The 107,290-nt window shown below is 61.5% G+C and carries 108 protein-coding genes and 2 pseudogenes; 66 read left to right on the top strand and 44 right to left on the bottom strand.

Annotated elements, in window-relative coordinates; genetic code table 11:
* The 4 genes from BN1124_RS12525 to BN1124_RS12510 form a co-directional block, all read left to right on the top strand.
* A partial coding sequence (locus tag BN1124_RS12525) for a transketolase-like TK C-terminal-containing protein (protein ID WP_042642321.1) occupies positions 1-1,101 on the top strand: 1,101 nt, incomplete at its 5' end.
* A 260-nt stretch (positions 1,102-1,361) separates the two neighbouring features.
* Positions 1,362-1,823 (top strand): GNAT family N-acetyltransferase, encoded by a 462-nt coding sequence (locus tag BN1124_RS12520; protein WP_042642319.1) that lies wholly within the window; start codon positions 1,362-1,364, stop codon positions 1,821-1,823.
* A gap of 207 nt (positions 1,824-2,030) precedes the next feature.
* A complete protein-coding gene (locus BN1124_RS12515) occupies positions 2,031-2,279 on the top strand; it encodes a hypothetical protein (protein WP_042642317.1) in 249 nt (82 codons plus the stop codon).
* A 363-nt stretch (positions 2,280-2,642) separates the two neighbouring features.
* Entirely contained in the window at positions 2,643-3,044 is a 402-nt protein-coding gene (locus BN1124_RS12510) for a hypothetical protein (protein ID WP_082041597.1), read from the top strand.
* A gap of 140 nt (positions 3,045-3,184) precedes the next feature.
* Here the strand turns inward: BN1124_RS12510 and BN1124_RS12505 are convergent, their stop codons facing one another.
* The 3 genes from BN1124_RS12505 to BN1124_RS12495 all read right to left on the bottom strand — a co-directional run bounded on the left by BN1124_RS12505 (position 3,185) and on the right by BN1124_RS12495 (position 7,956).
* The gene (locus tag BN1124_RS12505; RefSeq protein ID WP_042642315.1) at positions 3,185-4,450 is read right to left on the bottom strand and encodes a RidA family protein; all 1,266 of its coding nucleotides are present in this window, start codon (positions 4,448-4,450) and stop codon (positions 3,185-3,187) included.
* A 946-nt stretch (positions 4,451-5,396) separates the two neighbouring features.
* Positions 5,397-6,509, bottom strand: a complete 1,113-nt coding sequence (locus tag BN1124_RS12500; protein ID WP_042642312.1) for an anhydro-N-acetylmuramic acid kinase — start codon at positions 6,507-6,509, stop codon at positions 5,397-5,399.
* Between the two features lie 139 nt (positions 6,510-6,648).
* Positions 6,649-7,956, bottom strand: coding sequence for a peptidoglycan DD-metalloendopeptidase family protein (locus BN1124_RS12495; RefSeq protein ID WP_042642310.1), 1,308 nt, complete (start codon positions 7,954-7,956; stop codon positions 6,649-6,651).
* A gap of 112 nt (positions 7,957-8,068) precedes the next feature.
* On the opposite strand from BN1124_RS12495, the gene tyrS reads away from it, so the two are divergent.
* Positions 8,069-9,268: a tyrosine--tRNA ligase gene (tyrS, locus tag BN1124_RS12490; RefSeq protein ID WP_042642309.1), complete on the top strand. Its 1,200-nt coding sequence runs from the start codon at positions 8,069-8,071 to the stop codon at positions 9,266-9,268.
* A gap of 67 nt (positions 9,269-9,335) precedes the next feature.
* Here tyrS and ygjK read toward each other — a convergent pair whose 3' ends face one another.
* Both ygjK and BN1124_RS12480 read right to left on the bottom strand, forming a co-directional pair.
* Positions 9,336-11,816, bottom strand: a complete 2,481-nt coding sequence (gene ygjK, locus BN1124_RS12485; protein ID WP_042642308.1) for an alpha-glucosidase — start codon at positions 11,814-11,816, stop codon at positions 9,336-9,338.
* Positions 11,817-12,118: 302 nt separating this feature from the next.
* On the bottom strand, positions 12,119-13,375 hold the full coding sequence (locus BN1124_RS12480; RefSeq protein WP_042642307.1) for an adenylosuccinate synthetase: 1,257 nt from the start codon (positions 13,373-13,375) through the stop codon (positions 12,119-12,121).
* A gap of 170 nt (positions 13,376-13,545) precedes the next feature.
* Between BN1124_RS12480 and BN1124_RS12475 the strand changes: the two genes are divergently transcribed.
* Positions 13,546-14,466: a LysR family transcriptional regulator gene (locus BN1124_RS12475; RefSeq protein ID WP_042642374.1), complete on the top strand. Its 921-nt coding sequence runs from the start codon at positions 13,546-13,548 to the stop codon at positions 14,464-14,466.
* Positions 14,467-14,553: 87 nt separating this feature from the next.
* Here BN1124_RS12475 and BN1124_RS12470 read toward each other — a convergent pair whose 3' ends face one another.
* Positions 14,554-15,888 (bottom strand): TAXI family TRAP transporter solute-binding subunit, encoded by a 1,335-nt coding sequence (locus BN1124_RS12470; RefSeq protein ID WP_042642305.1) that lies wholly within the window; start codon positions 15,886-15,888, stop codon positions 14,554-14,556.
* 350 nt (positions 15,889-16,238) lie between these two features.
* On the bottom strand, positions 16,239-17,381 hold the full coding sequence (locus BN1124_RS12465) for a MalY/PatB family protein (RefSeq protein WP_042642303.1): 1,143 nt from the start codon (positions 17,379-17,381) through the stop codon (positions 16,239-16,241).
* A 164-nt stretch (positions 17,382-17,545) separates the two neighbouring features.
* Between BN1124_RS12465 and BN1124_RS12460 the strand changes: the two genes are divergently transcribed.
* Complete coding sequence (locus BN1124_RS12460; RefSeq protein ID WP_042642301.1) at positions 17,546-18,718, top strand: MFS transporter; 1,173 nt, start codon at positions 17,546-17,548, stop codon at positions 18,716-18,718.
* Positions 18,719-18,981: 263 nt separating this feature from the next.
* On the opposite strand, the gene BN1124_RS12455 is transcribed toward BN1124_RS12460, so the two are convergent.
* Together BN1124_RS12455 and BN1124_RS12450 are read right to left on the bottom strand one after the other, a co-directional pair.
* A complete protein-coding gene (locus BN1124_RS12455) occupies positions 18,982-19,866 on the bottom strand; it encodes a LysR family transcriptional regulator (protein ID WP_042642299.1) in 885 nt (294 codons plus the stop codon).
* 88 nt (positions 19,867-19,954) lie between these two features.
* Positions 19,955-20,725: a YciK family oxidoreductase gene (locus tag BN1124_RS12450; RefSeq protein WP_042642296.1), complete on the bottom strand. Its 771-nt coding sequence runs from the start codon at positions 20,723-20,725 to the stop codon at positions 19,955-19,957.
* Positions 20,726-20,948: 223 nt separating this feature from the next.
* Between BN1124_RS12450 and sohB the strand changes: the two genes are divergently transcribed.
* A complete protein-coding gene (sohB, locus tag BN1124_RS12445) occupies positions 20,949-21,956 on the top strand; it encodes a protease SohB (RefSeq protein ID WP_042642295.1) in 1,008 nt (335 codons plus the stop codon).
* A gap of 87 nt (positions 21,957-22,043) precedes the next feature.
* Here the strand turns inward: sohB and astB are convergent, their stop codons facing one another.
* On the bottom strand, positions 22,044-23,381 hold the full coding sequence (gene astB, locus BN1124_RS12440; RefSeq protein ID WP_042642293.1) for an N-succinylarginine dihydrolase: 1,338 nt from the start codon (positions 23,379-23,381) through the stop codon (positions 22,044-22,046).
* Between the two features lie 361 nt (positions 23,382-23,742).
* Here astB and topA point away from each other — a divergent pair, with 361 nt between their 5' ends.
* Positions 23,743-26,364, top strand: a complete 2,622-nt coding sequence (gene topA, locus BN1124_RS12435) for a type I DNA topoisomerase (RefSeq protein WP_042642291.1) — start codon at positions 23,743-23,745, stop codon at positions 26,362-26,364.
* A 115-nt stretch (positions 26,365-26,479) separates the two neighbouring features.
* Positions 26,480-26,650 carry a hypothetical protein gene (locus tag BN1124_RS21575; RefSeq protein ID WP_197066208.1) on the top strand — a complete coding sequence of 57 codons (171 nt, stop codon included), beginning with the start codon at positions 26,480-26,482 and terminating at the stop codon, positions 26,648-26,650.
* Positions 26,651-26,661: 11 nt separating this feature from the next.
* On the opposite strand, the gene BN1124_RS12430 is transcribed toward BN1124_RS21575, so the two are convergent.
* The 11 genes from BN1124_RS12430 to rimO all read right to left on the bottom strand — a co-directional run bounded on the left by BN1124_RS12430 (position 26,662) and on the right by rimO (position 41,032).
* Positions 26,662-27,012, bottom strand: a complete 351-nt coding sequence (locus BN1124_RS12430) for an MGMT family protein (RefSeq protein WP_378052617.1) — start codon at positions 27,010-27,012, stop codon at positions 26,662-26,664.
* A 71-nt stretch (positions 27,013-27,083) separates the two neighbouring features.
* A complete protein-coding gene (locus tag BN1124_RS12425; protein WP_042642287.1) occupies positions 27,084-28,637 on the bottom strand; it encodes a methyl-accepting chemotaxis protein in 1,554 nt (517 codons plus the stop codon).
* Between the two features lie 196 nt (positions 28,638-28,833).
* Entirely contained in the window at positions 28,834-30,699 is a 1,866-nt protein-coding gene (locus BN1124_RS12420) for a beta-N-acetylhexosaminidase (RefSeq protein WP_042642285.1), read from the bottom strand.
* Positions 30,684-31,556 (bottom strand): glucosamine kinase nucleotide-binding domain-containing protein, encoded by an 873-nt coding sequence (locus BN1124_RS12415; protein ID WP_042642283.1) that lies wholly within the window; start codon positions 31,554-31,556, stop codon positions 30,684-30,686. The genes BN1124_RS12420 and BN1124_RS12415 overlap by 16 nt, the downstream gene beginning before the upstream one ends.
* A complete protein-coding gene (locus BN1124_RS12410) occupies positions 31,549-33,285 on the bottom strand; it encodes a glycoside hydrolase family 9 protein (protein WP_042642281.1) in 1,737 nt (578 codons plus the stop codon). The genes BN1124_RS12415 and BN1124_RS12410 overlap by 8 nt, the downstream gene beginning before the upstream one ends.
* 103 nt (positions 33,286-33,388) lie before the next feature.
* A complete protein-coding gene (locus tag BN1124_RS12405; protein ID WP_042642279.1) occupies positions 33,389-34,381 on the bottom strand; it encodes an ABC transporter ATP-binding protein in 993 nt (330 codons plus the stop codon).
* 11 nt (positions 34,382-34,392) lie between these two features.
* Complete coding sequence (locus BN1124_RS12400; protein WP_042642277.1) at positions 34,393-35,415, bottom strand: ABC transporter ATP-binding protein; 1,023 nt, start codon at positions 35,413-35,415, stop codon at positions 34,393-34,395.
* Entirely contained in the window at positions 35,412-36,320 is a 909-nt protein-coding gene (locus tag BN1124_RS12395) for an ABC transporter permease (RefSeq protein ID WP_042642275.1), read from the bottom strand. Before BN1124_RS12395 ends, BN1124_RS12400 begins: the two co-directional genes overlap by 4 nt.
* Before the next feature lies 1 nt (position 36,321).
* On the bottom strand, positions 36,322-37,305 hold the full coding sequence (locus BN1124_RS12390) for an ABC transporter permease (RefSeq protein ID WP_042642273.1): 984 nt from the start codon (positions 37,303-37,305) through the stop codon (positions 36,322-36,324).
* Between the two features lie 117 nt (positions 37,306-37,422).
* The gene (locus BN1124_RS12385) at positions 37,423-39,105 is read right to left on the bottom strand and encodes an ABC transporter substrate-binding protein (protein ID WP_042642271.1); all 1,683 of its coding nucleotides are present in this window, start codon (positions 39,103-39,105) and stop codon (positions 37,423-37,425) included.
* Between the two features lie 598 nt (positions 39,106-39,703).
* Complete coding sequence (rimO, locus tag BN1124_RS12380; RefSeq protein ID WP_042642269.1) at positions 39,704-41,032, bottom strand: 30S ribosomal protein S12 methylthiotransferase RimO; 1,329 nt, start codon at positions 41,030-41,032, stop codon at positions 39,704-39,706.
* A gap of 295 nt (positions 41,033-41,327) precedes the next feature.
* On the opposite strand from rimO, the gene BN1124_RS12375 reads away from it, so the two are divergent.
* The 41 genes and pseudogenes from BN1124_RS12375 to BN1124_RS12180 all read left to right on the top strand — a co-directional run bounded on the left by BN1124_RS12375 (position 41,328) and on the right by BN1124_RS12180 (position 79,008).
* Positions 41,328-42,071, top strand: coding sequence for a lipid-binding SYLF domain-containing protein (locus BN1124_RS12375; protein WP_042642268.1), 744 nt, complete (start codon positions 41,328-41,330; stop codon positions 42,069-42,071).
* A 218-nt stretch (positions 42,072-42,289) separates the two neighbouring features.
* Positions 42,290-42,607 carry a flagellar hook-basal body complex protein FliE gene (gene fliE, locus BN1124_RS12370; protein WP_042642266.1) on the top strand — a complete coding sequence of 106 codons (318 nt, stop codon included), beginning with the start codon at positions 42,290-42,292 and terminating at the stop codon, positions 42,605-42,607.
* A gap of 43 nt (positions 42,608-42,650) precedes the next feature.
* Positions 42,651-44,357 (top strand): flagellar basal-body MS-ring/collar protein FliF, encoded by a 1,707-nt coding sequence (gene fliF / locus BN1124_RS12365; RefSeq protein ID WP_042642264.1) that lies wholly within the window; start codon positions 42,651-42,653, stop codon positions 44,355-44,357.
* Positions 44,350-45,411: a flagellar motor switch protein FliG gene (gene fliG / locus BN1124_RS12360; protein WP_033130811.1), complete on the top strand. Its 1,062-nt coding sequence runs from the start codon at positions 44,350-44,352 to the stop codon at positions 45,409-45,411. The genes fliF and fliG overlap by 8 nt, the downstream gene beginning before the upstream one ends.
* A 68-nt stretch (positions 45,412-45,479) precedes the next feature.
* The gene (gene fliH / locus BN1124_RS12355; RefSeq protein WP_042642263.1) at positions 45,480-46,277 is read left to right on the top strand and encodes a flagellar assembly protein FliH; all 798 of its coding nucleotides are present in this window, start codon (positions 45,480-45,482) and stop codon (positions 46,275-46,277) included.
* A gap of 114 nt (positions 46,278-46,391) precedes the next feature.
* Positions 46,392-47,723, top strand: coding sequence for a flagellar protein export ATPase FliI (gene fliI, locus BN1124_RS12350; protein WP_033130813.1), 1,332 nt, complete (start codon positions 46,392-46,394; stop codon positions 47,721-47,723).
* A gap of 26 nt (positions 47,724-47,749) precedes the next feature.
* Positions 47,750-48,190 (top strand): flagellar export protein FliJ, encoded by a 441-nt coding sequence (gene fliJ, locus BN1124_RS12345; protein ID WP_042642260.1) that lies wholly within the window; start codon positions 47,750-47,752, stop codon positions 48,188-48,190.
* 90 nt (positions 48,191-48,280) lie between these two features.
* Entirely contained in the window at positions 48,281-50,263 is a 1,983-nt protein-coding gene (locus tag BN1124_RS12340) for a flagellar hook-length control protein FliK (RefSeq protein ID WP_042642259.1), read from the top strand.
* A 57-nt stretch (positions 50,264-50,320) separates the two neighbouring features.
* On the top strand, positions 50,321-50,821 hold the full coding sequence (gene fliL / locus BN1124_RS12335) for a flagellar basal body-associated protein FliL (protein ID WP_042642257.1): 501 nt from the start codon (positions 50,321-50,323) through the stop codon (positions 50,819-50,821).
* Between the two features lie 10 nt (positions 50,822-50,831).
* A complete protein-coding gene (gene fliM, locus BN1124_RS12330) occupies positions 50,832-51,902 on the top strand; it encodes a flagellar motor switch protein FliM (protein WP_033130817.1) in 1,071 nt (356 codons plus the stop codon).
* Positions 51,903-51,951: 49 nt separating this feature from the next.
* Entirely contained in the window at positions 51,952-52,347 is a 396-nt protein-coding gene (fliN, locus tag BN1124_RS12325) for a flagellar motor switch protein FliN (RefSeq protein WP_025326247.1), read from the top strand.
* Positions 52,344-52,721, top strand: coding sequence for a flagellar biosynthetic protein FliO (gene fliO / locus BN1124_RS12320; RefSeq protein ID WP_042642255.1), 378 nt, complete (start codon positions 52,344-52,346; stop codon positions 52,719-52,721). Before fliN ends, fliO begins: the two co-directional genes overlap by 4 nt.
* Complete coding sequence (fliP, locus tag BN1124_RS12315; RefSeq protein WP_042642253.1) at positions 52,708-53,466, top strand: flagellar type III secretion system pore protein FliP; 759 nt, start codon at positions 52,708-52,710, stop codon at positions 53,464-53,466. The genes fliO and fliP overlap by 14 nt, the downstream gene beginning before the upstream one ends.
* Before the next feature lie 144 nt (positions 53,467-53,610).
* The gene (gene fliQ / locus BN1124_RS12310; protein WP_033130820.1) at positions 53,611-53,880 is read left to right on the top strand and encodes a flagellar biosynthesis protein FliQ; all 270 of its coding nucleotides are present in this window, start codon (positions 53,611-53,613) and stop codon (positions 53,878-53,880) included.
* A gap of 130 nt (positions 53,881-54,010) precedes the next feature.
* Positions 54,011-54,808 (top strand): flagellar biosynthetic protein FliR, encoded by a 798-nt coding sequence (gene fliR, locus BN1124_RS12305; RefSeq protein ID WP_042642251.1) that lies wholly within the window; start codon positions 54,011-54,013, stop codon positions 54,806-54,808.
* A 77-nt stretch (positions 54,809-54,885) separates the two neighbouring features.
* Positions 54,886-56,016 (top strand): flagellar biosynthesis protein FlhB, encoded by a 1,131-nt coding sequence (flhB, locus tag BN1124_RS12300; protein WP_042642249.1) that lies wholly within the window; start codon positions 54,886-54,888, stop codon positions 56,014-56,016.
* Between the two features lie 55 nt (positions 56,017-56,071).
* A pseudogene (locus BN1124_RS21320) lies at positions 56,072-56,179 on the top strand (flagellar type III secretion system protein FlhB); the annotation flags it as partial.
* Between the two features lie 317 nt (positions 56,180-56,496).
* Positions 56,497-58,599: a flagellar biosynthesis protein FlhA gene (gene flhA / locus BN1124_RS12295; protein ID WP_042642247.1), complete on the top strand. Its 2,103-nt coding sequence runs from the start codon at positions 56,497-56,499 to the stop codon at positions 58,597-58,599.
* Between the two features lie 16 nt (positions 58,600-58,615).
* Positions 58,616-60,121, top strand: a complete 1,506-nt coding sequence (gene flhF / locus BN1124_RS12290) for a flagellar biosynthesis GTPase FlhF (RefSeq protein ID WP_042642245.1) — start codon at positions 58,616-58,618, stop codon at positions 60,119-60,121.
* A 1-nt stretch (position 60,122) separates the two neighbouring features.
* Positions 60,123-60,998 carry a MinD/ParA family protein gene (locus tag BN1124_RS12285; protein ID WP_042642243.1) on the top strand — a complete coding sequence of 292 codons (876 nt, stop codon included), beginning with the start codon at positions 60,123-60,125 and terminating at the stop codon, positions 60,996-60,998.
* A complete protein-coding gene (locus tag BN1124_RS12280; RefSeq protein WP_042642241.1) occupies positions 60,991-61,710 on the top strand; it encodes an RNA polymerase sigma factor FliA in 720 nt (239 codons plus the stop codon). The genes BN1124_RS12285 and BN1124_RS12280 overlap by 8 nt, the downstream gene beginning before the upstream one ends.
* A gap of 123 nt (positions 61,711-61,833) precedes the next feature.
* Entirely contained in the window at positions 61,834-62,205 is a 372-nt protein-coding gene (cheY, locus tag BN1124_RS12275) for a chemotaxis response regulator CheY (protein WP_425266319.1), read from the top strand.
* A gap of 12 nt (positions 62,206-62,217) precedes the next feature.
* Complete coding sequence (locus tag BN1124_RS12270; protein WP_042642238.1) at positions 62,218-62,958, top strand: protein phosphatase CheZ; 741 nt, start codon at positions 62,218-62,220, stop codon at positions 62,956-62,958.
* A gap of 11 nt (positions 62,959-62,969) precedes the next feature.
* Positions 62,970-65,105, top strand: coding sequence for a chemotaxis protein CheA (locus BN1124_RS12265; protein WP_042642236.1), 2,136 nt, complete (start codon positions 62,970-62,972; stop codon positions 65,103-65,105).
* A gap of 32 nt (positions 65,106-65,137) precedes the next feature.
* On the top strand, positions 65,138-66,268 hold the full coding sequence (locus BN1124_RS12260; RefSeq protein ID WP_042642233.1) for a protein-glutamate methylesterase/protein-glutamine glutaminase: 1,131 nt from the start codon (positions 65,138-65,140) through the stop codon (positions 66,266-66,268).
* A gap of 2 nt (positions 66,269-66,270) precedes the next feature.
* A complete protein-coding gene (locus tag BN1124_RS12255; RefSeq protein ID WP_042642231.1) occupies positions 66,271-67,008 on the top strand; it encodes a flagellar motor protein in 738 nt (245 codons plus the stop codon).
* A gap of 83 nt (positions 67,009-67,091) precedes the next feature.
* Entirely contained in the window at positions 67,092-67,997 is a 906-nt protein-coding gene (locus BN1124_RS12250; RefSeq protein ID WP_042642229.1) for a flagellar motor protein MotB, read from the top strand.
* 4 nt (positions 67,998-68,001) lie between these two features.
* Positions 68,002-68,796, top strand: coding sequence for a ParA family protein (locus BN1124_RS12245; RefSeq protein WP_042642227.1), 795 nt, complete (start codon positions 68,002-68,004; stop codon positions 68,794-68,796).
* Positions 68,793-69,671, top strand: a complete 879-nt coding sequence (locus BN1124_RS12240; protein WP_042642225.1) for a chemotaxis protein CheW — start codon at positions 68,793-68,795, stop codon at positions 69,669-69,671. Before BN1124_RS12245 ends, BN1124_RS12240 begins: the two co-directional genes overlap by 4 nt.
* A 69-nt stretch (positions 69,672-69,740) precedes the next feature.
* A complete protein-coding gene (locus BN1124_RS12235) occupies positions 69,741-70,229 on the top strand; it encodes a chemotaxis protein CheW (RefSeq protein ID WP_033130834.1) in 489 nt (162 codons plus the stop codon).
* A 92-nt stretch (positions 70,230-70,321) separates the two neighbouring features.
* Positions 70,322-70,708, top strand: a complete 387-nt coding sequence (locus BN1124_RS12230; RefSeq protein WP_033130835.1) for a DUF2802 domain-containing protein — start codon at positions 70,322-70,324, stop codon at positions 70,706-70,708.
* A gap of 163 nt (positions 70,709-70,871) precedes the next feature.
* The gene (gene ccmA / locus BN1124_RS12225) at positions 70,872-71,513 is read left to right on the top strand and encodes a cytochrome c biogenesis heme-transporting ATPase CcmA (protein ID WP_042642223.1); all 642 of its coding nucleotides are present in this window, start codon (positions 70,872-70,874) and stop codon (positions 71,511-71,513) included.
* Positions 71,513-72,181: a heme exporter protein CcmB gene (ccmB, locus tag BN1124_RS12220; RefSeq protein ID WP_042642221.1), complete on the top strand. Its 669-nt coding sequence runs from the start codon at positions 71,513-71,515 to the stop codon at positions 72,179-72,181. The genes ccmA and ccmB overlap by 1 nt, the downstream gene beginning before the upstream one ends.
* Positions 72,182-72,345: 164 nt before the next feature.
* On the top strand, positions 72,346-73,086 hold the full coding sequence (locus tag BN1124_RS12215) for a heme ABC transporter permease (protein WP_042642219.1): 741 nt from the start codon (positions 72,346-72,348) through the stop codon (positions 73,084-73,086).
* Positions 73,087-73,088: 2 nt separating this feature from the next.
* A complete protein-coding gene (ccmD, locus tag BN1124_RS12210) occupies positions 73,089-73,295 on the top strand; it encodes a heme exporter protein CcmD (protein WP_042642217.1) in 207 nt (68 codons plus the stop codon).
* A complete protein-coding gene (ccmE, locus tag BN1124_RS12205) occupies positions 73,292-73,783 on the top strand; it encodes a cytochrome c maturation protein CcmE (protein WP_042642216.1) in 492 nt (163 codons plus the stop codon). The genes ccmD and ccmE overlap by 4 nt, the downstream gene beginning before the upstream one ends.
* A gap of 82 nt (positions 73,784-73,865) precedes the next feature.
* Entirely contained in the window at positions 73,866-75,824 is a 1,959-nt protein-coding gene (locus BN1124_RS12200; protein ID WP_042642215.1) for a heme lyase CcmF/NrfE family subunit, read from the top strand.
* Positions 75,821-76,351, top strand: a complete 531-nt coding sequence (locus BN1124_RS12195) for a DsbE family thiol:disulfide interchange protein (protein ID WP_042642214.1) — start codon at positions 75,821-75,823, stop codon at positions 76,349-76,351. Before BN1124_RS12200 ends, BN1124_RS12195 begins: the two co-directional genes overlap by 4 nt.
* 11 nt (positions 76,352-76,362) lie before the next feature.
* Positions 76,363-76,842: a cytochrome c-type biogenesis protein gene (locus tag BN1124_RS12190; protein ID WP_042642211.1), complete on the top strand. Its 480-nt coding sequence runs from the start codon at positions 76,363-76,365 to the stop codon at positions 76,840-76,842.
* Positions 76,839-78,119, top strand: a complete 1,281-nt coding sequence (gene ccmI / locus BN1124_RS12185; protein WP_042642209.1) for a c-type cytochrome biogenesis protein CcmI — start codon at positions 76,839-76,841, stop codon at positions 78,117-78,119. Before BN1124_RS12190 ends, ccmI begins: the two co-directional genes overlap by 4 nt.
* Positions 78,120-78,198: 79 nt before the next feature.
* Complete coding sequence (locus BN1124_RS12180; protein WP_042642208.1) at positions 78,199-79,008, top strand: MlaA family lipoprotein; 810 nt, start codon at positions 78,199-78,201, stop codon at positions 79,006-79,008.
* Positions 79,009-79,112: 104 nt separating this feature from the next.
* Here BN1124_RS12180 and sodB read toward each other — a convergent pair whose 3' ends face one another.
* A complete protein-coding gene (gene sodB / locus BN1124_RS12175; protein WP_042642207.1) occupies positions 79,113-79,697 on the bottom strand; it encodes a superoxide dismutase [Fe] in 585 nt (194 codons plus the stop codon).
* A gap of 286 nt (positions 79,698-79,983) precedes the next feature.
* Between sodB and BN1124_RS12170 the strand changes: the two genes are divergently transcribed.
* Positions 79,984-80,328: a Grx4 family monothiol glutaredoxin gene (locus tag BN1124_RS12170; protein ID WP_042642206.1), complete on the top strand. Its 345-nt coding sequence runs from the start codon at positions 79,984-79,986 to the stop codon at positions 80,326-80,328.
* 67 nt (positions 80,329-80,395) lie between these two features.
* On the opposite strand, the gene BN1124_RS12165 is transcribed toward BN1124_RS12170, so the two are convergent.
* Positions 80,396-81,607 carry an RsmB/NOP family class I SAM-dependent RNA methyltransferase gene (locus BN1124_RS12165; RefSeq protein WP_042642204.1) on the bottom strand — a complete coding sequence of 404 codons (1,212 nt, stop codon included), beginning with the start codon at positions 81,605-81,607 and terminating at the stop codon, positions 80,396-80,398.
* Between the two features lie 211 nt (positions 81,608-81,818).
* On the opposite strand from BN1124_RS12165, the gene BN1124_RS12160 reads away from it, so the two are divergent.
* The 4 genes from BN1124_RS12160 to BN1124_RS12145 all read left to right on the top strand — a co-directional run bounded on the left by BN1124_RS12160 (position 81,819) and on the right by BN1124_RS12145 (position 85,877).
* Entirely contained in the window at positions 81,819-83,795 is a 1,977-nt protein-coding gene (locus tag BN1124_RS12160) for a reprolysin-like metallopeptidase (protein WP_042642202.1), read from the top strand.
* The gene (locus tag BN1124_RS12155; protein WP_042642200.1) at positions 83,792-84,118 is read left to right on the top strand and encodes a hypothetical protein; all 327 of its coding nucleotides are present in this window, start codon (positions 83,792-83,794) and stop codon (positions 84,116-84,118) included. Before BN1124_RS12160 ends, BN1124_RS12155 begins: the two co-directional genes overlap by 4 nt.
* Positions 84,119-84,279: 161 nt before the next feature.
* Positions 84,280-84,918 (top strand): pyridoxamine 5'-phosphate oxidase, encoded by a 639-nt coding sequence (gene pdxH, locus BN1124_RS12150; protein ID WP_042642198.1) that lies wholly within the window; start codon positions 84,280-84,282, stop codon positions 84,916-84,918.
* Positions 84,918-85,877 carry a LysR substrate-binding domain-containing protein gene (locus tag BN1124_RS12145; protein ID WP_042642196.1) on the top strand — a complete coding sequence of 320 codons (960 nt, stop codon included), beginning with the start codon at positions 84,918-84,920 and terminating at the stop codon, positions 85,875-85,877. The genes pdxH and BN1124_RS12145 overlap by 1 nt, the downstream gene beginning before the upstream one ends.
* A gap of 222 nt (positions 85,878-86,099) precedes the next feature.
* On the opposite strand, the gene BN1124_RS12140 is transcribed toward BN1124_RS12145, so the two are convergent.
* Genes BN1124_RS12140 through BN1124_RS12130 form a run of 3 tightly spaced genes read right to left on the bottom strand, consistent with a single transcriptional unit; the run spans position 86,100 to position 88,545 of the window.
* Complete coding sequence (locus BN1124_RS12140) at positions 86,100-87,281, bottom strand: M20 metallopeptidase family protein (RefSeq protein WP_042642194.1); 1,182 nt, start codon at positions 87,279-87,281, stop codon at positions 86,100-86,102.
* Positions 87,281-87,730 carry a hypothetical protein gene (locus BN1124_RS12135; protein WP_042642193.1) on the bottom strand — a complete coding sequence of 150 codons (450 nt, stop codon included), beginning with the start codon at positions 87,728-87,730 and terminating at the stop codon, positions 87,281-87,283. The genes BN1124_RS12140 and BN1124_RS12135 overlap by 1 nt, the downstream gene beginning before the upstream one ends.
* On the bottom strand, positions 87,727-88,545 hold the full coding sequence (locus BN1124_RS12130; protein WP_042642191.1) for a DUF3100 domain-containing protein: 819 nt from the start codon (positions 88,543-88,545) through the stop codon (positions 87,727-87,729). The genes BN1124_RS12135 and BN1124_RS12130 overlap by 4 nt, the downstream gene beginning before the upstream one ends.
* A gap of 301 nt (positions 88,546-88,846) precedes the next feature.
* Between BN1124_RS12130 and BN1124_RS12125 the strand changes: the two genes are divergently transcribed.
* Both BN1124_RS12125 and BN1124_RS12120 read left to right on the top strand, forming a co-directional pair.
* The gene (locus BN1124_RS12125) at positions 88,847-90,076 is read left to right on the top strand and encodes a GNAT family N-acetyltransferase (RefSeq protein ID WP_048822958.1); all 1,230 of its coding nucleotides are present in this window, start codon (positions 88,847-88,849) and stop codon (positions 90,074-90,076) included.
* A 138-nt stretch (positions 90,077-90,214) separates the two neighbouring features.
* A complete protein-coding gene (locus BN1124_RS12120) occupies positions 90,215-90,721 on the top strand; it encodes a GNAT family N-acetyltransferase (protein ID WP_042642189.1) in 507 nt (168 codons plus the stop codon).
* A gap of 90 nt (positions 90,722-90,811) precedes the next feature.
* Here the strand turns inward: BN1124_RS12120 and BN1124_RS21705 are convergent, their stop codons facing one another.
* From BN1124_RS21705 to BN1124_RS12110, 3 genes and pseudogenes are all read right to left on the bottom strand, one after another.
* Positions 90,812-91,315 (bottom strand): GGDEF domain-containing protein, encoded by a 504-nt coding sequence (locus tag BN1124_RS21705; RefSeq protein WP_269429049.1) that lies wholly within the window; start codon positions 91,313-91,315, stop codon positions 90,812-90,814.
* A 48-nt stretch (positions 91,316-91,363) separates the two neighbouring features.
* Positions 91,364-91,849: pseudogene (locus BN1124_RS21700) on the bottom strand (protoglobin domain-containing protein); the annotation flags it as partial.
* 287 nt (positions 91,850-92,136) lie between these two features.
* Positions 92,137-92,637, bottom strand: coding sequence for an SRPBCC family protein (locus tag BN1124_RS12110; protein ID WP_042642188.1), 501 nt, complete (start codon positions 92,635-92,637; stop codon positions 92,137-92,139).
* 182 nt (positions 92,638-92,819) lie between these two features.
* Here BN1124_RS12110 and BN1124_RS12105 point away from each other — a divergent pair, with 182 nt between their 5' ends.
* Positions 92,820-93,251 (top strand): GNAT family N-acetyltransferase, encoded by a 432-nt coding sequence (locus BN1124_RS12105; RefSeq protein ID WP_042642187.1) that lies wholly within the window; start codon positions 92,820-92,822, stop codon positions 93,249-93,251.
* 181 nt (positions 93,252-93,432) lie between these two features.
* Here the strand turns inward: BN1124_RS12105 and BN1124_RS12100 are convergent, their stop codons facing one another.
* From BN1124_RS12100 to BN1124_RS12045, 10 genes are all read right to left on the bottom strand, one after another.
* Positions 93,433-94,602, bottom strand: a complete 1,170-nt coding sequence (locus BN1124_RS12100; RefSeq protein ID WP_042642186.1) for a site-specific integrase — start codon at positions 94,600-94,602, stop codon at positions 93,433-93,435.
* Between the two features lie 156 nt (positions 94,603-94,758).
* The gene (locus tag BN1124_RS12090; protein ID WP_042642184.1) at positions 94,759-95,196 is read right to left on the bottom strand and encodes a hypothetical protein; all 438 of its coding nucleotides are present in this window, start codon (positions 95,194-95,196) and stop codon (positions 94,759-94,761) included.
* A gap of 149 nt (positions 95,197-95,345) precedes the next feature.
* Positions 95,346-95,819 carry a hypothetical protein gene (locus BN1124_RS12085; protein WP_042642183.1) on the bottom strand — a complete coding sequence of 158 codons (474 nt, stop codon included), beginning with the start codon at positions 95,817-95,819 and terminating at the stop codon, positions 95,346-95,348.
* A 2-nt stretch (positions 95,820-95,821) separates the two neighbouring features.
* Positions 95,822-96,091 carry a hypothetical protein gene (locus BN1124_RS12080; RefSeq protein WP_042642182.1) on the bottom strand — a complete coding sequence of 90 codons (270 nt, stop codon included), beginning with the start codon at positions 96,089-96,091 and terminating at the stop codon, positions 95,822-95,824.
* Positions 96,092-96,681: 590 nt separating this feature from the next.
* Positions 96,682-97,269 (bottom strand): MT-A70 family methyltransferase, encoded by a 588-nt coding sequence (locus BN1124_RS12070; RefSeq protein WP_042642180.1) that lies wholly within the window; start codon positions 97,267-97,269, stop codon positions 96,682-96,684.
* A gap of 8 nt (positions 97,270-97,277) precedes the next feature.
* On the bottom strand, positions 97,278-97,508 hold the full coding sequence (locus tag BN1124_RS12065; RefSeq protein ID WP_042642178.1) for a hypothetical protein: 231 nt from the start codon (positions 97,506-97,508) through the stop codon (positions 97,278-97,280).
* Positions 97,505-98,536 (bottom strand): hypothetical protein, encoded by a 1,032-nt coding sequence (locus tag BN1124_RS12060; protein ID WP_042642176.1) that lies wholly within the window; start codon positions 98,534-98,536, stop codon positions 97,505-97,507. Before BN1124_RS12060 ends, BN1124_RS12065 begins: the two co-directional genes overlap by 4 nt.
* Positions 98,537-98,588: 52 nt before the next feature.
* The gene (locus tag BN1124_RS12055; protein ID WP_042642175.1) at positions 98,589-99,641 is read right to left on the bottom strand and encodes a RecT family recombinase; all 1,053 of its coding nucleotides are present in this window, start codon (positions 99,639-99,641) and stop codon (positions 98,589-98,591) included.
* Positions 99,638-101,305, bottom strand: a complete 1,668-nt coding sequence (locus BN1124_RS12050; RefSeq protein ID WP_042642174.1) for a PD-(D/E)XK nuclease-like domain-containing protein — start codon at positions 101,303-101,305, stop codon at positions 99,638-99,640. The genes BN1124_RS12055 and BN1124_RS12050 overlap by 4 nt, the downstream gene beginning before the upstream one ends.
* Positions 101,306-101,307: 2 nt before the next feature.
* The gene (locus tag BN1124_RS12045; protein ID WP_042642173.1) at positions 101,308-101,499 is read right to left on the bottom strand and encodes a PA3496 family putative envelope integrity protein; all 192 of its coding nucleotides are present in this window, start codon (positions 101,497-101,499) and stop codon (positions 101,308-101,310) included.
* Between the two features lie 92 nt (positions 101,500-101,591).
* On the opposite strand from BN1124_RS12045, the gene BN1124_RS21315 reads away from it, so the two are divergent.
* On the top strand, positions 101,592-101,870 hold the full coding sequence (locus tag BN1124_RS21315; protein ID WP_156128303.1) for a hypothetical protein: 279 nt from the start codon (positions 101,592-101,594) through the stop codon (positions 101,868-101,870).
* A 223-nt stretch (positions 101,871-102,093) separates the two neighbouring features.
* On the opposite strand, the gene BN1124_RS12035 is transcribed toward BN1124_RS21315, so the two are convergent.
* The 5 genes from BN1124_RS12035 to BN1124_RS12015 form a co-directional block, all read right to left on the bottom strand.
* Positions 102,094-102,378 carry a helix-turn-helix domain-containing protein gene (locus BN1124_RS12035; RefSeq protein WP_042642172.1) on the bottom strand — a complete coding sequence of 95 codons (285 nt, stop codon included), beginning with the start codon at positions 102,376-102,378 and terminating at the stop codon, positions 102,094-102,096.
* A gap of 27 nt (positions 102,379-102,405) precedes the next feature.
* Complete coding sequence (locus tag BN1124_RS12030; protein WP_231553641.1) at positions 102,406-102,579, bottom strand: helix-turn-helix transcriptional regulator; 174 nt, start codon at positions 102,577-102,579, stop codon at positions 102,406-102,408.
* Between the two features lie 350 nt (positions 102,580-102,929).
* Entirely contained in the window at positions 102,930-103,175 is a 246-nt protein-coding gene (locus BN1124_RS12025) for a hypothetical protein (protein ID WP_042642370.1), read from the bottom strand.
* Between the two features lie 301 nt (positions 103,176-103,476).
* Complete coding sequence (locus tag BN1124_RS12020) at positions 103,477-103,656, bottom strand: hypothetical protein (RefSeq protein ID WP_042642170.1); 180 nt, start codon at positions 103,654-103,656, stop codon at positions 103,477-103,479.
* A gap of 237 nt (positions 103,657-103,893) precedes the next feature.
* Entirely contained in the window at positions 103,894-104,505 is a 612-nt protein-coding gene (locus BN1124_RS12015; protein ID WP_075384243.1) for a helix-turn-helix domain-containing protein, read from the bottom strand.
* A 132-nt stretch (positions 104,506-104,637) separates the two neighbouring features.
* Between BN1124_RS12015 and BN1124_RS12010 the strand changes: the two genes are divergently transcribed.
* The 6 genes from BN1124_RS12010 to BN1124_RS21695 all read left to right on the top strand — a co-directional run bounded on the left by BN1124_RS12010 (position 104,638) and on the right by BN1124_RS21695 (position 107,177).
* Positions 104,638-104,856, top strand: a complete 219-nt coding sequence (locus BN1124_RS12010) for a Cro/CI family transcriptional regulator (protein ID WP_042642168.1) — start codon at positions 104,638-104,640, stop codon at positions 104,854-104,856.
* Positions 104,857-104,894: 38 nt separating this feature from the next.
* Complete coding sequence (locus BN1124_RS12005; RefSeq protein ID WP_042642167.1) at positions 104,895-105,284, top strand: hypothetical protein; 390 nt, start codon at positions 104,895-104,897, stop codon at positions 105,282-105,284.
* A 3-nt stretch (positions 105,285-105,287) separates the two neighbouring features.
* Entirely contained in the window at positions 105,288-105,506 is a 219-nt protein-coding gene (locus BN1124_RS12000) for a hypothetical protein (protein ID WP_042642165.1), read from the top strand.
* A gap of 132 nt (positions 105,507-105,638) precedes the next feature.
* The gene (locus BN1124_RS11995; protein ID WP_042642164.1) at positions 105,639-106,400 is read left to right on the top strand and encodes a helix-turn-helix domain-containing protein; all 762 of its coding nucleotides are present in this window, start codon (positions 105,639-105,641) and stop codon (positions 106,398-106,400) included.
* Complete coding sequence (locus tag BN1124_RS11990) at positions 106,378-106,869, top strand: hypothetical protein (protein WP_082041577.1); 492 nt, start codon at positions 106,378-106,380, stop codon at positions 106,867-106,869. Before BN1124_RS11995 ends, BN1124_RS11990 begins: the two co-directional genes overlap by 23 nt.
* Positions 106,866-107,177 (top strand): hypothetical protein, encoded by a 312-nt coding sequence (locus tag BN1124_RS21695; RefSeq protein ID WP_042642162.1) that lies wholly within the window; start codon positions 106,866-106,868, stop codon positions 107,175-107,177. Before BN1124_RS11990 ends, BN1124_RS21695 begins: the two co-directional genes overlap by 4 nt.
* Positions 107,178-107,290: the final 113 nt, after the last annotated feature.

Genomic DNA, 107,290 nt, shown 5'->3' with positions numbered 1-107,290 from the left:
GAGAAAGGCACCAAGCTGGAGTCCGACTGGGCTGCCAAGTTCGCCGCCTATGAAGCCGCGCACCCGACCCTGGCCGCCGAATTCAAGCGCCGCACCACTGGCGAGCTGCCGGCCAACTGGGCCGCTGAATCCGCCAAGATCATCGAAACCCTGCAAGCGAACCCGGCCAAGATCGCGACCCGTAAAGCGTCCCAGAACTCTCTGGAAGCCTTCGGCAAGCTGCTGCCCGAGTTCATGGGTGGCTCTGCGGATCTGGCACCGTCCAACCTGACCATGTGGTCCGGCTCCAAGTCCCTGACCAATGAAGATGCCTCCGGCAACTACATTCACTACGGTGTGCGCGAGTTTGCCATGTCCGCCATCATGAACGGCATAGCCCTGCATGGTGGTTTCATCCCCTACGGCGCGACCTTCCTGATGTTCATGGAATACGCCCGCAACGCCCTGCGCATGGCCGCCCTGATGAAGCAGCGTGCCATCTTCGTCTACACCCACGACTCCATCGGTCTGGGTGAAGATGGCCCGACTCACCAGCCGGTTGAGCAGATCGCCTCCCTGCGTCTGACCCCGAACATGAGCACCTGGCGCCCCTGTGACCAGGTGGAATCCGCCATCGCCTGGAAGCACGCCATCGAGCGTCATGACGGCCCGACTGCGCTGATCTTCTCTCGTCAGAACCTGCCGCAAATGGACCGTACCGCCCAGCAACTGGCCGACGTGGCCAAGGGTGGTTATGTGCTGAAGGATTGCGCCGGTACGCCTGAGCTGATCCTGATCGCCACCGGTTCCGAAGTGGAGCTGGCCGTGGCCGCCTACGTCGAGCTGACCGCCAAGGGCCGTGCCGTGCGCGTGGTCTCCCTGCCGGCCACCGACGTGTTCGACGCCCAGTCTGCCGAGTACAAGGAATCCGTGCTGCCGATGAGCGTGACCAAGCGTGTCGCCATCGAAGCGGGCATTGCCGACTACTGGTACAAGTACGTGGGCTTTGGCGGCAAGATCATCGGCATGACCACCTTCGGTGAGTCCGCGCCGGCCGAGCTGCTGTTCAAGGAATTCGGCTTTACCGTGGAAAACGTGGTCGCTACCGCCGAATCCCTGTAATGCCCGCCGGCACCTTGGGCTGAGCTATCGGGCCCAAGCGCTGAGTCGATAAACGCCCCCCATCGCAAGATGGGGGGCGTTTTTTTATGGGCGGCCCAGGGCCCGCTCGCCGGCACAATCCAGTTCCGCACCAGCTGGCGGCTGGATCCGAGTCGGCTGATCGCGTATCAATGGAGCTGGCAGGGCCGCTCGCCGTCACAGGCGACCCTGAAACCTCCAGCAGGATGCTGGCACGATATGAGAGAAGGAGAAGCGCAGGGATGGACATTGGCATCGACAACCTCGAGGGGCCGGAAATCGCCGCGTTCCTGGCGTGTCACCTGGATGACATGAGGGCCAGCTCGCCGCCGGAGAGCAAGCATGCGCTCGATCTCGAGGGGCTCAAGGCGGCGGAGATCACCTTCTGGTCGGCCTATGAGGGGGGCGAGCTCGTCGGTTGTGGCGCCATCAAGGAGCTGGATCGACACAGTGGGGAGATCAAATCCATGCGGGTGCATGATGCCGCCAGGGGCAGGGGGGTGGGCTCCCGCTTGCTGAACCACCTCATCACGACCGCCAACGCGCGGGGCTATCGCTCGCTGAAACTGGAGACCGGTTCAATGGCCTTCTTCAAGCCGGCGCACGCCCTCTACCGCAAGCATGGCTTTCGCGAGTGCGAGCCCTTCGGCAACTACGAGGCAGACCCGAACAGCCTGTTTATGGAGCTGATCATCTGCCGCTGATGATAATTTCATCATTTACCTTCTGTTAGCCGGCACAATAGCAGCGTGTTTAGCTGCCAGCCGGCCCGATCTCCGGTGACATGGACAGCATGATCCTCTATCGAATCATCTGGCTGCTGGTGTTGCTGCCGACTTTCGTGGTGAGCCCCTTCTTCATGTTGATGGGGGTGGCCGCCTTGATGGGGATGGCGACCGAGGGGCTCGCGCTTGGCCACTGGCCACTGGCCGCTGGCACTCTTGCTGCTGTGCGGTGGCGTCGGGCTGCTGACGCTCTCTCGCCTCGACAACCATTTTCGCAACGGCGCCCCTCTCGGTGACCTCAGGCTGCACCTCGCCGGACTGGCGACTGGCGCCCTGGTTGCGATCACCCTGCTGTTTCTGGTCCAGGGGCAATGGCTGTCACTCTGGCCGCTGCTCGCGGCCGGCTACTTTCTGGTGCGTCTCCGCAGGTTGTAAGCAGGGTCTGGCCAGTCGCCATGATGGATGCCGGGCTGGGCGACTTCCATGGCTGATGGGAGGATGAGTGCCTCTGGTCAATCTCCCGCGCTGGAAAGGTGATCCGCCTCGCTTTTTATCCTCATTTTGCTGTGAAATTTGGCGCCATACGATACCATTCTCGGCGGCTGTTACGCCTGTCCAAGGCACCTTGCGGGTGCTTGTCCGGCAGCCTCCATGGTGCAAGCCACACCAGCAGGTTGCTATCGCATCGAGCCTGAGGGGCGCAAAGTACAAGGTCATTCGGGATAATGACCCCTTCTCGCACCAATCGTTGTTAATTATAAAATGTCATGCGGCCTATATTTAAAATGGAGTGTTACGATGCCTTGTTCCATTGTCATCAACAAGTCAGCAAGCAAGTTGCAAGTCAATAAAGATAGCTATGATCTGGATAAAATATCCAATGTACAAGTCAAAGTTCTTTCCTGGAAAGACAAAGTACTCAATATGATGATGTTGGGTGCCATTGCCTCCAGCTTATTGTTTATATTTGTCCCAACGGATGAAAATGGTCAGGTCATCACGTGGCTGTTGCCTGCCGTTGCATTCGTGGTGGGGGCATGTTTGGCGCTGGTGATAAGCATGAAATATGAATTCAGGCTGGAGTTCAGACATGCTGATGAGGTGGGTGTGCAGTGGTTCACCGCCGCAAAGAGCAGAGCCGCCGGTGATTATCAGATGTTCAAGGCGCGGGAAGCTGAGCTTAAGCGTTACATTCAATAAAAAGGTTGCTATTTAAAATAAAGAAAACTGAAGGCTGTATTTTATCGAGCCTGCATGGCAACGATTTATTCCAGATTAGGTTGAATACAACAGGGCCCTGAAATAGTTATTTCAGGGCCCTGTTTTTTTTAATTAACTAATCAGCACCGGGGCGGGGTGCTTTCCGCATTGGACATCACCGCATCCATCTGTACCAGGGCGCCGGCGGGCAGCTCGCTCACACCGATGACGGTACGGGCGGGATGGTAGCTCGGGAAGTACTGGGTGTAGATGGCGTTGACCGCCTCCAGATCCTCGATGTTCTTCACCTGGATATTGACCTTGACGATATCGTCCATCACATGGTCGATGCTCTCGACGATGGTCTTGATATGGCCGAGGCACTGGGCGGTCTGCTCCTTGATGCAACCGGTCAGGATCTTGCCGGTGGTCATATCCAGCGGCAGCTGGCCTGCAATGTGGTTGTAGTGGGAGAAGGCGACGGTCTGGGTATGGAGTGCGCTTCTCGGGGCCTTGTCGGTATTGCGGGCCAAGATCACCAGATTATGTCTGTCTTCCACCAGTTGTGGCGGGGTGCCGTCACCGTGGGAGATCACCGCATCCATCTGCACCAGGGCACCCATTGGCAGGGCAGAGGCGCAGATCACGGAGCGGGCCGGCAGGTAGGCGACGGCGCGGGCGATGGCGGAGTCCGGGAAGAAGGTGGTGTAGACCTCGTTGACGGCGTCGATATCCGCCAGGTTGGTCAGATAGACGGTCACCTTGACGATGTCGTCAAAGGGCACGTCAACACTTTCCAGAACGGCCTTGATGTTGCTCAGGCACTGAGCCGCCTGCTCCTTGATGCCGCCGGCAACCAGTTTGCCCGATGCCCCGTCGACGGGCAGCTGGGCCCCGATGTTGTTGTAGTGGGAGAAGGCAACGGTGTGGGTAGAGAGCGGACTCTGCGGGGCCTTGTCGCTATTGCGGGCCAGCTTGATGAGTGCGCAAGGCGCCTGCGGGAAGGTGCCTTCACCGTTGGAGATGATGGCTTCAATCTGGATCTCTGCGTTCAGCGGCAGGGCGGCCACGGCGAGCACGGTGCGGGTCGGCACATAGCCGGGGAAGAATTCGCGGTACATGTCGTTGACCGCGTCGAGATCTGCGATGTTCTTGAGGAAGATGGTGGTCTTGACCACGTCGTCCATCACATGACCGATGCTCTCGACGATGGCCTTGATATTGGCGAGGCACTGTCTGGTCTGTGCTTTGATATCGCCCTCGATCATCTTGCCTGTTGCGGGATCGACGGGGAGTTGAGCGGAAATATTGTTGTAATGAGAGAAAGCCACGCTCTGGGTATAGGGGCCCAGATCCTGGGGGGCATTAGGAGTATTTCTGGCAGACTTGATGATAATTCCACTCATATCTATGTTCCTCATTCAGTATTAACGCAGAGTACGGTTTGACCCTATCTGATCGCGAGCCAGCCTCGGTGCCATAAATTGGGCAGCCGAGATCTTTTGTGTGACGAATAGCTGGCCAGGATAGGCGGGCTGAGCGGCACGCAACAGGAAGCCGGATCCGCGTCCTCGGTTATTATTGTCAATCCATTCAAATGAGGGATTGGATAAGAGAGGCATGGATGGGGTTGATTATTTCAGACAGGGCGATTCTATGAGTGGCCGAGGGGGGATGCAAACCGGGGATCTCATTTCTATGAAGTGGCTCAATGGTCTGAAAAATAGCCATTTTGCTATTCAATTCATGATGAATATCACCAATTGGCAGTTGAATATGCTGCTTTGACCCGGCGAAGGCAGTGCGGAAAAGGCTCGGTCCCGTGCAGGGTAGCGGCTATCGCTGTGAATGAAGGGTTAATAATATGCAGCATCTTGCAGCTAATCAGCATTATTGTGCATGGATATGTAATTTTTGATTTTCTGGCGGGCTATCTCGACAGCCAAAAGTATGCTAGCTAAAGGACATCTGAATAAGTCTAAAGATGTGTCTGGAATATAATGCATTGATTCTGCATGGCGCTCCTTTCTGCTCTCACCGATATAAAGCTTGAATGCTGATATAAGCACATTCTTTCCTGACAAAGAGCGGGCGTTATATGCCATTAAATTTCAATCGTGAATTGAAGGGGAAAGGTCAAGGGCGAGCAATATAAGGCTCAGGGTAAGAGAGAGGAGAAAAAATAAAGGGGAAGGGGACGGGAAGGATGAGAGCGCCGATGGCCTAGCGACATAAGCGGCGCTGGCGCAGGCCACGTTGCTCGACAGATGACATAACCCAGCGGACAGCATGGCTTGACGGAGGGGAGGGTGAACAGGTGCAGGTCGGGTGGCGCCCGATCTGCACTCGCGGTTATCCGGCGGGATAGAGGGCGCCCAATACCGTCGGGCGACTGGCGCCCGTGACCGCGGGCAGATTGCCCGGCTTGCGCTGGGTAAAGCGCTGCGCCAGCCAAGCGAAGGCGGCTCCTTCCACCCAGTCGGGAGCGAGCCCAAGCTGGGCCGTGCTGGCGAGGCGCCACTGGGGCAGCAGGGCGGCGAGCTCAGCCAGCAGGGGGCCGTTATGGGCGCCGCCGCCGCAGACGAAGAGCTCGGCCTGGCCTTGGGCCTTGTCCAGCGCAGGCAATTGGCGAGCGACGCTGTGGCAGGTCAGTGCCATCAGGGTGCGCTGCACATCCACGGGGGCATAGACGCCGCCTGCCAGCTCGTGGTCTAGCCACTCCAGGGTAAACATCTCCCGCCCGGTGCTCTTGGGCCAGGGGGCGGCGAAGTAGGGGTGGGCCAGCAGCCTGGCCAGCAGGTCGGGGACAAGGGCACCGCTGGCGGCCCAGCGGCCGCCGGCATCATAGTCGCCACCCGCCTCGTGATAGCGGCGATACCAGCCATCGAGCAGGGTGTTGGCGGGGCCGGTGTCGAAGCCGTAAACCCCGGCGGAGTGGCCCGGCAGCACAGAGATATTGGCGATACCGCCGAGGTTCAGCACCACCCGCAGGGCACCCGGATTGGCAAACAGCGCCTGATGGAAGGCGGGCACCAGGGGCGCGCCTTGACCGCCGAGGGCCATGTCGGCGGTGCGAAAATCGGCGATGACATCGATACCGGTGAGCGCCGCCAACAAGGCAGCGTTGCCGATCTGCAGGGTAAAGCCGAGGGCCGGGCGATGGCGAATGGTCTGGCCGTGGGAGCCGATGGCGCGAATATCACAAGGTGCAAGTCCAGCCTTGGCGAGCAGGGCCTGGGTGGCGGCGGCAAATTCCTGCGCCACCAGGTTATCGGCGACCCCCAAGCGATCTATCTCGTTCTCACCAGGGACGCAAAGGGCGTGCAACTCGCGGGCCGTGTCGCTCGGCCAGGGGTGGCAGAGGGCGGCTTCGACCCGTAGCGCATCCCCATCCGTTTCGATCAGCACGGCGTCTATGCCATCGAGGCTGGTGCCCGACATCAATCCGATATAGCGCTCAGTCATGATATGCCCCTGCTTGTTGAGAACATGCGTGCGAAACCCAGGGTAGAGGCAGAAGGCCTGCATCGATACCAGAGCATATACCGATACCCGACATCGGCCCGATAGTACGCTCTTTCATCCCACACTCCCTGGCGGCGGGTTAGATGCCGCCACTGTCCTGTTTATGCTGCGCCAGCTGCAGCTCGTTGCTATCGAGTTTTGCCAGCTGTGGCATGGCCTGGGCCTTGAAGCTGGCCAGCTCTCGCCCGCTCAGGGTCTCCGCCTGGGGCAGATCCAGGGTGCGCGGGTTCTTGTGCACGCCTCCTACCACAAATTCATAGTGCAGGTGCGGGCCCGTGACCCGCCCGGTGCCGCCCAAGAGGCCTATGGTCTGGCCCTGCTTGACCCGCTGGCCCTTGTTGACGCTGAGCTTGGAGAGGTGCAGGTACTTGGTCACATAGTTGCCGGCGTGCTTGATGAAGACGTAGTTGCCGTTGAACTGGTTGTAACCCGCTGCCACCACGCTGCCGCCGCCCGCCGCCATGATGGGGGTGCCCACCGGCGCCACGTAGTCGATGCCGTTGTGGGGGCGCACCTTGCCGGTGACCGGGTGCAGGCGGCGCGGGTTGAAGTTGGAGCTGATGTATTTGAAGTTGACCGGCGCGCGCAGGAAGCTCTTGCGCATCGCCTTGCCCTCCGGTGTGTAGTAGTTGCCATCGTCGTTCAGCACGGCGCGGTAGATGGCGCCCTGGTTGATGAACTCGGCGGCCAGGATGTCGCCGGAGGCGACCCGCTCGTCATCCTGATACTTGTCCTGATAGACCACCCGGAAGCTGTCTCCAGGCTGCAAGTCCTGGGCGAAGTCGATGTCCCAGCCGAAGATGGCGGCGAGATCCATGATCTGATCCTCGGTCATGCCGGCTTCGGCGGCGGCGCCCCAGAAGCTGGAGCGGATCTCGCCCTTGGCCACCTGTTCGCGGGTATCGAGCTCGAGCTTGACCTGGCGGGCGACGAAGCCCTCGGCCTTGCGGCTGACCTTCAGCGCCTGCTCCAGGCTGTGGGGGTAATAGAGGCTGTGCAGATCGCCGCCCTTGGTGAGCTTGAAGGTGAGCTCCTGCCCCGGCTGCAGGGTGCGCAGGGGGTTGGTGGCCTCCAGCTGGGCGATGAGGTAGAGATCGCTGGCGCTGAGGCCGAGGCGCTGGAAAATGACCTGCATGTTGTCACCGGCGCGCACCTTCACCTGCTTGGTGACGTAACTCGGCTTGGCGGCCTTCTGTGCCAGGGCCTGAGGCTGCGCCTCGCCGTCATCGAGGGGGGAGGCATCGGCGAGGGGGTCGTCATCGTTGACCCGGGTGGCGACGGCCTGTTCGCTTGGCCAGGCTGCCAGCATCATCACCATGATGCTCAAGATCAGCACCATCTTGCGGTGCCAGGTAGGAAGAGAGTTGAAGGCGTTCCAAATAATCATCGAGGCGGACGGGTCGAGAGAGAAAGAGTGTCGGATTTTACAGCCTTTCCAATTGGCCCGCCATTCCAGTAATATGTTTGGCCCTGTGGAATCGTGATTGGAGAGTCAAAAAATGTCCCAGCTCGAGGTGGCGCTAGCCGAGATCAAGCGCGGAGCGGAAGAAATTCTGGTGGAAGAAGAACTTGTCGCCAAGTTGAAGGAAGGGCGCCCGCTGCGCATCAAGCTGGGGATGGACCCGACGGCTCCCGACATTCATCTCGGCCACACCGTGATCCTCAACAAGCTGAAGACCTTCCAGGATCTGGGGCACGAGATCATCCTGCTGATCGGCGACTTCACCGCCATGGTGGGGGATCCCTCCGGCAAGAACGCCACCCGTCCGCCGCTCTCCGAAGAGGCCATCAAGCACAACGCCCTCACCTATGCGGAGCAGGCGTTCAAGATCCTGGATCCCGCGAAGACCCGCATCGAGTACAACTCCACCTGGCTCAAGGAGCTCGGCGCGACCGGCATGATCAAGCTGGCGGCCAAGCAGACAGTGGCCCGCATGATGGAGCGCGACGACTTCAAGAAGCGCTACTCCGGCGGCCAGTCCATCGCCATTCACGAATTCCTCTACCCGCTGCTGCAAGGCTATGACTCGGTCGCGCTGAAGGCGGACGTGGAGCTCGGCGGTACCGATCAGAAGTTCAACCTGCTGATGGGCCGTGAGCTGCAAAAAGACGCCGGCATGGCGACCCAGTGCGTGCTGATGATGCCGCTGCTGGTGGGTCTGGACGGCGTCAAGAAGATGTCCAAGTCCGCCGCCAACTACATAGGCGTGCACGATGCCCCGGGCGAGATGTTCGGCAAGATCATGTCCATCACCGACGATCTGATGTGGAACTACTACGAGCTGCTCTCCTTCCGCCCGCTGACCGAGATCGAAGGCTTCAAGGCCGGCATCGCTGCCGGTACCCTGAATCCGCGCGACGTGAAGATCTGGCTGGCCAAAGAGATCATCACCCGCTACCACGACGCCGCGGCGGCCGAAGCGGCCCACGAGGACTTCACCCAGCGCTTCTCCAAGAACGCCATCCCGGACGAGATGCCGGAAGTCGAGCTGGCCCTGGAAGGGGAAGGCCTGCCCATCGCCAACCTGCTCAAGGATGCCGGTCTGGTGGACACCACCTCCGAGGCGCTGCGCATGATCAAGCAGGGCGCGGTCAAGCGTGACGGCGACAAGCTGGACGATGGCAAGGCACTCATCGGTGCCGGCACTGCCGTCTATCAGGTCGGCAAGCGCAAGTTTGCCCGGGTGACGGTCAAGTAAGCCAAACCCTCCTGAAAATAAAGGCCTCCATATGGAGGCCTTTTTGTTGGCTCATTGCCGCCGGGGATCAGCCCTCGTTTTTAAGGAAGTTGCGATACAGCATATAGAGGTGGGCCGAGCTCCAGCTGAAGTTGCTGGCCCCCTGCATGGCGCCTGTCTCCGGGTTGTAGTTCTCGCGGATCGGGCCGCTGCCCGCCAGCCCCTCGGCGTTGGCGAACAGTTTGTTGACCAGCGCCTGGGCGTCGCTGCGATAGCCGTAGTTCTCCAGCCCCTTCACCCCGAAGTAGAACTGATCCAGCCAGACCCGGCCGCGCCAGTAGATGTTCGGGTCATAGGCCGGGTTGGTCAGCGCCGCCGTGCCGAGCGGCACCTTGGTGTTGAACTCCTGGCTGCTCAGCATCACCTCGCGCACCCGCGCCGCCTTCTCCTTGTCCGCCACCTCGGCCCAGAGCGGGCTCCAGCCTTCCGGGCCCCGGCCACGGGCGGTCAGCAGCTTGCCGACGCAGCCGTTGGCGTCTGCTACGTCGCCTTGATGGATCTGGCGATCGTAATAGAAGCCGGAGGCCTCATCGAACAGGCAGGTATTGATGTAGCTGGCGAGCTGGGTGGCGCCCTCGCGATAGCGGCTCGCCTCGTCCGGTTTGCCGAGCAGGTCGGCCATGTCCGCCAGGATGCGCTTCTCCTTGGCAAGGAAGGCGTTGAGCTCCACCGACTCCTGATCGATGGAGAAGCCGATGAGGCTGCCGTCATCCTCGTGGTTTTCGAAGAAGGCGACGTTCCAGTCCTGGCGCGCCTTGGCCAGATCCCCGCCATAGGTCTTGTCGGCGTAGCGCTGCAACTGATCTTGCTCGATGAAGCCGAAGCGGGCGGCGTTGTCCATGCCGGACTCCCAGCCGGCGCCGTGCTGGGCACCTATGTCCATGTCGCTGTAGCCGCCGACGGCGAGCACCTGCTGGTAGAGCGACATGCCGGCGCAGGCATACCAGCCATCCCCCTCGGGGGGGCAGCTCGACAGATCGACCCCGTCCGGTACCGCGCCGCTGTACTGCACCTTGAAGGTGATATTGCCGAACTCGTCGTTGTGCTCGACGTGCCTGGTTGCACCGTATTCGATGATGCCGTTGTGGTTGTTGTCCCGCGCCCTGTACCACCAGTCGTGGTAGGCCTGGATCTTCGGATACATCTCGGCGATGAAGGCCTCGTCCTGGGTCGTGCTGTAAATTTCCCAGATGGCCCAGGCGGAGAGGGGTGGCTTGGTGTCGCGCTCGTTCCAGTTGCCACCGTCACCGCCCCGATCGGAGAGCTTGTTGTAGAAGACGGCGTCGATCACCATGCCGGCGTCCTGGGGGCGCACCGGATCATTGGGCTGAACCTGGTAGTCATACATGGCGCGCACGTTGTTCTTGGCCACCTCCGGGTTGAAGTGAGCCATGGCGTAGGCGTGCTTCCAGCTGTCCCAGGCCCAGACACCATCGAACCAGCGGGCGGTGTTGGACGGCGTCACCCCGTCGTGGAGGATGGCGCCGGCCGGGGATCGCCAGTTGCCGTTGAGGGTCTCCATCGCCTTGACCGCGATGCGCCGTTCGGATTCGCTGATGCCCTGATTGGAGAGGCCGCGCTCCAGATAACCTTCCCAGCGGCGAATGGAGTCGTCGAAATAGCTGGCGGGCTTGGCCAAGAGAGCCTGGCGGCTCTGCTCGAAGCGGCTCGCCTCATCGCTCGAGTGCACATAGCTCTGTAGGGTGAACACATCCTGCTGGCCCTTGGCGGCCAGGGTGAGGCTGGCCTCGCTCACATAGCCGAGCGCCTTCTCATCCAGGGTGGTGCGGGTCGGCAGGGTGCGATCGATGCGATAGCGAGCGCTGCCGCTCTGCATGATGTTCCAGGTGCTGCGCAGCTCGCCGAACTGGAACTCGACGCCCTGTTCGCTTTGGCTGATGGTGCGAGTCCAGTCCGGGTATTGCTCGGCCACCGTCTTCTTGGCATCCCACTGCTGGAGCAGCTCACCCTGCCAGCTGAGGTTCAAGGTGAGCGGCGCGTCCTGGTTGTTGATGAGGCGAGTGCGGATCAGCGCAGTGCGGGTATCGCCGTAGCGCAGCTCCAGCTCCAGGGTAAAGGGCTCGAACTCGAAGCGCTGAATGAGCGCCCCCGGGATGGCGTGGATGTCGTGCTTGCTGGCGGCGGTGAGCGGGTATGAGCGGCCGCTCTCGTCGCTCAGGGTCAGCTTGTCCAGCTCGCTGGCGAAGAACAGGCTGTACTCCTCGGCGATCACCATGGGGCCGGTGAAGCCCCCCCATTCGCTCTCGCTGGCGGGCAGCAGGAAGCCGTGCCAGACCCCCAGATCCAGCAGCGGGTTGTACTTGAGGTTGGAATAGCTGTCAAAGTCCCGGAACTGGAGCGGGGTGCCGCTGCGATCGATCACGTTCTGATACTGGCTCGCCAGGGTCGCAGTGGGTGGGGTCGGGGCACTGGAGTCATTGCCGTTGCAGGCGGCCAGGCCAAACAGAGCGACGCCGAGGGCGACGGAAAGTAAATTTTTACGAAACATATCTCGCTCCAATTACGATTTTGTAGGTTAAGGAAGGTGCTTTTTTTGTGTTTATTTTAGTGAAATCGTTTTCCAGGAGCATTGTAGGGCAATGAAAGGGGAAAGTTTGGGGCTGTGTCACAGTCTGGAGGCGGGGTTGTGTGAGCCATGTCACCCGGTTACACGGGGTTACATAGAAGTTATTTTTAGTAACTATTTACTGGTGGTGAGCCGAGGGCGACTGAGGGGGCAGAATGAGGGATAAAAAAAACCGGCCTCGATGAGGCCGGTTTTGACATCTTGCAGAGAGAAGACTGTGCTGCTTAGCGCAGGATCATCTGCTCACGACCCGGGCCGACGGAGACCATGGGCACAGGAACGCCCAGCAGGGCTTCGATACGCAGCACATAGTGCTGGGCAGCCTTGGGCAGGTCTTCGAACTTGCGGATGTGGGAGATGTCTTCGCTCCAGGCTTCCATCGACTCGTACACCGGCTTGAGACCGGCGGTCTGCGGCCAGATCGGGTTCTCGGTGTTGGCACCTTCGTAGGCGACGCAGATCTTCAGATCCGGCATCCCGGAGAGGCAGTCCAGCTTGGTCAGCGCGATCTCGTTGGCGGCCTGAATTTCCAGACCCTGCTTGGTAGCGACGGCGTCGAAGTAGCCGATGTCACGGGGACGGCCGGTGGTGGCGCCGAACTCGTTGGCGAACTTGCGGAACTCGTCCTGGTTCTCCATGGCGGTGATCAGGGTGCCGGTACCGACGGAGGTACTGAACGCCTTGGCCACGGCGATGACGCGCTCGGGGCGCAGGGCCGGCAGGCCGCCACCGATGCCGGCGTAGGCGCCGGAAACGTGGGAAGAAGTCACCCAGGGGTACTCACCGTAGATGAGGTCACGGCCGGCGCCCAGCTGGGCTTCGAACAGCAGGGTGCCGTTCTGGGCCTGGATGGCCTTGAGCGGCTCGCTGACGTTGCAGATGGCATCGCGCCAGGGGGCGGACACTTCCAGCAGCCAGTCGGCCATTTCCTGGGCGGTCTGGCTGAACTCGAAGCTCGGGTAGAGGGCTTTCAGTTGCGGCAGTTTCCAGTCGAGAAAGAATTGAATGCGCTCGACCAGCACGTCCGGCTGTTTCAGCCAGCCCACCAGGATTGCCTTTTTCATGACCCGATCACCGTAAGCCGGGGCTATGCCCTGACGGGTGGAGCCATAGGCGCCGTCACCCAGACGGACTTCTTCCAGGGTGTCTTCCAGCGCGTGGATCGGCAGGCAGAAGGTGGCGCGATCGGAGATGGCGAGCTTGGGAGTCACGCCGGCGGCCTTCACTTCGGCCAGCTCTTTGGTCAAGGGCTCCGGGCTGATGACCATGCCTGGGCCGAGGACAACCAGGCAATCCGGGTTGAAGACGCCGCTCGGCAGCTGGTGCAGCTTGAAGGTGCCGAGATCGTTGACCACGGTGTGGCCGGCGTTGTTGCCGCCCTGGAAGCGGATGCTGGCGGCGGATTCACCTGCCAGATAATCGACGATGCGGCCTTTGCCTTCATCACCCCAGTTAGCACCTACGACTACGATAGACGACATGACTCATTCTCCTAAGACGTTAGGCGTTCATCCTAGGAGCCTGGGGTGGATTAGAAAAATTAATTATCTTTATAATTCCAATAAGGAAGTCATATAATTGTGGCCAATTTATCGGCACACACAGTGTCATGGTGCGCCAAGCCGCGCCAGCGCTGGATGAGAACGTCTTCATGCTGGATATCCACTGGTTAAATACCTTCGTCACCCTGGCCCGTTTGCAACACTTCGGCCAGACCGCCACCGAACTGCACATGACTCAGCCCAACGTCAGCCTGCACCTCAAGAACCTGGAGCAGGCGACCCGGGTCAAGCTCATCGAGCGCAGTCCGTTTCGTCTGACCCAGGCCGGCGAGCGATTGCTGCAAAGCGCCGAGCGCGCCATCAACGAGCTGCAGTTGTGCCAGTCCGATCTCAACGCCCTCAATCAGCACAGCCAGGGGACGCTGGCCATCGCCGCCAGCGACATTCTCTCGCGCCTCTTGCTGATCCAGCCGTTCCAGCGCTTCAAGCAGGCTTTTCCGGGCATCGATCTCACCCTGTTCAACACCACCTCGGATCAGGCGGCTGAGCTGGTCAAGACGGGCCGGGCGGATCTGGGCTTCGTGATGGCGCAAAAGCGCAGCGAGCCGCTCTCTTACACCGAGTTGCAGCAGGTGACCTGGTGCGCCCTCGGCCACGGGCTGGCGCGCTGGCAGGGCAGGGCGAGGATCGGGGTGGATGAGCGCAAGAGCGATCCCCAGGACGAGCCCACGCTCATCCTGCTGGGGCACGACACCCGCACCCGGGCCTTGATCGACCCCTCCTTGCCGCTCCTGGGGTTGCCCCCCTGCCGCATCATGGAGGTGGGCAGCGTGGACGCCCAGCTCGACTGGGCCGAGGCAGGGTTCGGGGTCGCCATAGTGCCGGACTTCTCCTTGCACCCTCGCCTCAAGCTGACAGCCCCCGTGACCCGGCTGACCGACTTCCCCGCCACCAGCCTGGGGTACGTGGTGCGCCAGAATCAGGTGTTGTCGCGGGCCATCAAGCAGCTGTTGCACTGGGTGGAGGAGGAGATCCAGCGCCCCGAGCCGTTGCCGGGTGCCACGCCGTGAGCCCGGCCGCAGAGTAGAGAAATGACCTGTATCGGAATGAAGAGAGGCCACCCTTGGGTGGCCTCTCTCGTTGCGGGCTCGCCTGCATCATTGGGCAGGGGCGATATCCTGAGTCGGTGCGGCGCCGCTCGGCGCAGGCGGGGTCGCCTTGGCGGGTTGCTCTCCGCTCGTCACGGCGGAGGGGCTGGGGGCGGCGGTGCCCGTCAGCTTGCCGCCCTGCTCCACGGCGGCCCCTTCGAGCACTGGATTCGCGGCCGGTTCGGTTGCCGTGGCTGCCGAGCTGGTGGGCAGGGTAGCACCAGGGGCATGTTCGGATTGCGTGGCGGGGGCACCTTCCGGGGAGGGAGCCCCGCTCTCGCCTGTAGACTCGTCCGTGGGCAGCGGGCCCGAGGTAGGCACCGCCGCTGAGGGGCTGAGGGATTCTGGCAGCAGGCTGGGCTGCGCATCCTGCATCCCTGGGTGAGGCGGGATGATGTCATCCGCCAGCATGGATTCCAGGGTGAGGGTGGTCAGCGCCGGGTGCAAGCGGGTGAACTGCTTGAGGTTGTTGGTGAGCACGTCACGCACGGTGCGCACCTCGGTCTCGGGCAGGCTCGCCAGCGCTACCAGCTCGGCGGTGACGGCGAAGGTGTTGACGCCACCGGCCTGACCCGGGTAGAGGTTGGCACCGATGCGGCTGCGCTGGTAATAGGGGTGCTGCTTGAGCAGCTTGTCGATCTGCTCTCCCTCGATGGGGATGAGGCGCGCCTTGCAGCGACCGGTCAGGTCCCCTATCCCCTGATTGGGGTGGCCGGCGACCAGGAAGGCGGCATCCAGAGTGCCGTTGCAGAGCCCCTCCAGCCGGTTGCCGGGGGTGGCCACCGGCGGCACAGCGAAGCTGCTCTCCTGCCAGCCCATGGCATCGAGCAGCGCCTGGCTGGCGGCCCTGCCCCCGGAGTCCAGGCTGCCCAGATCGACCCGCTTGCCCTCGATGTCGGCCAGGGTGGTGATGTTGCTGGTGGCGCTGGCGAGCAGGGTCAGCGACTCCTGATGGAGCCGGAACAGGCTGCGCAGCTGATCATTGGGGGCCTGGCCTGCGAAGGGGCCGCTGCCGTGGGCCGCATGGTACAAGACATCCGACTGGATCAGCGCCAGCTGGACGTCGCCCTTGGCCAGCGCCACCAGGTTGGCGAGGGAGCCGGCGGTGCTCTGCACCGTGCAGTGCAGCCGATTCTGGCTGTTGTCTTCATTGAGCAGGCGGCAGATGGCGCCACCGGTCGGGTAGTAGACGCCGTTGAGCGCACCCGTGCCTATGGTGACATAGGCGGGGGCGGCCGACAGCGGCAGTGCCAGCACGCCGGCCAGCACGCCGGCCAGCAAGGCGGCCAGCCAGGGCAGGCTTGTGCTTGGGATGAACAGGTGGCGCAGGGCTCGTGGGTGCATAGTGAACCGGATCAATGGCTGAAAAAATGGGATGAGCCAGGCTCATCCCGTCATGAGTCACATCTATATCAGATGTTAGCCCGAATGGCTTGCTCCATACGGGTAAGGGCCTCGGTGAGCAGTGCCCCGGTGCAGCCGGCGTTTGGCCGCACGACCTTGGTCAGACGCAGCGCTGGAAGATGGCTTTCTCCATACGGGCAAGCGCCTCGACCAGGCGTGCCCTGGTGCAGCCGGGGTTTGACCGCACGACCTTGGTCAGACGCAGCGCTGAAAGATGGCTTTCTCCATGCGGGCCAGCGCCTCGACCAGGCGCGCCCTGGTGCAACCGGTGTTTGGTTGCACGACCTTGGTCAGGCGCAGCGCTGAAAGATGGCTTTCTCCATGCGGGCAAGGGCCTCGACCAGGCGAGCCCTGGTGCAGCCAAAGTTGAGCCGCACGAACTGGCCATCGCCAAACTGGGCGCCAGGAGAGAGCCCCACACCGGCCTGCTCGAAGAAGGCGACGGGGTCATCCAGCCCGAGGGCACTCATGTCTATCCAGGCGAGGTAGGTGGCCTGATGGCGCGCCAGCTTGACGCCGGGCCAGCGGGCGACGGCCTGCTCTATCAGAGCCAGGTTGGCGGTCAGATAATCGAGCTGCTCGGTAAGCCACTGCTCGCCCCCCTCGTAGGCCGCCTCTGCCGCCACGAAGCCCAGCAGGTTGACGTCGGCACTGATGCCGCGCATGGCCTGTTGCAGCTTGAGCCGCAGCCTGGCATTGGGGATCACGGCGAAGGAGCAGCACAGGCCCGCGATGTTGAAGGTCTTGCTCGGTGCCATCATCACGGCGCTGCGCTCGGCCGCCGAAGGGCTGAGGGCGCCGTAGGGAATGTGGCGCGCGTTCTTGTCCAGCAGCAGATCGCAGTGGATCTCGTCCGAGCAGACCACCAGGTTGTGACGCTCGGCGATGGCGTCGATGGCCAGCAGCTCTTCGCGGGTGAAGATGGTACCGCCCGGGTTGTGCGGGTTGCACAGCAGCAGCAGATCTGCCGAAGGGGCCTGACGCTCGAGTTCTTCCAGATCCAGCACCCAGCGTCCGGCCTCCTCAATCATGGGCACGGTGAGCAGGGGGCGGTCGTTGAAACCCGGCGCCTGCAGGAAGGGATAGTAGACCGGCTTGGGGGTGATGATGCCGCGGCCATGCTGGCTCCAGGCCTTGCAGGCCAGGTTCAGACCCGGCACCACGCCCGGCAGGAAGACGATCCACTCGGGCGCTATGGTCCAGTCGTAGCGCTGCTGCAGCCGGGTCTGGATGAGTTCGATCAAGCGCGGGGAGGGACGGGAGTAGCCGAAGATGCCGTGGGCCACCCGTTGGGTCAGGGCCTCAATCACGGCTGGCGGGGAGGCGAAGTCGGTGTCGGCCACCCACATGGGCAGCACATCCTGCTCCTTGTACTTGTCCCATTTCAGGCTCATGGTGTGGCGGCGGTCTATCTCCCGATCAAAATCAAACATGTGAAATCCTTGTTCTGGCCCAATGGACTTTCAATGTACGGGGTCGGGGACGGGCTCGCAAGCCTTGAGGTCGCTGTTGATAATGGCATAAAATAATTGTCGTCATGCTATACGCCCGCCGGCCTCTGACTCCTTTTCCTGTTCCATATCAATGGTATCTCTCTATGAGTTTGCTGACTGCTGCCCGCAAGAGGCCGGACCCCGTCTCTCTTTCCTTCCTCGCCGTGACCTTCATGACCGGGGTGGCGGTGGCGTTGCAAGTGCCCACCCTGAGCCTGTTCCTCGCCGAGGAGGTGCAGGTGCGCCCCTTCCTGGTGGGGCTGTTCTACACGGTCAACGCCGTGATCGGCATCCTCATCAGCCAGTGGCTCGGCCACAGATCCGACAGCAAGGGGGATCGCAAGCAGCTGATCCTGCGCTGCTGTTTCGCCGGCATAGTGCTCTCACTGCTGTTTGCCTGGAACCGCCAATACTGGCTGCTGGTGAGCCTCGGGGTAGTGCTGGCGAGCCTGACCGCCACCGCCAGTCCCCAGCTGTTTGCCTTGGCGCGGGAGTACGCCGACAGTCGCAACAAGCGCGCCGACATGTTCAGCTCCGTGCTGCGGGCCCAGTTCTCCCTGGCCTGGGTGATAGGGCCGCCGGCCGCCTTCGCACTTGCCATCGGTTATGGCTTCGAGGTGATGTATCTGGCCTCGGCCTTTGCCTACCTCGTCTGCGCCTTCGTGGTCTGGCGCTGGTTGCCCTCCCTGCCGCTGCCCAAGTCCAGCGGCGATGGGGAGCGGGTCAGCAGCTGGAAGGATCCCTCGGTGCGGGCGCTGTTCATCGCCTCCACCCTGATGTGGACCTGCAACAGCATGTACCTCATCAATATGCCGCTCTACATCACCCGTGAGCTGGGGCTGGAGGAGAAGCTGGCCGGGATACTGATGGGCACGGCGGCGGCGCTCGAGATCCCCTTCATGCTGCTGGCGGGCTACTACACCCGACGCTTTGGCAAGAGACCCATGATGTTGCTGGCGGTGCTGGCCGGGGTCGGTTTCTACGTGGGGCTGGTGACACTGTCGAGCCAGCAGGCGCTGATCGGCTTGCAACTGCTCAACGCCATCTTTATCGGCATAGTTGCGGGCATCGGCATGTCCTACTTCCAGGATCTGATGCCGGGCCGCGCCGGGGTGGCGACCACCCTGTTCGCCAATAGCATCCGCACCGGCTCCATCATGGCGGGGGCGATCGCGGGGACAGTGGCGGAGATCTGGAGTTTCCACGGGGTCTTCATGGTCGCCACCGTACTGGCGCTGGCGGCGCTGGCCGCCTGCTGGCGGGTACCCAATGTGTGAGGATTACCAGGTGTCATCGGCTAAGGGGGAGCGGGAGGCAAGGTAGAGGGCGAGGCGTTAGATCAGCCAGCCCTGTGTGGATGAGGAAGCATCGAGAGGCGGTGGCTTACTTGCCGTTGCCGTCTTGGTATTCGTTGCGCAGGAAACGCAGCAGCTCTGCCGCAGGCCCCAGTGCATCGGCCGAGGGGGTGAGCGGGAGGTGTAGGGTGAGGCGTTAGATCAGCCAGCCCTGTGCGGAAGAGGAAGCATCGAGAGACGGTGGCTTACTTGCCGTTGCCGTCTTGATATTCGTTGCGCAGGCAGCGCAATAGCAGCTCTGCCGCGGGCCCCAGCGCATCTGCCGAGGGGGTGAGCAGATAGGTGTAGAGGTAGCGCTCGCTGCCTCCTTCGAGATTGAGTTGCACCAGGCTGCCATCGGCGAGCTCGTCTCGCACCAGGTGGCGCGGTAGCCAGGCGTAGCCGAGGCCGAGCCGCAACATGGTGAACACCTCGTGATAATGGGTCGCCTTCCAGCCGGTGTCGTCCGCATCGTTCCAGTCCACCGAGCGGTGAATGGGCGGGTGCAGGCTTATCTGGTTATGGCTGCCGAGTTGCTCTGAGGTGATGGGTTCGGCCTGGTTGGCGAGGGGATAGGTCGCCGCGCACAGAGGCAGTAGGCACACCTCGTCCAGGGGCAGGCCGGTGCGATCCAGGGGCAGGTGCTCGGAGAGCATCAGATCCCCCACCTGCAGCGCATTGAAATGGCAGTGAATCCGTTCGTGCAGGTTGATGCGGCAACCCCGACTGCGGGGATAGAAGTTGGCCAGCGCCCGATAGAGCCGCTCCCTGGGTTGCAACACAGAGACATACAGATTGATCTGCGGCTCCCACTGTCGCTCCAGGTTGTTGGCCAGATTCTCCAGCTCCTCCACCTGCTGGCTGAGCTGGCGAGCCCGCTTGAGGAAGATCTCCCCCGCCGGTGTCAGCACCGCCTTGCGGCCCCGCACCTCCAGCAGGGCCACCCCCAGACTCTGTTGCAGCTTGGCCACCGCATGATTGAGGGAGGATTGGCTCTTGTTCAGCGCCTCGGCGGCCTGGGCGTAACCGCCACAGTCCACCACGGCCTGAAAGATCCGCCATTGCTCAAACGTGCTCTTGGGACGAAACATAGTTCAACCTGTCAGGGTGCCGATGGGATTCAACAGGGTGCCACTGACACCCCTCTTCAATTTAACCCTATCTGGATAGTTTGTTGATTTATTTAGACTGGGCCGCTTTCGGTTGGGCCACAAAGGTCTGGCCGGTCTGCCCCTTGCTGTCGGCGCCCATCAGATAGAGATAGAGCGGCATCAGGTCGGCCGGGGTCTTCAGAGTCTGGGGATCTTCCCCCGGGAAGGCGCTGGCCCGCATCTTGGTGCGGGTGCCGCCGGGGTTGAGGGTATTGACACGCACCCGGGTATTTTCCAGCTCGTCCGCCAGCACCTCCATCATGCCCTCGATGGCGAACTTGGAGATGGCATAGGTGCCCCAGTAGGCGCGGCCCTTGCGGCCCACGCTGGAGGAGGTGTAGACGATGGAGGCGTCGCCGTGCTCCTTGGCGGTCTGGCGGATGAGCGGCAGCAGCGCCTGGGTCAGCAGGAATTCGGATTTGACGTTGACCTGCATCACCTCGTCCCACTCCTTCTCCTGGATGTGTTCGAACGGCGACAGGGTACCGAGCAGACCGGCATTGAACAGCACGCCGTCGAGGCGGCCGAACTGCTGGGCGAAGGTCTCGGCCATGCCAAGGTAGTGACTCTTGGTCGCGCCTTTCAGGTCGACCGGCACTATGGCGGGCAGGGGATGGCCGGCGGCCTCGATCTGGTCGTAGACCGCCTCGAGCTTGGCACTGGTGCGACCGAGCAGTATCACGGTGGCGCCGTGGGCCGCATAGGTGAGTGCCGCCTCGCGGCCAATGCCGTCACCGGCCCCCGTCACCAGAATGACCTTGTCCTTGAGCAGTGCCCGGGGGGCCTGATAATCGAGCATGTGGACTCCTGTTAACAAATGCGTGACAGATGGACGGTACCAATAAGGGGGCAAGTGTACTGAGCCGGTACCGCCTTTGACCAGTATGAGACGGTAAAAATGTGAATAAAACAGGGCAGTAGGGCCGATTGGGGGCGAGATCCTGAGGGGAAGGGCAGAGGTTTTGCACGATCCCGTCAAACTCCTTACTATGTGAAAAAACCGACTCATCGTGGAGCTTCAAGTGGCATTTTTGACCGAGTACGGCCTGTTTCTGGCCAAGACCCTCACCTTCCTGCTGGCCATAGGCGCCATCGTCTTGATAGTTGCAAGCAGCCGCCACCCCAAGGCGCGCAAGGGGGAGCTGGTGGTGACCGATCTCTCCGACGAGCTGGAGCAGGGGCGTCATCAGCTGCAGGCGGCGCTGGCCGGTAAGGCCGAGCGCAAGCAGCTCGAGAAGCAGCGCAAGGAGCAGCACAAGCAGCGCGCCAAGGCGACGGATGAGCGCAGCCGACTGTTTGTGCTCGATTTTCACGGCAGCATGGACGCCAAGGAGGTGAGCTCCCTGCGTGAAGAGGTGAGCGCGGTGATAGGCGTTGCCCAGCCCGGCGACGAGGTGTTGCTGCGTCTCGAGTCCGGCGGTGGTGTGGTGCACGGCTATGGTCTAGCGGCCTCCCAGTTGCAGCGCCTGCGGGACAGGGACATCAAGCTCACCGTGGCCATCGACAAGGTGGCGGCGAGCGGCGGTTACATGATGGCCTGCGTGGCAGACCAGATCCTGGCGGCACCTTTCGCCATCGTCGGCTCCATCGGGGTGATAGCCCAGCTGCCGAACTTCAACAAGCTACTGAAAAAGCACGACATCGAGTTCGAGATGCACACCGCAGGCCAGTACAAGCGCACCATCACCATGTTCGGCGAGAACGACGATCTGGGGCGGGAGAAGTTTCGCGAGGAGCTCGGCGCCATTCACGACAGCTTCAAGGCGTTCGTGGCCGAGCACAGGCCCAGCCTCGACATCGACAAGGTCACCACGGGTGAGCATTGGCTGGCGAGCCAGGCCAAGCCGCTCGGGCTGGTGGATACCCTCTGCACCAGCGATGACTACCTGCTGGCCCAGTCCAGCCACCACAAGGTGATCGGCATCAGCTATCGCAGACCCAAGAGCCTGACCCAGAAGCTGGGACAGCAGGGCGCCCAGGCGCTGGAGGGGGCAATCGGCCGCCTGTGGCAACAGAGCCCCTGGCGCTGATTGCAGAGCTCGCTCGTTGCAATGAAAAAGGCCGGACTAAGTCCGGCCTTTTCTATGGTGAAGTCACGGTTGCGCCGTTACTGACACTCAGCGTTGGAACGGGTAGACGGAGCCCAGTTTCAGGATCTGGGTCAGCTCATCCAGGGCGGAGCGGGTCTCCAGCACCAGGGAAGGATCGCGCAGATCGTCCAGCGCCAGGCTGTCGCGGTAGTGTTTCTCCACCCACTGATCCAGACGAGCAAACTGGCCGTCGTCGATGAGGCAGGCCGGGTTGACCGCCGCGAGCTCTGCATCGTTCATGGCGACCCGCAGCCGCAGACAGGCCGGGCCGCCGCCGTTGCGCATGCTCTGCTTCACGTCCATGAAATGGATCTGCTTGATGGGCGTGCCCAGGGCGGTCAGCTTGTTCAGATAGGCGGAGACTGCCGGGTTGTCGCGGCACTCGGTGGGGGCGATGATCGCCATCTCGCCGGAGGGCAGGGTCAGGATCTGGGTGTTGAACAGGTAGGACTTCACCGCATCCTGCACCGATACCTCGGCAGTCGGCACCTCGATGAAATGCAGCTCCCCCTCGCCGAACTTGGTACGCACCTCCGCCAGCGCCGAGGCGGTGTTGAGGAAGGCCTGCTGGTGGAAGAACAGGACGTTCTGGTTGCCCACCGCGATCACGTCGTTGTGGAATACTCCCTGATCGATCACGTCCGGGTTCTGCTGGATGAAGACGGCGCTCTCGTCGCCGAGGCCATGCAGGCGGGCGATGGCCTGGCTCGCCTCCAGGGTCTGGCGGGCCGGGTAGCGTTTGGGTGCGGGCTGGGAGACATCGAAGGCGCTGCGGCCATAGACGAACAGCTCGACCCCGGCCTCACCGTAGGCGCGGCACAGCCGGGTGTGGTTGGCGGCCCCCTCGTCGCCGAAGTGATCGTTCTCCGGCAGGTGCTGGTGGTGGCAGAAGTGGCGATCGTTGTTGAACACGGCGCGCAGGATGCGACCCGTCACCTCGGGCTCGAGGGAGCGGTGGAACTTGTTGGTCAGGTTGGCGGGAGTGAAGTGAATGCGGCCATCCTGGGTATCGGCACTCGGCGAGACGGTGGCGGCGTTGGCGGTCCACATGCTGGAGGCAGAATAGCAGGCGGCCAGCACGGCGGGGGCCTGTTTGGCTGCCTGAGCCAGGACGCTTGCATCTGAGCCGCTGAACCCTAGGCGACGCAGGGTCGCGAGATCGGGCCGCTCCTGAGGCGCCAGCACCCCCTGCACCATGCCGAGCTCGGTCAGCGCCTTCATCTTGCGCAGACCCTGCTTGGCCGCCTCCTTGGGATTGGAGGCTTCCTTGGCGTTGCTCTGGGAGGCCACGTTGCCATAGGAGAGGCCGGCATAGTTGTGGGTGGGGCCGACCAGGCCGTCGAAGTTGACCTCGAAGTGCTTCATCACGATATCCTTTCGATTTTTATAGGGGGAACGGTTCCTTCCGCGCACAAAGCTGCGGTATGCGGCCATTATAAAGAGATTTCATCCTTTGTAACAAGCTGATAACCAAGCTGGTTTTTTATGTGACGAGGGCGGCTGGTTATGTCATTTCAACGCTAAAAAAGGGGGTGATATAGCATAAAAACAAAAAAGCGGTTGCTTCCCGCGTCCTGGCTTCGCATTAATAAATAAAGAGAGAGTGCGGTGCGGGCTGGTCAAGCAAATTTGCCTCCATGATTGCTTTTTTGCGTCAAATCTCTTATACAGCCCCACAAAACCGCACGCCAACCCCGTCGGGTGCAACGAGGATAATAGTTACAGCATGGGCAAATCACTGGTCATAGTGGAGTCTCCGGCCAAGGCCAAGACCATCAACAAATATTTGGGCAAGGACTACGTGGTGAAATCCAGCGTCGGTCATATTCGCGATCTGCCGACCAGCGGCAGCGCCAGTACCGAGCCCAAAAAACCTGTCATTCGCGGCATCAAGCTCAGCGAATCCGAGAAGGCTGCCAAGGATCGCAATGCCCTGTTCTCCAGGATGGGGATCAATCCGACCGCAGGCTGGCAGGCCAACTACCAGATTTTGCCCGGCAAGGAAAAAGTGGTCAGCGAGTTGCAAAGTCTGGCCGCCAAGGCAGACACCATCTATCTCGCAACCGACTTGGATAGAGAAGGGGAAGCGATCGCCTGGCATCTGCGGGAGATCATCGGCGGTGACGACAGCCGCTACAAGCGGGTGGTGTTCAACGAGATCACCAAGACCGCGATCCAGGAGGCGTTTGCCCAGCCGTCCGAGCTGAACATCCACCGCGTCAATGCCCAGCAGGCCCGTCGTTTCCTCGACCGGGTGGTGGGTTACATGGTCTCCCCGCTCTTGTGGAAGAAGCTGGCCCGCGGTCTCTCCGCCGGCCGGGTGCAATCCGTTGCGGTGCGCCTCATCGTCGATAAAGAGCGCGAGATCAAGGCCTTCGTGCCGGTGGAGTTCTGGGATCTGAACGCCGATCTGCTGACCGGCGACAAGAGCACCCTGCGCATGGAAGTGGTCAGCCGTAACGGCGCCGACTTCAAGCCGGTCACCCAGGCCGAGACCTTCGCCGCCGTCGCCGCCCTGGAAGGGGTTGACTACAAGGTAGTGAACCGGGAAGACAAGCCGACCGGCTCCAAGCCGTCCGCGCCCTTCATCACCTCCACCCTGCAGCAGGCGGCGTCTACCCGTCTGAGCTTCGGGGTGAAGAAGACCATGATGATGGCCCAGCGCCTCTATGAAGCGGGTTACATCACCTATATGCGTACCGACTCCACCAACCTCAGCAAAGAGGCGGTCGAGGCGGTGCGGGAATACATCGGCGAGCAGTATGGCGCGGCCTATCTGCCCGCGGAGCCGACCCTCTATGGTTCCAAAGCCGGCGCCCAGGAGGCTCACGAGGCGATCCGTCCCTCCAGCGTGCTGGTCACCGCCGAGATGCTGGAAGGCATGGAGCCGGACGCCATGCGGCTCTATGACCTCATCTGGCGTCAGTTTGTCGCCTGTCAGATGACCCCGGCTCAGTACGACTCCTCCACCCTGACCGTCAAGGCCGGTGAGTTCGAGCTCAAGGCCCGTGGCCGCACCCTGCGCTTCGCCGGTTGGACCAAGGCCCTGCCGCCCATGGGGCGCAAGGGGGAAGACACCCAGCTGCCGGCGGTCACCGTTGGCGAGATCCTGAAACTGGTCAAGCTGGATCCTCGTCAGCACTTCACCAAGCCGCCCGCTCGCTTCACCGAAGCGGCGCTGGTACGTGAGCTGGAGAAGCGCGGCATCGGCCGTCCTTCGACCTATGCCTCCATCATCTCCACCATCGTCGATCGCGGCTATGTGCGGGTCGAGAGCCGCCGCTTCTTCGCCGAGAAGATGGGAGAGATCGTCACCGACCGTCTGGTGGAAAACTTCGTCGAGCTGATGAACTACGAGTTCACCGCCAAGATGGAAGACAAGCTCGATGGCATCGCCGAGGGCAGCCTGGAGTGGAAGAAGGTGCTGGACGCCTTCTACGCCGAGTTTACCCAGGAGCTGGCGCAGGCCGACAAGCCGGCGGAAGAGGGGGGCATGCGTGCCAACCAGATGGTGCAGACCGACATCGACTGCCCGGATTGTGGCCGCAAGATGGGCATTCGCACCGCCACCACCGGCGTCTTCCTCGGCTGCTCCGGCTATGCCCTGCCGCCGAAAGAGCGCTGCAAGAAGACCATCAACCTGGTCAGTGCCGACGAGTTCGTCTCCGCCACCGACGGTGACGAGGCCGAAACCGAGGCGCTGCGCGCCAAGCACCGCTGCGGCATCTGCGGCACCGCCATGGATGCCTACATCATCGACGACAGCCGCAAGCTGCACGTCTGTGGTCGCAACCCGGACTGTGAAGGCTACGAGATCGAGCAGGGCCAGTTCAAGCTCAAGGGCTACGAAGGGCCGAGCATCGATTGCGATCGCTGCGGATCCGAGATGCAGCTCAAGAACGGCCGCTTCGGCAAGTACATGGGTTGCACCAACGAGACCTGCAAGAACACCCGCAAGATCCTGAAAAACGGTGATATAGCGCCGCCGAAGGAAGATCCGGTGCCGTTGCCAGAGCTCAAATGCACCCAGTCCGACGCCCACTTCGTGCTCCGTGACGGTGCTGCCGGTCTGTTCCTCGCCGCCAGCAACTTCCCGAAATCCCGTGAGACTCGTGCGCCGCTGGTTGAAGAGCTCAAGCGCTTCCGCGACCGGCTCTCGCCCAAGCATCAGTACCTGGCCGATGCACCGGCGTCAGATCCTGACGGTAACGCCTCCGTGGTGCGCTTCAGTCGCAAGACCAAGGAGCAGTACGTGATGACCGAGGTCAACGGCAAGGCGACGGGCTGGACGGCCCACTACGACAACGGAAAATGGCAGGAGAGCCTGGCCAAGGCCAAGAAATCCTGATCGCGCCATTGCTCACACAATGATGAAAGAGGCCCCGCACAGGGGCCTTTTTATTGGGAGATGACGATATACTGAAGAGGCTGCATGGATGGCAGCGCAAGACACGGAGGTTGTCATGGAGATACATGAAATCCGGCCAGGCATGACCTGCCTGACCAGGGAGGGAACGGCCTACGTGCTGGAAGTGGACAAACAGAGTCTGCTGGTGCTGCTGCAGCGGGAAGATGAAACCATCCCGGTACAGGTGCGCAGCGACGAGATCCTGGGCCCGCTCCTCAGTGAATAGAGCGACAACCCCTAGAACGGGATCAGAAACAGCAGCTCGGCCAGGTCGGGCTGCCACTGCCACTCCCGCATCTTGACCCTTCCGCCGATCACCGGCACCCCCTCCTCCTGCAATAACCCCGTCTGTCTATCGAAGCCCACCGAGCCCTTTGGCAGGGAGATGGTGCCGCCGGCTCCCAGCACCCGGTGCCAGGGCAGCGTCTTGTCGGTCTCTCTCAGCACCTTGCCCACCAGACGTGCGCGGCCGGGCAGGCCCGCCAGATCGGCGACCTGGCCATAGCTCACCACCCGGCCCGCCGGGATCAGGGCCAGAATGGCCTCGATGCGCGCCACCTTGTTCAGGCCGGTCTTGGGGGGATCCATCATCATGGGTCGGTCATCCCTTAAAGAACAGAAGCGCCATTGTGGCGCTTCTGTCGTATCAGGGGAAGGCATCAGCCGAAGGTCTGGCTTAGGCCCCTGAGCTCGCTGGTGCGTCTGAGCAACTCCTGACTGGAGTCGTCCACCGCCTGCATCTTCTGGCTGTTGGCGCGGGAGTACTGGGAGATCTGGTGAATGTTGCGGCTGATCTCCTCCACCACCGCCTGCTGCTGCTCGGCGGCGGCCGCTATCTGGGTGGAGAACTCGGTGACCTGCTCTATCTCCCCCAGCACCAGGTGCAGGTTGCCCGAGCCCTGGCGGGTCATCTCGGCGCACTCGCGGGTCTGTGCCAGGTTGTCCTGCATCATCCCCTGCCAGCGTCCCAGGGTCTGCTGGATCTGATGGATGCTGCCCTGGATCTGCTCGGTCGCCTTGTGGGTGCGGGTCGACAGGGTACGCACCTCGTCCGCCACCACCGCAAAGCCCCGGCCCTGCTCGCCGGCGCGGGCCGCCTCGATGGCGGCGTTCAGCGCCAGCAGGTTGGTCTGCTCGGCGATGCCCTGAATTTCCCCCATGACGCTGCCGATCCGCTCCGACTCGCTGGCGAGCTCCACCGCGGAGTGGAAGGCCTGCTCGGCCTGCTTTGCCAGTTGTTCCATCTGCTGCCCGGTCTGATCCAGCTGCTGCACCGTGTGCTGACAGCTGCTGCGCGCCTCCGTCACCTGGCCGTTGGTGTCCTGGATGTTGCGTGCTATCTCGTGGGCCGTGCTGGCCATCTGGGTCATGGCGGCGGCCATCTGTTGGGTCTGGGCATCCTGCTCGTTGATGTCGAGGAAGGCCTGATGGGAGGAGTCCTTCAAGTCGCTCGCCAGGGTCTGCAAGGGGTGGGTGGCGTCGTTGACCCGACCCAGCACGGTGCGGATGCGGGCCTGCAGCATCTTCAGGTGAAAATCGGCGATGGCGCCGGGGGCATCCCCGGAATAGACCAGCCGGGTCAGGCTGTCGTATTGCTGGCCGAGTTGCTTGAGATAGCGCGGCAGGGAGATGAGCTCGCGCCAGTAGATGCCGGTGACCAGCAGCAGGGGCAGCAGCATCAACAGCGCCGTCATGGCGCCGTGGGCGTGGAACGCCCACCCGAGCAGCCCCGGTAGGAGCAGGCAGAGCGCCGCCACTCTGTAGCGCCGCAGGGGGGGCAGCTTGCTGGCGCCCCCTCGCTCGACCTTGAGCAGGGCCTGATAGGTCTGGTTGGCGACCTGCTTGAGCTGGGGATCCGGCTTGCAGCGCACCGACTGGTAGCCGCTGATCTTCCCCTGTTCGTAGATGGGGGTCACATAGGCGTCGACCCAGTAGTGGCGGCCATCCTTGCAGCGATTCTTCACTATGCCGCGCCAGGGGTTGCCCTCCTTGAGACGATCCCAGAGATCGGCGAAGGCGGCCTTGGGCATGTCGGGGTGCCGCACCAGGTTGTGGTTCTGGCCGACCAGTTCATCGACCTGGTAGCCGGCGATGCGGCAGAAGGCGGGGTTGGCGTAGGTGATGACGCCGCGCAGGTCCGTGGTCGACACGAGTTGTACGTCGGCAGGAAACTCCACTTCGCTGTCCAGTGTCTGGACGTCTCTGCGGGCCATAAGGATAAGCTCCGATGTTCATGCTGATTGTTATTGTGATTGGGAGGATGAAAACCTGACCTGGTGCCTTGTCGGCTTCATCTCGGGCCCTATTTTGCCAACAAAGGCGGATGAAAAGTAGGGCTTAGGTTGGGTTTTTGTTGATTGGTGGTAAAAAAAAGGCGACCAAAAGGTCGCCAAAAAGAGAAAGATAACACTACCTCTGCGGCACCCGATAACGCACCTGCAACTGATCGAGGATCTGCAGCTGACCGGGCAGACGGGCGGCGAAGTGCACCCACTCCTTGCGAGCGGGGGCGCTCCAGGCCACCTCTGCCGTGGCCAGCAGGCGCGGGAACAACATATAGTCGAGACGGTCACGAGAGGTCACCAGTTCCGACCATAAGGGGCTCAGCACCCCCAGGATGTTATCGTTGGCATGGAAATCGAGGGGGGCCGGATCGCAGGCATAGACCTGCTCCAAACTGACCGGCCCGGCCCAGTAGAGACCAGGTTCGTGAATGTCCTGGTTGTAGGCCTGATCCAGGTAGAGCTGCTGGGCCGGCGCCATCACCACGGGGTAGCCCTGGCTCGCGGCATCCAGCCCGGCCTGGAAGCTGGTCCAGGCGACGATGGCGGCATCCCGGCTCACCTTGTCGCCGTGCAGTATCTCCTCCCAGCCCAGCATCTGCTTGCCCCTGGCGGCCAGATACTGCTGGCAGTGGCGCAGCAGGTGCCCCTGCAGCTCGCGGCAATCCTGATACCCCTCTCGCTGCATCAGCTGCTGGCAGGCGGGGCTGTCGGTCCAGACGCCGGTGGGGACCTCGTCTCCCCCCATGTGGATCTGCGGCCCCGGGAAGAGCGCGCACACCTCGTCAAGCACCGCCTCGAGAAACGCATAGGTGCCGGGCAGGGCGGGGTTGAGCACGTTGTCGTCAAAATACTGCACCGACAGGTAGCGGGAGTGATCCGCCTCTTCCCGCAGCAGCGCCGGCAGCGCCTTGATGGCCGCGTGGCAGTGACCCGGGATGTCTATTTCCGGGATGACGCTGATACCGAGCCCGGCGGCGTAGGCTACCAGCTCGCGCACCTCGCTCTGGGTGTAGTAACCGCCATAAGGCTCGGCCCCACCGCTGAGCTGGGGGTCCACCGCCAGGCCGTGGCCACGCCAGGCGCCCACCTCGGTCAGCTGCGGGAAGGCCTTGATCTCGAGGCGCCAGCCCTCGTCATCGGTCAGGTGCCAGTGGAAGCGGTTGAACTTGTAGAGGCTCATCTGCTTGAGCAGGCGCTTGATGGTGGCGATGGAATGGAAGTGGCGGGCGCAGTCGAGGAAGATGCCGCGAAAACCGAAGCGCGGCGCATCCGTCAGCTCGAGGCAGGGCAGGCTCTCCCCGTGTTGCAGCGCCCACTGGGCCAGACTCACCAGCCCGTGGCGCCAGCCGGCTTCGCCCGCCGCCTGGATGCGGATCTCCAGCGGCGTGATGGAGAGGCGATAGGCCTCGGGGGCGAGGGGAGCCTCGACCAGGTGGATCTCGGCGTCGTGATCCTGGCTGAGCGCCAGCCCCGTCAGCTCGTTGAAGTGGGCAAGCAGGGCGGTCAGCGAACCCGGGCCGCTGACATGGGCCCGCTCCGCCAGCCGGAAGTTGCCATCGGTCAGCACCTGATGGGCCGGTTGGGGCACTATGCCGTTGGCCGGCTCCACCTCGGGCAGCTCAGGGCCCGCGGGCGGGGGGGATGGCAGGTTGAGATCCTGATTGGCCAGGCTCACCGGCAGCAGCTGGGGAGCGCCGCCGTGCTCGGTCAGGCTCAGGAAGAAGCCCTGAGGGAGGTCTGAGAGGCGCTTGATGGGGGTGTTGCGGCAGCAGAAGCGCAGCTCGCTGGCGCCAGCCAGGGGGACAAGCACCTTGTAGCTGCCGCTCTGGCGCTCCAGCTCGCCGCCTTCGACCGAGCTGGGGTCTATGTGGCGAGCCAGGCAGAAGTGCAGCTTCCAGGCCGTGTCCGGCAACTGGCTCAGGGTGAAGTTGAACCAGACATCATCACCGTCACGTCGGTCGATCTGGGTGTGGATCAGGGGTGCAGACATGGAAATTCCTCTGATTGAGCGAACAGGATGGCGCCCTCAAGGGCATCGGCCTTGGGGGGAACCAGGTTGAGGTGGGCCAGGCGTGGAGCCAGGCGCGTGCCGACCCCGCCCAGCAGGGCAATCTGTCTGGCCCCCAGCTGCTGCATCCCCGTCAGCAGGGTCTGCAACTGGGCGCAGGTCTCATCCAGCAGCTGGCAGGCGAGCTCGTCACCGTCGCCGGCGGCGTCGAACACCCAGGGGGCGAAGCGGCCATAGTCGGCCGGAATGGCCTTGGCCGCCCAGCGCACCACCTCGGCCTGATCCCGCTTGAAGTGATCGAGCAAGCGAATGGCGAGCGTGCTGGGGGGCAGGACGCCGTCGTGGCAGAGCAGCGCCTGCTGGATGGCGCGCAGCCCCAGCCAGGCGCCGCTGCCGAGATCCGAGATGGGGAAGCCGCGGCCGGAGCAGGCACGCAGCTGGCCGTCCCGGTAGATGAGCCCGGCCGAGCCGGTGCCGGCGATGAGGATGGCGCCCTCCCGGCCACCGAAGGCGCCGAGGCAGGCACCGAAGGCATCCGAGGTGAGCCGCACGCTCGCGAAGGGGAAGGGCATGGCCAGCAGGGCCTGATAGCAATCGGCCAGCTCGGCGGAGGCTAGCGCCAGACCGACCCCCATCTGCTGCTCGCACTCCCTGGGCAAGCCTGCCGCGATGCGGGCCTGGTCGATGGCGGCCAGCACATTGCCGTGGGCCAGTGCGATGCCAAGCTCCAGATTGGAGCCCGCCGCCCGGCCTTCCCCCAGCACTTTCCCGGCCCTGTCACGAATGCGGGCGCGGCTATGGGTGCCACCGCCGTCCACGCCAACCCAGTACTCAATCATGGGAGCCTCCGGGGGCGCTTTGCCAGCAGATGGCCAGGGCGAACCAGGCCGCGTGTGGGATCCACTGTTCCCCCCAGCGCCAGTTCTGATCCAGCCGGTCCTTGTACTGCTCGGGGATGAAGGCGATGTCCGCCTCATCATCGAAACCGGCGGTGATGCCGTTGCAGATCCCGCCGAGGGCGTTGGGGTAACCGGCGGTGTAGCTTGGGTTGTTGATGCCGTGTCCCGCCAGCATGCAGGCATTGAAGGGGTTCTGCCCCAAAATCCAGTCGAGCTGGCGCTGGCCGAAGGCCAGTAGCGGTTTGTTCTGTTGTGGCAGCAGCTTTGCGGCTGAAAATGTCATGGCCGCCAGGGAGGCTAGCCGGGCGTTCTCTCCCTGCCACCAGTAACCAGATTCGTTGTGGTGGGGGATGAAGAAGCTGACCCTGGGGGCTTCGTCCACCCCCTTCACATACTGGCGGGCGAGGGCGAAGGGATTGCCCGCCCGGGCGGCGAGGGCCAGATCGGCGGCGAGCGCCTGCTGAACCACCCGCAGCGTGCTGGCCTGGCGCGCCGGATCCGGCTCGATGTGCAGATATTCGATCAACGCCAGCACCGGCAGACCCGCCTCGGCGGCGTGGTAGTAGGGGCGGCTGCCGTCGTCGTTGGCGGACCAATGGTGGCCGAGCTCCGGGTGGATGCGCTGGCGGGCACAGAGCCGGTTTGCCCTGTCCCTGGCCTCGGTCAGCCACTCATTGCCGAGAGTCCGAGTCAGCTCGACGGCGGCGAGCAGGGCGCAGTAGTCGTCGATGATGTTCTCGACCCCGTCATCCAGGTAGGCGAGGTTGTGCTCGCGCAGGTGCAGGTAGCCGCTGCTGGCGGCACCGGCATAGCGGCTGGCATCGAAGTCACCTGTGGTGGATTCGCGGGCGGCGCGGGCCAGGGCGGCGATGGCCATGCCCCCCCCTTGCCGGAAGCCAGCCTGCCAGTCCTTGGATTTGAGTCCTTGCTGGGTGGCGTAGGCGCACAGCTCACGCTGTTCGGGGTCCTTGCTCCACTTGTCGAACAGGGTCATGTAGAAGAAGCCCGACTCGTCTTGCATCCGGCAGAGGAAGTCGGCGCCGTGCAGTGCCTCGTCATTGAGCCGCTTGCCCAGGTTCAGGCTGTCGATGTCGGTGCGCGTAGAGAGCAGCTCCCGGCACTTGAGCAGGGCCCAGACCACCATGGGGGTCTGCTGGGGGTTGAGGTAGTTGGCGTAGGAGAGGTGGCTCAAGTACTTGCTCATGTCGCCGCTGGCGTCGAACCAGCCGCCGTGCACATCTCGCCGTTGCTCGCTGCCAAACAGCCGGGCATTGCGGTCGGCGCGATCGAAGGCGCCGCTGGCGCGCTGGCCCTTGAAGTAGTGGATCACATCGGAGAGGCAGGTGCGACTGAGCAGCTCGGGGCCGATGGCGAAGCGGGCGGAGCGGGTGACCGATGGCGGCGCATCGCGCTCGCCAGAGGTGGTGATGGCCTCCAGCCGGTAGTGACCCGGCTCCTTGAAGGCGCTGAAATCGGCGCGCCAGAAGGCGCGGCCCTGCCAACCCGGCACCTGGCCTGCGGCCTGCAGCGGCGCCTCGAACAGGATCTGGCCATCGTCCAGCCGGATCAGCCTGAGCTGACCGCTGATCTCGGCATGGGCGGCGCCTTGCAGCAGGGCCACCTTGTGTCCGTCACAATCGTAACCCACCTGATTGATCAAGAGTTCCATCAAACGCTTACTCCCTGGTCTGGGTGAGGCAATGAGCGGGCCTCGCGAGGAGGCCCTGGATGAAGTGCTGCGGGCCGCCAAGGCAAGGCCGTACCGGCGCCGCTTATTCGTGCAGGTAGCAGCGCACGAAGTGGTTGTCGGCGAGCTTGGTCACCGGCGGCAGGCTCTCCTTGCAGCGGGCCATGGCCTGGTGGCAGCGGCCGGCGAAGGGGCAGCCGCGGGATTCCGGCGTCCACAGCGGGATCTCCCCCTTGCGGCCCCCCTCCAGCTCGGCGTGGATGCTCTTTTCGGGATCCGGCACCGCCGAGATGAGCAGCTGGGTGTAGGGGTGCTGAGGGTGGTGCAGGATCTCGTCCACCTCGCCCCACTCCACCATGTGGCCCACGTACATGACCGCGAGATCTTCCGCCACATAGCGGGCGGTGGCGATGTCGTGGGTGATGTAGAGCATGGAGACGCCGAGCTCGTTCTTCATCTGCTCCATCAGGTTGAGGATGCCGATGCGAATGGAGACGTCGAGCATGGAGGTGGGCTCGTCCGCCAGCACCACCTCGGCCTCCACCGCCAGGTTGCGGGCGATATTGACGCGCTGGCGCTGGCCGCCGGAGAGCTGGTGCGGGTACTTGGCCGCTGTCGCCTTGGCCGGGGTCAGCCCCACCTTCTCCAGCAGGTTGTAGACCATCTCCGGCAGGTCTCTCTTGTCGAGCACCTTGCTGTGCAGCAGCAGGGGGCGGGCGATGTGGTGGTAGATGGTGTGGGTCGGGTTGAGCGAACCGAACGGGTCTTGCCACACCATCTGCACGCTCTGGCGGTAGTCAAGCAGGGCCGTGCCCTTGTTGAACTCCTCCAGATCCCGGCCGCGATAGAGGATGCGACCGTTGGAGAGCTTGTACATCTTGGCGATGATCTTGGCGATGGTGCTCTTGCCGGAGCCGGACTCCCCCACCACCGCCAGGGCGCGGCCTCGGTGCAGGTTGAAGGTGATGTCGGACAGGGCCCGCATCTTGCCACTCTTGATGGCATTGGAGTTGACGGGGAAGTCCTTGTAGAGATGCTGGACCTCGATGATAGGCGCATCGGTTTGGGCGATTTGCATGACAGACATCCTTAACAGCCAGCGGCCTTGTCCAGATAGATCGGGAGATCCGGTTGTTGCTCCGCCACCTCGTAGAGATGACAGGCGGTCTGTTGCCCAGGCCTTATCTCGGCGAGGGCGGTGTATTCCTGGCGGCAGCGTTCATGCACCTTGGAGCAGCGGGCCTGGAAGCGGCAGCCGACCGGGACCTCCAGCAGGTTGAGCGGGGTGCCGGGTATCCCCTCCAGCACGGTTTTCGGGCCGTGCAAGGGTGGGAAGGAGTTGCCGAGCCCCTTGGTATAGGGGTGCAGGGGCGCGGTCAGGATTGACTTGGACGGCGCCACTTCCACCAGTTCGCCGGCGTACATGATGCCGATGCGATCGCAGAACTCGACCATGAGCGACAGATCATGGGTGATGAACAGGATGGAGAAATTGAACTTCTCCTTGAGCGCATAGACCTTCTGCAGGATCTCCCGCTGCACCACCACGTCCAGCGCCGTGGTCGGCTCGTCCATGATCAGCAGCTCGGGGTTGAGGGCCATGGCGATGGCGATCACCAGCCGCTGGCGCATGCCGCCGGAGAACTGGTGCGGGTAATCCCGCAACCGGCTCGGGTGAATGTCGACGATCTCCAGCAGCTCCTGTGCGCGCTTGATCGCCTCGTAGCGAGTCAGCCCCGGATTGTGGGCGATCAGCACGTCACAGAACTGCTCTTCCATGCGCAGCACGGGGTTGAGCGCGTTCATGGCGGACTGGAACACCACGCTCGCCTGGCGCCAGCGGTAGCTGCGCAGCCGCTCATCGTCGAAGTGCAAAATGTTCTCGCCCTTGAACAGGATCTCGCCGCCGCTGATGTAGGCGGGCGGCTTGTGCAGCCGGGCGACCGAGAAGGCGACCGTGGACTTGCCACAGCCGGACTCGCCGGCGAGGCCGAACACCTCCCCCGGCATGATGTCAAAGCTGACCGAGTTGACGGCGCGCACGTCGCCGCTCTCGGTGATGTAGTCGACGCAGAGTTGGCGCACCGACAGCAGGGGTTGTTGCGGCTTCATGCTGTCTTCTCCTGAGCGACGGTGACCGGGACGGCGAGTTGCTTCCAGCGACGCAGGCCCTTGTGGGAGCGCAGTTGCGGGTTGGCTATCTCGTCGATGGCGAAGTTGAGCATGGCAAGGCCGGCGCCCAGGGTGGCGATGGCGAAGCAGGGGGCCAAAATCTCCCACCAGGCGCCCACCAGGATGGCGCTCGAGGTCTGGGCGTTGTAGAGCATGATGCCCCAGCTCACCACTGTCGGATCCCCGAGCCCCAGGAACTCCAGGGTCGCCTCGGTGACGATGGCGTAGATGATGGAGCCGATGAAGCTCACCCCGATGATGGAGATGAGGTTCGGCAGTATTTCCACCAGGATGATGCGCCAGGCCGGTTCACCCAGCACCTCGGCGGCGATGACGAACTCTTTCTCCCGCAGCGCTAGGGTCTGGGCACGGATCACCCGAGCGCCGTAGGCCCAGGAGGTGAAGCCTATGATGAGGGCAATCACCGTCGGTGACGCCTCCCCGATGAAGCTCGCGAGCACCAGTAGCAAGGGGAGGTTCGGGATCACCAGCACCACGTTCATCAGGAAGGTGAGGCACTCGTCCACCACGCCACCGAAATAACCGGCGGTGATGCCGATGCCAATGGCCAGGGCGCAGACCAGCAGACCTGCCCCGAATCCCACCATCAGGGAGATGCGGGCGCCGTGGGTGAACTGGGACCAGAGATCGTGGCCCATGCGGCTGGATCCCATCACCAGCTCCACGCTGGGGGGCTGGTGCGGGCGAGCGACCCGCTTGGTGGGTTCATTGCTGGCGAGCAGCGGGGCAAACAGGGCCATCAGCACGAAGGTGACCACGATGGCGAGCCCAAAGGCCGCCTTCTTGTTTCCCAGCAGGATCTTGAGAATGGTGGGCATGCGCATCTTATTTACCTCCTGTACGCAGACGGGGATCCAGGAAGACGTAGAGCACGTCCGCCAGGAAGTTGAAGCTGAGCATGGTGATGGTCATGATGAGCAGTTGCCCCTGGATGAGCGGGTAGTCGCGGGCGAGTATGCCCTGATAGAGCGTCAGACCCAGGCCCGGATAGTTGAAGATGACCTCTGTGATGAGGGAGCCGCCGATGACGAAACCGAGCGCCATGGAGAGGGCGGTGACGCTGGGCAGCACGGCGTTGCGGGCCCCGTAGTTGAAGATCACCCGGTTGCTGGAGAGCCCCTTGGCCTTGGCCATGGTGATGTAATCCTCACCCAGCAAGTTGATCATGTTGTTGCGCATGGTGATGAGGAAGCCCCCCACCTGCACCAGGGCCAGAGTGCCGACCGGCATGATGGCGTGCAGCATGATGCTCTTGATGTGCTCCCAGCCGAAATCGGCCTTGATCTCCGGGCTGTAGGCGTAGCCGATGGGCAACCAGCCGAGGCTGACCCCGAACAGGAAGAGGGCGAGCAGGGAGACCACCACCGGCGGTATGGCCTGCATCACCAGGGTGAGTGGGGAGAGGATGCTGTCCATGCGTCCACCCCGGTACCAGGCGGCGAAGATGCCGACGATGGAGCCGAAAGAGAAACTGATGATGGTGGAGGTGCCCACCAGGAACAGGGTCCAGCCGATGGCACGGCCGAGTACGTCAGCCACTGGCTGCGGGTAATAACGCACCGAGGTGCCGAGATCCCAGGTGAAGACACTCTTCACATAGGTGAGAAATTGGGTGCCGATAGGGCCGTCAACGAAGCCGAAGGTGGCTTTGAGGGCTTCCAGGGCGGCGGGTTCCATCATGGCGCCAGCGCGGGCGAACATGACGGAGACGGGATCCCCTGGCATGGCTCTTGGCAACAGGAAGTTGATGGTGGCGGCCACCAGGAAGGCGACCAGATAGAAGGAGAAGCGTCTTAGTATAAATCCCATGGTGATACCTTTTACTGCAAGCCTGCCCCGCGCCGGGCAAAGCTCCCCCAACCCCGGCGGATGCGAGGGATGGAAGACATGGCGGGGAAGAGGGCCCCCCGCAGGGGGCCGAGGTGGTTAGCTGTTTGGCTTGAGTGACAACACGTGCAGCAGACGCTCCGGGGTGTCCGGGTGCAGTTGCGGCTTGGCGACCGGGTTGTCGGCACTGAACCAGCCATTGAAGCGCTTGGTGCTGTATTCGTACCAGGTCGGGTTGTTGAACACCGGGATGATGGTCTGGTTGGCCCCGACACGCTCCTGGATGGCAAACATGATCTCTTTCTGCTTGGCCGCATCGGCGGTCTGGGTGAAGTCATCGATCAGCTTGTCGAGGGCCGGATCCTTGTAACGTGGCGCCGCGAAGCGGTTGCCGCGCTCACCCATGTTGCGGGAGTGGAAGGCGGTCTCGAAGTACTTGTGCGGGTTGGCACCGGCGAAGTAACCCTGCAGGGCGACGTCGAAGTCACCGGTGATCAGGTTCTCGGTCCAGACGGTGGCTTCCGGAGTAGAGGTCTTGGCGTTCAGGCCCAGTGCCTGCAGGCCTTCAACCCCGATCTGGACGGTGTTGACCCAGTCGGTCCAGCCGTTCGGTACCAGCACCTTGAACTCGATCTTCTTGCAGCTCGGGGTGTCGAGGAATTTGTCGCCGTCACAGTCCTTGTAGCCGGCCTGTTTCAGCAGTGCCTTGGCACCTTCCAGGTCGAACTTGTTGAACTTGCCGTATTTCTTCTCGACATCCGGGTTGTCCCAGGAGGCGAATGCCTTGCCAAGGCCGGACGGGTATTCGTTGACGGTCGGGTAGCCGTAGCCCGCGATGTCCACCATGGACTGGCGGTCCATCGCCATGGAGAAGGCGCGGCGGAAGTTGATGTCGTTGAAGGCTTCGTGGTTGCCCGGGTTCTTGGTCTGGAAGTTGACGTTGAACGCTACTGTGCCGGAGGCGGGGAACCAGTACTTGTTGTTCTTCGGATCGTTGCCGACGTAGAGGCGCTCGATGTCCGGCACGAAGGATCCGAACCAGTCCACATCACCCTTCATCACAGCGGCCAGTACCTGGTCGTTGGTGGCCATCTGCGGCATGCGGATGCAGTCGATGGAGAGGCTGGCGTTGTCCCAGTAGTGCGGGTTGCGGCACTGGGTGTAGAGCTGGGCGGAGAAGTTGTCCACTTCGGTGAAGGGACCGGTACCGACCGGCTTGTCGTTGGTGAAGGCGACCGGATCCTTGACGGACTTCCACTGGTGCTCAGGCACGATGGGCACCAGCACCAGGTCGTTCACCACGTTGGTGTTGACTTCTGTCAGGTCGAACTTGACCTTGTGATCACCGAGCTTCTCGACACTCTTGATCTGAGTCCAGATGGAGCGCTCATCCAGCGCCTTGTTGGCCTTGACCAGGTTGAAGGAGAAGAGAATGTCGTCGGCGGTGAAGGCTTCACCATCGGACCACTTGACCCCGTCACGCAGATCGAAGGTGACGGACTTCAGATCATCGCTGAAGGCGTAGTTGGTGGCCAGACGATAGACGGGTTTGCCACCCTGCATATCGTTGAAGATCACCAGTGGCTCATAGATGAAGTGACGGGTCGTGTGCAGCAGACCGGCCTGCAGGAAGGGGTTGAAGTTCTTGACCCATGCGGTCTCCTGCTGTGCAACCAGGGTCAGCACCGTTTTGTTCTCGGCGGCCATGGCGGTACCGGCGGCACCGAGCATCAGGGTTCCCAGCATGACTGAGGTAGCGATTTTGGATACTTTGGCAAGCATATGTTTTCCTTTCTTATTGGGTCTTCCATCTTTGGAATGGAGCGCCGAGATCGCATGCTTGGATGTCGGCCCTCTGTGTTGGTCAGGTTTTGAACCCTTGTAGTTGTGTCGTCCAACACCACTAGAAAAGCAGAATTAACAGGAAAACAACAACTGTTCATTTCGTCGATATCGTAAAAACGTGCGTCGTCTCGTCATTCTCGTCAATTTGTATTTTTAATCCTTTAAAATTAACCTTTTATGTTAATTAGCACAGAGCATCAAGTCACTCTTTGTTGCCAGCTAAAAGCGATTGTGTGAACTGGATCGTGCTCATTTTTTATTCCATCCGGTGGCTTTTTTTCGAGATTGAAACAAGAACCCGGAACGCGATGCAGAAGTGTGCGCTGGCTCACTGAGGGAGAAGGCCTGCCCCATCCCCCGGCTAGGACGCCGGAGTTGACTCATGAGAGGCCATGTTCACTCGGACAGGGGCGGGCTCAATAACTGAGCCTTCTCACCGGGCGCTCTTTTCTAGGGGCAACAAAAAAGCCAGTCAGCTTGGCTGACTGGCTCTTGTCCGGGCACCTATGGCGGGCGCCGCTGGCGATAGATGTGCTTACTCTACCAGGCTGGCCCAGAGGTCGTATTCGTCAGCTTCGTCGATGCGTACCTTGACCAGATCGCCGGGCTTGAGGCCGGTCTCACCGTTCAAGTAGACCAGGCCGTCGATCTCGGGGGCATCGGCGAAGGAGCGACCGGTGGCGCCCTCTTCGTCTACCTCGTCGATCAACACCGTCATCTCCTTGCCGACCTTGCGGGCCAGCTTGCGGATGGAGACCTGCTGTTGCAGCTCCATGAAGCGCTGGAAGCGCTCTTCCTGGATGTCTTCCGGCACAGGATCCGGCAGCTCGTTGGCCTTGGCACCCTCGACCGGGCTGTATTTGAAGCAGCCGACGCGATCCAGTTCCGCCTTGTCGATGAAGTCCAGCAGCATCTGGAATTCTTCTTCGGTCTCGCCGGGGAAGCCGACGATGAAGGTGGAACGCAGGGTGATCTCGGGGCATATCTCGCGCCACTTCAGGATGCGCTCCAGGGTGCGCTCGACGGTACCCGGACGCTTCATCAATTTGAGGATGCGCGGGCTGGCGTGTTGCAGCGGGATGTCGAGGTAGGGCAGCACCTTGCCATCGCGCATCAGCGGGATGATGTCATCCACGTGCGGGTAGGGGTAGACGTAGTGCAGGCGTACCCAGATATCGAGCTTGGCCAGCTCTTCGCACAGGGCCACCATGCTGGTCTTGACCGGCATGCCGTCGTAGAAACCGGTGCGGTGCTTGACGTCCACGCCGTAGGCGGAGGTGTCCTGGGAGATGACCAGTATCTCTTTGACGCCGGCCTCTTTCAGGCGCTTGGCCTCGGCCAGCACCTCGCCGATGGGACGGCTCACCAGATCCCCGCGCATGGAGGGGATGATGCAGAAGGTGCAGCGGTGGTTGCAGCCTTCGGAAATCTTCAGATAGGCGTAGTGACGGGGGGTCAGCTTGACACCATGGGCTGGCACCAGGCTGGTGAAGGGGTTGTGGGTGGGCTTGGCCACGTATTTGTGGACGTGCCCCAGCACCTCTTCATAGGCGTGAGGGCCGGTGATTTCGAGCACCTTGGGATGGATCTCGCGGATCTGATCCACTTTGGCGCCGAGGCAGCCGGTGACTATGACCTTGCCGTTCTCGGCCAGGGCCTCGCCGATGGCTTCCAGCGACTCTTGTACCGCGCTGTCGATGAAGCCGCAGGTGTTGACCACCACCAGCTCCGCATCGTCATAGCTGGGCACCACGTCGTACCCTTCGGTACGCAGCTGGGTCAGGATACGCTCGGAATCGACCAGATTTTTGGGGCAACCCAAGGAGACGAATCCTACTTTGGGGGCCTGTTTTGTGTTGGACATCGCTCAATCACTCTTAGGTGGCTCTTCTTTAAGGGCGCGGATTTTACCGGAATGGCTAACCAAAAACTATACAGCCATAGAGGTGGTACTGGATATTATGTCGACATGGCAGCAGGAGCCCTTGTTGAGAACGCTGCCTTGCGGTGGGCGAACGAGACAAATCGCCCTCAACTGAGCCACTAAATAGCCGTTTTTTAGACTGGCGCTGAACGAAGCGGCGCTCGGCCTTTAATTGCAACCGCCGAGCTTCGATAATCAGCTCATGTTCATGAGTGATGTTTGAGGAGCAATAAACATGAAGATCCGGTATCTGGCGCTGGCCACCACCCTGGTTCTCACCACGGTCCAGGCACAGGCAGGGTGGGATGATATCAAGTCCGCTGCTTCCGAGTTGGGCAGCGCGGTAGCAGAAGGCAGCAAGGAGGCCTGGAATAGCGTCTCGGATTGGGGGGCTGACGCCTACAACAAGGCCGGAGCCTGGACGGCGGAGAGTGCCGCTACCAGCAAGGAGTGGCTGGCGAGCGCCGACAAGAAGCTCGACACCATGCTCGAACCCAAGACACCGACGGAGGCCCGCACCGCCCTCGACACCATGGCCGACACCGCGCTGGTGCGGCTGTTCAACGAGCAACCTTCTGCCAAGCTGCTGTTTGACAAGGCATATGGCTACGCGGTGTTCGATTCGCGCAAGTTCTCCCTGATGGTGCACACCAACCAGGGCGCCGGGGTAGCAGTCAATCGTTCTAGCAACAAGCACACCTATATGAAGATGTTCGGCGCCGGCATGGCGAGCGGCTTCGGCGGCAAGTTCTATCAACAGGTGATGTTGTTTGAGACCAAGAAGACCTTTGACGACTTCGTGAACAAGGGCTGGGAGGCGACCTCGGATGCCGGGGTGGTGGCCGGCAAGGAGAGCGCGTCCCTGGATACCGGCTACAACGGTGGCATGGCCATCTACCAGATAGGTGAGAAGGGACTGATGTACGGCATCAGCATCACGGGATCCAAATACTGGATCGACGAGGATCTGACCCAGTAAGCGTCAAGATCCGCTGTTATCCTGGCCCGCCTGATGCGGGCCATTTTTATGCCCAGGATCCGCTCATGTTCATGAAATTTCCCCCGTCCCGGGCCCACCACGGAGCCAGGTTCGTCTAAATCCTGACCACTCGCCGCCGCGTCTCACAGGATCTGCATTCATTGGCACTCTAATTGCTTAGTGGCTGTCAGCGTCAATGATTTGTCTGGGGATGGAAGATGGAAATAAGTGCAAGCAGCCTGATGCAAGAGATGCAGTCGCTCAAGATCGAGGCGGGCGCCACGCCGCTGACCCAGCCAGGCCGTCAGGTCAGCTCGAATTTTGGTCAGATGCTGCAACAGGCGCTCGACAACGTCAACGAGCTGCAGGGCGGCGCCAATGATCTGCGCACCCGTTTCGACATGGGTGACAAGTCGGTGGACCTGTCCGAGGTGATGATCGCCGGCCAGAAATCCTCCATCGCCTTCGAGGCGACGGTGCAGGTGCGTAACAAGATGGTCGATGCCTACAAGACCATCATGAACATGCCGGTATAAGGGTCAATACACCGTGAACATGTCAGCAATAAGGACCTAACTCGTGGCAACTGATCAAAACGGCGACCTGCTGATCAACAGCGAGGGGGGCGCAGCCCTCGACGAGCACGAGCAGAAGAGCTCGGCGCTGGGCTTCCTATCCAACACCGATGTGTTGCGCCAGATCACCCTGATCCTGGGGTTGACCATCTGTCTGGCCATCGCCGTCTTCATCTTGCTGTGGGGCAAGGAGCCGGAGATGCGTCCCCTCGGCACCTTCAGCACCCAGGAGCTGGTCTCCACCCTCGACTATCTGGATCAGCAGAAGATCCCCTATCAGGTCGATGGCAAGAGCGTGCTGGTCAGCGCCGAGAACTATGGTGACATCCGCCTGCGTCTGACCCGGGCTGGGCTGGCCGGCAATAGCGACGTCAGCAACGATGGCGAGTCGATCCTGCTCAAGGACTCCAGCTTCGGCGTCAGCCAGCGCATGGAGGGGGAGCGTCTCAAGCTCAGCCGCGAGCGCCAGCTGGCGAGCGCCATCGAGCAGTTCCAGAACGTGGCCAAGGCCCAGGTGCTGCTGGCCATTCCCAAAGACAACGTGTTTGCCCGCAACGAGCGCAAACCCAGCGCGACCGTGGTGCTGAGCCTCAAGGGCAGCGCCCTCGGTCAGGGGGAGGTGGACTCCATCGTCGACATGGTCGCCTCCGCCGTCCACGGCCTCGAACCGACCCGCGTCACCGTGACCGATCAGAACGGTCGCCTGCTCAACTCCGGCTCCCAAGACCCGCTCTCCGCCCAGACTCGCAAGGAGTTTGCGATGCAGCAGAAGCAGGAGCTGGAGTACAAACAAAAAATTGACGCCATCCTGATCCCGGTGCTGGGCGCCGACAACTATACAGCAGAGGTAGATCTCTCCCTCGATTTCTCCCAGCAGGAGCAGACCCGCAAGACCTACAACCCTGACCTGCCCGCCGTGCGCTCCGAGATGACGGTGGAAGACAACAGCGGCACGGGCAGCAATGGCGGCGTACCCGGTGCGCTCTCCAACCAGCCTCCCGCCGCCTCCAGCATTCCCCAGCAGGCGACGGGCGCCGATGGGGAATCCGCCTCCAGTGGCCGCTCCCGCAAGGAGGCGACCCGCAACTTCGAACTGGACACCACCGTCAGCCATATCCGGCGCCAGCAGGGCGGCATTCGCCGCATGACGGTGTCGGTGGCGGTGGATTACAAGGCCACCCCGGGCGCCGAGGGTGCCGTCACCCGGGAGGCCCGCAGCCAGGCCGAGCTTGATACCCTGCGTCGCCTGCTCAGCGGTGGCCTCGGTTATGATGTGACCCGGGGGGATACCCTGGAAGTGGTCGCCATTCCGTTCAATCGCCCCGAACTCGAGGCCATGGCCGATACCCCCCTCTACGAGGAGCCCTGGTTCTGGCGTGCGGTGCGCATCGCCGCCTCGGTGCTGGTCATCATAGTGCTGATCGTGACCGTGGTGCGGCCCATGCTCAAGCGCCTGCTCTACCCGGATGCACGTCCGGAAGGGGAGCTGGATCTGGACAACAGCATAGTGCTGGGTGGGGATGACGAGCTCAGCCTGCTGGCGGCACAAGCGGAAGCCGAACCCGTGTTCGGGGTGCGTGACGGTCATCTGAAACTGCCGGATCTGCACCGCGACGAAGACTTGCTCAAGGCGGTGCGTGCGCTGGTGGCGAATGAACCGGATCTGGCCGCTCAGGTCATTAAAGAATGGGTAACGAACCGAGATGCCTGAAGAGAAGAAAAACCAAATCACCGGTAACGAGATTACCGATGTGCAGCGCCAGATCCTGGATCAGATGCCCGGGATGGAGATGGCGGCCCTGTTGATGCTGAGCCTCAACGAAGAGGATGCCGCCCAGATCTTCCGCCACCTCGAACCCAAGCAGGTGCAGCGGCTCGGCATGTCCATGGCCTCCATGTCGGACTTCAGTCACGATCGGGTGGCGGCGGTGCACCGTCAATTTATCGAAGACATCCAGAAATACACCAACATCGGCATCGGCAGCGAAGACTTCGTGCGCAAGGCCCTGGTGGCGGCGCTCGGCGAGGACAAGGCCAGCAACCTGGTGGATCAGATCATCCTGGGGTCCGGAGCCCGTGGTCTCGACTCCCTCAAATGGATGGATGCGCGCCAGGTGGCCAGCATCATCCAGAACGAACACCCGCAGATCCAGACGATCGTGCTGTCCTACCTGGAGCCGGAGCAGTCGGCTGAGATCCTGAGCCAGTTCCCGGAGCAGGTGCGCCTGGATCTGGTGATGCGCATCGCCAACCTCGAAGAGGTACAACCGGCGGCGCTGCAGGAATTGAACGACATCATGGAGAAGCAGTTCGCCGGCGCGGCCGGTGCTCAGGCCGCCAAGATGGGTGGCCTCAAGGCCGCCGCCAACATCATGAACTACCTGGACACCAACATCGAAGGCCAGCTGATGGACTCCATCCGCGACTCGGACGAGGAGATGAGCCAGCAGATCCAGGATCTGATGTTCGTGTTCGAGAACCTGATCGACGTGGACGATCGGGGCATCCAGACCCTGCTGCGGGAAGTGCCGGGGGATCTGCTGCAACGGGCGCTCAAGGGCTCCGACGATCAGATGCGGGAAAAAGTGTTCAAGAACATGTCCAAGCGGGCCGCCGAGATGCTGGCGGACGATCTGGAGGCCATGGGGCCGATCCGGGTCTCCGAAGTGGAGGCGGCCCAGAAGGAAATCCTCTCCACCGCCCGCCGTCTGGCGGATGCGGGCGAGATCATGCTGGGCTCCGGTGGTGGCGAGGAATTCCTCTAAGCCATGCAGCCTAAACGTGGGATTATGTTGCCCTGTCGTCTGGTAGTCGCGAGGAGCGTCTCTAAAGCATGAATAACAACAAGCTGCGCGGCTATGTCAGGCCCGAAGAGGATGAGAGTCAGGTGCAGGCCTGGGGCTGGCCCGAGATGGAAGTCGAGTCCGAGATCCAGGTCAATGCCCTGGGGCTTGGCCCGGACTGGTACCGGCAGGAACAGGAAGCCGAGGCTCCCATCGAAGAGCCCGAGGAGGAGCCCGCTCCCAGCATCACAGCAGAAGAGCTGGAAGCCATTCGTCAGGCCGCCTGGGAAGAGGGCATGCGTGAGGGGCGAGAAGCAGGTTTTGCCAAGGGCTTGGAAGAGGGCAAGCTGGAAGGCTTGCAGCAGGGTCATCAGGCCGGTCTGGAGCAGGGCAGGGAAGAGGGGTTCGCCATGGGCCAGGAGCAGGTGGAGCAGCAGATTGCCCACTGGCAGGGACTGGCGGATCGTCTCGCCAACCCGCTGAGCGAGCAAGACAGCGCGGTGGAGCAACAGCTCATCGCCCTGGTGCAGCAGCTCGCCCGCGCCCTCATTCGTCACGAGGCCGAGACCTCCCCCAGGCTGCTGCTCGAGGCGCTCAAGCAGGGGCTCTCCCTGCTGCCCGCCGCCGAGCAGGGGGTCACCCTGATGTTGCACCCGGATGATGTGGCCCGGGTCGAGCAGGCCTTCGGCGCCGAGGAGTGTGCCAAGCGTCATTGGCGCCTGCGCAGTGAACCCACCCTCTCTCCCGGCGATCTGCAACTGGCCACCGAGCTCTCCAGCATAGATCTGACCCTCTCGGGGCGCATCGATCAGCTGCTGCGCAACTTCCTGCGCGACAATGCCGAGTAACGGCATGTTCCGTGCTCTCTACGAGGCATCGCGCTGCTGTGCTGTATTTCCCTGTGTGACAATGCCGAGTCACCCTGTGACCCGGCATCTTTCCCCTTTCTCTCTGGAGGCGCGATGACAGCGTCCTTGCTCAATCGGCTGCAAGGCTACCGGGTGCGCGATGTCGCCCCCATTCCACCGGTGGCGGGCAAGCTGACCCGGGTGGTGGGCCTGACCCTGGAGGCCATCGGCTGCCGCGCCGCCATCGGCGCCCTCTGTCGCATCGATACCCAGGATGGCGCCCTGGAGGCCGAGGTGGTCGGCTTCTCCGGCGATCGGCTGTTCCTGATGCCGAGCGAACAGCTCAAGGGGGTCATCCCGGGGGCCCGGGTGGTGCCCATCACCGAGGATCACGGCATTCCGGTGGGCATGAACCTGCTCGGCCGGGTCATCGACGGCATAGGCCAGCCCCTTGACGGGCTCGGTCCCATCATCTCCTCCCAGACGGTGCAGTTCGCCCAGCAACGCATCAACCCGCTCGCCCGCCGGGCCATCCATCAGCCGATGGACGTGGGGGTGCGTGCCATCAACGCCGTGCTCACCGTGGGGCAAGGCCAGCGCATGGGGCTGTTCGCCGGCTCCGGCGTCGGCAAGTCGGTGCTGCTCGGCATGATGACCCGCGGCGCCGCGGCGGACGTGGTGGTGGTTGGCCTCATCGGCGAGCGGGGCCGGGAGGTAAAGGAGTTTATCGAAGAGATCCTCGGGGCCGAGGGGCGCGAGCGCGCCGTGGTGGTGGCTGCCCCCGCCGATGCCTCGCCGCTGATGCGGCTCAAGGGCTGCGAGACGGCGCTCGCCATCGCCGAATACTTCCGCGAGCAGGGCCTCAACGTGTTGCTGCTGATGGACTCCCTCACCCGTTACGCCCAGGCCCAGCGCGAGATCGCCCTGGCGGTGGGCGAGCCGCCGGCCACCAAGGGCTATCCACCCTCGGTGTTTGCCAAATTACCGGCGCTGGTGGAGCGGGCCGGCAACGGCAGCGACGGCCAGGGTTCCATCACCGCCTTCTTCACCGTGCTGACGGAGGGGGACGACCTGCAGGATCCCATCGCCGACGCGGCGCGGGCCATCCTCGACGGCCACATAGTGCTGGCGCGGGAGCTGGCGGATGCGGGCCACTATCCGGCCATCGACATCGAGAAGTCCATCAGCCGGGTCATGCCCATGGTCACCTCGCCGGAGCACATGGAGCTGGCGCGCACCTTCAAGCAGTTCTACTCCCTCTATCAGCAGAACCGGGATCTCATCACCATAGGCGCCTACAGCCAGGGCTCGGATCCCCGCATCGACAGGGCCATCATTCAGAAACCCTATCTGGATCAGTTCTTGCAGCAGAAAATGCGCGAGGTGATTCCCTACGACGAAGGCCTGCAATCCCTGCATATGGTGGCCATGCCACTGATGCGCTGACGAGATGAACCGGGTGGAGTATTGGAATGAGTAAAGGCTTGGAATTGTTGGCCACCAGGTTGGTCGAGGCGGAGCAGCAGGCGGCCATGGCGCTGGCCAAGGCCCAGCAGGACTTGAAGCTGTTCATGGATCAGCAAGAGGCGCTGAACCAGTACCGCCAGATCTACCACCAGCAGTGGACAGATCGGGGTCTGCAAGGGATCACCCCCCAGCAGAACAGCCAGTATCACGCCTTCATCAGCAAGCTTGAAAATGCGGCGACCCAGCAGTACGAAGGGGTGCTGCAGGTGCGCGAGGCGCTGGGATTGTGCCGCACCCAATGGCTGGAGGCCCAGCAGCGACGCAAGGCGGTCGAACTCCTGCTCGAGAAACAGGCGGGGCGGGTACGCCAGAAGGCCCAGCGTCAGGAGCAGAAGATGCTGGACGATTACGCCATCATGCGGCGCTATCACCATTCTGGCCTGTAATTTGCTTCCGTTTTCTCCATCGTGATAAATACGCGGTGACGGGGCGACGTCGATGTCGCCGGCCACCGGATTGTCGTCAGGGATCCCCGCATGATACAGACCCAGTTGCTCAAGGCCGCCATCCAGGCCACCCCTGCCGACAACGGCACAGCATCGGCCATGCTCCCCATGGGCAACGAGGGGACCGAACTGCCGTTGCAGGACGGTGGCAAGGCCGCGTTTGCCGATGCCATGGCCAGGGCCCAGCTCGTCGGCAAGGGGGCGCCAGCCGCCCAAACGGGTGAGCAGCCTCCCGCAGCCATGACGCCGGATGCCAAATCTTTGGCGACCGACGGGACTCCCGCCTCGACGCCGCCAACGTCTGACAAGAGCGATGAGACCGAGCTTCCCCCCGATGATTTTCTGCAGCAGTTGCAGGCCTCCCTCAGACAGGATGTGAGCCTGGTGGTCCCTCCTGCGCCCCTGGTGGCCCAGACGGCTCAGGCGGCGATGCCGACGGCGCCCGTCATCGACGGCAACGACTTGCCGCCCGAGTCGCAGCCGGTGTCACCGGCTGATGCGGGCAAGCCCGCGGCCACGACCGACGCCGCCACACCGCAGACGCTCCTGCGACCGGTGGCCGAAGGGCGCGGCACGGGCGAGACCCTTGCTCAAGGCGCAGCAACTCCGCGAGGCGAGGCAGGCAAGAGCGACAAGGGAAGTGAGCTGGCTACCGGACTCGGCAAGGGGGCTCAGGCTCTGCCTGTCGATGGCCAGCTCGCAGCTCCGGCAGCTCAGTCGGAAGCTCAGGTGGCTCAGTTGGAAGCGCAGGCCGCCACCCAGGTCGAGCATCCCGAGGCTGTCGCGCCGAAACCCGCCCCACAGCCGCTGTCCGGTCAGGAGCGGGCCGCCTTGCTGGCCAAGGTGAGCCCCGCTCAAACGGACGCCGCGCCGGTGGCAGAGGCGAGCGAGTCACCCACGGCGGGCAAGTCGGCGCAATCCATCTCAACTGAGCACGCTGCCCATGGCGCCCAGGCAACGCCAGGCGCGCACGGTGCTCAGTCAACTCAAGGCGCCCAGGCGAGTGCGGCCAAGGCCTTTGGCGAGGGGCTGGTCAGGGTGGATACCCAGAGTGACGCCAGCGCCAATGCCACCCCGGATGGCGGCAAGTCCGGCGATGAGAGCAGCCAAACCAGAGCGGCCGCCGAGCCGGAGGCCAAACCGGGACAGACGCCGGCAGCCAAGTCCGAAACCCAGGCTGCCACCCAGGTCGCCGCCGGGAGCGGGGCGCCCGCCGGCGTGGATCCCGAGCCTGTGCTGACGACGGCGCCGCAGATCCTGGCGCGCCACGAATCTCAGGGGCCACAAGCCTCGCTGACGGCCCTGTCGGCCGGTATCCAGCAGATGGAGGCCGAGCCCGCAGTCGCGGCCAGGGTGGCCGTCGAGCTCAAGCAGACCGACATGAAGTCAAAGCTGGATGAGCCCGGTACGCCTGCGCTGGAAACCAAGTCGGTCGAGCAGAGCGAATCGACACCGGCCCCGCAGCATGCACAGGCCCAGCCCGGCGAGAGCAGGCCGGCGGCCGAAGTAGCGGCCAGGCGGGAGGCTCAGACCCTGCCGCACCTCAAGTTGGCCACACCGGAAGCACCTGAGCAGTTGCACCAGAAGGTGAACCTGATGCTGACGGACAAGTTGCAGCAGGCGGAGCTCCAGCTCGATCCCCTCGGGCTTGGCAAGATGAAGATCCAGATACAGATGGGGGCTGACAACCAGGCCAGCGTCCACTTCGTGGTGCAGCATGGCCAGACCCGGGAGATGCTGGAGCAGGCCATGCCGCGTCTGCGGGACATGCTGGCGGGGCAGGGGATCCAGCTCGGCCAGACCCAAGTGCAACAACAGTCACAGCAGCAGGCGCAGCAGGGACAACAGCAGCAATCTCAAGGCCAGTCGACCTTCAACGGTCAGGGTCAGCAGGGCCGGCAGGAGGGCGGATCTTTCGGCGGCAGCGGCCAGGGGAAGGGAGAGCATGGGGCCCGCGCCATGAGTCTGCTGGTGGAATCGACAAACGACAGCGGAATTGATTTCTATGCTTGATGCCTGCCTGAGTAAGTTTATGATATCGAACCAGTTTAGGACCAGGGTGGACAAGGGATGGCAGACGATAACGAACTGACGCTGAAGGACCCGGCGGCAGCCAAGAAAAAGAAGCTGATCATGATAGTCGCCCTCGCCGTCATCGTGCTGGGGGGCGGCGGAGCCGGTGCCTGGTTCATGCTGGCGGGCGAGGACAAACCCGCGGCCGAGGAGGCCAAGCCACAAGCCAGCACGCCAGAGCCATCGCTCTATGTCGCCATGTTGCGCCCCTTCGTGTTCAATGTGGCGGGTGGGCAGCGGGATCGGCTGGTGCAGATCAAGATCCAGCTGATGGTGCGCGGCGCCGCCGATGAGGCGCTGGCCAAGCAGAATACCCCCCTGATCGAAGGCACCCTGCTGCGGGTCTTCAGCGCGGCCACCGCCGAGCAGCTGATGACTTTCGAGGGCAAGGAGAAGCTGCGCCAGGATTCACTGGAAGAGTGTCGCCGGGTGCTCAATGACCTGGTCTCTTCCCCCGTAATAGAACAAGTGCTGTTTACCGGCTTTGTCATGCAATGAAAGGTGAAGCGTGAGCGATCTGTTAAGTCAGGACGAAATTGATGCCCTCTTGCACGGTGTCGATGATGTCGAAGAGGAAGAACTAGGGGCGGCCGGGGATCCCGGCATCGCCCAGTTCGATTTCTCTTCCCAGGACCGTATCGTCCGTGGCCGCATGCCGACCCTGGAGCTGGTGAACGAGCGGTTCGCCCGCCACATGCGCATCAGCCTGTTCAACATGATGCGACGCACCGCCGAGGTCTCTATCAACGGCGTGCAGATGCTGAAATTCGGTGAGTACGTACACACCCTGTTCGTGCCGACCAGCCTGAACATGGTGCGCTTCCGTCCCCTCAAGGGCACGGCGCTGATCACCATGGAGGCCCGCCTGGTGTTCATCCTGGTGGAGAACTTCTTCGGCGGCGACGGGCGCTACCACGCCAAGATCGAGGGCCGCGAGTTCACCCCCACCGAGCGGCGCATCATCCAGATGCTGCTCAAGCTGGTGTTCGAGGACTACAAGGACGCCTGGGCGCCGGTGATGGACGTGGGCTTTGAGTATCTCGACTCCGAGGTCAACCCGGCCATGGCGAACATCGTCAGCCCCACCGAGGTGATAGTGGTGAGTTCCTTCCACATCGAGCTCGATGGCGGTGGCGGCGACTTCCACGTGGCCATGCCCTACTCCATGCTGGAGCCCATCCGAGAGTTGCTCGATGCCGGTGTGCAGAGCGACAAGGGCGACACCGACGTGCGCTGGAGCAAGGCGCTGCGCGACGAGATCATGGACGTCAAGGTGGAGCTCAAGGCCAAGCTGCTGGAGACAGAGCTGACCCTGCGGGATCTGATGGAGCTCAAACCCGGCGACATCATCCCGGTGGAGATGCCGGAGAACCTGCTGGTCTACGTGGAGGACTTGCCGACCTTCCACGCCAAGATGGGGCGCACCAAGGAAAACGTGGCGCTCAAGATAGTCGACAAACTCAAACGCCCTGACGGGGTCAAGACAGAGATGCATCTGGTGACCCGTGGGGGCGTGCGCATCGATGGCGAGGCCGAGCTGGAAGAGCTCGAGCGCAGCATCGAAGACAAACACTCTTAACAGACCCGTCGTATCAGACGCGGGTCACGAAGCAGCATAAGGAAGCAAGATGAGCGGAACCGATGACGAGCAGGATTTGATGGCAGATGCCTGGGCGGCTGCGCTGGAAGAACAGGTGACGGCCGAGGCCAAGCCCGCCCCGCTGGAAGAACTCAAGGACGATGCCCCCATCAGTGCCGAAGAGCGGCGCAAGCTGGACACCATTCTGGACATTCCGGTGACCATCGCCATGGAAGTGGGCCGCAGCCAGATCAGCATCCGCAACCTGCTGCAGCTCAACCAGGGCTCGGTGGTGGAGCTGGATCGGGTCGCCGGTGAGCCGCTGGATGTGCTGGTGAACGGCACCCTGATCGCCCACGGCGAGGTGGTGGTGGTGAACGACAAGTTCGGCATACGCCTCACCGACGTCATCAGCCAGATAGAGCGGATCAAGAAACTCAAATGATCCGTGTCCTCGCTCTGACATTGTTCGCCGCCCCCGCGCTGGCCGAGGGGGGCGTCAATCCCCCCAGCATCACCTCCTGGCTGCTCTCCAGCCTGATGGTGATCGGCCTCATCCTGGTGCTGGGCTTCCTGCTCAAGAAGAGCAAGCTCACCCAGGTGATGGGCGGCGGCCAGATGAAGGTCATCGCCACCCTGCCGGTGGGTTACAAGGAGAAGCTGATGGTGGTCAAGGTGGGCGAACAGCAGTTGCTCATCGGGGTAACCCCCCAGCAGGTCAACTTCCTCTACCGCCTGGAGCAGCCGCTGGACGAGAGCCAGCCCCAGGCGTTCTCCCAGCAGCTCGGCAAATTGATGGGCAAGCATGAAAAAAGCTAACTGGATCCGGTGGCTGGGCCTGCTGTCCGTGCTGCTGTTGTCGCCACTGGCAATGGCCCAGGACGGCATGTCGGCGCTGACCGTCAAGACCATGGCGGATGGCAGCCAGGAATACAGCCTGACCCTGCAGGTGCTGGCGCTGATGACCGCGCTCTCCTTCCTGCCGGCCATGGTGATCATGATGACCTCCTTCACCCGGATCATCGTGGTGCTCGGCATCTTGCGCCAGGCCATAGGCCTGCAGCAGAGCCCCTCTAACCAGGTGCTGATCGGCATCGCTCTGTTCATGTCCTTCTTCATCATGTCCCCCGTGCTGGATCGCATCAACGACGAGGCGCTGCAGCCCTATCTGGCGGAGACCATAGGGGCCAAGGAGGCGCTGGAGAAGGCCGAGCTGCCCATCCACCAGTTCATGCTGGCCCAGACCCGGGTCAAGGATCTCAACACCTTCATGGAGATAGCGAACGTGCAGGTGGACAAGCCGGCGGACGTGCCGCTGCGGGTGCTGATCCCGGCCTTCGTCACCAGCGAGCTCAAGACCGCGTTCCAGATAGGCTTCATGCTGTTCCTGCCGTTCCTGGTCATCGATCTGGTGGTCGCCAGCATACTGATGGCCATGGGGATGATGATGCTGTCACCCATGCTGGTCTCGCTGCCGTTCAAGCTGATGCTGTTCGTCATGGTGGACGGCTGGAACCTGATCCTGGGCTCCTTGGCCAACAGCTTCGGGCTGGGCGCCGGATGATGTTTTCCTCCGGTGCCGCCCTCACTGCCGTTCAAGCCGATGCTGGTTGTCATGGTGGACGGCTGGAGCCTCGTCCTGGGCTCTTTGGCCAACAGCGTCGGGCTGGAGGCAGGCTAAGCCGGTCAATGGAAAGGAGCCGATAAGATGAGTCCGGAAACCTTTGTCGACGTGTTTCGCGAGGCGCTCTGGCTGGTGACCATCATGGTGTGCGCCGTGATCCTGCCGAGCCTGATGGTGGGCCTCGTCGTCGCCATCTTCCAGGCCGCCACCTCCATCAACGAACAGACCCTGAGCTTCCTGCCCCGTCTCATCGTCACCCTGCTGGCGCTGGGCGCAGGTGCTCACTGGGGCCTGCAGAGCCTGATGGACTTCTTCCAGCTGATGGTGAGCCAGATCCCCGAGGTCGTCGGTTGATGTCTGCCAAGGCAGGCATGTTCACCGGCGCCCTGTTGATGGTGGCGTCTTCAAATCCCTCCCGAGGGGGTGGGATGAGTCAGGGGTTGGCAGTCTCCATGCCGGCATCCCATGGCCGCGAGGCGAGGGCATGAGCTACACCACAGCGGTGATCATGGAGTGGCTGGCGTCCATCCTCTGGCCGCTGGCCCGGGTGAGCAGCCTGCTGATGGTGATGGCGGTGTTTGGCAGCCGGCTGGCCCCGGCCCATATCCGCATGGGGTTGGCGCTCGCCATCACCTTCATCATCGCCCCCCTGTTGCCCCCCATGCCCAAGATAGAGCTGTTCTCCGTCGGCAGTTTTCTGGTGCTGGGGCAGCAACTGCTCATCGGTGTGGCCCTGGGCCTCATGACCCAGTTCCTGCTGGAGAGCTTCGTGATGGCCGGTCAGGTCATCGCCATGCAGACCAGCCTGGGTTTCGCCACCCTGGTGGATCCCATGAATGGCCAGTCCGCCCCCGTGGTGGGCCAGTTCTACCTGATGCTGGCGACCCTGGTGTTCCTGGCGGTGGACGGTCACTTGCTGATGATCAAGATGGTGGTGCTGAGCTTCGAGACCCTGCCGGTCTCGGATCAGGGGCTGACCCTGCCCGCCATTCGCAGCCTGATAAGCTTCCTCGGGGTCATGTACCAGGCCTCATTGGTGATGGCGCTGTCGGCCATAGTCGCGCTGCTGCTCATCAACTTCGCGTTCGGGGTCATGACCCGGGCCGCCCCCCAGCTCAACATCTTCAGCATCGGCTTCGCGGTCAGCATGATGTCCGGCCTGTTTATCCTCTGGCTCACCATAGGCGGCTTCATGGGCCACTTCGAATCCATCTGGGAGCGGGTGCAGGAGACCAGTTGCGAGCTTATCAACGTCCAGTGCTACGGGGGCCAGAATGGTTGACCGGGCGCTGGCGCAGTTCACGCAATGCTTGGCCTTAGGCCGGATGATCGTCTGCCTCTCGCCAGTCGGAGGTCAGCATGGCTGATACCGATCAGGAACGTACCGAACAACCCACGGGCAAACGACTGCAACAGGCCCGGGAAAAAGGGCAGATTGCACGTTCCAAGGAGCTGGGTACCGCCAGCGTCTTGCTGGCGACCGTGTTTGGTCTCCTGATGATCAAGGAGAGCCTGGCCGGCGCCATGGTCAAGGTGCTCACCGTCGGCTTTACCCTGGATCGGGATCAGGCCTTCGATCCCAACGCCATGGGCGCCATGGTGCCCGCCTTGCTGGCCCCGCTGTTGCAGCCGCTCGGCCTGCTGTTCCTGCTGGTGGCCATCGCCGCCTTCGTCGGCAACACCCTGCTCGGCGGGATGAACTTCTCCTCCGAGGCCATGCTGCCCAAGTGGAGCAAGCTGAGCCCCTTGAATGGTATTAAGAGGATGTTCGGGGTGCAATCCCTGGTGGAGCTCATCAAATCCATCGCTAAAGTGATTTTTATTAGCACATTCGCCTGGTGGATGCTCTCCAGCAAGTTCAATCATCTGCTGAATCTCTCCCTCGAGGGGTTTCCCGGCGGCATCATAGATGCCCTGGATCTGCTGCTCTGGATGCTGATCATCCTCTGCTGCGCCCTCATTCCCATCGTCGCCATCGACGTGCCCTTCCAGACCTGGAACCACAATCGCCAGCTCAAGATGACCAAGCAGGAGATCAAGGACGAATTCAGGGACAGCGAGGGCAAGCCCGAGGTCAAGGGCAAGATCCGCCAGTTGCAGATGCAGATGGCGATGCGCCGCATGATGGGGGATGTGCCCAAGGCGGACGTGATCATCACCAACCCGAGCCACTACTCGGTGGCGCTGAAATACGATGCGAGCAAACCCGGCGCGGCCCCCAAGGTGCTGGCCAAGGGGGTGGACGAGGTGGCGATGAAGATCCGGGAGATCGCCCGCGAATACGAGATCCCCATCATGCCGTCCCCGCCGCTCACCCGCGCCATCTATCACGCCACCGAGATCGGCCAGGAGATCCCGGAAGGGCTGTTCGCCGCCGTGGCCCAGGTGCTGGCCTATGTGTACCAGCTCAAGAAGTTCCGCCGTGGCCGTGGCCGGCGCCCGACCCCGATCGCCAAAGATCTGCCCATTCCCCCCGAGTTCCGCACATAGCGGCGCTGCCATAACGCCATCTGCCGCAGGGCTGTCTGCCGTGGTGGTGTAAGCGCTGGCCTATGTGTACCAGCTCAAGAAGTTTCGCCGTGGCCGTGGCCGTGGCCGCCGGCCGACCCCGATCGCCAAAGACTTGCCCATTCCCCCCGAGTTCCGCACATAACCGCGTTTGTATGACATCGCCAGCCAGAGGGCTGCTTACCTCGGTGGTGTAAGCCTTGGCCGCTGCGCCTCCGCTCAAGAAGTTCTGCCGTAGCCAGCGCCTGACACCGTTTGCGAAAGACCTGCCCACTGAGCCTCCATACCGCCAATAAAGGGGAAACCCTGGCCCCGCTCGCCATGGCCCCGGTTTATGTGTGGGGCGAGGGCGACGGACTTCTGACATGCTGAAAAATAAACTTCAATTATATCAATGTGTTGAATTGTTGGCTTGATGTTTGCTTTAGTCCGGCTCTGGCGGTTGATAATTTGAGAATAATGATGGGATTCAAGGCTGGACTGGGCCGTTTCAAAGAGTACCGATGGTTGCTGACCAAGGGGGTGGGGACGCCGCTGCTGGTGCTCGCCTCCTTGGGCATGGTGGTGCTGCCCATCCCGCCGCTGATGCTCGACATCCTGTTCTCCTTCAACATCGCCCTCTCCATCGTCGTGCTGCTGGTGGCCGTCTATACCCGCCGTCCCCTGGAATTTGCCGCCTTTCCCACCGTCTTGCTGATAGCGACCCTGCTGCGGCTCGCGCTCAACGTCGCCTCCACCCGGGTGGTGCTGCTGGAAGGCCATAACGGCACCGCGGCGGCCGGTCACGTGATCGAGGCGTTCGGCAACGTGGTGATCGGCGGCAACTATGCGGTCGGCATCATCGTCTTCATGATCCTGGTGATCATCAACTTCGTGGTGGTCACCAAGGGTGCGGGCCGGATCTCCGAGGTGAGCGCCCGCTTCACCCTGGATGCCATGCCCGGCAAGCAGATGGCCATCGATGCGGACTTGAACGCCGGCCTCATCAATCAGGAAGAGGCCAAGAAGCGCCGTCAGGATGTGACTCAGGAAGCAGACTTCTACGGCTCCATGGACGGTGCCTCCAAATTCGTGAAGGGGGATGCGGTTGCGGGCATCATGATCCTCTTCATCAACATCATCGGTGGCTTCATCATTGGCATGGTGCAGCATCAGCTCACCTTCGGCGAGGCGGCCGAAGTCTATACCCTGCTCGCCATCGGTGACGGCCTGGTAGCCCAGATCCCCTCCCTGCTGCTCTCCATCGCCGCCGCCATCATAGTGACTCGTCAGAATACCGATCAGGACATGGGCACGGCGGTGCTCGGCCAACTGTTCGAAAACCCCAAGGCACTGGTGATCTCCGCCGGCATACTGCTGATGATGGGCAGCGTGCCCGGCATGCCGCATCTGGCGTTCCTGAGCCTCGGGGCCTGCGCCGCGGTGGGCGCCTGGTGGTTGCTGCGCCGCGAGAAGCAGAACAAGGCCAGGGCGGCGAGCGGTGAACTCTTGCCGGCCCATGGGGATGCCCCGGTCGAGCAGAAAGACCTGAGTTGGGACGATGTGATGCCGGTGGACATCATCGGGCTGGAGGTGGGCTATCAGCTGATCCCGCTGGTGGACAAGAGCCAGGGGGGCGAGTTGCTCAACCGGATCAAGGGGGTGCGCAAGAAGCTCTCCCAGGAGTTCGGCTTCCTGGTGCCTGCGGTGCACATCCGTGACAACCTGGATCTGGCCCCGAACCAGTACCGCATAACCCTGATGGGGGTGAGTACCGGTGAGGCGACCGTCTATCACGACAAGGAGATGGCCATCAACCCGGGCCAGGTGTTCGGCCAGATCCAGGGCATTGCGACCCAGGATCCCGCCTTCGGGCTGGAGGCTGTCTGGGTCGCCAAGGAGCAGGTCTCCCAGGCCCAGACGCTGGGTTATACAGTAGTGGATGCGGCGACCGTGGTGGCCACCCACATGAGCCAAATTCTCTCCAATCATGCCGCCCTGTTGCTGGGGCATGACGAAGTTCAGCAGCTGCTGGACATGATCGGAAAACATCAGAGCAAGCTGGTGGAAGGGCTGGTTCCCGAGGTGATCAGCATGGGGAACCTGGTCAAGGTATTGCAAAATCTCCTCAATGAAGGCGTGCCAATTCGCGATATGCGCACTATCCTGCAGACCCTCGTGGAATATGCGCCGCGCAGTCCGGATCCGGAAGTGCTGACGGCCGCCTGCCGTATCGCCCTGCGCCGATTGATCGTGCAGGAGATCGCCGGCCCGGAACCCGAGCTGCCGGTGATCACGCTGTCACCAGAATTGGAACGTATATTGCATCAATCCCTGCAAGCAGGTGGAGGAGATGGCGCCGGCATAGAGCCGGGACTAGCGGAGCGGATGCAGCGTTCCCTGGTGGAAGCCACTCAACGACAAGAACTGGAAGGCCAGCCGGCCGTGCTTCTGACATCGGGGATACTGCGCAATACCCTGGCGAAGTTTGTCAAGAATGCCATTCCTGGATTGCGTGTTCTGTCTTATCAGGAAGTGCCTGATGACAAGCAAATCCGCATCGTCAGTGCGGTAGGACAGAACTAGTTAGCGGAGATGACGGGTGAAGATTAAGCGGTTTTTTGCCAAAGACATGCGAACGGCGCTGGCCGAGGTCAAGGAGACGCTCGGGCCGGATGCCGTCATCATGTCCAACAAGAAGGTCACCGGTGGGGTGGAGATAGTCGCGGCCGTCGACTACCAATCCCAGGTGCCCGGACCCAAGGATGCGCCGGTTCGCCGTCAGTTGAACGATGAGAGCGTCAATATCTCGTCTGCAGGCAAGCAGATGACGCGCCCGGCTCCTGCCAAGGAGCAGAACGAATATTATGCCGATACCCTGGCGGCCCTGCTGGCCCGCCAGCAGAAGCTCAACCCGGCCAATCCGGCGGGCAATGGAAATCCCTCGCCGGGCGCTTGGTCCGGGAATGCGGCAGGCAATGGCAATTCCTCGCCGGGTTCTTGGTCCGGAAATGTGGCGGGCGGTGGCAACCAGTCCGCGGGCCTGACGTCCGCCAATGGGGCGCCCAGAACCCTGGCCGAACAGGGCCAGTGGGGCGCCGCCCCCGAGCCTGCCAAACCGAAGCCGCGTTCTGCCCCCGGCCCGCGTCCCACCCAGGCTCCCCAACGGGAGCAGGAGATGGAAGGGATGCGCAAGGAGATGGCCAGCATCCGCAAGTTGCTGGAGCACCAGATCTCCGGCCTGATGTGGCAGGAGGTGGAGCGCCGGGAGCCGATGCGGGCGCTGCTCATCAAGGAACTCAAGAAGATGGGCTTCGACGATGCCTTCGCCGATCAGCTGGCGGGCCTCATCCCGGAAGACATGCCCATTCATCAGGCCATGGCCCAGCTGGCCGAGGTGCTGACGGCCCAGCTCAAGATCAGCGAAGACGATATCCTGCGCCAGGGTGGCGCCGTGGCGCTGCTCGGCCCGACCGGGGTCGGCAAGACCACCACCATCGCCAAGCTGGCGGCCCGCTTTGCCATGAAGTATGGCGCCGAGCAGGTGGCGCTGATCACCACGGACAACTACCGGATCGGTGCCCATGAACAGCTGCAGACCTATGGCCGCATCATGGGCTGCCCGGTGCGCCAGGTGCGGGATGCCGAGGAGCTGGCCAGTGCGCTCTACCAGTTCCGCAACCGCCGGCTGGTGCTCATCGATACCGCCGGGGTGGGTCAGCGGGATATCCGCCTGACCGAACAGCTCGATACCCTGGTCAAGAATGCCAAGGTGCGCATTCGCAGTTATCTGGTCATGTCTGCCACCTCCCAGCGACGGGTGATGCAGGAGGCGGTGGATCACTTCCGGCGCATTCCGCTCAGCGGCTGCATCCTGACCAAGTTGGACGAGAGCCTGAATCTGGGTGAAGTGATCAACGTATGCATTCAGAACGCGCTGCCCATCAGCTACATCACCGATGGACAGCGGGTGCCGGAAGATATTCAAGTTGCCAATGCGGCGCTGCTGGTCGGTGCCGCCATGGGCTCGCTCGAGCGAGAAGCAGAGGATCCCTATTTCTGGGGGTCGGGTTTTGGCGAGGCCGAAGATTCGGAGTTTTATGAGTAACATGTATATGGATCAGGCGAGTGGTCTGCGCAAAATGCGTCAAAACAATCGAGTGAAAGTGATCGCCGTGTCCGGAGGCAAGGGGGGCGTGGGCAAGACCAACGTCACCCTGAACGTGGCGGGAGCCATGGCCGCCCAGGGCAAGCGGGTATTGGTGCTGGATGCCGACCTTGGTCTGGCCAACGTCGACGTCATGCTCGGGCTGCGGGTACACCGCAACCTGTCCCACGTGCTGGCCGGTGAGTGCACCATAGACGACATCATCGTCGAGGGGCCCTACGGCATGATGATAGTGCCGGCCACCTCGGGCACTCAGTCCATGGTCGAGCTCTCCCCGGTGCAACATGCCGAGCTCATCCGCGCCTTCAGCGAGATGAAGACTCAGGTCGACGTGCTGCTGGTGGACACCGCGGCGGGGATCTCCGACATGGTGCTGAGCTTCACCCGCGCGGCCCAGGACATCATGGTGGTGGTGTGCGACGAGCCCACCTCCATCACCGATGCCTATGCCCTGATCAAGATCCTGTCCAAGGATCACGGGGTGTTCCGCTTCAAGGTGGTGGCGAACATGGTGCGCTCCTTGCGCGAAGGGCAGGAGCTCTACGCCAAGCTGACCCGGGTCACCGACCGCTTCCTCGACACCTCCCTGGAGCTGGTGGCTTGCGTCCCCTATGACACCAACCTGCGGGCCGCCGTGCGCAAGCAGAAGCTGATCGTCGAGGCCTTCCCCAAGTCGCCCGCCGCGCTGGCGTTTCGCGCCCTGGCCAACAAGGCGGCGAGCTGGCCCATCCCGAATCAACCGGGTGGCCACCTCGAATTTTTCCTCGAGAATTTATTGCAAAAGCCGGTCATAGCACAGGAAGACTCCCGTGAATAAAGCCCAAGCATACTTGCGTCATCAGGATTCCTATGTGCTGGTCGAGCGTCATGCTCCGCTGGTTAAACGGATCGCCCAGCATTTGTTGGCTCGTCTGCCGAGCAGTGTCTTGCTGGATGACCTGATCCAGGCAGGTATGATTGGGCTGCTCGAAGCCTCCCGCAATTTTGACGGCAGCAAGGGCGCCAGCTTTGAAACCTATGCCGGCATCCGCATCCGCGGTGCCATGCTCGACGAGATCCGCCGTGGCGACTGGGTGCCGCGTTCGGTGCACCGCAACAGCCGTGCCATCGCCGAGGCCATCGAGAACGTGGAGCAGGCCCATGGCCGGGATGCCCGTGACAACGAGGTGGCCTCCCGCATGGGGGTCTCCCTCGGCGAGTATCACGCCATGCTGCAGGATGTCTCTTGCGGCAAGATCATCGGCATCGAGGATCTGGGGGTCAGCGAGGATGTGATAGGGCATCCCGATGACGCCAGCGGTCACGGTGGCTTTGACGATCTGGCGGCCGAGCGCTTTCAGGGCGCCCTGGCCGAACACATCGCCCGCCTGCCCGAGCGGGAGGCGCTGGTGCTTTCGCTTTATTACGATGAAGAGCTGAACCTGCGCGAGATCGGTGAAGTCTTGAGTGTGAGCGAGTCTCGGGTGAGCCAGATCCACAGCCAGGCCATGCACAGATTGCGCGCGCGTTTGAGAGATTGGAATTTATAAGTGGTTGTACTGGCTACACTGGAACGCAACTCTAAGGCATAATCCGCACCATTCAACCTGCATTCAGCATCATGTAAATGAGCCGTTTTGGCGGCTATTTAGGAGGGAATTTTGGACAAGAACATGAAAATCCTCATCGTGGATGACTTTTCAACGATGCGCCGGATTATCAAGAACTTGCTGCGTGACCTGGGATACAACAATACCCACGAAGCAGACGATGGCAACACGGCGCTGCCTATGTTGAAGAACGGCGACTACCAGTTTGTGGTCACCGACTGGAACATGCCTGGCATGCAGGGCATCGACCTGCTCAAGGCCATCCGCCTCGATGACAAACTCAAGCACCTGCCGGTGCTGATGGTGACTGCGGAAGCCAAGCGCGAGCAGATCATCGAAGCCGCCCAGGCAGGGGTCAATGGCTATATCGTCAAGCCATTCACCGCCGCCACCCTCAAAGAGAAGCTCGACAAAATCTTTGAACGCATCGGTTAAGGAGTGGCAGGGATGACGGCCAAAACGAGTGCCCTGATCTCGCTCGATCAGGCAAGGATGCTGGTGACCCACCTTGAGCAAGGGGAGTTTGAACAGGCCGATACCATCCTCGCCGAGGTGTGTGCCCCCAATGCGGCGGCGCTGTTCGACAAGGTGGGTCAACTGACTCGCCAACTGCACAATTCTTTGCAGGATTTTCGTCTGGATCCCAGGATCCCCGACCTGGCCACCCATGAGATCCCCGATGCCCGGGAACGTCTGAGCTACGTCATCGACATGACGGACAAGGCGGCCAACCGCACCATGGATGCGGTAGAAGCCAGCCTGCCCATCGCCGATCGGCTCAATGACAACATTCAGCTGGTCATGCCCAATTGGAATGCCTTGATGAGCCGGGATCTCGAGCTGGGCCAGTTCAAGGCGCTCTGCCATCAACTGAATGATTTTATTAAGGCTTCAGAGGCAGATGCCGATAAGTTACGACAACTGCTGACGGAAATTCTGATGGCTCAGGATTTCCAGGATTTGACCGGTCAGATGATCCGCAAGGTCATCAAGCTGGTGCAGGAAGTTGAAACGAAGCTGATTGAGATGCTGACCATGTTTGGTGAGGCGGTGGCCGACAATGCGGTGCGCAGCCTGCCGGCGAGCGGCATCGAAGCCGAGGGCCCCATCATGAACCCGCAGACAAGGTCCGATGTGGTTAACGGTCAGGATGATGTGGACGATCTGCTGTCTAGTCTGGGATTCTAATGGAGTGACGCATGGCCTTCGAAGTTGATGAAGACATACTGCAAGACTTTTTGGTCGAAGCATCAGAAATATTGGAACAGTTGTCTGAACAACTGGTCGACTTGGAAAAGCGACCCGATGACAAGAATCTGTTGAATGCCATTTTCCGCGGCTTCCATACCGTCAAGGGAGGAGCCGGTTTCCTCTCCCTGACCGAGCTGGTGGACGTCTGCCACGGTGCCGAGAACCTGTTCGACATGCTGCGCAACGGCAAGCGAACCCTCAGTGCCGAGCTGATGGATGTCATCTTGCAGGCCCTCGATGCCATCAACGTCATGTTTGCCCAGGTACAGAACCGGGAGCCGACCAGCCCGGCTTCCGCCGATCTTCTGCACGATCTGCACGAGCTGTGCAAGCCCGAAGGGCAAGAACGGCTGAGAACCGCCAGCATCGTCGCCGCCCCGCAACCCGAACCCGTGCCTGAGCCAGTGATCGTCCCCGAGGTGGTGCCTGTTGCCGTCAATGGCGGTGGCTCCATCGACGAGATTTCCGCCGATGAGTTCGAGCGGCTGCTCGATGAGCTGCACGGTGCCGGCAAGGCACCGACGGTGTCGGTTGCCCCTGTCTTGAGCGGCTCTGGCGACATCACAGACGACGAATTCGAGGCGCTGCTCGATCAGCTGCACGGCCAGGGCCAGCACGGCGGAGCCCCCGATTTGAGCCCGCTGCAGTCGGTACAAAAAGAGGTGGACGAGCTCATCGATGACGACGAGTTCGAGCGCCTGCTGGATGAGTTGCACGGCCGCGGCCAGGCGCCGCAGCACAATATGGCGGCACCGACGCCAGCACCTATCGCCCCGACTCCCGCGCCTGTGGTTCAGCCCAGCGCTGCCGCCAGCCCGGCGCCGGTTGCCAAAGCCGCCCTCGCGGTCGCCAAGCCAGCACCGGCCCCTGCGCCAGCCAAGCAGGCCGCCCCCGCCGAGAGCAGCACGGTACAGAACGACACCACGGTGCGGGTGGATACCAAGACCCTGGACGTCATCATGAACATGGTGGGCGAGCTGGTCCTGGTGCGTAATCGTCTGGTGAGCCTCGGCGTCGCCAGCAATGACGAAGAGATGTCCAAGGCGGTGGCCAACCTGGATGTGGTGACTGCCGATCTGCAGGGTGCTGTCATGAAGACCCGCATGCAGCCCATCAAGAAGGTATTCGGTCGCTTCCCCCGTGTGGTACGCGATCTGGCCCGCACCCTCAAGAAAGACATCGAGTTGGTGATGGTCGGGGAGGAGACGGATCTCGACAAGAACCTGGTGGAGGCCCTGGCCGATCCCCTGGTTCACCTGGTGCGCAACTCCTGCGATCACGGCGTCGAGATGCCGGATGTGCGCGAGAAGGCGGGCAAGCCCCGTCAAGGCACCATCACCCTGAGCGCCTCCCAGCAGGGGGATCATATCCTGCTCTGCATCGAAGACGACGGCGCCGGCATGGATCCGGAGAAGCTGAAGTCCATCGCCATCAGCCGTGGCGTGCTGGATGCTGACAGCGCGGCGCGCATGAGCGATAACGACGCCTATAACCTGATTTTTGCTCCCGGTTTCTCTACCAAATCGGAGATTTCCGATATTTCCGGTCGTGGCGTCGGCATGGACGTGGTGAAAACCAGCATCGTCAGCTTGAATGGCTCGGTCCACATAGATTCGACCTGGGGCAAGGGCACTCGGCTGGAAATCAAGGTGCCCCTCACCCTGGCCATCTTGCCGACCCTGATGGTGGAGGTGGGCAAGCAGACTTTCGCCCTGCCACTCGGCTGCGTGAACGAAATTTTCCACCTGGATCTGAAGAAGGCCAACGTGGTCGACGGCCAGCTCACCATCATAGTGCGCGACAAGGCGATCCCGCTGTTCTATCTGCACAAGTGGCTGGTGCGCGGCGCCGGCAAGACGGCGCGCCAGGACACAGGCCACGTGGTCATAGTCCAGATCGGTACCCAGCAGGTGGGCTTCGTGGTGGATAACCTCATCGGCCAGGAAGAGGTGGTCATCAAACCGCTGGACAACCTGCTGCAAGGCACCCCGGGCATGGCTGGCGCGACCATCACCAGCGACGGCGGCATCGCCCTCATTCTGGACGTGCCCAGCCTGCTCAAGGCCTATGCACGTCGCCACTGAGAGTTCTGGCCCAAGGAGTTAGAAGAATAACAATGGCAGTCAAGGTACTAGTGGTCGACGATTCAAGTTTCTTCCGCCGCAGGGTGAGCGAGATCATCAATCAGGATCCCCTGATGACGGTGATCGACACGGCCCAGAATGGGCGGGAGGCGGTAGACAAGGCGCTGCAGTTGCGGCCCGACGTCATCACCATGGACATAGAGATGCCGGTGCTGGACGGGATCAGCGCCGTGCGCGAGATCATGGCCAAGTGCCCGACACCCATACTGATGTTCTCTTCGCTGACCCATGAGGGCGCCAAGGCGACCCTGGATGCGCTGGATGCCGGTGCCCTCGATTTCCTTCCCAAGAAGTTTGAAGACATCGCCCGCGACAAGGATGAGGCGGTCAGGTTGCTGCAACAGCGCGTCAGGGAGATTGCCCGCAAGCGCTTCCTGATGGCGGCCAAACCCAGGGCGCCGGAGCCTTTGGCACGTCCCGTGCTCGGCGGCGCTGCCAGTTCCGCTGGCGCTGCCGGGCGCGTTGCCGAGCGCCAGCTTGAGCCCGTCCGGGCGCCGAGCGCTCCCGCCAGCTTCAAGCGCAGCGGCAAGAGCTATCAGCTGGTGGCCATCGGTACCTCCACCGGCGGCCCCGTGGCACTGCAGAATGTGCTGACCAAGCTACCCGGCGACTTCCCGCACCCCATCTTGCTGATCCAGCATATGCCGGCGACCTTTACCGCCGCCTTTGCCGCTCGCCTCAACGGCCTGTGTCAGATTGGGGTCAAGGAGGCCGAGGACGGCGACGTGCTCAAACCCGGTCACGCCTACCTTGCCCCCGGTGGCAAACAGATGCTGCTGGAGGGACGCAGTCCCGGCGCTCGCCTGCGGATCATCGAGGGCAATGACAAGGTCAACTACAAACCCTGTGTCGACATCACCTTCGCCTCGGCCGCCAAGACCTACGGCGACAAGGTGCTGGCCATAGTGCTGACCGGCATGGGCGCCGATGGTCGGGACGGTGCTCGCCTGCTCAAGGAGCAGGGGGCGACCATCTGGGCCCAGGATGAAGCCTCCTGCGTCGTCTACGGCATGCCCCAGGCGGTCGCCAAGGCTGGCATAGCGAGCGAATCCCTGCCACTGGATCGGGTGGCGCAGCGCATCCTGGTCGAGTTGGGTCGCTGAGCATGGGCATGCTTGGTCTGGTGCTGGCGTTGGGTGCCGTCGCGGTGGCCCAGTGGTGGCACGGTGGCAGCCTGCTGACCCTGCTCGATGGCCCGGCCTTCGTCATCGTCGTTGGCGGTACTTGGGGCGCGGTGATCCTGCAGACGCCCCGCAAGTACATGCTGGCGGCGCTCGGGCAGGTGCGCTGGATGCTGTTCCCGCCTAAGTGGGATCTGGCCCAGCAAGCCGAGCGGCTGCAAAGCTGGGCCCAGTTTGCCCGCCAGCAGGGTCTGCTGGCGCTGGAAAACCAGGCCGAGGAGGAGACAGAACCCTTCACGCGTCAGGGCCTCACCATGATTGTGGACGGGGTTTCCATCGAAGATATCCGTCGACTGCTGGAGGCGGACATCGACATCGAGCAGGAGCGCAACGAGCACGCCGCCCGAGTCTTCGAGGCCATGGGGGGCTACAGCCCGACCATCGGCATCATAGGGGCGGTGATCGGCCTCATCCAGGCCATGTTTCATCTGGAGGAGCCGAGCACTCTCGGTGCCGGCATCGCCATCGCCTTCGTCGCGACCATCTACGGGGTGGGGTTTGCGAACCTCATTTATCTGCCTGTCGCGAATCGTCTTAGAGCATTCCACTACCAATATGGCCTTTACCAGGAAATGACCCTGGAGGGACTGCTGGCCATCGCCCACGGGGAGAACGGCCTGCAGGTTGAGCGGCGGCTGCGGGCCTATCTGAAAGGGGAGTAGCCGAGTCTTGGCACTCGTCCAGAGGGAGACCGATTGGCAGAGCAAGGGCGGTTACGGGGTTATCTGACTGAAGGAAAATAGCCATGCGCAAGCGCTACCGTTTGCACCTGCAGGGACGAGAGCACCTCGATCGCTGGCTGGTCTCCTACGCCGATTACATGACGCTGATCTTCGCCCTGTTCGTGGTGCTCTACTCGGTGGCCATGGTCAACAAGGAGCAGTATCGCGCCGTCATCGATGGCATGACCCAGGCGTTCAATCAGGCGACGCCGCGCAGCGATGGCTTGCTGGAAGGGCAGGGCAAGTCCCTGCTGAACAACCCGGTGTCGGCCTCCCCCTCGTTGCTGGAGAGCGCGGCGTCTCCCTCACCCTCCCTCGCCCCCATCACGGGCACTCCGATTTCGCAGGATGGCACCGCCCTCGCCACCATAGCGCTGCAGATGCAGGAGGCCATGGGCGCCCTGGTCGATGCCGGCGTGGTCAAGCTGGCGCAGGATGAGAACTGGATCACGGTGGAGCTGAGCTCTGGCCTGCTGTTCAACAGCGGCAGCGCCTTTCTCGGCAACAATGCGGCCCCGGTGCTCGATACGCTTTCAGGTATTCTGAAACCGGTCGATAACTATGTCAGGGTGCGGGGTTATACGGATAACCAGCAGATAAATAATGAAATTTTTCGCTCCAATTGGGCTCTCTCCGGGGCAAGGGCCGAGGCCGTGCTCAATGCGCTGATCGTCAAGGGCATAGTGCCACAGCGGCTCGCCTACGAGGCCTATGGAGAATTCTCTCCCTTCGCCGATAACAACACTGAGCAGGGGCGGCTACAGAATCGCAAGGTCGTGGTCGCCATATCCCGCTTCGCCTGGGTGCCCAGCGCAGCCGTCAGTCCCGCGACGGTCGCGCCTGTGCCGGCCGCGCAGCAGGCGGCAGAGGATGTCAGGGTGGTGACGCTGCCCGGCGGTGGCATACGCATAACAACAAGGCAGGATTGATACAGTGATTGTTTGGACGGTTGCCAATCAGAAAGGTGGAGTCGGTAAAACCACCACAGTGGTCTCTCTCGCGGGGCTCTTGGCCCAGCGTGGCCAGCGCGTGCTGCTGATCGACACCGACCCTCATGCCTCCCTGACCTCCTATTTCGATTTCGACTCGGACCGGCTGGAGGGCACCCTCTATGAGCTGTTTCAGGCGGCCAAGCCCAGCGTCGAGTTGGTCAACCGCATGACCCTCAAGACCAAGTTCGACAACCTTCATCTGCTGCCTGCTTCCATTACCCTAGCGACCCTGGATCGGGTGATGGGCAACAGGGAAGGGATGGGACTGGTGCTCAAGCGCGCCCTGCTGCGGGTGCAGGAGCAATATGACTATGTGCTCATCGACTGTCCGCCGGTGCTCGGGGTGATGATGGTCAATGCCCTGGCGGCCTGCGATCGGATCCTGGTGCCGGTGCAGACCGAGTTCTTGGCCTTGAAGGGGCTGGAGCGGATGATGAAGACCTTCGAGATCATGCAGCGATCCAAGCGGGACAAGTTCCGCTATACCGTGATCCCGACCATGTTTGACAAGCGTACCCGCGCCTCCCTGATGACACTGCAGTCCATCAAGGAGCAGTATGGCGAGGCGGTGTGGAATGCGGTCATCCCCATCGACACCAAATTCCGGGATGCCAGCCTGCTGCACATCCCGCCTTCCATTTATGCGCCGGGCAGCCGTGGCACCTATGCCTACGAGACCCTGCTCAACCATCTCGATGCTCAGGAGCGTCAACGGACCCAAGAGGTGACAGCATGAGAGAAACCACCCAGGTTCGGGCCATGGATGATTATTTCAACTCCCTGCTGCTGGACGATGCCCTGCTGCGGGAGAGCCTGGATGATGACGAGGAGCCGGCGCCGGTATTGCAGCGTCAGGCCAAGCCCGCCTCCTTGCCCGAGGTGGTCGTCGCCCCTTATCTCGAGACCGACCAGCGGCTCGAGCAACTGAGCGAGCTGCTCGCCCAGGTGGGGCAGGTGCAGTTCGAGATGGACGCCTTGAGCCATGAGGAGAGCCACGCCGAACCTCTGCAAATCGAGGTGGCGTTGGAGACGCCGATCGAGCTCGAACAGCTGCTGCCAGAGATAGTGCCGGCACCTGTCGTCATCGAGCCGGCCACCCTGCTGGTGACCGAACCCGAGTTGGCGCCCCGGCTCGAGGTGGAGGCCGCTCCGTCGAGCTGGGAGAATCTGGACACCGGCAACGAGTTTCAGGCACTCTTCTTCGATGTGGCCGGGGTGACCTTTGCGGTGCCCCTGACCGAGCTTGGCGGCATTCACCAGCTGGGGGAGGTGACTTCCCTGTTCGGCCAGCCGGCCTGGTACCGCGGCATCATGGCCTCCCGGGATCAGAAGATGAACGTGGTGGACACGGCACTCTGGGTGATGCCGGATAGGTCACTGGATGTCACCGACTACAAGTATCTGATCATGCTGGGAGAGTCCCCCTGGGGGCTGGCCTGCCATCAGCTCAAGGGCACCGAGTTGTTGCGTCGGGACCAGGTGAAATGGCGCCATCAGGAGGGCAAGCGCCCCTGGCTGGCGGGCATGGTCAAGGAGAAGATGTGTGCCCTGCTGCACGTCAGGGAATTGCTGGTGCTGCTCGGGCGTGGCGTGAACATTGAAGGTCGCTGAGAATATCGGCAATACCGTGGTTTTATTGCTAATTTTACCCGTTGACGGGTTCATACAAGGATTAAGAGCATGACAGAGAAGCGCAATATCGCACAAAATCTGGCCGAAGATGAAGTGCTGCAGTGGGTGACCTTCCAGCTGGAAAACGAGACCTATGGCATCAACGTGATGCAGGTCCAGGAGGTGTTGCGCTACACCGAGATCGCCCCCGTGCCGGGTGCCCCTGACTATGTGCTGGGCATCATCAACCTGCGTGGCAACGTGGTGACCGTCATCGACACCCGCTCCCGCTTCGGCCTGCCGGCCGGGGATGTGAGCGAGAACTCCCGCATCGTCATCATAGAGGCGGAGAAGCAGGTGATCGGCATCATGGTGGACAGCGTGGCCGAGGTGGTCTATCTGCGCTCCTCCGAGATCGATCCCGCCCCGGCGGTGGGCACAGAGGAGAGCGCCAAGTTCATCCAGGGCGTCAGCAACCGCGACGGCCAACTGCTGATCCTGGTGGATCTCAACAAGCTGCTCTCGGACGAAGAGTGGGACGACATTGGCTCCCTGTAATGGGGAGAGGAAGTACGAGAGGATGCGGGCTCCGGGTGTGCACGCCCGGGGTCGCATCGCTCAGTCTGCGTTGACAGGAAGGTGATGGTTTGATGATTGAATTCGCAGCCTTGGGGTTGTCCTTGTTGGCACTGGTGCTGGCCCTGGTCGGGATATTCGGCCAGCGTCGCAGCCGACGAGAGTCCGAGGCCAGGATAGAGACGCTGCAAGGGCAGCTCGAGAGTCTGCGCAAGCAGATGATGGAGCTCCATACCGGTGCCATCGGCATGGGCCAGCGCCTGCAATCGGCCGAAGGGGCCATGCAGAAGATCCATGACAGCCAGCAGGAGTTGACCCTGCAGGATCCGGATCGCCGCCTCTACAGCCGCGCCGCCAAGATGGTGGAACTCGGCGCCGATCTCGACGAGGTCATGAGCGAGTGCGAGTTGCCACAAGCCGAGGCCGAATTGCTGATCTCCCTGCGCAAAGGCCGCTCCTGATTCCGAAGGGGAGGCGTTCGCTTCCCCTCTCTCTCCTGCCATATATTCCTCTGCCAAGGCGCGATCTCCCCCACAAATCCTGCTGATTGTTGGCATCTTTGAAAAGACGCCCTCCAATCCTGTGTTAACATGCAGGCCGCCTCTTTCCATTGATTAAATCCTCATGCTGCTTCAAGCCAACAATCTGAGCTGCGTGCGTGAAGATCGCACCCTGTTTGAACATCTCTCTTTCGCGGTGACCTCCGGCGATCTGGTGCAGATTGAGGGGCCGAACGGGGTGGGCAAGACCAGCCTGCTGCGGCTGCTGACCGGACTCTCCCAGCCCTTTGCCGGTGAGGTGTGCTGGAACGGGGAGGAGATCCGCCGTTGCCGTGATGAGTACCATGCCAACTTGCTCTATCTGGGCCATCAGCCCGGGGTCAAGGCAACCCTGACCCCCCTCGAGAATCTCGCCTTCTACCAGAAGCTGCACGGCACGGGCTCCACCGACGTGGATCTCTGGCAGGTGCTGGCCCAGGTCGGCCTCGCCGGTTTCGAAGATTATCCGGCGGGTCAGCTCTCGGCGGGCCAACAGCGCCGGGTGGCACTGGCCAGGCTCTGGCTGTCTGATCAGCCGGCACTCTGGATCCTGGACGAGCCCTTCACCGCCATCGACAAGCAGGGGGTCAAGGTGCTCGAGCGGTTGTTCCTGACCCACGCCGATCGCGGCGGCATGGTGATCCTCACCACCCACCAGGACCTGACCCTGATGCAGGGGCGCCTGACGACCCTCTCCCTCACTCCCCTGATGCAGGATGCCGTCTGATGCTGAGCGCCGTACTGACCCTGATCCAGCGAGAGTTGCTGATGGCCCTGCGCCAGCGTGCCGACATCTTCAATCCGCTCTGGTTTTTCCTCATCGTCATCACCCTGTTCCCCCTCGGCATAGGGCCCGAGCCCCAGCTGCTGGCCCGCATCGCCCCCGGCATCATCTGGGTGGCGGCCCTGCTGGCGGCCATGCTCTCCCTGGAGCGGCTGTTTCGCGATGACTTCAGCGACGGTGCGCTGGAGCAGATGATGCTGATGCCCCATCCGCTCGGGCTGCTGGCGCTGGCGAAAGTGGTTGCTCACTGGCTGCTGACCGGCCTGCCGCTGCTGCTGGTCTCCCCCCTGCTCGCCATCTTGCTCTCCCTGGACATGAAGACCTATCTGGCTGTGGTCGCCACCCTGGCCCTCGGCACCCCTGTGCTGAGCCTGCTCGGGGCGGTCGGGGTGGCGCTGACGGCGGGGTTGCGCAAGGGCGGGGTGCTGCTCAGCCTGCTGCTGTTGCCGCTCTATATTCCGGTGCTGATCTTCGCCACCTCCGCCATCGATGCGGCCAGCATGGGCATGCCCTATGCCGGCCAGCTCGCCATCCTGGGGGCCATGCTGGTGGGGGCCCTGACCCTGACGCCACTGGCGATTTCGGCGGCACTGCGGGTCAGCGTCAACTGATTAATTTTTTAGATGAGCTTCTTATGAGGCTTGTTTTGATAAAATATAATTGAGATAGATCAAGGGGATGGCTGCTTATCGCTTTCGGGGGATGTGATGTTTTCCGGCAGTGGGTATGGTGGGTCTCGCCACTAAAAATTAATAACTGAAAGGTTCTGTGAGCTATGTGGAAATGGTTGCACCCCTATGCCAAACCCGAGCGAGCCTACCGGCTGGCCGGGACCCTGCTGCCCTGGTTTGCCGTGATCAGTCTGCTTGCCTTCGTCATCGGCACCGTCTGGGGGCTGGCCTTTGCGCCCTCTGATTATCAGCAAGGGGACTCTTTCAGGATCATCTATATCCACGTGCCCTCCGCCATCCTCTCCATGGGCGCCTATTCCACCATGGCGGTGGCGGCCTTCATCGGCCTGGTGTGGCAACTGCGCATGGCCGACATGACGGTGGCCGCCGTCGCACCGGTGGGCGCCGTGTTTACCTTCATCGCTCTCTTCACCGGCGCCGCCTGGGGCAAGCCCATGTGGGGCACCTGGTGGGTCTGGGATGCGCGGCTCACCTCCGAGCTTATCCTGCTGTTCCTCTACCTCGGCGTCATCGCGCTCTACAACGCCTTCAGCGACAAGGTGGTGGCGGGACGCGCCGCCGGCATTTTGGCGCTGGTGGGGGTGATCAACCTGCCCATCATTCACTACTCGGTGGAATGGTGGAACACCCTGCACCAGGGCGCCTCCATCACCAAATTCGACAAGCCCTCCATCTCGGCCGAGATGCTGTGGCCGTTGCTCATCATGATACTGGCGTTCGCGACCTTCCTCGGCGCCCTGACCCTGATGCGATTCAGGAATGAACTGCTGATGCGGGAGTGGCATCGCCCCTGGGTCGCCGACATCGCCAGGCAGGAGAAGTAAGCATGCACTTTGCCTCGTTCAGTGACTTCATGGCCATGGGGGGCTACGCCTTCTACGTCTGGCTCTCCTTCGGTCTGACCTTGCTCTGTCTGGTCGGCATCGTCATTTCCACCCGGTTGAAGACCCGCAGCCTGCTCAACGAGTTGCGCAGCAAGCAGGCGCGTGAGGCTCGCCGCCAGGCGGCCCAGCAGATGGAGAACACCCTATGAACCCGAGACGCAAGAAACGCCTCACCATCATCCTGGCGATCAGCCTCGGCCTCGCCGGCGTGATCGGCCTGGTGCTCTATGCCCTCAGCCAGAACATCGATCTCTTCTATACCCCGAGCGAGTTGGTGGAGGGCAAGGGGCCGGACAAGATCAAGCCGGAAGAAGGGCAGCGGCTGCGCATCGGGGGCCTGGTGGTGCCAGGCTCGGTGGCGCGGGATCCCCAGAGCCTCAAGGTTGCCTTCAAGCTGGTGGATAACGGCGGCCATCTGGTGACGGTGGAGTTTGACGGCATCTTGCCGGACCTGTTCCGCGAGGGGCAGGGTATAGTCGCCCAGGGCACCCTCAAGGATGCCACCACGGTCGCCGCCTTCGAGGTGCTGGCCAAGCACGACGAGAACTACATGCCGCCGGAAGTGGCCGACGCCACCAACGGCATGCACTTCAAACCCGAATACACCGAGGCGCAGTTGAAGGGAGCCAAGCAATGAGCGCCTCCTTCCTGACGTCTTTTTCACCGTTTCTCGCCCGTGAACAGGTTCAGGTCGCGGCTCGATTGAAAGGAGCTCAACCATGATCCCTGAATTAGGGCAATTTGCACTGATCCTGGCCTTCGCCACCGCTTTGCTGCTGGGCAGTTACCCGCTGCTCGGTGCCAAGTGGGGGCGTCTGGGCATGATGTCGGCGGCCAGACCGCTGGCCTATGCCCAGTTCCTGTTGTTGCTGCTGTCGTTCCTCTGCCTGACCTGGGCCTTTGTGGACAACGATTTCACCGTACAGTATGTGGCCACCAACTCCAACAGCCTGCTGCCGCTCGCCTACCGCATCTCGGCGGTGTGGGGCGCCCACGAGGGCTCCCTGCTGCTGTGGGTGCTGACCCTCGGCGGCTGGACCGCCGCCGTGGCGCTGCTGAGCCGCAGCCTGCCGCTCGATGCGGTGGCGCGGGTGCTCGGGGTGCTGGGGCTCATCTCGGTCGGCTTCACCGCCTTCGTGCTGTTCACCTCGGATCCCTTCACCCGCACCCTGCCGTACTTCCCGGTGGACGGGCGCGATCTCAATCCGCTGTTGCAGGATCCCGGCCTCATCTTCCATCCACCCATGCTCTATATGGGCTACGTGGGCTTCTCGGTGGCCTTCGCCTTCGCCATCGCCTCCCTGATGACCGGCCGGCTCGACGCCACCTGGGCACGCTGGTCCCGTCCCTGGACCATGGCCGCCTGGGTCTTCCTGACCCTCGGCATCGTACTCGGCTCCTGGTGGGCCTATTACGAGCTCGGCTGGGGCGGCTGGTGGTTCTGGGATCCGGTGGAAAACGCCTCCTTCATGCCCTGGCTGGCGGGCACGGCCCTGCTGCATTCGCTGTCGGTGAGCGAGAAGCGCGCCAGCTTCAAGGCCTGGACAGTGCTGCTGGCGCTTTCGGCCTTCTCCCTGAGCCTGCTCGGCACCTTCCTGGTGCGCTCCGGCGTGCTGGTGTCGGTCCATGCCTTCGCCTCAGACCCGACCCGCGGCCTCTTCATCCTCGGCTTCCTGCTGGCGGTGATCGGCTCCTCTTTGCTGCTGTTCGCCTTCAAGGGCTCCCAGGTCAAGAGCCACGGCAAACATGAGCTGTGGAGTCGGGAGACCCTGCTGCTTGGCAACAACATCCTGCTGGTGGCGGGTCTGCTGACCGTGCTGCTCGGTACCCTGTTGCCCCTGGTGCACAAGGAGCTGGGGCTCGGTAGCATCTCCATCGGCACTCCCTTCTTCAACCACATCTACAGCTGGCTGATCATTCCGTTCGCCTTGCTGATGGGGCTGGGCCCCCTGTTCCGCTGGCGCCGTCAGGACGTTGGCGAGCTCAAGGGCAAGGTGGTATTGGCGCTGGTGCTGAGCCTAGCCGCCGCCTTCCTGCTGCCGTTGCTGCTGGCCGAGGAGTTCAAACCCTGGGCCGCGCTCGGCATCGGCCTCGGCGTCTGGATCATCATCACCAGCGTGCAGGAAACCTGGGTGCGCGCCACCCACAAGCACAGCTTCGCGACCGGTGTGCGCAAGCTCGGCAACAGCCACTGGGCCATGATCCTGGGTCACGTGGGGCTGGCGGTCAGCATCATCGGCATCGCCTGCACCCAGAATTACAGCATCGAGAAGGACCTGCGCATGCAGGCAGGCGACAGGGTGCAATTCGCCGACTACGAGTTCGTCTTCACCGGCATCAAGGAGAAGAACGGCCCCAACTACGATGGCTTCAAGGGTGTGCTGGAAGTGCACAAAAACGGTAAACAGGTCGCCCTGCTCAAGCCGGAGAAGCGGATGTACAAGGTGAGCCGCATGCCGATGACGGAAGCGGCCATTGATGCCGGTATCACCCGGGATCTCTATGCGGCGCTGGGCGAGCAGCTCGACAACGGTGCTTGGGCTGTGCGGATTTACTACAAGCCGTTCGTGCGCTGGATCTGGTTCGGCGGCGTCTTCATGGCCATCGGCGGCGTGCTGGCGATGCTGGACAAGCGCTACCGCTTCGGCCGTCGTGAAGAAGAGGAGAGCAAGGCATGAGCAAGAAGACCTGGCTGTTTCTGCTGCCCTTCATCATCTTCCTGATGGGGGCCGTGTTCCTGTTCAAGGGGCTCTACTCCGACCCAACCAAGCTCGAATCCGTGATGGTGGACAAGGAGGTGCCGATGTTCACCCTGCAGGACATCTATGACCTCAACAAGCAGCACGACAGGAGCATCCTCAAGGGGCGCCCCATGCTGCTCAACGTCTGGGCGACCTGGTGCCCGACCTGCTACGGGGAGCACACCTACCTCAAAGAGTTGGCGGGGCAGGGTATCTATATCGTCGGCATGAACTACAAGGACGAGCGGGACAAGGCCATCAAGTGGCTGGCGGAGCTCGGCAACCCCTATCAGGTCAACCTCTACGATCCGGACGGCATGCTGGGGCTGGATCTCGGGGTCTACGGCGCCCCCGAGACCTTCTTCATCGACAGCCAGGGCATCATCCGCTATCGCCACGTGGGGGATGTGAACCCCGAGGTCTGGGCCTCGACCCTCAAACCCATCTTCGATGCCATGAAATAAGGGAGCCATAGATGAAAACGCTTATTGCGTCCCTGCTGTTGATGGCGGGACTGTTTGGCGCCGGTCAGGCCCGCGCCGCCATCGACGTCTACACCTTCGACAGCGACGCCCAGGAGCAGACCTTCCGCGAGCTGACCAAGGAGCTGCGTTGCCCCAAGTGCCAGAACCAGGACATCGCCGATTCCAACGCCGGGCTCGCGAAAGACCTGCGGGACAAGACCTACCAGATGGTGCGGGAAGGGAAAGACAAGCAGCAAGTGGTGGACTACATGGTGGCCCGCTACGGCAACTTCATCCTGTATGACCCGCCCATGATGGCCTCGACCCTGATCCTGTGGCTCGGCCCCTTGCTGGTCATCGTCATCGGCGCCGCCACCGTGGTGGTGCGTAGCCGCCGCCGTTCCCCCGCTACCGTCCGGGCAGAGAGTGCCCTGAGCGAACAAGAGCAGGCCCGGCTGGCCGCCCTGCTCAAAGAGGAAGAGAAACAATGACCGCTTTTTGGATGGTGATCGCGGCCCTGCTAGTGTTGGTGAGCCTGGCGCTGATCCTGCCGCTGTGGCGCGGTGAGGGCAGCCAGAGCATCAGCCGCTCGGCGCTCAACAAGCAGCTCTATCGCCAGCGTGTGCTGGAAATTGGCGAGGAGCGCGACCAGGGCGTGCTGGCGGAGGAAGGGGAATCCCTGGTGGAGCTGCAACGCAGCCTGTTGGACGACATTCCCGATGTGGAGCAGACCGCCCGAGGCGGCAAGAGTCTGGTGTGGATCCCGGGGGTGCTGGTGTTGGTGGTGGTGAGCCTCGGCCTCTACTACAAGCTCGGCGCCTGGCCGGAGGTGCAGCGCTGGCAGGATGCCAGCAGCCGGCTCGGGGAGCTGAGCAACCGCATCCTGGTGGAGCGGGATGCCCAGGTGACCGAGCAGGATCTGCTGGACTTCACCCTGGGGCTGCGTACCCGTCTCAAGGATGAACCGAACGATTACCGTGGCTGGCTGCTGCTGGGTCGGCTGACCCTGGATGGCAACGATCCCGAGATGGCGCGTGAGGCGCTGGAGAGGGCCTATGGCCTGGCTCCGCAAAAAGCCATGGTGGCGGTGCCCTATGCCCAGGCGCTGATGATGACCGGGGAGGAGGCACAGGCGGCACAGTTGCTGCAGGCCGCCATCGCCCAGGATCCGAAAAACATCGAGGCGCGCTCCGTCTATGCCTTCATGGCGCTGCAGAAGGAAGACTTCCAGACCGCCCTCGACCGCTGGCAGGCGATGTTGCCGCTGCTTGAGAAGGGCTCGACTCGCCACGCCATGGTGGAGCGCTCCATCGAGTACGCCGAGCAGCAACTGCGCCAGCGTGGCATAGCCCCGACCGCCGCCCCGGCCACCCAGAGTGAGCAGGCTGGCACACAGGCACCGGCTCAGGTGCTGGCGGTGAAGGAGGGGGAATTCCCGCTGCATATCACCCTGGCGCCGGGGATCCAGCTGCCGGAAGACGCCCACTTGTTCGTGTTTGCGGTGATCCCCAACGGCCCGCCCATGCCGATCGCGGTCAAGCGTATCCCAGGTCCCGGCTTCCCGCTGACCCTGTCTCTCGGGGATGGTGACGCCATGATGGAGGGCAGCAAGCTGGCAGCCTATCCCGAGTTGCAGTTCAAGGCCCGTTTGTCCCGTGGCGGCAACGTCATGAACAAGGAAGGGGCCTTCGAAGGGGTCTCCGTCACGGTACCGACGACCTCAATTCCTACAGCGCCGATTGACATCCGCATCGATCACGCCCTCTAATACCCTCTTGGCCCGACCCCAGGATGGGGCGGGCTACCTATAATTCATAAAGATTCCCAAAAAAGCTTAGGACTTTCATATGTATCTGCGTTCAGGAGCATTGGCAGTGGCACTGCTATTGGGGGGCTGTGCGGGTGGCCCTCCCAAGCCGGGCCCAGAGAGCCTGGATCTCGAAGAAACCCCAAACCGCCCCGAGGCCACCAGCACGGCCAGCGATCCCCGTGACCCCTTCCAGGGTGCCAACCGTGCCATGTGGGCGGTCAACTACGATGTGCTTGAGCCCTATGTGGCCCGTCCCGTGGTGCACGGCTATGCCCGCTATGTGCCGCAGGGGGTGAAGGACGGCATCGACAATTTCGTGGATAACTTCGACGAGCCGAGCAGCATGGTCAACCACCTGCTCACCGGTGACTTGAAAGGCGCGGGCACCAACCTCGGCCGCTTTACCCTCAACACCACCGTGGGTCTGCTGGGGATCTTCGATGTGGCCAAGCATGCCGGTCTCGAGCGCAACATGCTGGAGATGGATACCGTGCTCGGCAAGGCTGACATCGGCGATGGCGCCTACATCATGGTGCCTGTCTACGGCCCGACCACTACCCGTGAGCTGGTGGGCGATACCATAGATACCATCTACTTCCCCTATGCCCTGCTGACCTTCCCGCTGCGGGTAGTGCACTGGGCGCTGGACGGGGTAGGGACGCGAGCCAAGCTGATCGATCAGGAGCGGATCATCGACAACGCGCTCGATCCTTATGCCCTGACCAAGGACTTCTACCTGCAGTACAACGATGGCAAGGTGAGTGGTCGCCAGCCTGATCTCAAGCAGCAGAAGGGCCAGCAAGATGACAGCAACCTGGACGAGTATCTGGACGAGATAGACCAATAAGGCTTGCTGAAGCACAAGAGAGGCGCCCACGGGCGCCTCTCTTGTTGATTGCTGGCCATAAAAAAACGCCCCGCGGTGCGGGACGTTTTGGCAAGAGCGGGCTATCAGGCAGCCAGGTTCTTGGCCACGAATTCCCAGTTGACCAGGGTCCAGAAGGTTTCCATGTACTTCGGACGCAGGTTGCGGAAATCGATGTAGTAGGCGTGCTCCCACAGGTCGACGGTCAGCAGCGGGGTGGTCCCGGCTTCGGTCAGCGGGCAGCCGGCGTTGGAGGTGTTGACGATGGCCAGGGAGCCGTCGGCTTTCTTCACCAACCAGGTCCAGCTAGAGCCGAAGTTGCCGATGGCAGACTTGGTGAACGCATCCTTGAACTCGGCGAAGGAGCCGAAGGCCTTGATGATGGCATCGGCCAGGGCGCCAGTCGGCTCGCCACCGCCGTTCGGGGAGAGGCAGTGCCAGTAGAAGGTGTGGTTCCAGATCTGGGCGGCGTTGTTGAAGACACCACCGGTGGAGGTCTTGATGATCTCTTCCAGAGACTTGCCTTCAAACTCGGTACCCGGCACCAGGTTGTTCAGGTTGACCACGTAGGTGTTGTGGTGCTTGCCGTGGTGATATTCCAGGGTCTCCTGGGAGATGTGCGGTTCCAGAGCATTGATTGCATAGGGCAGAGCGGGAAGTTCGAAAGCCATTTTCTACTCTCCATTGGCTGGACCGTGCGACAGCGACGGTTGCAAGACATTGCGTACTCTTTTCTATTTTGAAAAGAATTGTTGTTAAAATAGGGGGCCGAAAGGCCCAAAGCCCGTCGATTGTAGCAGTATCAAAGATGGGCTAACAACTCTTGATTCTCGCCATGACTTGGATCAAGCTGCCGCTTATTGACCCATATCTTCTTGCACTTCGCACGGTTTGCCAGTTTGTGGTCTGCCCGGTTTGCAGTAGAATGGCCGCCGAAATCGCTCTAGTGAGGCACCTATGGAAACTATCGAAAAGATCAAACAGCAACTGGCTGACAACCCCATCATCCTCTACATGAAGGGATCCCCCAAGCTGCCCAGCTGCGGTTTCTCTGCCCAGGCTTCCCAGGCCATGATGTCCTGCGGTGAGCCCTTTGCTTACGTCGACATCCTGCAAAACCCGGACATCCGCGCCGAGTTGCCGAAGTTCGCCAACTGGCCCACCTTCCCCCAGCTGTGGGTGGAAGGGGAGCTGGTCGGTGGCTGCGACATCATGATCGAGATGTTCCAGGCCGGTGAGCTGCAGACCCTGATCAAGGAAGTGGCCGCCAAGCACAAGCAAGATGAGGCCGCCGCCGAATAAGGTCGCATCCACATCATGCAAAAAGGGGGAGCCAATGGCTCCCCCTTTTTTATTCAGGCTGACGGTGTCAGCCGATGCGTTCGATCCGCGCCATGTAGAAGCCGTCGAAGCCGGTCTCGGCCGGGCTGACGGTATGATCGTCACGCAGCCGGTAGTTGTCGTTGGCGGCCAGGAACTTGTCCACCTGCTGGCGGTTCTCCTGGGGCAGGATGGAGCAGGTTGCATAGACCAGCAGGCCGCCGACCTTAACCATCTGGCTGTAGCGCTGCAGGATTTCCTCTTGCAGGGCCATCAGCACCGGCAGGCGTTCGGCGGTGTCGCGCCACTTGGCATCCGGGTTGCGCTTGAGCACGCCCAGGCCGGAGCAGGGCACGTCCAGCAGCACCCGATCGGCGGTGCCTTTGAGGCGCTTGACGGTCTTGCTGCTCTCGATGACCCGGGTTTCCACGTTGTGGGCACCGGCGCGGCGGGCGCGCTGCTTGAGGTTCTCCAGCTTCCACTCTTCCACGTCCATCGCCAGCAGACGGCCCTTGCCGCTCATCATGGCGGCGATGTGCAGGGTCTTGCCACCGGCACCGGCGCAGGCGTCGATGACGCGCATGCCCGGGGTGACTTCAAGAGCGGCGGCGACCAGCTGGGAGCCGGCATCCTGTTGCTCGAACAAGCCATCGGCGAACGCCTTGGTGCGGAACAGGGCGGCGTCAGAGGTGACCTGCAGGGCGGTCGGTACACCCTCCACCGGTATGGTGTTGACCCCTTCTTTGGCCAGGGCGGCTTGCAACTGCTCAAGGGTGCCCTTGAGGGTGTTGACCCTCAGGTAGCGCTTGGGCATCCAGGCCAGGGCGGCACGTTCGGCAGGCCAGGCGTCACCCAGCTGCTCGCTGCCGAGTTTTTCCAGCCAGCTCGGGCAGCCATCCATCAGCACCGGATTCTTCTTGGCCTCGCTGAGACGGCGGCGGAAGGCCTCTTCGTTGAAGCGATCCAGGGTCGGGTGGTTCGACTGAGCTATCTTGTGGAAGGCGTGCCAGCTGTGCAGCAGCGGCCAGACGTTCTTGGAGGCCTGACGCACCTGGATGCCGGTCAGGGCGCAATAGAGGCTGAGGCGGCGCAGCAGATCGCCGGTGACCAGGGCAATCCTTGCCTGTTCTTGCGGTTTGAGTTCGATGCCGGAGAAGTGACGGGCATAGGCTCTGTCCAGGGTGAGACCCTGGGCCAATACATCGTCAACGATGGCAACGACCAGATCCCCGGAACGGGGCAACAGTGGGGACTTGAGCATGAGATTAACCTTGGCCAAAAAAGGATGAACCGGCCCCGTTGCACAGGGGGTTCTGAAACGGACAAATCCGCGCAATGATAGGGGTTAGACCGCGTTGGCGCAACCGTCCCCATACGGGGAATGTACAGCGGATGGCGCTGGACTTATCGGCGTGGCGGGAAAATGATGTTGGGCAGTTCGGGCGAACGCATTAAAAAAAGGAATTAAAAAGATGCCGTTGATGAAACATTCTCCGTTGGTGCTGATGGTGGCCGGGCTGCTGGCCTCCAGCGGCCTTGCCGCCAAGGAGTGGAACACGGTCGCGGCGCGAGCCACCGCCGCCGATGGCTACGAGGTACGAGCCAGCCAATACAGAATCGCCACCGTGCCCGCCGATCACTTCGCCGGCTTGCTGGCGGGGGAGTCGCGGTTGACCCTGCCCCTGCCGGACGGCAACGAGGTTGTTTTCAGCCTGCAATCTTATGATCTGCTGCCTGCGGATCTGGCCGCCAAGTATCCCGACATCCGTGCCTTCAAGGGATACAACGAGTCCAGTCCGGTAGAGACGGGGCGCTTCGATCTGGGGCCGCAGGGCTTCCACGCCATGTTCAGCCATCAGGGCAAGATGGTGTTCGTCGATCCCCTGCGCAATGGGGAAGGCTACGTCGTCTATTACCAGCAGGATGCCCACAGCCGGCTGGAAGAGGAGGCGGACAGCGTCATCGGCAGCCAGGCCAGAACGCTGGCGCGTCAGGTGCTGGTGGATGGCAACGAGCGCAAGCGCTACGTCATCGCCATCTCGGCGGCAGGGGAGTACACCCAGTACCATGGCGGCACAGTGGCTGCCGGGCTGGGAGCCATCGCCACCCTGCTGAACCGGGTCAACGAGGTGTATCAGCGCGACGTCGCCGCCGAGTTCCAACTCGCCAGCGGCAACGACACCATCATCTACACGGATACAGCGTCCGATCCCTTCCAGAACGATGACAACGACATCGACATCAACGTCGCCGTGCAACAAGCCGCCCAGACCCAGGCAGGCACCAAACTCGGCGCCTTCGACATCGGTCACGTGGTCAACACCGGGGGCGGTGGCCTGGCACAGCTCGACTCGCTGTGTGGGGGCAGCGAGAAATCGGCCGGCATGACGGGCTCTCCCAACCCGGTTGGGGATGCCTTCTTCATCGACTATGTGGCCCACGAGATAGGCCACCAGTTTGGCGCCGAGCACACCTTCAACGGCACCACCGGCAGCTGCGGCGGCGGCAACCGCTCCCCCGACCAGGCCTGGGAGCCGGGCAGCGGCAGCTCCATCATGGCCTATGCCGGGATCTGCGGGGCCGAGAACCTGCAGCCCAACAGCCTGCCCTATTTCCACAGCAAATCCATCGAGCAGATGCGGGCCCGCATGGCGGCCGTGCCGAGCTGCGGCACTGCCCTGAGCCTGGTCAACAACGCGCCCCAGGCGGCTGCCGGCGGCGACTATGTGATCCCGGCCAATACCCCCTTCGTGCTCAAGGGGGCCGGGGCCGATCTGGACCAGGATCCCCTGACCTACACCTGGGAGCAGATCGATCTGGGCACCGAGTCCTTCAGCGCCGCCAGCATGGTGGACGATGGCTCCCGCCCGCTGTTCCGCTTCGTGGCGCCGACGGCGGTACCGGAGCGCGTGCTGCCAAGCCTGCCCTCCCTGCTCTCCAATACCCTGGCGAAGGGGGAGGCCTGGCCCGCCACCAACCGGGATCTCAACTTCCGTCTCACGGTGCGCGATGGCAAGGGCGGGGTTGCCAGCGATGACATGAAGATCCAGGTGGTCAACACCGGCAAGGCGTTCGGCCTGACCAGCCCGCTCATCACGCCGCTCGCGGCGGGTCATAACCAGACCATCAGCTGGGAAGTGGCGGGCACCAACGCAGCCCCCATCAATTGCAGCAGGGTGGATCTCGCCATGACCCGGGACGAGGGGACGAGCTGGCTCCCGCTTGCGAGCGGCCAGCCGAACTCTGGCTCGGCCAGCGTCACCATCCCGGCCGGTAACGATGGCACCGCCAGATTGAGGGTCGCCTGCAGCGACAATATCTTCTTCGCCATCAGCCCGCTCAAGCTGTCGGTGACCCAGCGGGTGGAAGAGGGCGGTGGCGGGGGTGGTGCCCTCGGCCTCTGGACCCTGGCGCTGGCCCTGCTGGGCTGGTCGCGGAGACGGGGATGAGGGCCGGTTACGCCTTGCTGCTGGTGCTGCTCGCGGGTTGTCAGGCGGATGCCGGCACCCTGGAGCAGGCCGTTGAGCAGAGCCTGACCCTGCAGGATTACCGGCTGATCGTGCGGGCCGGTCGCGGCGAGGTGGCCCCCGGCATCCCGGCCGAGGCGCAAGCCGAGGCCAAGGCGCGCTGCGGCGTGCGCTACCTCGATGGGCTGGGGGATGTGATAAGGCCCGACCAGAAAGAGGATCACGCCAAACTCAGCGCCTACGCCGCCGAATACAACCAGCGCATGCTGGCGCACTGCCCCAAGACGCCGCCGCCGGAGAAATAAGCGCGCCTGCGAGGCGATCACCATGAAGGGAGGCCAGAGCCTCCCTTCATTCATTTTCGGGCCCCGATTTGCGGGCATTCGGGCTTGTACCCCCGGCGTGCTCGTCGCACAATGCCTGCATGCGTAGCCGCGCTGGCGGCAAAGAGAGAAGGAAAATCAAGATGATGGATGTAGCCGATCTGCGCCGTGAATACACCAGGGGCGGATTGCACCGGGCCGATCTGCCGGCCCAACCGCTGGAGCTGTTCGAGAAATGGCTGGCCCAGGCCTGTGAGGCCAAGCTGACGGATCCCACCGCCATGGTGGTGGCGACCGTGGATGCCGCCGGCCAGCCCTGGCAGCGCACCGTGCTGCTCAAGCACTATGACGCAGAGGGCATGGTGTTTTACACCAACATGGGTAGCCGCAAGGCGGGCCAGCTCGAGGGCAACCCCCGCATCAGCCTGCACTTCCCCTGGCACACTTTGGACCGGCAGGTGCACGTCACCGGCCGGGTGGAGAAGCTCGGCACCCTGGAGGTGATGAAGTACTTCCACAGCCGCCCGAAAGACAGCCAGATAGCGGCCTGGGTCTCCCAGCAGTCGTCCCGCATCTCGGCCCGCGGCGTGCTGGAGGCCAAGTTCCTCGAGCTCAAGCAGAAGTTTGCCAAGGGCGAGGTGCCGCTGCCGAGCTTCTGGGGTGGCTATCGCGTCGTCATCGACACAGTGGAATTCTGGCAGGGGGGCGAGCATCGCCTGCACGATCGCTTCTACTACAGCCGGGAAGGGGAAGGCTGGCACATAGAGCGCCTGGCCCCCTGATGAACATTGCCCGGCTCAAGAACTTCACCGAGATAGTGAAGAACAACTTCAACATCTCGGCGACGGCGGAGAAGCTCTACACCTCCCAGCCGACCCTCAGCAAGCAGATGAAGATGCTGGAGGATGAGCTGGGGCTGGCGCTGTTTACCCGCAAAGGCAAGAACCTCATTGGCCTGACCCCCATGGGGGAGCAGGTGATGGAGCTGGCCAAGGGGGTGGTGGCCCAGGTGGATCAGATAGGCCAGCTCTCCTCGCGCGAGCAGCTCGCCACCAGCGGGGTGCTGCGCATCGCCACCACCCATACCATGGCACGCTACAAGCTGCCGGCGGCGATCACGGCTTTCTCCCGCCGCTATCCCGAGGTCACCCTCCACCTGCATCAGGGGGCGCCGGCCCAGCTCGCCCAGATGGTGCAAAACGGGGACGTGGAGATGGCCATCGCCACCGAGTCCATGCACCTGTTCGACGAGTTGGCCACTGTGCCCTGCTACCGCTGGGGCCGCAGCGTGGTGGTGCCTCACGGCCACCCGCTCATCGACTGCCAGCCACTCTCCATGGCGGATCTCGCCCGCTACCCCCTCATCACCTATGTGTTTGGTTTCACCGGCCGCTCCAAGATGGACGTGGCGTTCGGCCGCCATGGCCTCAGCCCCCGCATCGTGCTGACGGCGACGGACACCGACATCATCAAGCACTATGTGCGCCTCGGCATGGGGGTGGGGGTGATCGCCACCTCCGCCTTCGACGAGGGGGACAAGGGGAGTCTGGTCTGCCTCAACATCGATCACCTGATCGCCTCGAGCGTGGCCCATGTCTGCCTGCGCAGGCATGCCCACCTGCGGGACTACATGTATGACTTCATCCACCTCTTCGCCCCCCATGTGAGCCGGGAGACGGTGCAGCTCTCCCTCCTCAATCAGCCCCAGGCGATCAATCCGGCGACCCTGCCCTGGCTGTGAGATAAACCGTTCCGTGGTGGACATAACCACTGCCTTGAATGGAAAAAAGAGAGGCCAATGGCCTCTCTTTTTACTCTATGGCAGTGATTAATCTGCCTGGGGGATCGTATTCTCGACGATCTGTTCACTGATTAACTGGCGGTCGTCCAGGTCGCAGGCGAGATGGACGCGATTCCTTGCCCAACTCCCTGATCTGGTGGCGTGGCCTGTTCCGGGTTGCCCTCAAGCCGCTTGGGTCGCCAGATTGACGAAGATCTGGGCCCCGATGAGCAGGCAGTCGTCGTCCAGGTAGTAGGGGTTGGCATGCAGGTAGTTGCAGATCCCCTTGGCCTGGCAGCCGCTGCCGAGGAAGAACATGGCCCCCATGCGGTCCGGGGTGGCGTTGATCATGTAGCTGAAATCCTCGCTGCCGGTCATGGGCTGGCCCTGAGCATTGATGCCCTCGGCGGGCAGCACGCTGGCGGCGGCTTGTTGCAGCCGCGCGCAGGCGGTGCCGTGGTTCTCCACCGCCGGGTAGCCGGCGTAGCTCATGCTGGTCTTGAAGCCGCGTAGCTCGCTCTGGGCGACCATGTCCTTGAAGCTGTTTTTGAGGATCTGATCCGTCTCGGCGTCCATGGCCCGGATGGTGCCACGGGCCTGCACGTGATCGGCCACCGCATTGGGGATGGTGCCGCCGTTGATCATACCGCAGCCAAACACCGCCGGGCTGAACGGGCTGGTGCGCTTGGCGACGATGTAATCCATGTCCTCTATGATGCGCACCGCCTCGCGGATGGCGTCCAGCCCCTTGTGGGGGGTCGAGCCGTGGGCGGAGATGCCGTGCACTTCCAGGGTCCAGGCCGAGCCCCAGGAGGACATGACCCCCTGGTTGAACTTGATGGTGCCTGTCTCCATGGCGCCGTCGTTGTGCAGGGCGTAGACCTCGTCCACCCCCTGCATGCAGCCGAGCTCCACCATCTTGCCAGCGCCCGGTACCCGCATGTCCTCTTCCGCCATCTGGAAGATAATGCGCACGTTGTATTGCAGCCTCTCCTGGTGGTTGGCCAGGAACCGGGCTGTGGTCAGGGCTATCGCCATGTGGGAGTCGTGGCCGCAGTTGTGGGCCATGCCCTCGTGGGTGGACTTGAACGCCACCTCGCTCATGTCGTGCATCTCGAGGCCGTCCATGTCGGCGCGAAACGCGATTGTGGGCAGGCTGGGGTCGACGTTCAGGTCGCCGTGAAAACCGGTGAAGCCCGGGTAGTCGGTGATCCGGTAGCCGAACTCTGTCATCAGGGCGCGGCAGTAGGCCGAGGTCTTGAACTCGGCACCGGAGTATTCCGGGATGCTGTGCAGGTGGTGGCGTACCTCGCGGCTGAAGTCACGCAGGGCAAGCAGGTCAGGTTCTATGTGGTAGTGGTGCATCAGATGATCCCTTGAATGGAGAAGCCGAGTTGGGCAACCAGCGAGGCGCCGAAGAAGCAGCAGGTGGAGACGATCATGAAGATGAGGATCACCTTCCATGACATCTTCTTGAGCTCCTCAAGCTGACCGCCGACGGAGAGGCCGGCGAAGGCCAGCAGCGGCACGCAGCAGGAGAGGAAGGAGATCTTCGCCACCGCGTCGATGAAGAGGCCGCGCACCGGTGTCTCCGGCAGGCAGATGAGAATGCCGATGATGGTGGCATAGGCAAAGGCCGGCAGGGAGGAGGGCAGGTAGCGCTTGGCCACCAGGGAGGCGAACACCACCAGCGCCATGGCGACGAAGCTGTCCCCCATCTGCCACAGCGGCAGGCCTGTGGTCAGGGTCTGGGTAAACATGGCCAGCAGGATCGCCAAGAAGACGAACCGCATATCCATCACGATGCTCTTCATGCTTGCTCTCCTTTGGAAGAGATGGCGAAGATTTTTTCGGCGAGCGGCAGTCCCAGATAGGTGAGGGAGAGGGCACCGAGGGCCGAGGAGAGCAGGTTGGAGGCGGCGGCGATACTCAGCACCTGCTGGGCCAGTGCCTCGTCCAAACCGTTGATGAGGGCGCCGGAGGCGGCACTCAGCATGGAGCCGGAGCCCACGCCGGAGCCGGCGGCCAGGGCCAGCGGGTGCAACCCGGTCAGGGGCGCTATGCTGCCGAGCACGCTGAACCAGAGGGTGCCGATGACGGAGCCACAGAGGTAGATGGCGAGCACGCCTATGTACTCCTGGGAGCCGGTGCCGAACTTGCCCTGAATGACGGCGACCGAGGGCTCACGGCTGATGGAGGAGCAGGCCCCGATGGCGCGGCGACCGAAGCCGAACTTCACCGCCAGCGGGATGGCGATAAAGATGGGCAGCAAGTTGCCTATCTCCTGCAGGAAGAGGGGCACCCCGACGCTCAGGATCAGCTTGAGGTTGGGGATGATCATGCCGGCATACTGGGTGCCGAGGATGAGCAGGCTGAAGCCCACCATCTTGCCGCAGAAGCCTTCTTCTTTCTCGGTGAAGAGCTGCTTCCAGCCGGGGATACGGTCCTTGACCGGCTTGGCGGAGACGATCATGCCGATGATGACGGCAAACAGCATGGGCAGGATGGGGATGATGGCGATGCCTATCTTGATCTCCTGCTTCCCAATCAGGTATTGGGCCACGAAGATCAGCAGGGCGGTCGCCAGGGTACTGACTAACACCGTTTTGAGGGGGTTGGATTGCTGCATAGTGTGTTCTCTTGTTATGCGTTGTCATTCATGCGCCTGGGCGGGTGGCACAAGATGGAGGCATGATAGGAAGGGGGCGACCCCATTAATGTGATGTTCATCAAGGTGGACATATGGCATTTTTTCATGGGGTATGCCGTTTAACCGCGTCGAACATAGGGTTTAACAGCGAGTTAGCAGCAGGCTATGCTGCCTGTTTGCTGGATGTCCCGACGGTGGAAAATGGCGCTCTGCGGGGATCCGGGTCTGATTCGCGTGATGACAGTCGACCATCGTCGCTGTGCGGCTCACAGGGGGAGTGATGGAGTTGTTGATCGAGGGGGGGCTCTGGCAACCCCACTGGTTGGGGGCATTGCAGGCATGGCGAGGGCAGGGGCACCGCTGGCAACTGCTGCTGAGCAAGCGGGCCGCGCACTATCCCGAGGGGGAGGCGACCCCTTGGGCGGCCTGCCCGCCGGACGGCACCCTCTCGGCCAGCGCCTTGCTCGCGGCCTGGCTGGACGGGGACGAGGGGCCCATCATGGGAGCGGATCCCAGCCAGCGGATCCTGATCAGCGCCTCCTCCGCCTTGCTGACCCTGGCCAAGGAGAGCGGTCTGCTTACCTTGGGCCCCGTGGGTGCGGATCTGACCCTGGGCCCCGGCGATGACCTGACTATGGTGCTGCAACGGCTGCTCGCCCGGCGCCTCCTTATCCCTGAACTGCGCGAGCCTGAAAGCCCCGGAGCCTTGGTGCTGCGGCCCTTGCGGCCGGAGGATGAGGCCGACATAGCCCGTTACTGCGCAGACGCCGCGCTGGCTCGCTACACCCTCAACATTCCTCACTCCTATCCACCTGAAGCGGCCCGGGACTGGCTCGCCCTGAGCGGGCGCAAGGCGGCGCTGGGGCTGGGCTGGAGCTGGGCGCTGACCCTGCCGAAGGATGCCGGGGGCGCTCCCCTGCTCGGGGTTATCTCGCTGCACTGGAACGGCGAACTCGCCTGGTGGGTGGGGGTACCCTGGCAGAATCGGGGGCTCGCCACCCGGGCGGCGACCCTGGTCAGGTCATTCGCATTCGAGGTGGCGAAGCTGCCTGCCCTGACCGCCCGCCATATGCCGGACAACCTCGCCTCCGGCCGGGTGATGGCCAAGCTTGGCATGCACTATGGCGGCCGCTGCATGGGGACGGATCGCTATCCCGTCGAGTTGAGCCACTGGCGGCTGGATCGCGACCTCGCGCTGCCCGAGCGGGTTCTGGCGTGGTTGGTGCCGTTGCTCGCGGACCCACAGGTGGCGGTGGTCATATTGCACGGTGCCTGGGCCCGGGGAGAAGACGGCGGCGCACTGGAGTTGGCCCTGTTTATGGACAATGCCGATCTGGGGAGCGAGCGGGTCAGGATAGCGGGGATCGAGCTGGTGATCCGGCGCCACCCCTTTGCCTGGCTGGCGCGCAGCGATCCCTGGCAAGAGTCCCACGGCGGCGGCGTCTTGCTCAAGGAGCGCGGGGACGCGGGGCTGGATTACCTGCGGCGGCTGCTCGGCGAGCGGCGATAGCGGCCTGTTTTGATGGGATCTGCCGTTCTTGCCATTCGTTTTCCTGAGTCCGCCCTCCCATTTTCGAATAAAGGAATTCAAGTCGGGCCCAACTTCTGTGAAATAATGGCCGCCCTGCTGTACGAGGAGTAATGCCCTATGTTGAGAACCGAGCGCCCCGGCGACATGCTGCCAGTCTATGAGCTGGTGAGCGCCGCCTTTGGCCGTAGCGACGAGGCCGAGCTGGTCAATCGCCTGCGCGAGTGTGGCGCCGCCGTGGTCACCATGGTCGAAGAGGAAGAGTACGAGTTCATGGGGCACCTGATGCTGAGCCCTATCACCATTAACGGGCAGGACGGTCCCTGGCTCGGTCTGGCGCCGGTGGCGGTGCATCCCGACTGGCAGGGGCAGGGCATCGGCTCGGACCTGGTGCGAGAGGGGCTGGATACGGCGCTGGAGATGGACTGGAAGGCGGTGGTGGTGCTCGGCGATCCGGCCTACTACGCCCGGTTCGGCTTCCGCCCGGCCAGCGACTTTGGCCTGCACTGCATCTACGAGGTGCCTGCCGACTGCTTCATGGCGATGGAGCTGCAACAGGATGGCCTCAGTGGCCTGCAGGGCGAGGTGCTCTATCACCCCCTGTTCGACGAGATGGAAGAAGAGTAAGGCTCACTCCCTCGGAATCCTCTGCTACCTGACAACGCCGTTCACTCCCAGGTGAACGGCGTTGTGCTTTTATGCGAAGGCTAGGTGCATTCAGGACTGCTGCTTGGCTTCGTACATCGCCTTGTCCGCCCCCTCGATCAACTCGTTGGCGCTGACAAAGCTCTCGTTCCCCGTCACGCAGATGCCGATGCTGATAGAGTACTCGGGGTAGGCCGTGGTGAAGGCGGCCTCGATGCGATCGCCGATGTGCAAGGCGGTGGCCCTGCTCGCCTCCGGCAGGATCACGCAGAACTCGTCTCCCCCGATCCGGCACGGGAAGTCCGACGTGCGGCAGCTTTCGGTGATCGCCTGACCCAGGGTCTGCAGGACTTCGTCGCCCTTCGCATGGCCGAAGGTGTCATTGATGAATTTGAACTTGTTGACGTCGATGTAGATCACCGACAGGTAGCTCTTGCGGCGGATGGCGGCATTGAGCTCCCGCATGATGGTGCGCTGCATTGCCCGCTTGTTGTACAGCTCGGTGAGGGGATCCCGCTCCGCATGGGCGCTCAGGATCTTGGACTTCTCCTCCAGCTCGCGGGCATAGGTCTCCATCCGCTTCTTGGCATTTTCCACCGCGCTCAGCAGGGTGCCGATATAGGTATCGAACACCAGTGCGGTATCGAAGCTGATGAGCTTGTCGAGGGCCCGCAGCACCTGGGGCACGTCCGATGGATTGGCGATATGTTCGATCAACACATCTTCCACCAGATACTTGAGGGTGCAGCTGGCGGAGAGATAGAGCTTGGGCTCCACGCCGATGCGCTTGTGCACCAGGCCGATGCGCAGCCGACTGTTGACATAGGCGTTGTCGTAGTGGCCGGAAAACAGCTCCTGAATGTAGCGACGCTGGGCATTGCGCAGGCGCTGCAGGGTGTCGGCATCACCGATCAGCAGCGCAATCTAATCAAACTGAGTCTGTTTGTCGTAGAACTTGGCGACCAGGCCGTCGAGGTGCTGCTCTATGATGGGTTGCTGCGCCGCGAGCAAGTCCAGCTCAGCTTGCGTCAGCTTGAATAGCTCCATTCGGCGTTGGATTTCGATCTCATTGATGTTGAATTGCTCAAGCAGTGTTTTCTCGATCAACATGGCTACCTCATGTTCCCAGGATTGGCGCTGGGGCGCGGCTGTTATTGTGTATGTCGTTGCTGTGCAGAAAAGACATCTTCTGCCAGTGGCGAGCATCGCATGAAATCAGCCGCCTTGATGGCTTTTTTAGATCTATCCCATTGTTTTAGTTAATAAACCATGAATTTTGTATGGATGAATGAGCCCCCTGAAATTGGGGGCTTTTGGCTCTTTCTGCTTGTCGGCCGGGTTGGCGCCCCTTGCTGGGGAAGGGGGCCGCGCCCGTCCGTCAGCGCCTGATGCCCGGCTTATTGGGCCAGGGACTTCAGCTGTTGCTTGTCCGGCGGATTGTTCCAGTCGATGGGGCCGTGGGTGAAACGGTATTGCAGCCTGGGCAGGCTCAGCTCCAGCCACTCCTCCCGGAAGTAGGCATAGCCCTGATCCCAGTCCGGATCCTGAGCCCAGCCGGTCTGCAAGAAATGGAGCCGGGTACCCTGACCCTCCGGCACGAAGCGCAGGCTGACCTGGGTCTTCTGCTGGCGGATATGGGGGAACTGGGGAGGGAAATTCCAGCTGAAACTGAGCAGGTCATGGGGCATGACCGCCATCACTCTACAGCCTTCACTGCCACGCTCCCCCAGCGGGGCATCGGGCCTGAAATAGATTTCGAAAGGGCCGTTGGGCTCTGGCACCATCAGGCACTCCGGTGCCAGGAAACTGCGCAGCCCGCTCTCTGTGGTCCAGGCCCGCCAGACATCGTCGATGTGGGCCGGAACCAGAATGCTGCCTTCTATCTGTTTGTTATCCATAAATCAATGAACCTCAAACCAGTCATGGACGGGGCTCAGGCAGTATAGCCCCAGAGGCGATTAAATAAGCAGTCATCTGTCACAGCATTATGTATTCAAGAGGGTCTATTTTGCCCATTTGACATGGGGGCAGGATCCATTGAAAGTGAGAGCCTGTGGTCACGTGAATCAAGGATGCAGGCATGATTAGAAGGATGCGAGACGCGGATGCGCCCATGCTGGCACAGCTGTTTCTCAAAGGGCGGCGACAGGCCTTCCATTGGGTCGAACCCTCCCTGTTCTTGTTGAGTGATTTTGCCGACCAGACCCGGGGTGAACAGATCTGGGTGGCCGAGCAGGGTGGCACCCCCTGTGGTTTCGTCTCTATCTGGGGGGAGGACAGCTTCGTACACCACCTGTACGTGTCGGCAGACTGGCACGGGCAGGGGCTGGGACGGGCCTTGCTGGCCGAAGGACTGGCAGGGTATGTGAAACCGGCATCTCTCAAGGTGGCCACCCGCAACACCACGGCGCTGGCGTTTTACCACCGACTGGGTTGGGAAAACACGGACGAGACGGGCCACTGCGACATCACCGGCCCCTGGCGGACATTGATGCTGGTAGCCGGCGACTAGCCTCTTATCTCCCCTCAGGGCACTAGCGAAAGTTTTGGTGCCCTGACGACAGGTTCTCTGGAACTCGAGATAAAAAAAGGCCACTTCTTGCGAAGTGGCCTTTTCCAAACGTTTGGGCTGGGGGGATTTGAACCCCCAGACTGAGCAGCTTTACCAATTGAACTATAAGGCTTTTTTATTTCTAGGCTGGATTTTGGATCAGGATTGGCGCTTTTGAGGTCTGGCCATCGTACTCGGAAAGGTAGGATCCGTAGTGCCGAAACAGCATCTCCGGTCCTTTATGTCCCATCTGGCTGGCGAGCCAAAACAGGTTGCAGCCGCGGCTGATGTTGGCCGTGGCGAAGGTGTGGCGGGTCTGGTAGAGGTGGCGATAGCGGACGCCGGATCGCTTGAGGGTATAGAGCCAGGCTTTTTTTCTGATGGCATCCGCACCGGCCCATGGCTGGCCGAGTTTGGGGTCATCAAATACATAGTCTCCCCGCATGAAGGTAAACAGCTTCTGGCTGGTCAGTGCTGCCAGCGCATCGCCGGTCAGATCGATGGTGCGAGTCCCGGCCCTAGTCTTGGTGGTCTTGATTACCCCGACCACTTTGGCACGCGACACCAGCACCGTGCCGCCGATCCAGTCGATGGATGACCAGCTCAGTGCGCAGATCTCCGATGGCCGCATGCCGGTAGCGAAAGCGAAGGCAAACAGGTTGGCCCATTGCTCGTTGATACCGTTGGCTGTCGATATGATGGCGGACACCTCTTCCGGGGTGAACGGATCCACGTCTTTGGCTCCCTGTTCAGGAGTTGAATCTACGTCCAAATATCGAGAGACGGTAACCAGCGATACTGGGTTAGATGGCAACAGCCCATCTGTGACTGCTTCGTCAATGGAACTACGCAGGAACGACAGCCTATTGCGCGCAGTCTTGGCAGTGGTACCGCTTCTCACCAGCCAGTTTTTCACTTGTGCCGGAGACAGCTCAGAAACGGTGATCCCATGCAGGTCGGCCAGTGCCTTGTGGCACTTGCGGTACCCGACCATGGTGGAGGGGCTGAGCCCCCGTCGTTCACATTGCTGCAAGTATTCGTCCAGGTAGTCGGAGACCTTGGCGGCGATCGAGGCACCGCCGAACATGCGCAGCTTCTTGGACTTCGGGAAATAGTCTGCATAGGCGAATTGGCCCCGTTCAATCTTGCCCTGGATCTCCCCGAGCAGGCGCCCGGCATAGCGCACATTGGCGGTGGTGTTGGGCAGGTTTGACAGGGGCTCACGACAGCGAACCCCTTTGAAGGTGAAGGTGATATTGATGGTCTCGCCACGGACGGTCACGCCGCGTGGGAGCTGTTTTTCATTGCCCACTTTGTTACCTCCGCGATGTTCACCCAGCGTTCCTTTACTCCGTCCACGTTGACGATATGCACCCCAAGCTGCCAGATGCCACGCTGGATCCGCTTATTAATTGTGTCCCGATCGGTAAGCTCGATGGTGCTCAGGTAGGTGCTGAGTGGGATGGCGTCAGGCATTCTCAGTATTGTGAGTTGGCCCGGGAGCTGGCTTTTTGCGGGGTCGATTACTGTTCCCATGGTAGTTGGTCCTCGTCAGTTTGGTTATTTCATCCCGGCCGGCTCGGTTATAGAGGAAGCATTCCACCTGCTTCCTGCTGCAGACCGCCTGGTCAAGGCGGTATTCCCCGAAGGCTGGGCGTTTTAGTTGGTGCAGGTTGGCCAGTCGGCCAATGGCTTGGGCGCTGACCCCCAGCTCCTTACCCAACTCGGTGGCGCTCCAGAGTTGGCCGCTGACTCTGGGGGCTTCGATAGGCAGATCGAAGTGAGCCAGGATGCGGCCGATCTCGGCGAGCTTGGCCGATCGGGAAAGGGTAGGGGAGCGCACAGTGCTGACCAGGTCGTTGAGTAGTTGGCTGTCCTGGTCGATGGTCAGTTGAAGTTGTTGCATTTGGCGTGGGCCTCCTGTCCTTGAGGATGGGGCGCCAATTGGATTGAAGGAAGGGCCGCTTAATGCGGGTTTCTCGCCATAACGAGTCCTGGGGGGGATAACAAAAAGCCCAGCGTGGCTGGGCTTGGGGGAATGCTAAGGGCTGGACGCTATTTAGCGAAGGCCTTGACGATCTGGACGGCGGCCCATGCAATCGAGGGGAAACCGACCATCATACCAATCACCCATTTCATTGTGTCGAAGCGGGTATCTGAATGGGCCTTACCGACCTTGTGCTCCATTGCTTCGAGCTTTGCCATCATTAGCTGATGATGGCTGTTGATCTTATCTTCAAGGGTTTTATGCCTTTCGGCCAGGCGTTCATCGACATGGGTTAGCTTCGCTGCAATGGCGTCATTTTTCTGTGCTGTGGTGACATTCAGCAACTCTAGCTTGTGGTCTAGCTGAGTACTGAAGTGGTCTTTGTTGCTTTTAACCTCGACAGTTAAGGTATCTTGGCTGGCTTTTAGGGATGAAACGGATTCAACCAGCCATTGGATCTGGCCATTTTCCGTATTTCTTCGAGGCGTTCCCTCAGCCTGAGGACTGACGCCATCAGAGAGATTGCGGTCTGGGTTAGCCACAGTTATACCCCTTTCACGCTCAGCCAATCCCACGTTTCTTTGGCGTGATAGCCCCAGTAGGTGGTGATGTGAAAGATCAGTGCGTGACCGACTCCCCCTTGACTGATACCTAAAAAATCCGATAGCTCTTTGGGGGTGACGATCGTACCCGGAGCCTTCACGAACCAAGTCCGTTCATCCACTTTGTGAAAGTCTTGCGGCTCCAGTTTGGCGGGGATGATCGATCCCAGCTTATCTGATGCATTTGATGTTATGACCGCAAAAACTGCCATGGTGAATCCTGCTAGTTGATGATTCATTTGAATTTGGCAAAGTATCTGGCAGACAACAATGCGCAGTCAACCTTTGGTTGAGTATGACAGGCAATTGCCCCGGACTGGCTGGGGCAATGGTTAATCCCGCCAGCCGCGGTACCCGATAAAACCAGGATCCCGTACCCGCCTAAATGGCAGGACGGGGAGGTGGGCTATCAGGGTCTTGAGCTGGGGGTTATCGGGCTGGCTATCGATGGTGACCCGGGCGCCGGGATTGATGCGGAGGTATCGCTCCCGCACATCAGTAGCTTCTTTCCGGGTCAACCCAGATTGGATAATGGGTTCTTGGTAGCGCATGACTCATCTCCGAAGCTTGGGGTGGCTTTGTTTCTGCAAGTTGTGAATCTTGCGGGCCGCGGTTTCGGCGGTTTGCCGATCGCAGGTAGTACCGCCCGGTAGGATGAATTTGTCAGGTTGCTTAGGGTCGGGCATGACGACGCCGAGCCCAAAGACTACTGCGCCGCAGTAGGGACTTTCGGTCTTTTGCATGGGAGTCCTATGAGTTATCCACCGATTCTGTGAGGCCAGCAGTGGATGGGTTGGGGGTATCAGGCTGCAGACTGCGTCAGCAGTGATGGTGCTTCATTACCCCAGCAGTCCCAGCCTGGGGCGGCCAGACGAGCAAAGAGCTCTATGCGCGGCGCATCACCGCATAGTTTCTCTATGGCCTCGCGGAACTCGTTTGGCTTCTCGCTATGTCGGCCCACCGGCGCCTCGATGACTGCACGGACACTCTTGTCCTTGATAAGCCGTCCCAACTTGCCCTTCACACCGATCAGCGCGCTCTCAGACCCAGCCCTAGTGGTGAATCCCATGCCGAAGACCGGGATCCGCTTCGCCTTGGTCAGCTTGCGCCACACAAAACCATTCATGTTCACTAGGCGGAAGCCCCATGCGCAGCACAGGTCGATCGCTTCCTGCGGCATGCTGCCTACCCACCACATCACCAGCAGGCAGTTCTCGTCGGCCAATTGGGCTACCGGAAGGGCCGCCATATCGGCGACGCTGGTCACGGTGTACTTCGCCTCGGCAGAGCTGGTCATGCTTCCACCGGTGTTGCGGTTGCCAAATTTCCAGGCGGGATCCGCGTAGATCACGCGGTACTTGCGATCAGTATTGAGGATGTCAATTTTCATGACTACTCCTATACGATGCGGCCGGAGACTGCGTATACCAGTGTTCCGGAGTGGCGCTTGAGAGTATCGACATCGTTGTCACGCAGCGCGTAGTAGATCTGATCTACTAGCTCAGACCCAACCTCTATTCCGGAGATGCTCCGGCGGCGAGCCTTGAGAGCTTCTTCTAGCACTTCGGTGTCGATTTCTTCGAGGTCAATATCAACCTCTATCTCTTGGGTGATGGTGATAGATGTCATGCCGCTTTCTTCCCTGAATTACCCATCAGCTTGCGGGCACGAGTTTGCTTGAGGCTGTCTTTGACCTTGAGGGGCGTCAGGCTGTGGTCGATGCTCTCGAGCTCCGCTAGGACGTTCGAAAGTTTTCCAATCCCCTGATCCAGCTCATCACTGCGCAGGCGAATATGCTCCAGTTCAAACAAGGGGCTCTGTTTGTACTCGTTGACCAGGTACTGTTTCACTTCCTTTGGCATGGCGCGCTGCTTCACGATACCCACATCACCATCCACCAGAGGAATGGCATCCCAGTGGTAGCCGGCGCTGGTCTCGACGCGAAACACATACATGTGATCTCGGCTAGCCACTTGGCCATCCGTGGGTTTGAAGGCCTCAGCTACGATGCAGGGGCGGCGATAGATGTAGTAATGGACTCCCTTCACTTCGAATGTCACTTCGGCCTCAAGGCCATCCTGCATCATGCGGTGCTGGACGTTCTGTACAGTGTCTTTGGCTTGGATAACACCCCGGGCTGCTCGCATCAGGAGGGATTCGGTACGCTGCAGCTTCATCTTGAGTTCGTTGTGCTCGGCCTCCCGTTTGACGGCGGATTCTTCCAGTCGCTTTAGCCGAGCCCTGGCCTTGTCCAGCTCGGGTTTGTGGCGACGGCCCTCTTCCGCGTCGCGTTTGTAGGCGTCACGTTGATGGGCTATTTGGGCGCTGGTGGCCTCAATTTTGCGAACCATCTCTTCGTCAGTACGGCGAGCCGCTATCAGGCGAGAGCTCTGGATCTTGAGCGCGCTGTGCTCTTGGGTGATGGCCTCGATCTCCTGATCCCGGGCTTCCAGTTCACCGATAAGGGCATTGAACTCGTCGATATGTTCGTTGGCCGCGTCGCTGATCATGGTCAGGTTGGCAGCGAGAAGAGTTTCGAAACTGGCGATGGCGACCTTGGCCGGGCCGTCCGGCATTTGGAGGATGGCCCGAAGTTGAGTACTCAGGGTATTCAGGGCGAGGCTGGTCGCCTCGCTGGGGTTCAGCTGGGTGGTCATGGTTGGGTCCTTGGAGAAAAGAGCCCACTGGTTTGTGGGCTGGATAGATGGGTTATGCAGCTTTCTTGGTACTGAGCCCAAGGCGGTCAACGTTTTTCTGGTAGATGCCAGATGCTGACTTCTTCTGTTCAGTGGTAAGGCGGGGACCCAGCTGGCTGACTTCGGTAACCAGGGTTTTCATCTCTGAACCAGACTGAGCGAGATCCATCCTGAACAGGATATCGGCGAGGAGGTCTTCTGCTTCGAGGTCCTTTGGCTCACGTTGCTCATTGGTATCTGAAATGGGCTCCGCCGCGGGCTCATGTCCAGCGCTGACGACCTGGGCTTCACCTTCGATAACCTGTCCTTTTTGCTGCTGTGCGCGGCGCTCGGCTGCTTTGCGGGTGAGTTCTGCTTTTGCATCAGTTCCGCTTTGCGGGCCGTCACTCGGGGGCGTTACGTCTATCTCCTCCAACTCATCGACGGAGTAGACCCCGAGGATCACGTCCGGGGTGTAGAGCCGGGCCCACCGCTTGACCCCGAGATAGGCCAACTGCTGCTTAGGGTCATCAGCCCAAAGGGTGGAGTTTCGTGTGCGTGCCTGCTGTAGCAACAGGGTCACCTCACGAGTCTGACCGTTGGCAAGATGCGCAATGACCTTTACGCCGCACCCAGCCTCATCCGCAAAGGTCCAGTCAGGTACGCGATACTCGACGGGTTTCCCCTCTTTCTCTTTGCGGATCACCTTGAACTTGCCGATCACCCGTTCCCAGGGTCCGAAGAACTCGTAGTCAAAGCGCCCCTTGATCGCACCGGAGTTGACGACCACGGCGTTGACCAACTGTGCCTCATAACCGAGGGTTCCATTGACCAGGTGTGTCTTTTGGGCCACAGGGAAGGGGTTCATCCCCCATTGGATCGCCTGCAGGCAGATGGCAAAGCAGTCAGCCTGGTTGCCTCGCAGATGCTGAGGAACAGTTGTCTTACCGCTGGCCATCATGGTTGCCATCTTGTCGATGCTCGTCATGAAATCGGCGTTCATCATCAGGCTGAGCATGTTGGCTTGGCCACGCTCATTGGCCAACACAGGGCTGGCCTCTTGGGTTGCTACTTGATTGTTCATCATGCTGCCTCGCTGCCAAAGAGGTTGTCGGGAAGTGTGTCCAGCGGCTGCTCAACGTCGGTGACTTGAGTGAACGTTATGCCACTCTCATCTTCATTGAGGGTGCTGCGCTCGGCATTGGCCTGATACGTGGGGACGATGATTTCCCCCATACCATCGTGACCGGGCCAGTAGTTGTCCTGGCTCCAGCGCACCACGTTTCGTACCGCCATATTGCGTAACTCGATTGCACGGCGCTGGTCATCTTGGCCGTAGTAGTAAACGCCGACCAAGATGGGCTTGAACACGTCCCGACCCAGGGGACCGTCCTTCTCGACGGCGACAAATACAAAGCTCGGCTTGTGGCCAGTCAGGGTTTCATATCCATCGCAGTAGTGGGCGTCCTGAACGTGGTAGTTGTGGGCGCTGCCATCCCGGGCGAAACCGCTAGGGCTGGCGTTGCGCACGAATTTCAGATCAACAAGAACGTGATCGGGACGCATCCAGTCTGGCCGGCACTTGAGCAGAGCTTTGGTTTCGGGGTGATGCCAGTAGAGGCTTGATTCGGCGACCCCTTCATCAAGCAGTACCGCTGCTTCGGGATGGGCCAAGACTGCCTCGCGATAGCGAAGAGCATGCTGATACTCATTGGCTGTCAGAACCTCGCGGCTGCCGGCCCCTTGCATGAATTGCTCTTTGAGCTCCTCGAGGAAAACAGCATCGGGGTGGAAGGTACGGATCCGCTCTGCCATTTCAGCCTTGGTGCCATTCAAAGGATGCGGGGTCGGCAGGGCATGGATATGGGCCGCACGCTCTGCTTGCTGGATGCCCAGCAGGGCGTAATTCTCGAGCACAGCTTGATAGCTGCCAGATGCTTTAACGGGCTTGGGTAGGCCGTCGTTGTAGGCCTTGATACAGGCTTTGAGCGCTGTACCGGTTCGTTTGTCATCTTCGCCCAGGGTTTGGAATGCTTCGGGCAGCAGTTCATAGGCTGCCTCGTGTTCACCCACGCTTTTGCCTGCGTCAATGGGCTTTGGCAGCTTAGCGTTGTGGCTCTCGATTGCCTGGATGAGCTCCTCAATCACTGGTTTCTGCTCGAGCTTATCGTTGTAGGCCTGGATGATGGCCTTCATCTGCTCGGCACCGTTGATGGCATCTTCTGGCCATTCAGGCTCAACAACGAACTCGCTGTTGAAGTCCTCAAACTCCAGCACGACTTTGTGCAGGATCCGGCCTTCTCGCAGGGCTGCAGTTTGCTTCTGGTCGTTACCTTCTACTTGGTAGTAGTGATAGTGCTGGCCAGACACCAAAGCCCAATCCAAACCGCTCTTGGATAAGCCTGGTCCACCGTGGTAGGCCTCGCCGGGGATACCGGGGTAAATGCCTGGGGCTGCAGGCTCGAACTTGGTGACAATGGCGTCGGCAATCTGGGTTTTCTGGTTGGAGTTATCCATGGTTGGTCCTCGTTTGTTAAATAGTGCGTCAATGGCAGCCAGCGCCTTATCCAGAGCGATGGACTTGGCTTTGTCCATGCGAGCCCTGGATTCGGTGATGATGCGGAATTGACGTTGGTTGATGATGTGGAGCGGGATAGGTGGGCCGACGAGCACAGGCTCAGGGAGGTTGTCAGACACTGGTTCTGACTCTGGTCCACGCTCGGAATAGCGATATTCGATGCCAAGAGACATGGCTAGATCCCCATTTCAAGCCGTAGGGCGCGCTCCTCGTGGTACTCCTCGATAGCGCGACGGGTGGCGGTGCGATGATGGGCAGCCCGGCGTTCTTCGGTACCGGGTTCGACGTTCACGCTGTAGCGGTGCTCAGTGCGGGGTGGCATTGAGCCGCGAAAGCCCATCACCTGGGCTTCGGTGAGTTGTTTCATGGTCGGGTCCTTGGTCGGGGGAGGGCTGGTATTGCCCCATTTACGGTTTCGTGCGAGGTTGTTCCAAATGACACAACCAAAAAGGTGCGTTTATGAAGCTGAGTCCTATGACGTGTTGCCTCTGTGGAGAGGAGGCTTTGGCCGTAGCAACAGATCACAGCAATAGGAAGTTCTTCACCTGCTCAAACTGTGGTGAATATGAAGTTTCAAACTCGGCAGGGTCAGAGTTGGAGAGAAATGGTGATTCCCATAGGCTCCTTACGATTCAGGAGTGGATTAAAGAAACCCCAGACGATCAGCTCCTATCTGTTTCATTTGATGCTCCAAAGCGTGAACTCGTGTTTGAGAGGGAGCCGAGAAAGAGGCTATAACCGTGCATGGTGATTTCCGTTCCTCCGGAGCTCCTTAGAAAATCTGCGGCTTCGTTACCAATGAGGCCATCGTCCAGGGCTTGTGCAATCTCCCGAAGAGCTTGTGCAACTTCGGGGGCGAACCGGCGATCGCCAATCCCATCGTTCTGCATGTGAATGGACACGACTCTGCGCTGGACAGCGATGTTCTCGACACTGCGAGGGTTAGTGAGGCCAAGAATCTTCATTCTGATGTCTCCAACTTAGCGGGCCCATTCCCCTGTCCAGTTGTCAGCCAGGCGAAGTGGGATGAGAGCTCGGGGTGCTGTGCTATCAACAGCAGGGTGCCGCCGCTGATTTCCCGGTAGTTCAGCTCGTAGTTCTTGAGCGTGGTGGGCGGGATGCCCAGCATGTCGGCGAACTTCGGCCGGCTCAGACCGAGGTGCTCACGCAACTGGCGCAGGCGCTTGCGGCATGCGTCATTGAGCGGGGGGATGGTCAGGTTGCTTTGGTCGGTACGCTTTTTCATGGTCGGGTCCTGTGGTGGTTCTGGTTGCTACTTGCTATTGCGACTTGCTGAGATGCGATCCGCCATCCAACCCTCAACTTCGGATTCGATGAAGGCAACTGACCTGGCAGATAGGTGGACGGGCTGAGGAAAATCTTTCTTGTTTATCAGTTCGTAGATGCTGGACTTACAAAGTCCTGTTTTCTTGGTGACCTCACGCATTCGAATGAAGCGAAGAGGGGTCGGCTCATTCGAGGGAGATTTCTCGGTTTGGTCTTTCATATTCAAAGCCTCGTGATATGTGGTTATCCGAAGGTGGCCACGGCTACAGCGGAGCCACCTTCGGATACCGGCTCGGAAGCCGGCACCTTGTCACCTTCCAGCCCTGCATTCCGGTTTGAACGGGTTAGCGGGGATTTGCCGGGCCAGCAAATTACGAGTGGTGACTGCCCAATCCTGGTTGTTAAAGAGCGAGCTCAGCCGAATTTGGCGTGAGCGAAGCCAAAGCATCCTTGCGGTGCTTGAGAAAGAGGCTTTGGCTTCGGCGCTATGAGGGAAGCGCCAGACCCGGGTCAGACGGCGTTGCGGTGGAACTCGGCGCGCCAGTGGAGGAGGGCGCTGTGCTTGGTGAAGCCGGTATTGCGAAGCTGGGCAGCTCGAGCGGCAACGATGTGGTGTTGCTCAGCGGCCAGCATGGCCACAAAGAGGCGCTGTTTAAGTGCGCGACGGCGTGCTGCGTTACCGTTCAGCCTGTCGGCGAAGGCCACAATCATCTGGTCGGCGCGTTTTGCGGCTCTGGAAAAAATGCGCTTGGTCATGGTACATTCACTCCTGTTGGCGAGTTGGTCCTCGCTAATACCCACCTGACTATTCATATTCATGCTGGGTCCTGTTGCTGGGGTTGGTCCCTCGGCACAATGACTGGGGGTGGTTCCCTGGTCCGACAAAGCCCCGCCCTGTGCGGGGCTTTGTCGTTCTTACGCGCTGGTCAGGCGCCTTCTACTTTCCCTGGTTAAGGGCGGGTCCTGTTGCTGGTGGTCGATGGTTCAGTTCAACCGGTTGAGCACTGAGGCAATGCTCATGCGGTTGAGTGCTCCCGCACTCGGCGGGAGCGACTCGCTACGCAGCCGCTTGCAAGCTGGCTGCACGGGCACGGTGTTCTTTACCGGCCTCGGTTTTGACGGTGTAGAACAGGCCACCACCGCGGCGCTTGCCCAGATCAGTGATGTTGGTGATCACCGCCGACACGGTGACGCGGGTCCGGGGGTTGGTGTACTGCACAGGGTCATTCACTTTCATGGTTGGTCCTCTGGTCTGGTTGAAACTGGCTTTAGGCTGTTTTGTATCGCGTCTATCGAGCTGTCATCAGATCGTTCTCGATAGTTGACGGAAATGATTGTTATCGATCGGGAACGATTGGTCAATACACGATCGTGAATTTTTCAAATAAAAAAAGCCCCGCTTAGTGGCGGGGCTTCTTGAGCAGGGTTAGCAGGTGGCCATAGGCCGTGGGTTAGTTGGTCATAGGGCGATGGATTAGCCTCTACGCTCTACCATCCTCCCAAGGATGATCACATCTTTAGCGGAGATGACCGGAAGGCGTTCATCATCAACTCCAAAGGCCCATCCCTCTATGGCAGGTATAGCCCTCAGAAGCTTGGCTTGGTTAGCCCGACTTAATTGCACTAGCAGCACTGCATCGGCTTCAATCGTATTGACCCCGAGATCGATCACACAAACATCACCTTGCACTATCCCTTGCTTGGATAGCTGGTCGTTTGGCGCTTCAACCCCAATAAGCGCACCAGGCATATCGGTGAGAAGCATACGGTCTGAGCTTACAAGAGGAAGTGAGTCAGTCGGATGTTGCAGCACCTCATCAATGGTGAACACTGGAATCCGATAAACGCTATTCACCAAGTCACTAACCACCTCAATAGACGGGCGGCCGGTGTACAGCTCAATAGGATCTACGGACAGAGCCTTTGCAAGACCGAATAAGGTGGAAACCCGAACGTCTTTCAGAGGGTTGCTTAGAAGGTTCGATACCAGGGATTTGGATATACCTGCCCTCCTGGCTATCTCAGAGACGCCAAGACCTTGTTCTTCCATTCTCGCTCTGACTCGTTCGTTAAATGAAGGTTTCATGTCGCCTGCTGCAAGTTATCGATTATGAACAAATTTTATGATGCATGTCGTTCTCATTGGTTGTTGAATGTTGGATTGTTAGTGGTTACGATAGTGAACGATTGCCAATGACCTATACCAAGGACCCGACCAATGAAGAAACGCGAAGTGATTGAGTATTTCGGCAACATGGCCCGCGCAATGAAGGCCATCGGCATCTCCCGCAGCCTCGCTGTGAAGTGGGGCGATGTGATCCCGGCCCAGCACGCAGTCAGCTTTGTCATCGCCAGTAATGGTGAGCTGCGGCTCGGACTTGAGGATTACCCCCTCCTGAACAAAACCCAGGAGCTCCCCACCCAACAGGCCGCCTGACCACCGGCCTGAGTCATAACCACTAGAGGACCAACACAATGGGACGACCAGCATTACCTGATCATGCCAAGCTCGATGTGATCCCCGCGCTGAAAGTGCGCGGCACCCCAGCCCATCGCCAGGTGTGGCAAGAAGTCGGCGCTGAGCTCCAGCTGACCGAAACCGCATTCGCTCGCACCTCGCTGCTGCTCCTGCTCAGGGCTATATCACAGCATGAACCCCAGATCCTGACGAGGGCCGTCAAACGCGCCAATCGAAGCCTCATCGAACAGGGCTACCCCCTTGTCACCGTGGAGGAGATCCTGGAGGGCTCCGGCTTGCCCGAGCGCGGGCTACTCACCTTCACCCACCTCGATGAGGAAACCTACGAAGTAGAGCGCCCCAAGCGCCCTCTGCAAAAGCTCATCGATTTCGTTCTCAGGAGGTAACCCATGACTACACAACTCAGGCCGCCGCGCCCGGCGTCACAGCACGTCAGCGATCGGGACAACATCGTTTTGAAGGCGGTGATCCACGAACTGGCGCTCGAGCTGGATACAGCACTTATCCCGACTGCGCACGCTGCAGGTACTGACCGGCAGGCCCTGCGCCTTGCCCGCGAGCTGCAGGCCCGCACCGCTGAACGTGCTGAGGCTCAACCTAGCGCATAGCTACAACCTGCCCGCCTAACCACCGGGCAGAACACCACAGGACCCAACAATGACCAAGACAACCCAGGCCCTTGGGGCCGAGCTATTGCGCCATTGCAGCCGCTCCTCACTGCTCGAGCAGGGGAGGGCGGCATGAGCATGCTCCTGATGGCCAAGGCCATGAGTATCAAGGTAGGCAATCCGCTGCGGAAGCTCGTGCTGATCAAGCTGGCGGACAACGCCAGCGATACCGGCGAGTGCTGGCCGTCATACCAACACATCGCGGATCAGTGTGAGATCTCTCGACGTTCAGTGATTAACCATATCGACGCACTCTGTGAAGTGGGGCTCCTGACAAAGGAGTCTCGGATAGGGCCTCAAGGGAAGAGATCGAACGTCTATGTGCTGACATTGGATAGTGCAGGAGCTGCACATCCAGAGGTGCAGGAGATTCACCAGGGTAGTGCAGGAGCTGCACTAGGGGGTGGTGCAGGAGATGCACATAGAATCAGTAACTCTTTAGATCCCGTCATTGATCCAAAGATCCCCCCTGTATCCCCCCAGGGGGAAAAACGTCCTGACAGTGGGGCGCCGCGACGAGGTACCCGTTTGCCGAATGACTGGAGACTTCCAGGGGAGTGGGGGAGGTGGGCTATCCAGGAGACGGGGCTCCCCAGAGAGCGGATCCTGTTGGAGGCGGCCACGTTCGCCGATTACTGGCAAGCGCTGCCCGGCGCCAAGGCCGTCAAGCTGGACTGGGAGAAGACCTGGCGCAACTGGATACGCCGGGCAGCCAGCTCGTTCCGAACCGCAGCACAGCGAAGGCCTCTGGCCAATATCCAGGCTGCCCAGCAAGCCGCTCAGGCACTCAGAGAGTCGGGGAGGGGAGACTATGACGACAGCACTCCGCTCTAGCGAGACGACTGCTCTGAGCACACCAGGGGATGCTCTGCAGGTCAGCGCCCGCATGTCAGTGTTCCTGGCCGAGGAGCTGCTGCCGCTGATGGCCGGGATCTGGCCCGCCAGTGCTAACCAGCTGGACAGCAATGCCCGAGGCGTGGCGCTGGCCTGGGGGAGCCTACTCAGGGGCTTCAATGCGCAGCAAATTCGGGAAGCGGTGCTGCAGCTTGGGGAAGAAGCAGATCGGCAGTTCGCCCCGCGGCCGGCGGAGGTGCGGGGAGTAATTGTAAAGGCTTGTGCTGAACCAAGGCCTATGGCTGCAGCCAGGCCCCAGATATCAATTCGAGCCTGTGAGATGGCAGCAGAAGTACGGGTATTCCAGCGGGAGAGATCAGTACCGGTGGACACTGTGGCCAAGGAGCTGCAGCAGGTACTGGCTGAAAAGGCGTGCCAGGGAGTGATTGTGACGGGGAAAGTTGTATGAGTGAAATGGAACCAAGAGGGGTTGTGCTACTTACTGCTTGGGAAGATATCGGGGAGGAGTTCTGGCCATCCCCAATAGACCAAAGAGAGCACATTAATGTGTGCGGATGGGTATGGACGGTCATTTACACGGAGCATTCCAGCGAGATGATATTGGCTGACTTCCCAGGTTATAAGCAGGGAGAGGAGATAGCCGATCACTGGCTGCAGTTATGTAATGATCTGTACGTTAACTCGAGGAGAAAAATGATTCTGAAAATCGTATTTAGTAGGCGCAGGTTGCATATTAATAGGGGCAGTATCTTATAATATTTAAACTTTCAATGTCAAATTAAATACAAAAAGCACTTGTCCATTATTTGAGTGTTGCATACAGATATCGTTAAATTTAAAATACTAGTTAGTCTCAGTCTCAGTCTCAG

Origin of the sequence: Aeromonas eucrenophila (assembly GCF_000819865.1) — a bacterium.
In the GTDB taxonomy this organism is placed as follows: Bacteria; Pseudomonadota; Gammaproteobacteria; order Enterobacterales; family Aeromonadaceae; genus Aeromonas; species Aeromonas eucrenophila.
The sequence above is the reverse complement of the archived record's forward strand: the minus strand, read 5'-3'. Positions and strand labels throughout refer to the sequence as shown.

Bases quoted from the DNA above. Each gene is read 5' to 3' on its own strand.
- BN1124_RS12520 (WP_042642319.1), top strand. From the start codon at position 1,362: ATGGACATTGGCATCGACAACCTCGAGGGGCCGGAAATCGCCGCGTTC.
- BN1124_RS12510 (WP_082041597.1), top strand. From the start codon at position 2,643: ATGCCTTGTTCCATTGTCATCAACAAGTCAGCAAGCAAGTTGCAAGTC.
- BN1124_RS12505 (WP_042642315.1), bottom strand. From the start codon at position 4,450: ATGAGTGGAATTATCATCAAGTCTGCCAGAAATACTCCTAATGCCCCC.
- BN1124_RS12500 (WP_042642312.1), bottom strand. From the start codon at position 6,509: ATGACTGAGCGCTATATCGGATTGATGTCGGGCACCAGCCTCGATGGC.
- BN1124_RS12495 (WP_042642310.1), bottom strand. From the start codon at position 7,956: ATGATTATTTGGAACGCCTTCAACTCTCTTCCTACCTGGCACCGCAAG.
- tyrS (WP_042642309.1), top strand. From the start codon at position 8,069: ATGTCCCAGCTCGAGGTGGCGCTAGCCGAGATCAAGCGCGGAGCGGAA.
- ygjK (WP_042642308.1), bottom strand. From the start codon at position 11,816: ATGTTTCGTAAAAATTTACTTTCCGTCGCCCTCGGCGTCGCTCTGTTT.
- BN1124_RS12480 (WP_042642307.1), bottom strand. From the start codon at position 13,375: ATGTCGTCTATCGTAGTCGTAGGTGCTAACTGGGGTGATGAAGGCAAA.
- BN1124_RS12475 (WP_042642374.1), top strand. From the start codon at position 13,546: ATGCTGGATATCCACTGGTTAAATACCTTCGTCACCCTGGCCCGTTTG.
- BN1124_RS12470 (WP_042642305.1), bottom strand. From the start codon at position 15,888: ATGCACCCACGAGCCCTGCGCCACCTGTTCATCCCAAGCACAAGCCTG.
- BN1124_RS12465 (WP_042642303.1), bottom strand. From the start codon at position 17,381: ATGTTTGATTTTGATCGGGAGATAGACCGCCGCCACACCATGAGCCTG.
- BN1124_RS12460 (WP_042642301.1), top strand. From the start codon at position 17,546: ATGAGTTTGCTGACTGCTGCCCGCAAGAGGCCGGACCCCGTCTCTCTT.
- BN1124_RS12455 (WP_042642299.1), bottom strand. From the start codon at position 19,866: ATGTTTCGTCCCAAGAGCACGTTTGAGCAATGGCGGATCTTTCAGGCC.
- BN1124_RS12450 (WP_042642296.1), bottom strand. From the start codon at position 20,725: ATGCTCGATTATCAGGCCCCCCGGGCACTGCTCAAGGACAAGGTCATT.
- astB (WP_042642293.1), bottom strand. From the start codon at position 23,381: ATGAAGCACTTCGAGGTCAACTTCGACGGCCTGGTCGGCCCCACCCAC.
- topA (WP_042642291.1), top strand. From the start codon at position 23,743: ATGGGCAAATCACTGGTCATAGTGGAGTCTCCGGCCAAGGCCAAGACC.
- BN1124_RS21575 (WP_197066208.1), top strand. From the start codon at position 26,480: ATGGAGATACATGAAATCCGGCCAGGCATGACCTGCCTGACCAGGGAG.
- BN1124_RS12430 (WP_378052617.1), bottom strand. From the start codon at position 27,012: ATGGATCCCCCCAAGACCGGCCTGAACAAGGTGGCGCGCATCGAGGCC.
- BN1124_RS12425 (WP_042642287.1), bottom strand. From the start codon at position 28,637: ATGGCCCGCAGAGACGTCCAGACACTGGACAGCGAAGTGGAGTTTCCT.
- BN1124_RS12420 (WP_042642285.1), bottom strand. From the start codon at position 30,699: ATGTCTGCACCCCTGATCCACACCCAGATCGACCGACGTGACGGTGAT.
- BN1124_RS12415 (WP_042642283.1), bottom strand. From the start codon at position 31,556: ATGATTGAGTACTGGGTTGGCGTGGACGGCGGTGGCACCCATAGCCGC.
- BN1124_RS12410 (WP_042642281.1), bottom strand. From the start codon at position 33,285: ATGGAACTCTTGATCAATCAGGTGGGTTACGATTGTGACGGACACAAG.
- BN1124_RS12405 (WP_042642279.1), bottom strand. From the start codon at position 34,381: ATGCAAATCGCCCAAACCGATGCGCCTATCATCGAGGTCCAGCATCTC.
- BN1124_RS12400 (WP_042642277.1), bottom strand. From the start codon at position 35,415: ATGAAGCCGCAACAACCCCTGCTGTCGGTGCGCCAACTCTGCGTCGAC.
- BN1124_RS12395 (WP_042642275.1), bottom strand. From the start codon at position 36,320: ATGCGCATGCCCACCATTCTCAAGATCCTGCTGGGAAACAAGAAGGCG.
- BN1124_RS12390 (WP_042642273.1), bottom strand. From the start codon at position 37,305: ATGGGATTTATACTAAGACGCTTCTCCTTCTATCTGGTCGCCTTCCTG.
- BN1124_RS12385 (WP_042642271.1), bottom strand. From the start codon at position 39,105: ATGCTTGCCAAAGTATCCAAAATCGCTACCTCAGTCATGCTGGGAACC.
- rimO (WP_042642269.1), bottom strand. From the start codon at position 41,032: ATGTCCAACACAAAACAGGCCCCCAAAGTAGGATTCGTCTCCTTGGGT.
- BN1124_RS12375 (WP_042642268.1), top strand. From the start codon at position 41,328: ATGAAGATCCGGTATCTGGCGCTGGCCACCACCCTGGTTCTCACCACG.
- fliE (WP_042642266.1), top strand. From the start codon at position 42,290: ATGGAAATAAGTGCAAGCAGCCTGATGCAAGAGATGCAGTCGCTCAAG.
- fliG (WP_033130811.1), top strand. From the start codon at position 44,350: ATGCCTGAAGAGAAGAAAAACCAAATCACCGGTAACGAGATTACCGAT.
- fliH (WP_042642263.1), top strand. From the start codon at position 45,480: ATGAATAACAACAAGCTGCGCGGCTATGTCAGGCCCGAAGAGGATGAG.
- fliI (WP_033130813.1), top strand. From the start codon at position 46,392: ATGACAGCGTCCTTGCTCAATCGGCTGCAAGGCTACCGGGTGCGCGAT.
- fliJ (WP_042642260.1), top strand. From the start codon at position 47,750: ATGAGTAAAGGCTTGGAATTGTTGGCCACCAGGTTGGTCGAGGCGGAG.
- BN1124_RS12340 (WP_042642259.1), top strand. From the start codon at position 48,281: ATGATACAGACCCAGTTGCTCAAGGCCGCCATCCAGGCCACCCCTGCC.
- fliL (WP_042642257.1), top strand. From the start codon at position 50,321: ATGGCAGACGATAACGAACTGACGCTGAAGGACCCGGCGGCAGCCAAG.
- fliN (WP_025326247.1), top strand. From the start codon at position 51,952: ATGAGCGGAACCGATGACGAGCAGGATTTGATGGCAGATGCCTGGGCG.
- fliO (WP_042642255.1), top strand. From the start codon at position 52,344: ATGATCCGTGTCCTCGCTCTGACATTGTTCGCCGCCCCCGCGCTGGCC.
- fliP (WP_042642253.1), top strand. From the start codon at position 52,708: ATGAAAAAAGCTAACTGGATCCGGTGGCTGGGCCTGCTGTCCGTGCTG.
- fliQ (WP_033130820.1), top strand. From the start codon at position 53,611: ATGAGTCCGGAAACCTTTGTCGACGTGTTTCGCGAGGCGCTCTGGCTG.
- fliR (WP_042642251.1), top strand. From the start codon at position 54,011: ATGAGCTACACCACAGCGGTGATCATGGAGTGGCTGGCGTCCATCCTC.
- flhB (WP_042642249.1), top strand. From the start codon at position 54,886: ATGGCTGATACCGATCAGGAACGTACCGAACAACCCACGGGCAAACGA.
- flhA (WP_042642247.1), top strand. From the start codon at position 56,497: ATGGGATTCAAGGCTGGACTGGGCCGTTTCAAAGAGTACCGATGGTTG.
- BN1124_RS12285 (WP_042642243.1), top strand. From the start codon at position 60,123: ATGTATATGGATCAGGCGAGTGGTCTGCGCAAAATGCGTCAAAACAAT.
- cheY (WP_425266319.1), top strand. From the start codon at position 61,834: ATGAAAATCCTCATCGTGGATGACTTTTCAACGATGCGCCGGATTATC.
- BN1124_RS12270 (WP_042642238.1), top strand. From the start codon at position 62,218: ATGACGGCCAAAACGAGTGCCCTGATCTCGCTCGATCAGGCAAGGATG.
- BN1124_RS12265 (WP_042642236.1), top strand. From the start codon at position 62,970: ATGGCCTTCGAAGTTGATGAAGACATACTGCAAGACTTTTTGGTCGAA.
- BN1124_RS12260 (WP_042642233.1), top strand. From the start codon at position 65,138: ATGGCAGTCAAGGTACTAGTGGTCGACGATTCAAGTTTCTTCCGCCGC.
- BN1124_RS12255 (WP_042642231.1), top strand. From the start codon at position 66,271: ATGGGCATGCTTGGTCTGGTGCTGGCGTTGGGTGCCGTCGCGGTGGCC.
- BN1124_RS12250 (WP_042642229.1), top strand. From the start codon at position 67,092: ATGCGCAAGCGCTACCGTTTGCACCTGCAGGGACGAGAGCACCTCGAT.
- BN1124_RS12240 (WP_042642225.1), top strand. From the start codon at position 68,793: ATGAGAGAAACCACCCAGGTTCGGGCCATGGATGATTATTTCAACTCC.
- BN1124_RS12235 (WP_033130834.1), top strand. From the start codon at position 69,741: ATGACAGAGAAGCGCAATATCGCACAAAATCTGGCCGAAGATGAAGTG.
- BN1124_RS12230 (WP_033130835.1), top strand. From the start codon at position 70,322: ATGATTGAATTCGCAGCCTTGGGGTTGTCCTTGTTGGCACTGGTGCTG.
- ccmA (WP_042642223.1), top strand. From the start codon at position 70,872: ATGCTGCTTCAAGCCAACAATCTGAGCTGCGTGCGTGAAGATCGCACC.
- ccmB (WP_042642221.1), top strand. From the start codon at position 71,513: ATGCTGAGCGCCGTACTGACCCTGATCCAGCGAGAGTTGCTGATGGCC.
- BN1124_RS12215 (WP_042642219.1), top strand. From the start codon at position 72,346: ATGTGGAAATGGTTGCACCCCTATGCCAAACCCGAGCGAGCCTACCGG.
- ccmD (WP_042642217.1), top strand. From the start codon at position 73,089: ATGCACTTTGCCTCGTTCAGTGACTTCATGGCCATGGGGGGCTACGCC.
- ccmE (WP_042642216.1), top strand. From the start codon at position 73,292: ATGAACCCGAGACGCAAGAAACGCCTCACCATCATCCTGGCGATCAGC.
- BN1124_RS12200 (WP_042642215.1), top strand. From the start codon at position 73,866: ATGATCCCTGAATTAGGGCAATTTGCACTGATCCTGGCCTTCGCCACC.
- BN1124_RS12195 (WP_042642214.1), top strand. From the start codon at position 75,821: ATGAGCAAGAAGACCTGGCTGTTTCTGCTGCCCTTCATCATCTTCCTG.
- BN1124_RS12190 (WP_042642211.1), top strand. From the start codon at position 76,363: ATGAAAACGCTTATTGCGTCCCTGCTGTTGATGGCGGGACTGTTTGGC.
- ccmI (WP_042642209.1), top strand. From the start codon at position 76,839: ATGACCGCTTTTTGGATGGTGATCGCGGCCCTGCTAGTGTTGGTGAGC.
- BN1124_RS12180 (WP_042642208.1), top strand. From the start codon at position 78,199: ATGTATCTGCGTTCAGGAGCATTGGCAGTGGCACTGCTATTGGGGGGC.
- sodB (WP_042642207.1), bottom strand. From the start codon at position 79,697: ATGGCTTTCGAACTTCCCGCTCTGCCCTATGCAATCAATGCTCTGGAA.
- BN1124_RS12170 (WP_042642206.1), top strand. From the start codon at position 79,984: ATGGAAACTATCGAAAAGATCAAACAGCAACTGGCTGACAACCCCATC.
- BN1124_RS12165 (WP_042642204.1), bottom strand. From the start codon at position 81,607: ATGCTCAAGTCCCCACTGTTGCCCCGTTCCGGGGATCTGGTCGTTGCC.
- BN1124_RS12160 (WP_042642202.1), top strand. From the start codon at position 81,819: ATGCCGTTGATGAAACATTCTCCGTTGGTGCTGATGGTGGCCGGGCTG.
- BN1124_RS12155 (WP_042642200.1), top strand. From the start codon at position 83,792: ATGAGGGCCGGTTACGCCTTGCTGCTGGTGCTGCTCGCGGGTTGTCAG.
- pdxH (WP_042642198.1), top strand. From the start codon at position 84,280: ATGATGGATGTAGCCGATCTGCGCCGTGAATACACCAGGGGCGGATTG.
- BN1124_RS12145 (WP_042642196.1), top strand. From the start codon at position 84,918: ATGAACATTGCCCGGCTCAAGAACTTCACCGAGATAGTGAAGAACAAC.
- BN1124_RS12140 (WP_042642194.1), bottom strand. From the start codon at position 87,281: ATGCACCACTACCACATAGAACCTGACCTGCTTGCCCTGCGTGACTTC.
- BN1124_RS12135 (WP_042642193.1), bottom strand. From the start codon at position 87,730: ATGAAGAGCATCGTGATGGATATGCGGTTCGTCTTCTTGGCGATCCTG.
- BN1124_RS12130 (WP_042642191.1), bottom strand. From the start codon at position 88,545: ATGCAGCAATCCAACCCCCTCAAAACGGTGTTAGTCAGTACCCTGGCG.
- BN1124_RS12125 (WP_048822958.1), top strand. From the start codon at position 88,847: ATGGAGTTGTTGATCGAGGGGGGGCTCTGGCAACCCCACTGGTTGGGG.
- BN1124_RS12120 (WP_042642189.1), top strand. From the start codon at position 90,215: ATGTTGAGAACCGAGCGCCCCGGCGACATGCTGCCAGTCTATGAGCTG.
- BN1124_RS21705 (WP_269429049.1), bottom strand. From the start codon at position 91,315: ATGGAGACCTATGCCCGCGAGCTGGAGGAGAAGTCCAAGATCCTGAGC.
- BN1124_RS12110 (WP_042642188.1), bottom strand. From the start codon at position 92,637: ATGGATAACAAACAGATAGAAGGCAGCATTCTGGTTCCGGCCCACATC.
- BN1124_RS12105 (WP_042642187.1), top strand. From the start codon at position 92,820: ATGATTAGAAGGATGCGAGACGCGGATGCGCCCATGCTGGCACAGCTG.
- BN1124_RS12090 (WP_042642184.1), bottom strand. From the start codon at position 95,196: ATGCAACAACTTCAACTGACCATCGACCAGGACAGCCAACTACTCAAC.
- BN1124_RS12080 (WP_042642182.1), bottom strand. From the start codon at position 96,091: ATGGCAGTTTTTGCGGTCATAACATCAAATGCATCAGATAAGCTGGGA.
- BN1124_RS12070 (WP_042642180.1), bottom strand. From the start codon at position 97,269: ATGAAAATTGACATCCTCAATACTGATCGCAAGTACCGCGTGATCTAC.
- BN1124_RS12065 (WP_042642178.1), bottom strand. From the start codon at position 97,508: ATGACATCTATCACCATCACCCAAGAGATAGAGGTTGATATTGACCTC.
- BN1124_RS12060 (WP_042642176.1), bottom strand. From the start codon at position 98,536: ATGACCACCCAGCTGAACCCCAGCGAGGCGACCAGCCTCGCCCTGAAT.
- BN1124_RS12055 (WP_042642175.1), bottom strand. From the start codon at position 99,641: ATGATGAACAATCAAGTAGCAACCCAAGAGGCCAGCCCTGTGTTGGCC.
- BN1124_RS12050 (WP_042642174.1), bottom strand. From the start codon at position 101,305: ATGTCTCTTGGCATCGAATATCGCTATTCCGAGCGTGGACCAGAGTCA.
- BN1124_RS12045 (WP_042642173.1), bottom strand. From the start codon at position 101,499: ATGAAACAACTCACCGAAGCCCAGGTGATGGGCTTTCGCGGCTCAATG.
- BN1124_RS21315 (WP_156128303.1), top strand. From the start codon at position 101,592: ATGAAGCTGAGTCCTATGACGTGTTGCCTCTGTGGAGAGGAGGCTTTG.
- BN1124_RS12035 (WP_042642172.1), bottom strand. From the start codon at position 102,378: ATGAAAAAGCGTACCGACCAAAGCAACCTGACCATCCCCCCGCTCAAT.
- BN1124_RS12030 (WP_231553641.1), bottom strand. From the start codon at position 102,579: ATGCGTGAGGTCACCAAGAAAACAGGACTTTGTAAGTCCAGCATCTAC.
- BN1124_RS12025 (WP_042642370.1), bottom strand. From the start codon at position 103,175: ATGACCAAGCGCATTTTTTCCAGAGCCGCAAAACGCGCCGACCAGATG.
- BN1124_RS12020 (WP_042642170.1), bottom strand. From the start codon at position 103,656: ATGAAAGTGAATGACCCTGTGCAGTACACCAACCCCCGGACCCGCGTC.
- BN1124_RS12015 (WP_075384243.1), bottom strand. From the start codon at position 104,505: ATGAAACCTTCATTTAACGAACGAGTCAGAGCGAGAATGGAAGAACAA.
- BN1124_RS12010 (WP_042642168.1), top strand. From the start codon at position 104,638: ATGAAGAAACGCGAAGTGATTGAGTATTTCGGCAACATGGCCCGCGCA.
- BN1124_RS12005 (WP_042642167.1), top strand. From the start codon at position 104,895: ATGGGACGACCAGCATTACCTGATCATGCCAAGCTCGATGTGATCCCC.
- BN1124_RS12000 (WP_042642165.1), top strand. From the start codon at position 105,288: ATGACTACACAACTCAGGCCGCCGCGCCCGGCGTCACAGCACGTCAGC.
- BN1124_RS11995 (WP_042642164.1), top strand. From the start codon at position 105,639: ATGAGCATGCTCCTGATGGCCAAGGCCATGAGTATCAAGGTAGGCAAT.
- BN1124_RS11990 (WP_082041577.1), top strand. From the start codon at position 106,378: ATGACGACAGCACTCCGCTCTAGCGAGACGACTGCTCTGAGCACACCA.
- BN1124_RS21695 (WP_042642162.1), top strand. From the start codon at position 106,866: ATGAGTGAAATGGAACCAAGAGGGGTTGTGCTACTTACTGCTTGGGAA.